Annotated in this window: 90 protein-coding genes, 1 tRNA gene, 1 pseudogene and 2 riboswitches; of the genes and pseudogenes, 53 read left to right on the top strand and 39 right to left on the bottom strand. The window is 72.6% G+C overall.

Features of this window, described 5'->3' with window-relative positions; all coding sequences use genetic code 11:
- Nucleotides 1-76 precede the first annotated feature (76 nt).
- Nucleotides 77-625, bottom strand: a complete 549-nt coding sequence (locus AB0I42_RS26265) for a hypothetical protein (RefSeq protein ID WP_357541074.1) — start codon at nucleotides 623-625, stop codon at nucleotides 77-79.
- A 158-nt stretch (nucleotides 626-783) separates the two neighbouring features.
- Nucleotides 784-1,185, bottom strand: a complete 402-nt coding sequence (locus tag AB0I42_RS26260) for a helix-turn-helix domain-containing protein (RefSeq protein ID WP_357541058.1) — start codon at nucleotides 1,183-1,185, stop codon at nucleotides 784-786.
- A gap of 119 nt (nucleotides 1,186-1,304) precedes the next feature.
- Between AB0I42_RS26260 and AB0I42_RS26255 the strand changes: the two genes are divergently transcribed.
- The 4 genes from AB0I42_RS26255 to AB0I42_RS26240 all read left to right on the top strand — a co-directional run bounded on the left by AB0I42_RS26255 (nucleotide 1,305) and on the right by AB0I42_RS26240 (nucleotide 3,548).
- On the top strand, nucleotides 1,305-1,679 hold the full coding sequence (locus AB0I42_RS26255; RefSeq protein ID WP_357541056.1) for a VOC family protein: 375 nt from the start codon (nucleotides 1,305-1,307) through the stop codon (nucleotides 1,677-1,679).
- A 150-nt stretch (nucleotides 1,680-1,829) separates the two neighbouring features.
- Entirely contained in the window at nucleotides 1,830-2,201 is a 372-nt protein-coding gene (locus AB0I42_RS26250; protein ID WP_357541055.1) for an STAS domain-containing protein, read from the top strand.
- Nucleotides 2,198-2,968, top strand: a complete 771-nt coding sequence (locus AB0I42_RS26245; protein WP_357541054.1) for an ATP-binding protein — start codon at nucleotides 2,198-2,200, stop codon at nucleotides 2,966-2,968. The genes AB0I42_RS26250 and AB0I42_RS26245 overlap by 4 nt, the downstream gene beginning before the upstream one ends.
- Before the next feature lie 67 nt (nucleotides 2,969-3,035).
- The gene (locus AB0I42_RS26240; RefSeq protein ID WP_357541053.1) at nucleotides 3,036-3,548 is read left to right on the top strand and encodes a MarR family transcriptional regulator; all 513 of its coding nucleotides are present in this window, start codon (nucleotides 3,036-3,038) and stop codon (nucleotides 3,546-3,548) included.
- A gap of 11 nt (nucleotides 3,549-3,559) precedes the next feature.
- Here AB0I42_RS26240 and AB0I42_RS26235 read toward each other — a convergent pair whose 3' ends face one another.
- A complete protein-coding gene (locus AB0I42_RS26235) occupies nucleotides 3,560-3,907 on the bottom strand; it encodes an STAS domain-containing protein (protein WP_357541052.1) in 348 nt (115 codons plus the stop codon).
- Nucleotides 3,908-4,117: 210 nt separating this feature from the next.
- On the opposite strand from AB0I42_RS26235, the gene AB0I42_RS26230 reads away from it, so the two are divergent.
- A complete protein-coding gene (locus AB0I42_RS26230) occupies nucleotides 4,118-4,414 on the top strand; it encodes a hypothetical protein (protein WP_357541051.1) in 297 nt (98 codons plus the stop codon).
- A 269-nt stretch (nucleotides 4,415-4,683) separates the two neighbouring features.
- On the top strand, nucleotides 4,684-5,778 hold the full coding sequence (locus AB0I42_RS26225; RefSeq protein WP_357541050.1) for a helix-hairpin-helix domain-containing protein: 1,095 nt from the start codon (nucleotides 4,684-4,686) through the stop codon (nucleotides 5,776-5,778).
- A 117-nt stretch (nucleotides 5,779-5,895) separates the two neighbouring features.
- On the opposite strand, the gene AB0I42_RS26220 is transcribed toward AB0I42_RS26225, so the two are convergent.
- Nucleotides 5,896-6,885 (bottom strand): NAD(P)-dependent alcohol dehydrogenase, encoded by a 990-nt coding sequence (locus AB0I42_RS26220; protein WP_357541072.1) that lies wholly within the window; start codon nucleotides 6,883-6,885, stop codon nucleotides 5,896-5,898.
- Between the two features lie 180 nt (nucleotides 6,886-7,065).
- Here AB0I42_RS26220 and AB0I42_RS26215 point away from each other — a divergent pair, with 180 nt between their 5' ends.
- From AB0I42_RS26215 to gcvP, 5 genes are all read left to right on the top strand, one after another.
- The gene (locus AB0I42_RS26215) at nucleotides 7,066-8,220 is read left to right on the top strand and encodes a sensor histidine kinase (protein ID WP_357541049.1); all 1,155 of its coding nucleotides are present in this window, start codon (nucleotides 7,066-7,068) and stop codon (nucleotides 8,218-8,220) included.
- The gene (locus AB0I42_RS26210; protein ID WP_357541048.1) at nucleotides 8,217-8,882 is read left to right on the top strand and encodes a response regulator transcription factor; all 666 of its coding nucleotides are present in this window, start codon (nucleotides 8,217-8,219) and stop codon (nucleotides 8,880-8,882) included. Before AB0I42_RS26215 ends, AB0I42_RS26210 begins: the two co-directional genes overlap by 4 nt.
- Before the next feature lie 198 nt (nucleotides 8,883-9,080).
- On the top strand, nucleotides 9,081-10,016 hold the full coding sequence (locus AB0I42_RS26205) for a hypothetical protein (RefSeq protein WP_357541047.1): 936 nt from the start codon (nucleotides 9,081-9,083) through the stop codon (nucleotides 10,014-10,016).
- A 138-nt stretch (nucleotides 10,017-10,154) separates the two neighbouring features.
- Nucleotides 10,155-12,488 carry an endopeptidase La gene (gene lon, locus AB0I42_RS26200; protein ID WP_357541046.1) on the top strand — a complete coding sequence of 778 codons (2,334 nt, stop codon included), beginning with the start codon at nucleotides 10,155-10,157 and terminating at the stop codon, nucleotides 12,486-12,488.
- Between the two features lie 55 nt (nucleotides 12,489-12,543).
- Nucleotides 12,544-12,640, top strand: a riboswitch (glycine riboswitch).
- A 79-nt stretch (nucleotides 12,641-12,719) separates the two neighbouring features.
- Nucleotides 12,720-15,581 (top strand): aminomethyl-transferring glycine dehydrogenase, encoded by a 2,862-nt coding sequence (gene gcvP, locus AB0I42_RS26195; RefSeq protein WP_357541045.1) that lies wholly within the window; start codon nucleotides 12,720-12,722, stop codon nucleotides 15,579-15,581.
- Nucleotides 15,582-15,646: 65 nt separating this feature from the next.
- Here the strand turns inward: gcvP and AB0I42_RS26190 are convergent, their stop codons facing one another.
- Entirely contained in the window at nucleotides 15,647-15,847 is a 201-nt protein-coding gene (locus AB0I42_RS26190; RefSeq protein WP_357541070.1) for a DUF5999 family protein, read from the bottom strand.
- 104 nt (nucleotides 15,848-15,951) lie between these two features.
- Between AB0I42_RS26190 and AB0I42_RS26185 the strand changes: the two genes are divergently transcribed.
- Both AB0I42_RS26185 and def read left to right on the top strand, forming a co-directional pair.
- Complete coding sequence (locus tag AB0I42_RS26185; protein WP_357541044.1) at nucleotides 15,952-17,211, top strand: chorismate-binding protein; 1,260 nt, start codon at nucleotides 15,952-15,954, stop codon at nucleotides 17,209-17,211.
- A gap of 283 nt (nucleotides 17,212-17,494) precedes the next feature.
- Complete coding sequence (gene def, locus AB0I42_RS26180) at nucleotides 17,495-17,992, top strand: peptide deformylase (RefSeq protein ID WP_357541042.1); 498 nt, start codon at nucleotides 17,495-17,497, stop codon at nucleotides 17,990-17,992.
- A 21-nt stretch (nucleotides 17,993-18,013) separates the two neighbouring features.
- Here the strand turns inward: def and AB0I42_RS26175 are convergent, their stop codons facing one another.
- The 4 genes from AB0I42_RS26175 to AB0I42_RS26160 form a co-directional block, all read right to left on the bottom strand.
- On the bottom strand, nucleotides 18,014-19,249 hold the full coding sequence (locus AB0I42_RS26175; RefSeq protein ID WP_357541040.1) for an alanine racemase: 1,236 nt from the start codon (nucleotides 19,247-19,249) through the stop codon (nucleotides 18,014-18,016).
- A complete protein-coding gene (locus AB0I42_RS26170) occupies nucleotides 19,239-20,954 on the bottom strand; it encodes an IucA/IucC family protein (RefSeq protein ID WP_357541038.1) in 1,716 nt (571 codons plus the stop codon). The genes AB0I42_RS26175 and AB0I42_RS26170 overlap by 11 nt, the downstream gene beginning before the upstream one ends.
- Entirely contained in the window at nucleotides 20,954-22,603 is a 1,650-nt protein-coding gene (locus AB0I42_RS26165; protein ID WP_357541036.1) for an IucA/IucC family protein, read from the bottom strand. The genes AB0I42_RS26170 and AB0I42_RS26165 overlap by 1 nt, the downstream gene beginning before the upstream one ends.
- Nucleotides 22,604-22,803: 200 nt before the next feature.
- A complete protein-coding gene (locus AB0I42_RS26160; RefSeq protein ID WP_357541034.1) occupies nucleotides 22,804-23,571 on the bottom strand; it encodes a TSUP family transporter in 768 nt (255 codons plus the stop codon).
- Nucleotides 23,572-24,103: 532 nt separating this feature from the next.
- On the opposite strand from AB0I42_RS26160, the gene AB0I42_RS26155 reads away from it, so the two are divergent.
- The 5 genes and pseudogenes from AB0I42_RS26155 (at nucleotide 24,104) to AB0I42_RS26135 (ending at nucleotide 29,759) form a co-directional block, all read left to right on the top strand.
- Complete coding sequence (locus AB0I42_RS26155; protein ID WP_357541032.1) at nucleotides 24,104-24,886, top strand: endonuclease/exonuclease/phosphatase family protein; 783 nt, start codon at nucleotides 24,104-24,106, stop codon at nucleotides 24,884-24,886.
- Nucleotides 24,887-24,945: 59 nt separating this feature from the next.
- Nucleotides 24,946-25,965 (top strand): annotated as a pseudogene (locus tag AB0I42_RS26150) (Hsp70 family protein); the annotation flags it as partial.
- Between the two features lie 765 nt (nucleotides 25,966-26,730).
- The gene (locus AB0I42_RS26145) at nucleotides 26,731-27,864 is read left to right on the top strand and encodes a hypothetical protein (RefSeq protein WP_357541076.1); all 1,134 of its coding nucleotides are present in this window, start codon (nucleotides 26,731-26,733) and stop codon (nucleotides 27,862-27,864) included.
- Nucleotides 27,865-27,948: 84 nt separating this feature from the next.
- Nucleotides 27,949-28,929 (top strand): ATP-binding cassette domain-containing protein, encoded by a 981-nt coding sequence (locus AB0I42_RS26140; protein WP_357541068.1) that lies wholly within the window; start codon nucleotides 27,949-27,951, stop codon nucleotides 28,927-28,929.
- Complete coding sequence (locus AB0I42_RS26135) at nucleotides 28,926-29,759, top strand: ABC transporter permease (protein WP_357541030.1); 834 nt, start codon at nucleotides 28,926-28,928, stop codon at nucleotides 29,757-29,759. Before AB0I42_RS26140 ends, AB0I42_RS26135 begins: the two co-directional genes overlap by 4 nt.
- Here the strand turns inward: AB0I42_RS26135 and AB0I42_RS26130 are convergent.
- The 3 genes from AB0I42_RS26130 to AB0I42_RS26120 all read right to left on the bottom strand — a co-directional run bounded on the left by AB0I42_RS26130 (nucleotide 29,728) and on the right by AB0I42_RS26120 (nucleotide 31,877).
- Nucleotides 29,728-30,510: a pentapeptide repeat-containing protein gene (locus AB0I42_RS26130; RefSeq protein ID WP_357541066.1), complete on the bottom strand. Its 783-nt coding sequence runs from the start codon at nucleotides 30,508-30,510 to the stop codon at nucleotides 29,728-29,730. The genes AB0I42_RS26135 and AB0I42_RS26130 overlap by 32 nt on opposite strands.
- A 193-nt stretch (nucleotides 30,511-30,703) precedes the next feature.
- Entirely contained in the window at nucleotides 30,704-31,279 is a 576-nt protein-coding gene (locus AB0I42_RS26125; protein WP_357541028.1) for a maleylpyruvate isomerase N-terminal domain-containing protein, read from the bottom strand.
- A 25-nt stretch (nucleotides 31,280-31,304) separates the two neighbouring features.
- Complete coding sequence (locus tag AB0I42_RS26120) at nucleotides 31,305-31,877, bottom strand: dihydrofolate reductase family protein (RefSeq protein ID WP_357541026.1); 573 nt, start codon at nucleotides 31,875-31,877, stop codon at nucleotides 31,305-31,307.
- Nucleotides 31,878-31,977: 100 nt separating this feature from the next.
- Between AB0I42_RS26120 and AB0I42_RS26115 the strand changes: the two genes are divergently transcribed.
- Together AB0I42_RS26115 and AB0I42_RS26110 are read left to right on the top strand one after the other, a co-directional pair.
- Entirely contained in the window at nucleotides 31,978-32,556 is a 579-nt protein-coding gene (locus tag AB0I42_RS26115) for a TetR family transcriptional regulator (RefSeq protein WP_357541024.1), read from the top strand.
- Between the two features lie 51 nt (nucleotides 32,557-32,607).
- Nucleotides 32,608-33,339: a methyltransferase domain-containing protein gene (locus tag AB0I42_RS26110; protein ID WP_357541064.1), complete on the top strand. Its 732-nt coding sequence runs from the start codon at nucleotides 32,608-32,610 to the stop codon at nucleotides 33,337-33,339.
- A gap of 230 nt (nucleotides 33,340-33,569) precedes the next feature.
- Here the strand turns inward: AB0I42_RS26110 and AB0I42_RS26105 are convergent, their stop codons facing one another.
- Nucleotides 33,570-34,055, bottom strand: coding sequence for an NUDIX hydrolase (locus tag AB0I42_RS26105; RefSeq protein ID WP_357541022.1), 486 nt, complete (start codon nucleotides 34,053-34,055; stop codon nucleotides 33,570-33,572).
- Nucleotides 34,052-34,531: a hypothetical protein gene (locus AB0I42_RS26100; RefSeq protein WP_357541020.1), complete on the bottom strand. Its 480-nt coding sequence runs from the start codon at nucleotides 34,529-34,531 to the stop codon at nucleotides 34,052-34,054. Before AB0I42_RS26100 ends, AB0I42_RS26105 begins: the two co-directional genes overlap by 4 nt.
- A gap of 35 nt (nucleotides 34,532-34,566) precedes the next feature.
- Here AB0I42_RS26100 and AB0I42_RS26095 point away from each other — a divergent pair, with 35 nt between their 5' ends.
- Together AB0I42_RS26095 and AB0I42_RS26090 are read left to right on the top strand one after the other, a co-directional pair.
- Nucleotides 34,567-35,229 (top strand): hypothetical protein, encoded by a 663-nt coding sequence (locus tag AB0I42_RS26095; RefSeq protein WP_357541019.1) that lies wholly within the window; start codon nucleotides 34,567-34,569, stop codon nucleotides 35,227-35,229.
- Nucleotides 35,230-35,617: 388 nt separating this feature from the next.
- A complete protein-coding gene (locus tag AB0I42_RS26090; RefSeq protein WP_357541017.1) occupies nucleotides 35,618-37,357 on the top strand; it encodes a hypothetical protein in 1,740 nt (579 codons plus the stop codon).
- Here the strand turns inward: AB0I42_RS26090 and AB0I42_RS26085 are convergent.
- The gene (locus AB0I42_RS26085; protein ID WP_357541015.1) at nucleotides 37,322-37,789 is read right to left on the bottom strand and encodes an NUDIX hydrolase; all 468 of its coding nucleotides are present in this window, start codon (nucleotides 37,787-37,789) and stop codon (nucleotides 37,322-37,324) included. The two genes, AB0I42_RS26090 and AB0I42_RS26085, sit on opposite strands and share 36 nt — an antisense overlap.
- 14 nt (nucleotides 37,790-37,803) lie before the next feature.
- On the opposite strand from AB0I42_RS26085, the gene AB0I42_RS26080 reads away from it, so the two are divergent.
- From AB0I42_RS26080 to AB0I42_RS26065, 4 genes are all read left to right on the top strand, one after another.
- Nucleotides 37,804-38,454: a sugar phosphate nucleotidyltransferase gene (locus AB0I42_RS26080; RefSeq protein WP_357541013.1), complete on the top strand. Its 651-nt coding sequence runs from the start codon at nucleotides 37,804-37,806 to the stop codon at nucleotides 38,452-38,454.
- 35 nt (nucleotides 38,455-38,489) lie between these two features.
- Complete coding sequence (locus tag AB0I42_RS26075) at nucleotides 38,490-38,642, top strand: hypothetical protein (protein WP_357541011.1); 153 nt, start codon at nucleotides 38,490-38,492, stop codon at nucleotides 38,640-38,642.
- Nucleotides 38,643-38,961: 319 nt separating this feature from the next.
- Complete coding sequence (locus AB0I42_RS26070; RefSeq protein WP_357541009.1) at nucleotides 38,962-39,933, top strand: hypothetical protein; 972 nt, start codon at nucleotides 38,962-38,964, stop codon at nucleotides 39,931-39,933.
- Entirely contained in the window at nucleotides 39,921-40,253 is a 333-nt protein-coding gene (locus AB0I42_RS26065; RefSeq protein WP_357541007.1) for a hypothetical protein, read from the top strand. Before AB0I42_RS26070 ends, AB0I42_RS26065 begins: the two co-directional genes overlap by 13 nt.
- On the opposite strand, the gene AB0I42_RS26060 is transcribed toward AB0I42_RS26065, so the two are convergent.
- From AB0I42_RS26060 to AB0I42_RS26045, 4 genes are read right to left on the bottom strand one after another with little or no spacing between them, the layout of a single operon-like run.
- A complete protein-coding gene (locus tag AB0I42_RS26060; RefSeq protein WP_357541005.1) occupies nucleotides 40,229-40,960 on the bottom strand; it encodes an APH(3') family aminoglycoside O-phosphotransferase in 732 nt (243 codons plus the stop codon). The two genes, AB0I42_RS26065 and AB0I42_RS26060, sit on opposite strands and share 25 nt — an antisense overlap.
- Complete coding sequence (locus AB0I42_RS26055; RefSeq protein WP_357541003.1) at nucleotides 40,957-41,382, bottom strand: SRPBCC domain-containing protein; 426 nt, start codon at nucleotides 41,380-41,382, stop codon at nucleotides 40,957-40,959. Before AB0I42_RS26055 ends, AB0I42_RS26060 begins: the two co-directional genes overlap by 4 nt.
- Nucleotides 41,379-41,690 carry a metalloregulator ArsR/SmtB family transcription factor gene (locus AB0I42_RS26050; RefSeq protein WP_357541001.1) on the bottom strand — a complete coding sequence of 104 codons (312 nt, stop codon included), beginning with the start codon at nucleotides 41,688-41,690 and terminating at the stop codon, nucleotides 41,379-41,381. Before AB0I42_RS26050 ends, AB0I42_RS26055 begins: the two co-directional genes overlap by 4 nt.
- Nucleotides 41,691-41,692: 2 nt before the next feature.
- Nucleotides 41,693-42,067: a VOC family protein gene (locus AB0I42_RS26045; RefSeq protein WP_357540999.1), complete on the bottom strand. Its 375-nt coding sequence runs from the start codon at nucleotides 42,065-42,067 to the stop codon at nucleotides 41,693-41,695.
- A 77-nt stretch (nucleotides 42,068-42,144) separates the two neighbouring features.
- Here AB0I42_RS26045 and AB0I42_RS26040 point away from each other — a divergent pair, with 77 nt between their 5' ends.
- Nucleotides 42,145-42,975: a DUF4253 domain-containing protein gene (locus AB0I42_RS26040; protein ID WP_357540997.1), complete on the top strand. Its 831-nt coding sequence runs from the start codon at nucleotides 42,145-42,147 to the stop codon at nucleotides 42,973-42,975.
- Between the two features lie 49 nt (nucleotides 42,976-43,024).
- Here the strand turns inward: AB0I42_RS26040 and argG are convergent, their stop codons facing one another.
- Complete coding sequence (gene argG, locus AB0I42_RS26035; RefSeq protein ID WP_357540995.1) at nucleotides 43,025-44,473, bottom strand: argininosuccinate synthase; 1,449 nt, start codon at nucleotides 44,471-44,473, stop codon at nucleotides 43,025-43,027.
- 95 nt (nucleotides 44,474-44,568) lie between these two features.
- Here argG and AB0I42_RS26030 point away from each other — a divergent pair, with 95 nt between their 5' ends.
- The 4 genes from AB0I42_RS26030 to AB0I42_RS26015 all read left to right on the top strand — a co-directional run bounded on the left by AB0I42_RS26030 (nucleotide 44,569) and on the right by AB0I42_RS26015 (nucleotide 48,781).
- Nucleotides 44,569-45,051, top strand: coding sequence for a hypothetical protein (locus AB0I42_RS26030; protein ID WP_357540993.1), 483 nt, complete (start codon nucleotides 44,569-44,571; stop codon nucleotides 45,049-45,051).
- Nucleotides 45,052-45,128: 77 nt separating this feature from the next.
- Complete coding sequence (locus tag AB0I42_RS26025) at nucleotides 45,129-46,322, top strand: MFS transporter (protein ID WP_357540991.1); 1,194 nt, start codon at nucleotides 45,129-45,131, stop codon at nucleotides 46,320-46,322.
- A 192-nt stretch (nucleotides 46,323-46,514) separates the two neighbouring features.
- The gene (gene rox / locus AB0I42_RS26020) at nucleotides 46,515-47,966 is read left to right on the top strand and encodes a rifampin monooxygenase (RefSeq protein ID WP_357540989.1); all 1,452 of its coding nucleotides are present in this window, start codon (nucleotides 46,515-46,517) and stop codon (nucleotides 47,964-47,966) included.
- Between the two features lie 77 nt (nucleotides 47,967-48,043).
- Entirely contained in the window at nucleotides 48,044-48,781 is a 738-nt protein-coding gene (locus AB0I42_RS26015) for a VOC family protein (RefSeq protein WP_357540987.1), read from the top strand.
- Nucleotides 48,782-48,891: 110 nt separating this feature from the next.
- On the opposite strand, the gene AB0I42_RS26010 is transcribed toward AB0I42_RS26015, so the two are convergent.
- The 3 genes from AB0I42_RS26010 to AB0I42_RS26000 are packed head-to-tail and all read right to left on the bottom strand — an operon-like array spanning nucleotide 48,892 to nucleotide 56,665.
- A complete protein-coding gene (locus AB0I42_RS26010) occupies nucleotides 48,892-49,779 on the bottom strand; it encodes a hypothetical protein (RefSeq protein ID WP_357540985.1) in 888 nt (295 codons plus the stop codon).
- A 29-nt stretch (nucleotides 49,780-49,808) separates the two neighbouring features.
- Nucleotides 49,809-52,898 carry a hypothetical protein gene (locus AB0I42_RS26005; RefSeq protein WP_357540983.1) on the bottom strand — a complete coding sequence of 1,030 codons (3,090 nt, stop codon included), beginning with the start codon at nucleotides 52,896-52,898 and terminating at the stop codon, nucleotides 49,809-49,811.
- Nucleotides 52,895-56,665 carry a hypothetical protein gene (locus tag AB0I42_RS26000; RefSeq protein WP_357540981.1) on the bottom strand — a complete coding sequence of 1,257 codons (3,771 nt, stop codon included), beginning with the start codon at nucleotides 56,663-56,665 and terminating at the stop codon, nucleotides 52,895-52,897. The genes AB0I42_RS26005 and AB0I42_RS26000 overlap by 4 nt, the downstream gene beginning before the upstream one ends.
- On the opposite strand from AB0I42_RS26000, the gene AB0I42_RS25995 reads away from it, so the two are divergent.
- Nucleotides 56,634-57,440, top strand: a complete 807-nt coding sequence (locus AB0I42_RS25995; RefSeq protein ID WP_357540979.1) for a hypothetical protein — start codon at nucleotides 56,634-56,636, stop codon at nucleotides 57,438-57,440. The two genes, AB0I42_RS26000 and AB0I42_RS25995, sit on opposite strands and share 32 nt — an antisense overlap.
- 1,071 nt (nucleotides 57,441-58,511) lie before the next feature.
- Nucleotides 58,512-59,390: a PLP-dependent aminotransferase family protein gene (locus AB0I42_RS25990; RefSeq protein WP_357540977.1), complete on the top strand. Its 879-nt coding sequence runs from the start codon at nucleotides 58,512-58,514 to the stop codon at nucleotides 59,388-59,390.
- Nucleotides 59,391-59,609: 219 nt separating this feature from the next.
- Here AB0I42_RS25990 and AB0I42_RS25985 read toward each other — a convergent pair whose 3' ends face one another.
- From AB0I42_RS25985 to AB0I42_RS25975, 3 genes are all read right to left on the bottom strand, one after another.
- The gene (locus AB0I42_RS25985; RefSeq protein ID WP_357540975.1) at nucleotides 59,610-60,440 is read right to left on the bottom strand and encodes an aminoglycoside phosphotransferase family protein; all 831 of its coding nucleotides are present in this window, start codon (nucleotides 60,438-60,440) and stop codon (nucleotides 59,610-59,612) included.
- Nucleotides 60,441-60,622: 182 nt separating this feature from the next.
- Nucleotides 60,623-61,207 carry an MBL fold metallo-hydrolase gene (locus AB0I42_RS25980; RefSeq protein ID WP_357540973.1) on the bottom strand — a complete coding sequence of 195 codons (585 nt, stop codon included), beginning with the start codon at nucleotides 61,205-61,207 and terminating at the stop codon, nucleotides 60,623-60,625.
- A gap of 7 nt (nucleotides 61,208-61,214) precedes the next feature.
- Nucleotides 61,215-61,496 carry a hypothetical protein gene (locus AB0I42_RS25975; RefSeq protein ID WP_357540971.1) on the bottom strand — a complete coding sequence of 94 codons (282 nt, stop codon included), beginning with the start codon at nucleotides 61,494-61,496 and terminating at the stop codon, nucleotides 61,215-61,217.
- 11 nt (nucleotides 61,497-61,507) lie between these two features.
- Nucleotides 61,508-61,575: riboswitch (guanidine-III (ykkC-III) riboswitch) on the bottom strand.
- Nucleotides 61,576-62,109: 534 nt separating this feature from the next.
- On the opposite strand from AB0I42_RS25975, the gene lexA reads away from it, so the two are divergent.
- A complete protein-coding gene (gene lexA / locus AB0I42_RS25970) occupies nucleotides 62,110-62,760 on the top strand; it encodes a transcriptional repressor LexA (RefSeq protein WP_357540969.1) in 651 nt (216 codons plus the stop codon).
- A gap of 207 nt (nucleotides 62,761-62,967) precedes the next feature.
- Here the strand turns inward: lexA and AB0I42_RS25965 are convergent, their stop codons facing one another.
- From AB0I42_RS25965 to AB0I42_RS25950, 4 genes are all read right to left on the bottom strand, one after another.
- A complete protein-coding gene (locus AB0I42_RS25965) occupies nucleotides 62,968-63,342 on the bottom strand; it encodes a YciI family protein (RefSeq protein ID WP_357540967.1) in 375 nt (124 codons plus the stop codon).
- Nucleotides 63,343-63,513: 171 nt separating this feature from the next.
- Nucleotides 63,514-63,741: a hypothetical protein gene (locus AB0I42_RS25960; protein ID WP_357540965.1), complete on the bottom strand. Its 228-nt coding sequence runs from the start codon at nucleotides 63,739-63,741 to the stop codon at nucleotides 63,514-63,516.
- The gene (locus tag AB0I42_RS25955; RefSeq protein ID WP_357540963.1) at nucleotides 63,710-64,393 is read right to left on the bottom strand and encodes a phosphotransferase; all 684 of its coding nucleotides are present in this window, start codon (nucleotides 64,391-64,393) and stop codon (nucleotides 63,710-63,712) included. Before AB0I42_RS25955 ends, AB0I42_RS25960 begins: the two co-directional genes overlap by 32 nt.
- Before the next feature lie 164 nt (nucleotides 64,394-64,557).
- Nucleotides 64,558-65,112 carry a CGNR zinc finger domain-containing protein gene (locus AB0I42_RS25950; protein ID WP_357540961.1) on the bottom strand — a complete coding sequence of 185 codons (555 nt, stop codon included), beginning with the start codon at nucleotides 65,110-65,112 and terminating at the stop codon, nucleotides 64,558-64,560.
- A 379-nt stretch (nucleotides 65,113-65,491) separates the two neighbouring features.
- Here AB0I42_RS25950 and AB0I42_RS25945 point away from each other — a divergent pair, with 379 nt between their 5' ends.
- Entirely contained in the window at nucleotides 65,492-66,439 is a 948-nt protein-coding gene (locus AB0I42_RS25945) for an EamA family transporter (protein ID WP_357540959.1), read from the top strand.
- A gap of 25 nt (nucleotides 66,440-66,464) precedes the next feature.
- On the opposite strand, the gene AB0I42_RS25940 is transcribed toward AB0I42_RS25945, so the two are convergent.
- Together AB0I42_RS25940 and AB0I42_RS25935 are read right to left on the bottom strand one after the other, a co-directional pair.
- A complete protein-coding gene (locus tag AB0I42_RS25940) occupies nucleotides 66,465-67,097 on the bottom strand; it encodes a hypothetical protein (protein WP_357540957.1) in 633 nt (210 codons plus the stop codon).
- A gap of 2 nt (nucleotides 67,098-67,099) precedes the next feature.
- On the bottom strand, nucleotides 67,100-68,047 hold the full coding sequence (locus AB0I42_RS25935; RefSeq protein ID WP_357540955.1) for a DUF2332 domain-containing protein: 948 nt from the start codon (nucleotides 68,045-68,047) through the stop codon (nucleotides 67,100-67,102).
- Nucleotides 68,048-68,146: 99 nt separating this feature from the next.
- On the opposite strand from AB0I42_RS25935, the gene AB0I42_RS25930 reads away from it, so the two are divergent.
- Nucleotides 68,147-68,875, top strand: a complete 729-nt coding sequence (locus AB0I42_RS25930; protein ID WP_357540953.1) for a class I SAM-dependent methyltransferase — start codon at nucleotides 68,147-68,149, stop codon at nucleotides 68,873-68,875.
- 13 nt (nucleotides 68,876-68,888) lie between these two features.
- On the opposite strand, the gene AB0I42_RS25925 is transcribed toward AB0I42_RS25930, so the two are convergent.
- A complete protein-coding gene (locus tag AB0I42_RS25925) occupies nucleotides 68,889-69,776 on the bottom strand; it encodes an SDR family NAD(P)-dependent oxidoreductase (protein ID WP_357540951.1) in 888 nt (295 codons plus the stop codon).
- A 56-nt stretch (nucleotides 69,777-69,832) separates the two neighbouring features.
- Here AB0I42_RS25925 and AB0I42_RS25920 point away from each other — a divergent pair, with 56 nt between their 5' ends.
- The 3 genes from AB0I42_RS25920 (at nucleotide 69,833) to pip (ending at nucleotide 72,400) form a co-directional block, all read left to right on the top strand.
- A complete protein-coding gene (locus AB0I42_RS25920) occupies nucleotides 69,833-70,465 on the top strand; it encodes a GNAT family N-acetyltransferase (RefSeq protein ID WP_357540949.1) in 633 nt (210 codons plus the stop codon).
- A 101-nt stretch (nucleotides 70,466-70,566) separates the two neighbouring features.
- Nucleotides 70,567-71,313 carry a methyltransferase domain-containing protein gene (locus AB0I42_RS25915; protein WP_357540947.1) on the top strand — a complete coding sequence of 249 codons (747 nt, stop codon included), beginning with the start codon at nucleotides 70,567-70,569 and terminating at the stop codon, nucleotides 71,311-71,313.
- 133 nt (nucleotides 71,314-71,446) lie between these two features.
- Nucleotides 71,447-72,400 carry a prolyl aminopeptidase gene (pip, locus tag AB0I42_RS25910; protein WP_357540945.1) on the top strand — a complete coding sequence of 318 codons (954 nt, stop codon included), beginning with the start codon at nucleotides 71,447-71,449 and terminating at the stop codon, nucleotides 72,398-72,400.
- A 14-nt stretch (nucleotides 72,401-72,414) separates the two neighbouring features.
- Here pip and AB0I42_RS25905 read toward each other — a convergent pair whose 3' ends face one another.
- The gene (locus tag AB0I42_RS25905) at nucleotides 72,415-73,047 is read right to left on the bottom strand and encodes a hypothetical protein (RefSeq protein WP_357540944.1); all 633 of its coding nucleotides are present in this window, start codon (nucleotides 73,045-73,047) and stop codon (nucleotides 72,415-72,417) included.
- A 472-nt stretch (nucleotides 73,048-73,519) separates the two neighbouring features.
- Between AB0I42_RS25905 and AB0I42_RS25900 the strand changes: the two genes are divergently transcribed.
- The 7 genes from AB0I42_RS25900 to pstB all read left to right on the top strand — a co-directional run bounded on the left by AB0I42_RS25900 (nucleotide 73,520) and on the right by pstB (nucleotide 79,297).
- Entirely contained in the window at nucleotides 73,520-73,963 is a 444-nt protein-coding gene (locus AB0I42_RS25900) for a helix-turn-helix domain-containing protein (RefSeq protein ID WP_357540942.1), read from the top strand.
- On the top strand, nucleotides 73,956-74,324 hold the full coding sequence (locus tag AB0I42_RS25895; protein ID WP_357540940.1) for a DUF4180 domain-containing protein: 369 nt from the start codon (nucleotides 73,956-73,958) through the stop codon (nucleotides 74,322-74,324). The genes AB0I42_RS25900 and AB0I42_RS25895 overlap by 8 nt, the downstream gene beginning before the upstream one ends.
- Nucleotides 74,325-74,475: 151 nt before the next feature.
- Complete coding sequence (locus AB0I42_RS25890) at nucleotides 74,476-75,006, top strand: hypothetical protein (protein ID WP_357540938.1); 531 nt, start codon at nucleotides 74,476-74,478, stop codon at nucleotides 75,004-75,006.
- 224 nt (nucleotides 75,007-75,230) lie between these two features.
- Nucleotides 75,231-76,334 (top strand): phosphate ABC transporter substrate-binding protein PstS, encoded by a 1,104-nt coding sequence (pstS, locus tag AB0I42_RS25885; protein ID WP_357540936.1) that lies wholly within the window; start codon nucleotides 75,231-75,233, stop codon nucleotides 76,332-76,334.
- Between the two features lie 116 nt (nucleotides 76,335-76,450).
- A complete protein-coding gene (gene pstC, locus AB0I42_RS25880; RefSeq protein WP_357540934.1) occupies nucleotides 76,451-77,431 on the top strand; it encodes a phosphate ABC transporter permease subunit PstC in 981 nt (326 codons plus the stop codon).
- Nucleotides 77,428-78,501 (top strand): phosphate ABC transporter permease PstA, encoded by a 1,074-nt coding sequence (pstA, locus tag AB0I42_RS25875; protein ID WP_357540932.1) that lies wholly within the window; start codon nucleotides 77,428-77,430, stop codon nucleotides 78,499-78,501. Before pstC ends, pstA begins: the two co-directional genes overlap by 4 nt.
- A gap of 16 nt (nucleotides 78,502-78,517) precedes the next feature.
- A complete protein-coding gene (gene pstB, locus AB0I42_RS25870) occupies nucleotides 78,518-79,297 on the top strand; it encodes a phosphate ABC transporter ATP-binding protein PstB (protein WP_357540930.1) in 780 nt (259 codons plus the stop codon).
- Between the two features lie 96 nt (nucleotides 79,298-79,393).
- Here the strand turns inward: pstB and AB0I42_RS25865 are convergent, their stop codons facing one another.
- The 3 genes from AB0I42_RS25865 to AB0I42_RS25855 all read right to left on the bottom strand — a co-directional run bounded on the left by AB0I42_RS25865 (nucleotide 79,394) and on the right by AB0I42_RS25855 (nucleotide 82,889).
- The gene (locus AB0I42_RS25865) at nucleotides 79,394-80,479 is read right to left on the bottom strand and encodes a hypothetical protein (RefSeq protein WP_357540928.1); all 1,086 of its coding nucleotides are present in this window, start codon (nucleotides 80,477-80,479) and stop codon (nucleotides 79,394-79,396) included.
- Nucleotides 80,480-80,568: 89 nt separating this feature from the next.
- Nucleotides 80,569-82,815 carry a hypothetical protein gene (locus tag AB0I42_RS25860; protein ID WP_357540926.1) on the bottom strand — a complete coding sequence of 749 codons (2,247 nt, stop codon included), beginning with the start codon at nucleotides 82,813-82,815 and terminating at the stop codon, nucleotides 80,569-80,571.
- A gap of 2 nt (nucleotides 82,816-82,817) precedes the next feature.
- Nucleotides 82,818-82,889, bottom strand: a tRNA-Arg gene (locus tag AB0I42_RS25855).
- Between the two features lie 144 nt (nucleotides 82,890-83,033).
- Between AB0I42_RS25855 and AB0I42_RS25850 the strand changes: the two genes are divergently transcribed.
- On the top strand, nucleotides 83,034-84,035 hold the full coding sequence (locus AB0I42_RS25850; protein WP_357540924.1) for a tyrosine-type recombinase/integrase: 1,002 nt from the start codon (nucleotides 83,034-83,036) through the stop codon (nucleotides 84,033-84,035).
- A 9-nt stretch (nucleotides 84,036-84,044) separates the two neighbouring features.
- On the opposite strand, the gene AB0I42_RS25845 is transcribed toward AB0I42_RS25850, so the two are convergent.
- Together AB0I42_RS25845 and AB0I42_RS25840 are read right to left on the bottom strand one after the other, a co-directional pair.
- On the bottom strand, nucleotides 84,045-85,601 hold the full coding sequence (locus AB0I42_RS25845) for a hypothetical protein (protein ID WP_357540922.1): 1,557 nt from the start codon (nucleotides 85,599-85,601) through the stop codon (nucleotides 84,045-84,047).
- Nucleotides 85,602-85,786: 185 nt separating this feature from the next.
- Entirely contained in the window at nucleotides 85,787-86,620 is an 834-nt protein-coding gene (locus tag AB0I42_RS25840) for a hypothetical protein (protein ID WP_357540920.1), read from the bottom strand.
- A 507-nt stretch (nucleotides 86,621-87,127) separates the two neighbouring features.
- Between AB0I42_RS25840 and AB0I42_RS25835 the strand changes: the two genes are divergently transcribed.
- Genes AB0I42_RS25835 through AB0I42_RS25810 form a run of 6 tightly spaced genes read left to right on the top strand, consistent with a single transcriptional unit; the run spans nucleotide 87,128 to nucleotide 93,012 of the window.
- Nucleotides 87,128-88,102 (top strand): amidohydrolase family protein, encoded by a 975-nt coding sequence (locus AB0I42_RS25835; protein ID WP_357540918.1) that lies wholly within the window; start codon nucleotides 87,128-87,130, stop codon nucleotides 88,100-88,102.
- Nucleotides 88,099-89,313, top strand: coding sequence for an SfnB family sulfur acquisition oxidoreductase (locus AB0I42_RS25830; RefSeq protein WP_357540916.1), 1,215 nt, complete (start codon nucleotides 88,099-88,101; stop codon nucleotides 89,311-89,313). The genes AB0I42_RS25835 and AB0I42_RS25830 overlap by 4 nt, the downstream gene beginning before the upstream one ends.
- Before the next feature lie 25 nt (nucleotides 89,314-89,338).
- On the top strand, nucleotides 89,339-90,205 hold the full coding sequence (locus AB0I42_RS25825; RefSeq protein WP_357540914.1) for an ABC transporter permease: 867 nt from the start codon (nucleotides 89,339-89,341) through the stop codon (nucleotides 90,203-90,205).
- A complete protein-coding gene (locus AB0I42_RS25820; RefSeq protein WP_357540912.1) occupies nucleotides 90,202-90,933 on the top strand; it encodes an ABC transporter ATP-binding protein in 732 nt (243 codons plus the stop codon). Before AB0I42_RS25825 ends, AB0I42_RS25820 begins: the two co-directional genes overlap by 4 nt.
- Before the next feature lie 25 nt (nucleotides 90,934-90,958).
- On the top strand, nucleotides 90,959-91,948 hold the full coding sequence (locus tag AB0I42_RS25815) for an ABC transporter substrate-binding protein (RefSeq protein ID WP_357540910.1): 990 nt from the start codon (nucleotides 90,959-90,961) through the stop codon (nucleotides 91,946-91,948).
- A 2-nt stretch (nucleotides 91,949-91,950) separates the two neighbouring features.
- Complete coding sequence (locus AB0I42_RS25810; RefSeq protein WP_357540908.1) at nucleotides 91,951-93,012, top strand: LLM class flavin-dependent oxidoreductase; 1,062 nt, start codon at nucleotides 91,951-91,953, stop codon at nucleotides 93,010-93,012.
- Nucleotides 93,013-93,077 lie beyond the last annotated feature (65 nt).

Raw genomic sequence — 93,077 nt, 5'->3', positions numbered from 1 at the left:
GGTCGGTGTGCCACGACCGGCCCCCGTCCACGCGGGTCCGGCGGTGGTTCCCGGCGCCGGGAACCACCGCCTGCGTTCACTTCAGCCACGGCATCCGCTGGACCAGGGGCAGCCGGCCCCAGACCCGGCCGAGGCCGAGGGTGTCGCCGGCACCGTAGAGGGCGAGCCCGACCAGGACGGTGGCGTTGACGAGGTGGTCGTCGAGGAACGGGTTCGTCTCCGGGGGCAGCACCGCGGTCCACATCATCACGTAGAGCAGGGCGCCGGAGGCGGCGGCGACCCGGGTGCCGATGCCCAGGATGAGGGCGGTGCCGATCGCGGCCAGCCCGACCATGAACAGGGTGTCGGCCCAGACGGCGCCGGCGATGCCGTTGTAGAAGCCGGTGAACGGTCCCTTCGCGGCGTTGCCGAGGAAACCGGCCGTCGGGTGGCCGCCGTTGATCCAGGCCCGCTCGGTCGGGGTGCTGAACCCGAGGCCGAAGGTCTTGTCGACGAACGCCCACAGGAAGTACCAGCCCAGGGCGAGTCGGACGACGGCGAAGACGTAGCGGGTGGCTTTCTGGCGGGGGGTTTCGACGGTCCCGGTGGCCGGCTCGGTGGCGGGTCGGTTCGCCATCGCGGTCATGGTGTCCACGTCCTCTCGTACCGGCCGGTGAGGGTGGCTCCCTCGTGGCCACCTCCATTGGACGCCGGGGTCGGGTACCCGCACGAGGGTCGGCGGTCCGCGCCGACCCGGGACTTTCGACCCGTAACCACCCGGCCGTCCGGTCGCGCGGTCCGGCCTCAACCGGTCGGGCCGGACCGGGTACGGGCGGCGAGGATCTCGGCGAGGTGTCGCCGGCTCCAGTCGCACATGCCGTTGACCACGTCCCGTAGCCCGCGACCGGCGGCGGTGAGCCGGTAGTCGACCCGGGGCGGCACGGTCGGGTGGACCGTCCGGGTGACGATGCCGTCGCGTTCCAGGGCGCGCAGGGTCTGGGTGAGCACCTTGTGGCTGATCCCGGGCAGTTCGCGCCGCAGTTCGGCGAAGCGCAGCGTGCCGGGCGCCAGCGCGTTGACGGCGTCCAGCGCCCATTTGGTCCCGATGACGGCGAACACCTCCCGGGCGGTGGCCTCGGCCGCCGCCCGTACCCCGGTCGGGTCCGTGCCGTCGCCGGCCGGCCCGGCCACGTCCCGCTCGGTCACCGCTCGTCCCCTCTCCCGCGGTTACCGGAAAGTGCGTACTTCCCGCCCGCTCCACCCGCTCCTAGCGTTCCACGGGCAGGCGCGGACGCCGCCGCGCCGCCGGACGGAAGGGCACCTCGATGGCGATTCTGAAGACGTACGCCCGGCTCTGGGTCGACGACCTGGACCGCGCGCTGCCGCTGCTGCGGGAACTGGTGGGCGCCGCGCCGGACCTGCGGTTCGCGTTCGGCGGGGTGGAACTGGCGGCCATCGGCGACTTCCTGGTCATCGCCGGGCCGCCCGAGCAGCGGGCCCGCTACGCCGACGCCAGCGCCACGGTCGTCGTGTCCGACCTCGACGAGGTGGTCGCGCTGCTGGCCGCGCACGGCGGCCGGGTGACCGTACCGGTCGCGACCAGCGAGACCGGCCGGTTCCTCTACGCCCGGCACGACGGCGGCGCGCAGGTCGAGTACGTCGAGTGGGTGCCCGAACTCGTCGCGCGGATCGTCGGCTAGCGGCGTGGCGGGCGGCCCGATGGTCATCCGGCCCGACCCGACGGATATCGTCACGTGGACGGATGCGTGCAGGCATGCACGGAGCTTGTCGGAGGTGGCTGTCGTGGGGGCGGCCGCGGGCCGGCCCGTCGCGCCAAGCAGGGGAGCCGCGTGTTCAACGTCCAGGTCGGCCATCCGGTCGCCGACACCTGCGTGGTGACGCTGTCCGGTGAACTCGACATGATGTTCATCGGCCGGCTACGGGAAATCGTCGACGGTGCCTGTCCGGTGCCGGATGTCCGTTGGGTGGTGGTCGACCTGCACCGGGTCAGCATGATCGACTCGAGTGCGATCAAGGAGTTGGTGGAGGCGCACTACGCCGCCGCCGGACGGGGTCAGGTCCTGCTCGTCCGCAACGCCCGCGGAATGGTCGACCGGGTGCTGCGCGTCGCCGGGGTCTCCGCCGCACTCGGCATGCCGCCGCCGTCGGCCGGGACCGTCTATCCCGGACAGTCCGGACCCGCCGTCCGGGGCGAGCGGTGACCGCCGCCGCCTGCACCGTCGGCCGCGACTTCGCCACGGGCATCTCCACCATCACGGTCAACGGACAACTCGACGAGTCCGCCCTCGTCGGCCTGATCGCGGCGGTGCGGCGCGCGATGCTGGACGCGCCGCTGGCCATCGTCGTCGACCTGGACGACGCCCGGATCGTGCGCGCCACCGCGCTGCGTACCCTCAGCGAGGTCGTCGCGCCCGGCCGGACCTCGACGCAGCTGCTGCTGTGCGCCGAGCCGGCGAGCGCCACCGGACGCATCGTCTACCGGATGCTGGGCCGCCTGTTCGACATCTGTCCGGCGGTGCCCGACGCGGTGGCGGTGGTGACCCGCCGGCCGAGCCCGGCCGGCCGCCGGCACCGGCTGTTGCCGGCCCACCCGTCTTCGGCGGCGGTGGCGCGCCGTACGGTGTCGGCCGCCTGCCGCGACTGGCGGTGTGACGACCTCACCGACGACGCCGTCGTCATCACCTCGGAACTGGTCAGCAACGCCATCGAGCACGCCGGTACCGAACTCGACCTGACCGTGGCGCAGGTCGGCGGGACGGTCTGGCTGGGGGTTCGGGACCGCGACCCGCGTGGGCCGCACATGCCGCCGCCCGACTCGTTCCCCGACGGCCGGGCCTGGCGCGGTCGCGGGCTCGCGATCGTCAACGTGCTGGCCCGGGACTGGGGATTCGCCGAGGCCGACGACGGCAAGACCGTGTGGGCCGCGGTGGGTCCGGAACCGGCGAGGTGGCCGCTGCCGGCGTCGTGACGCCGGGCGGCGTGGCGGTCGTGCCGGGCGGACCGGTCAAGTGTGCCGCTATGCGAGGATTGCCCCCGTGAGCCTATCCACGGAGTCGCCGGGCTCCACGGTCAGCGGCGTCAATACGCTGGTCGACGGCCTGTCGGCGCTGGCCCGGGTGCTGGTCGGGATGACCGCGCACACCCTGACCCGGCTGGACGTCGACATCACCCTGCCGCAGTACCGGATGCTCGTCCTGCTCGTGTCGAACGGGCCGCGCCGCACCGTCGACCTGGCGGCGGACCTCGGCGTGCACCCGTCGACCGTCACCCGTACGTCGGACCGGTTGATCCGGCGCGGCCTGGTCCGTCGCGAGCACCGCGAGCAGGACCGGCGGGTCGCCTGGGTCGGCCTGACCAGCGAGGGCTGCGCGCTGGTCGCGGCGGTGACCCGGCAGCGGGCCGGCGAGATCCGGGCGCTGGTCGAATCGGCCGGCGTCGGCGACCCGCGGTCGCTGGCGTCGGCGCTGCAGGCGCTGGTGGCGGCCTCCGGCGAGGCACCGGAGGCCCAGTGGTGGGACCGCTGGGCGCGCTCCGCGATCCGCCCCTGAGACGGGGCGGGTCAGCGTACGCCGTCGGGGTCGCCGAGCGGCGAGTCGGTGGGCAGGCCGAAGAGCCCGAGCAGCCCGGTGGCCCAGATCTGCCGGCGGACGAACGGCGACAGGTTCTCCAACACCAGCCTGGCACCGCTGACCGTGGCGGCCTTGTGACAGGCGACGAGTTCGCCGATGCCGGTCGAGTCGATGAAGGTGACGCTGGCGAGATCCAGCACCACGGACTCGGGACGGGACCGGGCCAGGGTGGCGATCACCGTGTCGCGTACGTCGCCCACGGTGGCCAGGTCGATTTCGCCCTCGAGGATGAAACGGACCTGGGTTCCCGAATCGATCTGGCGGATCAGCAACTGCACGTCGCACCTCCCGCGCAGTGACCGATCATGGACGGGTAAGCCTGTATATATGCAATCATCCTGGACGTCACGTTACGCTACCGCGGTCGGTTTGCGCCACAGTCTCACGCGTGCCCGCCCGGCCCGGCCACGTCCCGCCGCAGGTGTCGGGGGCGTAGGCGTGCGTCGAAGTGTCCGTCCGGTACACCGTAGCCGGCTTATGGTCGTCGGGTGACGGTCTCACCCGACGACGCCGAACTCGGCGCGGACACCGCGGTCGACTCCGCCGTCGACGGGGACGTGGCGGCCGACGCGGACATCGACGCGGAGTCCGGTGTCGACGCCGAGCCCGGCGAGAACGTGGCGGTCGACGCCGAGATCGGCACCGACCCCGCCGGTACGGGGCTCCCGACCTCCGAGGGGCCCGGGTTCGACCAGGACGGCGGGACCGGCTACGTCGTGGACGACGACCTGCCCGGCGACGACGGCAGTGGCGGCGCGTCCGGTGGCGCGGGCGACGGCACCTGACAATTGCCGGCGCGCCTCCCGGAAAAGGCCGGACGCAATTGTGTTTCCGGACCGTGAACGATTGTGCCGCGTCATTAGGTGCCACGCCCGTCCCGGACCGGTGTGTCGGCCGAATCAACCCGACCAGCAGCAACGGGGCACGAATGCTTGCGTGCCGTAGTTGATTCGTCACCGGACGACCGGTGTGGTTGCTTTGTCGGAAGCACTCGATGTATGCGAAGCTGCGGCGAGATTTCGCGCTTCCGGCGCATTCATCCAGGAGGTCTTCTATGGCGTGGTCGTTCGCGCATTCCCTGATACTCGGTCTTGCCCTGCTGGTCGGCGTCGCGGTCGGCTGGTTCGTGTGGGGGCGTAGCCCACGCGCCCCGGAAACCGGCGTACGTGGCGCCGCCGACGCCAAGGCCGCCCCGACCGGCACGCTGCCCCCTGTCGTACCGGTCCCGACCCCGCCCGTCGACCCCGCGCCGGCCACCGCCGCGCCGGTCGACACCGCACCCGACGCCACGACGGCGGACCTCACGCCGGCCGCCACCCTGCCGGCGATCACCCCGCCGGCCGTCGCGCCCGCCGAACCCGTCGTGTCCGAACCCGTCGCGCCCGCCGAACCCGTCGCGGACGAGTCGGCTGAGTCGGCCGGGCGCCCGGCCACCGGGCCGGCCGTCGCCGTCGACCCGGAGCCCGCCCCGGTCGAGACCGAGCCCGCCCCGGTAGCGGACCGGCCGGCCGTGCTGGACCCCGAGCCGGTGGCGGCGGCGAAGTCGGAGCCCGAGCCGGTGGTCGAGCCGGTTCCGGCGGCGAAGTCGGACCTGGAACCCGAGCCGGTCCCGGTCGTGGCGGCCGAGCCGGTCCTCGAGCCCGCCCCGTCGGGGAAGCCGGCCGCCGTGGTCGACCCCGCGCCGGTCGCCGCCGTCGTGTCGGAGCCCGAGCCGGAGGCGGTCGTCGCGGCCGAGCCCGCCGCCACCGAACCGGTCGAGCCCATCGATCCCGTTCCCGCCGAGCCGGTCGCCGTGACGCAGCCGGAGCCGGTAGCGCCGGTCGCGGTGTCCGACCCGGAACCGGTTGCCACGCCGGTCGCCACGGTGGAGCCCGAGCCGGTGCCGGCGGCGGTCGTCGTACCCGCGCAGCCGGTCGGGACCGACCCGGTCGAGCCGGCCGACGACCTGCGCCGGATCGAGGGGATCGGACCGAAGACGGCCGCCGTCCTGACCGCGGCCGGAATCCGCACCTACCGCCAGCTCGCCGACAGCGACGAGGAGACGCTGCGCGGCACGCTGAAGGCGGCCGGAGTACGGATGACGCCGAGCGTGGCCGCCTGGCCGCAGCGGGCACGGACGCTGGTCGAGGTGACCGAGCCGGTCGCCTGAACCGCGACATCGCGCCGCCGGTGGCCGGGGACACCACACCCACCGGCGGCGCACCCGGTCGGGCCGGTCGAGATCCGCATCGTCACCCGCGCCTCGCCGCCGACTGACCGGCACCGGTCACCCGGCGCAGGTGATGACCACCTTCGCCCGGGCGTGCTCCACCTCCAGGTAGCGGATCGCGGCGGGTACCTCGGCCAGCGGGTAGGTCCGGTCGATGACCGGGGTGACCTGTCCGGACTCGACGAGGTCCCGTAGCGTCGCCAGGTTCTTCCGGCCCGTCACCGCGGCCGGCGCGACGATCCGGTGCCGGACGAACGGCGACAGCGCCCGCGCGCGGGCGAACAACCCCAACGGTCCGACCAGGCTGCCGCCGTCGGACATCCCGCCACCGGACAGGACGAGCGTCCCGCCCGGTGCCAGCGCCCGCCGGCAGTCGGTCAGCGACCGGTTGCCGACCAGGTCCAGCACGACGTCGTACGCCGGCCCGTCGCGGGTGAAGTCCTCCCTGGTGTAGTCGACGGTCCGGTCGGCGCCGATCGACCGGACCAGGTCGACGTTCCCGGTACGGCACACGCCGGTCACCTCCGCGCCGAACGCCTTGGCGAGCTGGACGGCGAACGTACCCACGCCACCGGACGCCCCGTTGACCAGGACCCGCTGCCCCGGTTCCACCCGGGCCGCGTCCCGCAGGCAGACGAGGGCGGTGCACGCGGCCACCGGGATCGCGGCCGCCTCGGCGAAGGTGAGATTGGCGGGCTTGCGCGCGACGTGCCGGTCCGGGACGGACACGTACTCGGCGAACGCGCCGTCGGTGGGACCGGTGTCGCCGTACACCTCGTCCCCGGGTCGGAATCCGGTCACGGCCAGGCCGACCGCCGCCACCCGGCCCGCGAAGTCCCGGCCCCGGATCCGCTGCCTCGGCCGCAGCGCCCCGAACGACAGGCGGGCCAGGTACGGGTCGCCGCGCATCACGTGCCAGTCGTACGCGTTGACCGCGGCCGCGTGCACCCGGACCAGCACCTCGTCGTCGCCGACCGCCGGCCGGCCGATCTCGCGCAGCCGCAGGACGTCCGGTGCGCCGTACCGGTCCTGCACGATCGCCTTCATCAGCTGTGTCGTCATGGGAGACAGCGTGTCGGGGGGGCGGTGGATGCCACGTCGGGCGGTCGACGGTGCCGCCCGTACGCCCGTCGGGGTAGCACCGGGCCGCCGGTACCCCGCAGGAGGTAGTCGTGTCGCCTCCGTCGGGGCGGCCCGATCCGGAGGCCGCACACCTACAGTGTTCGCATGACCAGGTCCAGCCATCGACCGGCGTCGCGGCCCGGCCCCGGCCTGGCGTTGCTGACCGCCGTCGTGCAGCCGGCGGGCACCGCGATCGCCGCCGGCGGCGATCCGTCGAGCGTGGGGGTCGTCGGGTACGCGCTGCTGATCGTCAGCGGACTCGCGCTGGCCGACCGGCACCGGTTCCCGCGCCGGAACTTCGTCATCGTGGTCGTGGCGATCCTGGCGTACCACCTCCTGGACCGCCCGGCCGGTCCGACGTTCCTGGCACCGATGATCGGGCTGTCGGCCGCGATCGCCGCCGGGCACCGCCGGCTGGCCTGGACCGTGGTGGCCGCGGCATACACCGTGTGGGGCTTCGCCGGCGCCGCGACCCTGAACCAGGCGTTGACGGCGGCGGCCCTCGTCGCCGGCGCCGGCGTCCTCACCGAACTCGCCGCCGCCGCCGGCCGCCCGATCCGTACGGCGCTCGCCGAGCAACGCCGGCTCACCGAGGAGCGCCGCCGCCGGCAGGCCAGCGAGGAACGGCTCCGGATCGCCGCCGAACTGCACGACGTACTCGGTCACCACCTCTCCCTGATCAACATCCGGGCCGGGGTGGGCCTGCACCTGATGGACCGTGAACCCGACCAGGCCCGGGTCGCGCTCGACACGATCCAGCAGACCAGTGCCGAGGCGTTGCGCGAGGTCCAGGCCGTGCTCAACACGCTGTACCCGACCGGCGACGCGGCGCCGCGCGCGCCCGCGCCCGGCCTGGACCGCCTCGACGGGCTGACCGCCGACGCCGGCCTGCCGACCCGTACGGTGGTCGACGGCGAACCCCGGCCGCTGCCGGCCGCGACCGACCGGGCGGCGTACCGGATCGTCCAGGAGGCGCTGACCAACGTCCGCCGGCACGCCGGCCGGGCCGCCACCGCCACCGTCTCCATCGGGTACGGGCCGGACGCGCTGGTGGTCCAGGTCGACGACGACGGCGGGGGACGGGAACCGGCGTCGATCCCGGCCGGCAACGGGATCAACGGTATGCGCGAGCGGGCCGGCGCGCTCGGTGGCTCGTTGACCGCCGGGCCGTCGCCGGACGGCGGCTGGCGGGTACGCGCCAGCCTGCCCCTGACCAAGGAGGACACCACGACCGCCCGCACCCCGCAGGCCGCCCCGTGATCCGCGTCGTCCTCGCCGACGACCAGGCCCTGGTCCGGGCCGGCTTTCGGGCACTGCTCGACGCCGAGCCGGACATCGAGGTGATCGGCGAGGCCAGCGACGGTGCGCACGCGGTGCGGCTGGCGCGGCAGACGCGCCCGGACGTCATCCTGATGGACATCCGGATGCCGGGTGTCGACGGCCTCGCCGCCACCCGGCAGATCGCCGCCGATCCGACCCTGTCCGGGGTCCGGATCGTCGTGCTCACCACGTTCGAACTCGACGAGTACGTCGGCGAGGCGCTGCGGGCCGGGGCCGCCGGGTTCCTGGTGAAGAACACCCAGCCGGCCGAACTCATCCGGGGCGTCCGGGTGGTGGCCGCCGGCGACGGCCTGCTGTCGCCGAGCGTCACCCGGCGGGTGATCGAGCAGTTCGCGCTCCGGACCGCCACCCCGCCGACCCCGCACCGGCTCGCCGAACTCACCGACCGGGAACGGGAGGTGGTGGGGCTGGCCGGCACCGGCCTGTCCAACGACGAGATCGCCGCCCACCTGAGGATCAGCCCGGCCACGGCCAAGACCCACGTGTCCCGCGCGATGGTCAAGCTCGGCTCCCGGGACCGCGCGCAACTCGTGGTGTTCGCCTACGAGGCGGGCCTGGTCCGCCCCGGCTGGCTGTCCTGACGGCCGGGATCTCCGCCGCCGGGCGGGGCGGTGGTTCCGCCCGGGGGCGGGGTCTCCGATTCCAGCGACGGAGCGACAGATTGTCTTCATCGGACCGACAGATAGCCAGTAGTGGATCTACGGCCGTCGAACACTGATCGGAGCTCGTATGTACGTCCCCGCCCGGTGACGCGGGGACCGACTCCCAGGTGGGCGCCCATGAGTACCACGCAGACCGGCAAGACCTCCCTTCCTCTCCAGCTGGAGCAGCGGCCCCGGACCGGTGTGATCATCGGGTGGAGCGTGGCCGCCGGCATCCTGTTGTCGATCCTGTGGTCGTTCGAGTTCGTCGACTCGGTGATCGGCGACAACGTGGCCAACGCCCTGCTCGGCCACGACGCCAAGGAGACCGCGATCGCCGGCACCGCGGCCGGGTTGCTCTTCGCCTTCGTCTCCGGCCTCGCCGGTACCTTCACCGCCTGCAACATCGCCGTGGCCGCCTCGGTCGGGCCGATGGGCCAGGCCGGCGCGGCCCGGGGCGCTCACGACGGTCCGGTACGCGCCCTGCTGCGCCCGGTCGGCTGGCTGACGCTGGGCATGGTCGTCGTCTCGGCGGTGTACGGCTTCGTCGGGGTGCTCCTCGGTGACCGGCTGCCGCAGCTGTCCACCGAGACCGTCGGTGACATGCCGGTCCGCATCATCCAGTCGTCGGTTGTCTTCGGCCTCATCGGGCTGGCGCTGACGTACCTCGGTCTGGCCGCGCTGAAGGTCGTGCCGGACCCGTTCGCGAACCGGCCGGTGGCCCGGGTGGTGACCCTCGGCGCGTTGATCGGCGGGTTCCTGATCGGCCGGCCGTACCCGCTGTTCAACAAGCTCTTCCACTGGGCGGTCGACACCGGCAACCCGCTGTACGGCGCGGGCGCGTTCGTGCTCCAGTCGCTGGGCAACGTCGTCGTGGTGACCGCGCTGTTCGCGCTGCTGATCGCCGGCACCCGGGGCCGGTTCCTGCGCTGGCTGTCCGAGAGCCCGGTCCGGACGACCGTCATCACCGCGTCGCTGCTGATCGCGCTCGGGGTCTTCACCGTCGTCTACTGGGACCTGCGGGTGCCGGCCATGTTCGGCTTCGGCTGGTTCCCGATGATGCCGTACCGCTGAGCCACCCGGATCCGGCCCCGCCGGCGACGCACCACGTCGCCGGCGGGGTTCGGCTGTGGCCTGCGTCACTACGGGAACATAGGGCACTGTTTGTAACTTGAGTGGAGCAAGCTCAACTCAATTGATGGCAGGTGCTCGATGGCAACTCTTCCCGTACTGCCGCTGACCGACGACGTCCTGCTCCCCGGCATGGTCATCCCGGTGACCCTCGACGCGACCACCCAGGCCGCCGTCGACGCGGCCCGGGCGACCGGCGACAAACAGGTCCTGGCCGTGCCCCGCGTCGACGGTGAATACGGCCCGGTCGGCGCGGTCGCCACGATCGAGAAGGTCGGCCGGCTGCCCAGCGGCGAACCCGCCGCCGTGGTCCGCGGCCTGTCCCGGGCCCGGATCGGCTCCGGCGTACCAGGCCCCGGCGCCGCGCTCTGGGTCGAGGCCACCCCGCTGACCGAACCGGCACCCGCCGGCAAGGCCCGCGAACTCGCCCGCGAATACAAGGCCCTCATGACCGCCGTGCTCCAGCAGCGCGGCGCCTGGCAGGTGATCGACGCCGTCGAGCGGATGACCGACCTGTCGGAACTCGCCGACTCCGCCGGCTACGCCCCGTGGCTCACCGTCGCCCAGAAGTCCGAACTGCTCGCCGCCGGCGACGTCACCGCCCGGCTCGAACTGCTCGTCGGCTGGGTCCGCGACCACCTCGCCGAACAGGAGGTCACCGAGCGGATCAACACCGACGTACGCGAGGGGCTGGAGAAGTCGCAGCGCGACTTCCTGCTCCGCCAGCAACTCGCCGCGATCCGCAAGGAACTCGGCGAGGACGAACCGGACGGCTCCGCCGACTACCGGGCCCGCGTCGAGGCCGCCGACCTTCCCGAGAAGGTACGCGAGGCGGCGCTGCGCGAGGTCGGCCGGCTGGAGCGGGCCAGTGACCAGTCCCCGGAGTCGGGCTGGATCCGCACCTGGCTCGACACCGTGCTGGAGATGCCGTGGTCGGTGCGTACCGACGACAACACCGACCTGGCCGCGGCCCGCGCGGTGCTCGACGCCGACCACGCCGGACTGTCCGACGTCAAGGACCGCATCCTGGAATACCTGGCGGTGCGCAACCGGCGCGCGGAACGCAACCTCGCCGTCGTCGGCGGGCGCGGCTCCGGCGCGGTGCTGGCCCTGTCCGGCCCGCCCGGGGTCGGCAAGACCAGCCTCGGCGAGTCCGTCGCCCGGGCGCTCGGCCGCAAGTTCGTCCGGGTGTCGCTCGGCGGCGTCCGCGACGAGGCCGAGATCCGCGGCCACCGCCGCACCTACGTCGGCGCGCTGCCCGGCCGGATCGTGCGGGCGCTGCGCGAGGCCGGCTCGATGAACCCGGTCGTCCTGCTCGACGAGGTCGACAAGATCTCCGCCGGGTACGCCGGCGACCCGGCCGCCGCCCTGCTCGAGGTGCTCGACCCGGCGCAGAACCACACGTTCCGCGACCACTACCTCGAGGTCGACCTCGACCTGTCCGACGTGCTGTTCCTGGCGACCGCGAACGTCGTCGAGGCGATCCCCGGCCCGCTGCTGGACCGGATGGAACTGGTCACCCTGGACGGCTACACCGAGCAGGAGAAGGTCGCGATCGCCCGCGACCACCTGCTGCCCCGGCAGGTGGAGCGAGCCGGGCTGACCGCCGACGACGTCACCGTCGACGACGCGGCCCTGGCCCGGATCGCCGGCGAGCACACCCGGGAGGCCGGCGTACGGCAGCTCGAACGCGCCCTGGCGAAGATCCTGCGCAAGGTCGCGGTCAGGCTCGCGACCGAGCCCGGCACGGTGGCGGTGACCACCGACAACCTGGCCGGCTACCTCGGACGGGCCCGGTTCACCCCGGAGTCGGCGGAGCGTACGGCGGTCCCCGGCGTCGCGACCGGTCTCGCGGTGACCGGCGCCGGCGGCGACGTGCTCTTCATCGAGGCGACCAGCATGGAGGGCGAACCGGGGCTGACCCTGACCGGTCAGCTCGGCGACGTGATGAAGGAGTCGGCGCACATCGCGCTGTCCTACCTGCGCTCGCACGGCCGGGAACTCGGCCTCGACCCGAACGCCCTCGCCGGCCGGCGGATCCACCTGCACGTGCCGGCCGGGGCGGTGCCCAAGGACGGCCCGAGCGCCGGCGTCACCATGGTCACCGCGCTGGCGTCGCTGGCCTCCGGCCGCCCGGTACGTCCCGAGTTCGGGATGACCGGCGAGGTGACCCTGGCCGGCCGGGTGCTGCCGATCGGCGGGGTCAAGCAGAAGCTGCTGGCCGCGCACCGGGCCGGGCTGACCGAGGTGGTCATCCCGGCGCGCAACGAACCGGACCTCGACGACGTGCCGGCCGAGGTGCGCGCGGCGCTGACCGTGCACACCCTCGCCGACGTCGCCGACGTACTCGCGCTGGCCCTGCGGCCGGCGGAGGAGGCCGGCCGGCGCGACGGGGCGGTGCTGGCCGCCGCCTGACCCGGGTCTAGATCATGCGGGTGGTGCCGGCGCTGGTAGCGTGGCCAGTGCCGGTACCACCCGCGCGGGAGAGACCACCTGGCGAAACCAGGCGGCGCCGAAGGGGCAACTCCTCCCCGGAACCTCTCAGGCAAAAGGACCACGCGGGCAGGCGCTCTGGAGTCGACGCGGATCATCCGCGCCGGTGACAGAAGGGGAGGCCGCCTCGTCGACCTCGCCCGGGAGATGCCTGTGAGTACCAGACCTTTCGCCGACCGTCACATCGGCCCCGACGCCGCCGCCGAGCGCCGGATGCTGGAAACCGTCGGCTACGACTCCGTCGACGAGCTGATGGACGCCGCGATCCCCGAGGTCATCCGCTGGCACGACGGCCTCGACCTGCCGCCGGCCGCGACCGAGGCCGAGGTGATCGCCGAACTGCGCGACCTGGCCGCCCGCAACACCGTCGCCGTCTCCATGATCGGCCTCGGCTACCACGGCACCCACACCCCGGCCGTCATCCGCCGCAACGTGCTGGAGAGCCCCGCCTGGTACACCGCGTACACGCCGTACCAGCCGGAGATCAGCCAGGGCCGGCTGGAGGCCCTGCTCAACTTCCAGACCATGGTCACCGACCTGACCGGGCTGGCCACCGCCAACGCCTCCATGCTCGACGAGGGCACCGCCGCCGCCGAGGCGATGACGCTCGCCCGCCGCGCCTCGAAGAGCAAGAGCCCGGTGTACGTCGTCGACGCCGACACCCTGCCGCAGACCGTCGCCGTCATCCGGACCCGGGCCGAACCGCTCGGCATCGACGTACGCGTCGTCGACCTGGACGCCGACGAGCTGCCGGCCGACTTCTTCGGCCTGCACCTGCAGTACCCCGGCGCGTCCGGCGCGGTCCGTGACCACGCCCCGCTCGTCGAGGCCGCCCACGCGGCCGGCGCCCTCGTCGCCGTCGCCGCCGACCTGCTCGCCCTGACCCTGCTGCGCCCGCCCGGCGAGATCGGCGCCGACATCGCCGCCGGCACCACCCAGCGGTTCGGCGTACCGATGGGCTTCGGCGGCCCGCACGCCGGCTACCTCGCCGTCCGCGCCGGCCTGGAGCGGATGCTGCCCGGCCGGCTCGTCGGGGTGTCCCGCGACGCCGACGGCGCACCCGCCTACCGGCTCGCGTTGCAGACCCGCGAGCAGCACATCCGCCGGGAGAAGGCGACCAGCAACATCTGCACCGCCCAGGTGCTGCTCGCCGTCATGGCCGGCATGTACGCCGTCTACCACGGGCCGGCCGGCCTGAAGGCGATCGCGGAACGTACCCACGACATGGCCGCCCGGCTCGCCGCCGGACTGCGCGCCGGCGGGGTGACCACCGCGCACGCCACGTTCTTCGACACCGTGACCGCGGTCGTGCCCGGCCGGGCCGGCGACGTGGTCGCCGCCGCCGCGCGGCGCGGCGTCAACCTGCGGCTGGTCGACGCCGACCGGGTCGGGATCTCCTGCGACGAGACGACCGTCGAGGCACACCTGACCGAGGTGTTCGCGGCCTTCGGCGTGGTCGCCCCGACCGAGCCCGCCACCCCGGTGCAGCCCACCGACGCAACCCTGCCGGCCGCCCTGCTGCGCACCAGCGACTACCTGACCCATCCGGTCTTCTCCCGGCACCAGTCGGAGACCGCGATGCTGCGCTACCTGCGCCGGCTGTCCGATTCCGACTACGCGCTGGACCGCGGCATGATCCCGCTCGGCTCCTGCACGATGAAGCTCAACGCCACCACCGAGATGGAACCGGTGAGCTGGCCGCAGTTCGCCGACCTGCACCCGTTCGCCCCCGCCGAGCAGGCCGCCGGCTACCGCGACCTGGTCGCCTCCCTGGAGGGCTGGCTCGCCGAGGTCACCGGCTACGACGCCGTCAGCGTCCAGCCGAACGCCGGCTCGCAGGGCGAACTCGCCGGCCTGCTGGCGATCCGCGCCTACCACCTGTCGCGCGGCGACACCGGCCGCGACGTCTGCCTGATCCCGTCGTCGGCGCACGGCACCAACGCCGCCAGCGCGGTGATGGCCGGCATGCGGGTCGTCGTGGTCGCCTGCGACGCCGACGGCAACGTCGACCTGGTCGACCTCGACCGCCGCATCGAGCAGCACCGCGACACCCTCGCCGCCATCATGGTCACCTACCCGTCGACGCACGGGGTGTACGAGACCGGCATCGCCTCGCTGTGCGCCAAGGTGCACGACGCCGGCGGCCAGGTGTACGTCGACGGCGCCAACCTCAACGCCCTGCTCGGATACGCCAAGCCGGGGCGGTTCGGCGCCGACGTGTCGCACCTCAACCTGCACAAGACGTTCTGCATCCCGCACGGCGGCGGTGGGCCGGGCGTCGGGCCGGTCGCCGTACGCGCGCACCTGGCCGCGTTCCTGCCCGGTGACCCGCTGGCGGCGGCCGGCGAGGGGGAGTCCGGCGGTGCGGCGACCCGGCCGGCGATCTCGGCGGCCCGGAACGGCTCGGCCGGCATCCTGCCGATCCCGTGGGCCTACCTGCGGATGATGGGACCGGACGGGCTGGCCCGGGCGACCGGGGTGGCGGTCCTGGCGGCGAACTACGTCGCGGCCCGGCTGCGCGCGCACTTCCCGGTGCTGTACGCCGGCAACAAGGGGCTCGTCGCCCACGAGTGCATCCTCGACCTGCGGCCGCTGACGAAGGCGACCGGGGTCAGCGTCGACGACGTCGCGAAGCGGCTGATCGACTACGGCTTCCACGCCCCGACGATGTCGTTCCCGGTCGCCGGGACGCTGATGGTGGAGCCGACCGAGAGCGAGGACCTGGCCGAGCTGGACCGGTTCTGCGACGCGATGATCGCCATCCGGGCCGAGATCGACAAGGTCGGTTCGGGGGAGTGGCCGAAGGGGGACAACCCGCTGTCCAACGCCCCGCACACGGCGACGATGGTGACCGGCGACGAGTGGCCGTACGCCTATCCGCGCTCGGTGGCGGCCTTCCCGGCCGGGGTGGACCCGGCGGCCAAGTACTGGCCGCCGGTGCGCCGGATCGACGGCGCGTTCGGTGACCGCAACCTGGTCTGCGCCTGCCCGCCGCCGGAGGCGTTCGAGCAGTGACCGCCGGTCACGGATGCAGTGACCGGACCGTGGCCCGACGAGTGGTCAGGCCCGGCAGGCTCAGGTCAGGCGGCCAGGGCGTGTCGGGCCGGACCGCGGCGCGGTGCGATAGTGCTGCCGTCGGGCAGCAGTTCCCCGGTGTCCTCGAAGCTGATGACGCCGTTGCAGAGCAGGCTCCAGCCCTGCTCGGGGAAGCAGGCGATGACGCGGGCGGCTTCCCGGTCGGTCGCGTCGGCGGAGGGGCAGGTCGGTTGGTGCTGGCACATCAGGATCTCCGGTGTGGGGGCGTTGCGTTCGGCTGTGTAAAAACTCACATGAACAGTGATGCACGTTACCAAGTCGAACGACGCGTTTTCGAGCAGGTAACGGCATGATCAGGGGAGAATCCACCCTTCGTATGAGGCACATCGGACCACTTGGCGTGGGAACGCTCCCAACCCGGCCCCTTGCGTCACGCACCGTGACCGGAACAAGGCTACCCGCCCTGCGGGAGCGCTCACGACTGGAGTGGCGGATCACCGACGGTGGCGACCCGACCCGGCTGCTCGAGGATTTCCTCGCCCACGCCGGACTCCCCGTACGTGACCTGACCGCCCCGCCCCGGACACCCGGACCCGACGCACCGGCCGGCGCCACCGTCTACCTCTCCACCGCGGCCGCCGCCCACGCCCTCGGCGCACCGACCGGCCCGGCCAGCCCCGTGCCGGCCGTACCCGACCTGGTCGCCGTCGTCCACGAGCCCGCCACCGACCCACACCCCGACCGGCCGCCGGCCGCCGGCGGACCGACCGACGGCGCCTGGTGGCTCGGGCCGTGGCGGGAGAGTTGGACGCCGGCCCAGCACGCCGCCGCCGTCGAACAGGCCCGTACGGCCATCGCCCGCGGCGACATCTACCAGGTCAACGTCGTCGGCCACGCGTCCGCCGACTACACCGGCGACCCGCTGCCGGCACTCGCCCGGCTCGCCACGCTCCCCGGCGCCCGGTACGGGGGAGTGCTCCAGGGGGCCGGCTGGGCAATCGGCTGCGCCTCCCCGGAGACCCTGGTCGAGGTGACCGCCGGCCGGGCCACCACCCGCCCGATCAAGGGAACCCGCCCGGCGACCGCCACCGGCCGCGCCGAACTGCTCGCCTCGCCCAAGGAACGCGCCGAACACGTCATGATCGTCGATCTGGAGCGCAACGACCTGGCCCGGGTCGCGAAGACCGGCACCGTACGCGTCGACGAGCTCTACGGCATCCGGCGCTGGTGCGACCTGTGGCAGGCGGAATCCGTCGTCTCCGCCGACCTCGCCGACGGCTGCGGACTCGCCGAACTGCTGCGCGCCGTCTGCCCCGGCGGCTCGGTCACCGGCGCGCCCAAGCACGCCGCGCTGGCCGAGATCGCCGCCCACGAACCGGTCGGCCGGGGCGCCAGCATGGGCGCCCTCGGCTGGATCGGCCCCGACGGCATCGACCTCGGCCTGACGATCCGGACCGCCGCCGTCGACGCCGACCGGGTGCACGTCTGGGCCGGCGGCGGCATCACCTGGGGCAGCGACCCGGACGCCGAGGTCGCCGAGGCGGCGGCGAAGGCCGCCCCGGTCCGCGCCGCCCTCGCCGGCCCGGCCGGCACCCGCCGCCCGGCCTGACCCACGCCCCGCCGCCGCCGGCGCCACGTCGTGGGCGTCACGTCGTGGGCGCCACGTCGTGCTCGCGCCGGTCCGTGGCCGTCGGTCGCGGCCGCCACCCTCCGGCGGCCGGGTACCGCTGTCGCGCCCCACAGCGAATTCAGTGTGGATACCGCGAATTCGCTGTCAGCCGCAACAGCAACCCTCTCCCGGGACCCGGCCCGTGCGCGGCCGCCGCCCGCCCCGCAGCGGTCCCGTACCGGCTACCGGCGCGGGCGCACCGGCGTCGGCTAGCCTTGCCGGCATGACGATGCGGCCGATCCGGATCATCGGCGACGCGGTGCTGCGCAGCCCCTGCGACCCGGTCACCAGCTTCGACGCCGAACTGCGTGCCCTGGTCACCGACCTGATGGACACCATGCTCGGGGCGCCCGGCCGGGCCGGCGTCGCCGCACCACAGATCGGGGTCGGCGCCCGCGTCTTCGTCTACGACGCCGACGGCCACCGGGGCCACCTGGTCAACCCGACGATCGAACTGTCCGAGGAGACCCAGGACGGCGAGGAGGGCTGCCTGTCCATCCCCGACCTGTACTTCCCGACCCCGCGCGCCATGCACGCCACCGTCCGCGGCTTCGACCAGCACGGCGAACCGCTGACGGTCACCGGTAGCGGCTTCCTGGCCCGCGCGCTCCAGCACGAGACCGACCACCTCGACGGCCGGCTCTACGTCGACACGCTGCGCGGCGACGTACGCCGGCAGGCGCTGCGCGAGATCCGGGCCAACCCGCGGGCCCGTAGCTGACCGATTCCGGCCGGCCCACGGTCAGAGCACGACCGTCCGCGGGTGCTCGTGGCGCAGGAAGTCGTGGTGCGAGATGTCCCAGCCGTACGCGCCCGTGCGGCTGAACAGCAGTACGTCGCCGACCCGCAGCCGGGCCACCCGCTGGCCCCGGGTCAGCACGTCGCGCGGGGTGCACAGCTCGCCGACCGCGTCGACCGGCACGTCCCGCACCTCCGGCCGCGCGAACGGGTACGGCCACCGGTCGACCGGCAGCACCTCGAACGGGTGGCTGTAGCCCCAGGCCGCCGGCAGCCGGAAGTGGTGGGTGCCGCCGCGCAGCACGGCGAACCAGCGGCCGTGGGTGTGCTTCAGGTCCAGCACCTGGGCGGCGTACCAGCCGGCGTCGGCGGCCAGCCAGCGGCCCGGCTCGAAGACCAGCTCGGCCCCGTCCGGCAGCAGGTCCCGAACCGGCGCCAGCCCGCGCCGCAGCACGTCGAGGTCGAACTCCGCCGGGCCGGCGCCGTCGGACCCCGCCGCCCCACCGGTGTAGTCGACGCCGAGGCCGCCGCCGACGTTGACGTACCCCAGGTTCAGGCCGTGCCGGGCGGCGGCCGTGACCGACCAGCGGACCGCGTCGACGACGAAGTCGGCGTGCGCGGCCGCGTCGAGGTTGTTCGACACCGCGTGCAGGTGGAAACCCACCGGCCGGACGGCGGGCAGCGTCGCGGCCAGCCGCAGCACGTCGGCCAGCTCCGCCTCGTCGATCCCGAACGGGGTCGCGGTGCCGGTCATCCGGTGGCTGCCGCCGGGCCCGCCCGCCGCCCGGTTGACCCGCAGCGCGACCCGGACCGGCGCACCACCGGAACCGCCCCGCGAGGCAAGGCCGGCCACCGGCCCGGCGCCGTCCGCCGCGACCAGCGCCAGCCGGCGCAGCTCGAGGACGCTCTCCACGTTGACCAGCGCCCCGGCGTCGACCGCCGCCCGCAGTTCGGCGTCGGTCTTGGCCGGCCCGCCGAAGACGATCCGGGCCGCCCCGGCGTCCCGCGCCAGCGCCAGCTCGCCGCCGGAGGCCACCTCCAGCCCGTCGGTGGCGGCGGCGAGCGCGGCCACCACGTCCGGATTCCCGTTCGCCTTCACCGCGTACAGCAGGGTGCTCCCGGCCGGCAGCGCGGCCCGCAGCGCCGCCGCCCGCTCCCGCAGCGTCGCCCGGTCGTAGACGTACGCGCAGACCGGGCCGGGCAGCGCCCGGACCGCCGCGGCGACCCGCTCAGGCGGCATGCAGCGGGTTCCGTACCGGGATGTAGATGTCGCCGTCGCCGGCCAGCCGCATCCGGACCAGCGCCTTGTGCGGCACCCGGTCGGCGGTCAGCGCCGCGTGGTCGGCGGCGGCCGCCGCGGCGGTGGCCGGGTCGGCGCGCAACGGCTCGTACACCTCGTCCACGACCGCGCGTACGGCCCGCCAGGCCGCCGGCTCGGCGAGACCGTGCGAGCCGGCCAGCCGCACCACCAACTCGCCGAGGTGCGCCTGCAGCGCGGTGTAGCCGACCTTGGCCCGCAGCACCGCCACGTCGTCGGTGCCGACGACCGAACCCGGCCACAGCGGCACCGACCGGCCGGCGGCCGCCAGCCTCGGCCGGTGCAGTCGCAGGCCGGCGAAATCCCGGAACACGATCCGGTGCGGCACCCCGTCGACGAACGTCGGCAGGCAGTTCTGCAGGTGCGCCTCGAGGCCGATGCCGTACCGGGTGGCCAGGCGCAGCACCGGGGTGAGCAGCAGCCGGGCGTACTCGGTCAGGAAGCCCAGCGCGGCGCCCGCCCGGTCCGGCCGGCCGCGGGTCACGGCGTACCGGTCGACCAGGGCGGCGAGCACGGTCCCGGCACCGTCGCGGGCCGGCAGCGCACCCCCGGGTACGGCGACCTCGCCCTCGCCCAGCCGGTCGTCGAGCCCGGACCGCAGGATCGCCGACGCGTCCCGCCCGGCCCCGGCCGGCAGCGCCGCCCCGGCGGTCTCGGCGAGCAGCAGCACCCGCCCGCCGGCCGGGTCGTCGGCGAGCAGCCGGTGCAGCAGGGCGGAGATCGCCGGCCCGTTGCGGGTGCTGGCGACCGAGATCGTCCGGCGGGTCGACGTCACCTGGATGTCCAGCGACAGCTTCAGGTAGCGGCGCCGGCCGTCGCGGCCGGCCGGCAGCAGCAGGGTCCGCAGCGCCGCCGTCGGCGCGGCCGTCAGCTCCCCGTCGAGCGGGCGCAGGGCACCGTCGCGCCACAGGTCGGCGTACCGGTGCGGCAGCACCGACTCGAGCTGCCAGGCGTGCACCGGCTGGCTGACGTAGCCGGGCGGAGCGGCGGGAACGTCCGGATGACCGGCGGCGAGTTCGGCGCCGATGTCGTCACCGGTGAGCAGGTCGCGCCGTACGGCGACGAACCCGACCCGGGTCGCCCCGGCCTCGAGGTCGTGGGCGAGGACCTCGGCGACGCTCCACCCCAGCCGGGTACGCCCGCACGGGTGCAGGTTGTGCCCGTCGACGGCGAGCCGTTCCGCGTCCACCGCCGACCCGTCGGCACCGGACCCGGCCGGCACCGGGCGGGTGGCCCGCCGGGCGTACGCGATCGCGAGGTTCACCACGGCGTTGGTCAGTTCGGTGGCCAGCGCCCAGCCCCGGCGGTCCATGACCTGGCCGGGCAGCAGGTCGACCGGCTCGTCGGCGTCGACGGTGTCGAACTCGACCCGGTCGAAGCCGTGCCGGGTCCCGGCGCCGGCCCACCGGACCCGGGCGTCGCCGATGTCCTCGCGGACCAGGGCACCGGCGAGCCGCCGGCCGACGGTCGACGCGGCGGCGGGCAGCGCCGCCCGGAATCCGTCGACCAGGTCGGGGGCGTGGATCCGCAGCTCGTCGGCGGTGTGCGCGGCGGCGCCGGCGACCGTGCCGACGCCGGTGGCGCAGGCGCACAGCCGGCGGCGGTGGATGGTGGGGATGGCGGTCATCACAGCTCCGCGAGCGGGTTCGGTACCCGGGCCCAGACGACGTCGAGCGGGTCGGCGGCCATCCGCATCGCCGTCGTCGCCTTGACCGGCAGGGTGGGGCGGAAGAGCAGGTCGTCGTCGTCGGGGGCGGCGGCGGCGACCGCCGACCACAGCGTACGCGGATCGGTGCCGTACGCCCGGCTCAGCACGGCGACCTGCTCGGCGAGCACGGTGCCGGCGGCGGCGAGCAGGGTGTCGCGCAGTTCGGCGGGGTCGTCGGTGGCCAGGTCGCCGTGGACCGGCGGGGCGGTGACGTCGTGGTGCGCCAGCCGCGCCGGGCTGAGCCGGATGCCGCCGACGTCGCGGTAGAACAGCCGGGTCGGCCGGCCCTGCCGCAGCCCGACCAGCGTGTTCTGGCCGTGCGCCTCCAGCGCCACGCCGAGGTCGAGCATCCGTAGCAGCGGTGGCAGCAGCACCCGGGCCAGGTCGGTGAGCCAGCCGGCCGGGTCGCCGCCGTACCCGAGGGTGACCGCCTCGGTGACCAGCGGGCGACCGTCGGCCGGCGACGGGGCGGCCAGCGCGGCCAGCGGCAGCACGGTCTCGCCGGGGTCGGCCGACGGGGCGCGGCGTACCACGACGGCCAGGCTGCGGCACGGTTCGCCGTCGACGAGTACGGCCCCGGCGGCGGTCTCCGGCAGCACGGTGAGCCCGCCGATCCGGGCGGCGAGACCGGCGAGCAGGGCGGTGACCGGTGGGCCGTTGCGGACCGCGGCGGCCGAGACGGTGCGTACGGCGCTGGTCATCTGCACGTCGACGGCGGTCTTGACGTGGTGGCCGGGGTCGTCGAGCGGGGCGAGGGTGCGCAGCGACATCAGCGGGCGGGCCGGCCGGGTCCGCCCGGTGCGGCGCAGCCACGGGTACGCGTCGAGCAGGTGGGCGGCCTGCCAGGGGTGCATCGGCAGGATCGGTGGCAGGCCGCTGCCGGTGGTCACCCAGCGGTCGGCGGGTACCTCGACCAGTTCGAGGTCGACGGTGGGCCGGTGCTCGGGGGCGTACGCGAGCACGTCGGCGGTCGACATGCCGTACCGGGTCCGGCAGCCGGGGTGCAGCGGGTGGCCGTCGACGACGAGTTGTTCCCAGTCGGCGTCGGTGCGGCCGGGCCGGGTGAGGGTCGGCGGCCTGCCGTCCGGGGCGGGCTGGGCGGCCCGGGCGAGGGCGAGGTTGGCGACGCTGTCGTCGAGTTCGTCGGCGAGCCTGCGGTGGGCGCCGGTCGCCGGGGCGACGCCGCCGCCGAGTGCGGTGACCAGTGGTGCGGGGCCGGCGACGGTGACCCCGTCCAGTTCGAGGTCCAGCCTGTCGGGTGGCGACACGTACGGGGCCGGTGGGGGACCGGTGAGCCGGCGCCCGTCGGCGAGGGTGACGGTGAGCCGCCCGGCGTCGGTGGCCCGGGCGGTCACGCCGGGGACCGGTTCGCGGGAGAGGGCGGTCCAGAGCCGGTTGAGTACGGCCGCCCGGGCGCCGGGTAGGGCGGCGGTGTAGGCGGCCAGCAGGTCGGGCCGCTGGGCGGCGAGGGCGGCGGCGGCGGTGCGTTCAGGGCCGCTGAACGGCTCCGGGGTTCGGTTCGTGGCGCTGTCCGGATGGCCGGAGCGTGGTCCGGTTCGTCCCTGCACAAGGTCATTCTTCCGCGAGCGACCTTGGGCGTCGAGTGGCGGGGTCCGCCCCATGATTACTAGCTTCCTAGGATGCGTTACGCACAGTGCCCCACCTCACAAGCCACGTCGGCGACCTTGCGCCGACGCCGGGGGACCCAGCTTTTCGGGGACGATCCGGGCCGTACGGGGGACCGGCGACCGGCCCAGGCGTACCCGGGTCAGGCGAACTGGTCGTAGCCGAGCTTGGCCACCAGGGCGAGCACGACGACAAGAAGCACGACCCGGACGAACCCGGAGCCGCGCCGCAGTGCCATCCGGGCGCCGACGACCGCGCCGAGGATGTTGCAGACGGCCATCGCGGCGCCGAGCAGCCACCACACGTGACCGGCCAGGCCGAAGACGACCAGGGCGCCGAGGTTGGTGCCGGCGTTGACGAGCTTGGCCATCGCCGAGCCGTGGACGAAGTCGGCGCCGACGATGGTGGTGAACGCCAGGACGAGGAACGTGCCGGTGCCGGGGCCGATCATGCCGTCGTACAGGGCGATCAGGCCGCCGGCCACGGCGACCGCGGCGCTGATCCGGGTCGGCGTACGCCGTAGCGGGTCGGCGGCCATGCCGAGCCGGGGGCGCAGCGTGACGAACAGGGCGACGGCGACCAGTACGCCGAGGACGACGGGCCGGTAGGCGCTGGGCGGGACGGAGCCGGCCAGGGCGGCGCCGAGCCCGGCGACGGGTACGGCGAGCGCGGCGGCCGGTCCGGCGGTGGTCCAGTCGACTTTGGTGCGGCGGGCGTAGGTGATGGCGGCGGTGGTGGTGCCGGCGATGGCGGCGAGCTTGTTGGTGCCGAGCGCGGTCGCGACGGGTACGCCGGGGGCGGCGATGAGGAGGGCGGGCAGGAGGAGGAGTCCGCCGCCGCCGACGACCGCGTCGACCCAGCCGGCGATGGCGGCGGCGGTGAGCAGGGTGGCGATGGCTGCGGGGTCCACGTCCGGCGATTCTTCCGGGGTGGGGTGGTGGGTTGCTCCTGGTTGTGCGCAGCCTCACGCACACGCCACCCGCCACCCCGGATGCCCTGGTCGCAGGGCGTGGGCCGCCGACGCACGCCGCGCTCTGGCCGGTGGCGCCGATCAAGGAGAAGTTGCGCGACAAGCCTCGCGAAACGCCCACGCTTTGTCCTTGATCGCGGCGGAGCGGGGGAGGCCGGGCTGATCAAGGAGAAGTCTTACGGCAATTCGCGCGGAACGGGCACGCTTCCTCCTTGATCGCGCGGAGGAGCGGCGGTGCGGCCGCGCGGCGGAGGGCGGGGCGGTGGGGTGACCGGGGTCAGGGGCGGGGGTGGCGGCGGAGCCAGATTCCGATGGCGCCGAGGGCGAGGAAGAGCAGGGTCGAGCAGCACAGGAGCTTGATCAGCACGGGGTCACTGTGGCACAGGGGCGGTGTGCTGTGGGTGGGCCGGCAGGGGCGAGGGGACGGTTTGTGTCGCGGGCGCCGTGGCCGGTGCGGTCTTATGGTGCAGTGATGCGCCTGGCGACGTTCAATCTGCTGCATGGCCGGTCGGTGCACGACGGGTTGGTGGTGGGGGAGCGGCTGGTCGCTGCGGTGGGTGCGTTGGATGCGGACGTACTGGCGCTGCAGGAGGTGGACCGGGGGCAGACGCGTAGCGGGGAGTTGGATCTGACGGCCGTGGTGGCGGGGGCGTGTGGGGCGGAGGCGTACCGGTTCGCGCCGGCGGTGGTCGGTACGCCGGGGGAGCGGTTCCGTTCGTTGGATCATGACGATGACGGGGTGGGGGAGCCGTGTTACGGGGTGGGGTTGGTGACGCGGTTTCCGGTGCGGTCGTGGCATGTGGCGCGGTTTCCGGGGGCGCCGTTGCGGTCGCCGGTGTACGTGCCGGGTTCGGGGTTCATGCGGTTGCGGGATGAGCCGCGGGTGGTGTTGGCGGCGGTGGTGGTGGGGCCGTGGGGGGAGTTGACGGTGGCGGCGACGCATCTGTCGTTCGTGCCGGGGTGGAACGTGTGGCAGTTGCGGCGGGTGACGCGGTTTCTGCGGGGGTTGCCGGGGCCGCGGGTGTTGTTGGGGGATCTGAATCTGCCGGGTGGGTTGCCGGGGTTGGTGTCGGGGTGGCGGTCGTTGGGGCGGCGGCCGACGTATCCGGCGGTGCGGCCGCGGGTGCAGTTGGATCATGCGTTGGTGGATCGGCGGGGGGTGGGTGGGTTGCCGCCGGTGGTGGCGGTGCGTACGCCGGTGGTGGGGGTGTCGGATCATCGGCCGTTGGTGGTGGAGTTCGGGGGTAGGGGTTGACGGGTGTCGGTGGGGTTGTCGTCGGGGGGCAGTAGCATCCGCCGCGGTGCGTCCGTGTCGTGTCGTTAGGGGTGGGTGTCGTGTTGGAGCCGGTTCGGCTGGCGGTGGATCTTGGCACGACGCATACGGTCGCGGTGGTGCGGCGGGGGGATCAGCAGCCGAGGGCGTTGTTGTTCGACGGGTCGCCGTTGTTGGCGTCGGGGGTGTTCGTGGATGCGGCGGGGGTGCCGCACACGGGTCGGGATGCGCAGCGGTTGGCGGGTTCGGAGCCGGAGCGGTTCGATCCGCATCCGAAGCGGCGGATCGACGAGGGGCGGGTGCTGCTGGGTAGTCATGAGGTGCCGGTGGAGCAGTTGCTGGCGGCGGGGTTGCGGCGGGTTGCGGTGGAGGCGCGTACGGCGGGAGTGGATCCGACCGGGGCGACGGTGTTGACGTGTCCGGCGGATTGGGGGCAGCCGCGGCGGGCGGTGTTGTTGGCGGCGGCGCGGCAGGCGGGTTTGGGGCATGTGCGGTTGTTGGACGAGCCGATTGCGGCGGCGACGTACTGCATGCAGGTGTTGGGGCAGCAGGTGCCGCCGTTCGGGTGTCTCGGGGTTTTTGATTTTGGTGGTGGGACGTTGGATGTGGCGGTGGTGCGGCGGGAGTCGGCGGGGTTGCGGGTGTTGGCGACCGGCGGTTTGGATGATCTTGGTGGGTTGGATGTGGACAGTGCGTTGGTAGCTCATCTGGGGCAGTTGGTGGGGGTTCGGGATCCGGGGTTGTGGGAGCGGTTGCGAGCGCCGCGGGGGTTGGCGGAGCAGCGGGATCGGCAGGCGTTCTGGGCGGAGGTGCGGTCGGCGAAGGAGATGTTGTCGCGTACGTCGGCGGCGCCGGTGCATGTGCCGGGGCGGGAGGAGCCGATGCATCTGACGCGTGAGGAGGTGGAGCGGATCGCGGGTCCGCTGGTGGCGCGGGCGGTGGACGAGACGCGGCGGGTGTTGCAGCGGGCGGATGTGGAGCCGGCGACGTTGGCGGGGTTGTTGCTGGTGGGTGGTTCGAGTCGGATGCCGTTGGTGGCGAGCCGGTTGCATGCCCGGTTGGGGGTGGCGCCGGCGGTCCCGGAGCAGCCGGAGTTGCCGGTGGCGTACGGGGCGTTGCTGGCGGGGATGTCGGGCTTGCCGGGGGTGGCGGCGGGTCCGGTGGAGCGGCCGGTGTCGGGTACGGCGACGTTCCCGGTGTCGGGTGTCGGGCCGGTGTCGTCGGTGCCGGTGTCGGGTGGGTCGGTGTCGTCGGTGTTTCCGGTGTCGTCGGTGTTGGGGGCCGAGCCGGTGTCGGGGGTGCCGGGTGTTCGTCCGGTGTCGGATGGTGGTGCGGTGCCGGGTTCTCCGGCGATCGGGCCGGCAACCGGGCCGGTGGCCGAGGCGGCCACCGGGGCGGGGTCGCAGTGGGCGGGGATCGGTGCGTCCGCGCGGCCGCCGGTGGCGTTGCCGGTGTCGGGGGTGAAGCGGCGGCGCCGGCCGGTGGTGCGGGCGGTGGCGGCGACGTTGTCGGTGGCGGTGCTGGTCGGGTGTGTGGCGGGTGCGGTGCAGGGTGGGTCGTGGCTGGCCGGGAAGTTGTCGCAGACGGTGCAGGGGGCCGGTGGTGGGCCGTCGGGGGGTGGGTTCGGGCCGTTCGGTGGTGGCTCGGACGGCGGTGGGCGGTCGGGTGGTGAGCTGGTGCAGGTGACGGAGCGGCCGGCGTCCGGGGTGGGTGAGCTGGCGGTGGCGGTGGTGAATGAGCATGTGGTGTCGGCGGTGGTGGGGCTGGGTGGTACGGAGGTGGTGTCGCTGCCGGTGGCCGGGGGTGAGCCGCGGTGGAGCACGACGTTGAAGGTGGAGCCGACGGAGGTGCGGTTGACGCCGGTCGGTGAGCTGATCGTGGTGGATGCGCCGGATTCGGCGACTGACGGTGGTGACTGGATCCGGTCGGTGTTGCAGGAGTCGGACGGGAAGCTGCTGTGGCGGGGGAAGTGGGACCGGGATCGTACGGATGTGGTGTTCCTGGGCGGTGATGTGGTCGTGGAGGTCCGGGACGGGTTCGACAACTCGGTGGTGCGGGTGGATCTGCGGACCGGTAAGCAGAAGTGGAGTCGTAAGGGTCCGCGGGATCTGCTGGTGATCAACTCGCATCGGGTGGAGGCGATGCGGCAGTGGACGGGGCCTGATGTGGCGGCGGGGCCGGGGGTGTTGCCGGTGGCGTCGGGGACGTTCGTGGAGACGGTCACCGCGGGTGACGTGGTGGTGGAGTTGGACAACGTGCAGGGGCGGGGTTACCTGCTGGACGCGAACACGGGTAAGTCGCGCGGCAGTGGCTCGTTGCCGATCGTGGAGGATTTCTGGACGGCGTTCGACGGGTTCGTGGTGGGGCAGTTGAACGACGACGCGTCGCCGGGGCGTTCGGTGGTGGCGGGTTTCTCGGTGCCGGGGTTCAAGCAGGAGTGGGCGATGCCGTTGGCGGCGGGTACGTCGGTCGACAAGGTGAAGCCGTGTGGTCGGCACCTGGTGTGTGTGGCGGTCGACGCGCAGGCGAACGACGGTGACAAGACGATGGCGTTGGACGTGCGTACGGGGGTGGAGAAGTGGTCGGTCGGGGTGGAGTGGTCCACGGAGGAGGACTGGTTCGTGACCGAGGGTGGGTTGCTGTTCGGTGAGGGGATGTTCGGTTCGCTGCGTGGGGCGCAGGTGCTGGACGCCGACGGGAAGCCGGTGCGGCAGGTCGAGGAGGGTGCCTCGGTGCGGGCGACGGCCGGTGGCCGGATGGTGTTGACCGATGCGGTGGCGCAGGGGCCGGGTGGCGTCGAGTGGTTCGTGTGGGTGGAGGAGGTCGGTGCGGCGAAGGGCACCGAGGGGGTGCCGGTCGGGGCGAGCATTCCGGATCAGGTGGTGTTGGCCGGTGACGGGGTCGGGGTGGTGACCGACGATCGTCGTACGTTGGTGTTGCGGTCGGGGGAGCTGGGTTGATCCGGTTGGTTTGCCGGGTGGGTGTGTCGATGTCGTGCGAGACTCGCGTGTCGGGTGTCCGCGACTGGTGAGGGGGGCCGGGTGGTGGCCGAGCTGGCGATCGAGACGGCCGGGTTGGTGAAGTCGTTCGGGTCGAGGCGGGCCGTGGACGGGGTGGATCTGGCGGTGCCGGCGGGTGGTGTGTACGGGTTTCTGGGGCCGAACGGTGCCGGGAAGACGACGACGATCCGGATGTTGGCGACGTTGTTGCGTCCGGATGGTGGTTGGGCGCGGGTGCTGGGTCACGACGTGGTGCGTGCGGCGGACGCGGTCCGGGCCCGGGTGGGGTTGACGGGGCAGTACGCGTCGTTGGACGAGGATCTGACCGGGGTCGAGAATCTGGTCCTGTTGGGCCGGCTGCTGGGTTTCTCGCGGGGTCGGGCGCGGTCGCGGGCCGGTGATCTGTTGGACGCGTTCGGGTTGTCGGATTCGGCGGGTCGGCAGGTGAAGACGTATTCGGGTGGTATGCGGCGGCGGATCGACATCGCGGCGAGCATCGTGGTGACGCCGGCGTTGATGTTCCTGGACGAGCCGACGACGGGGTTGGATCCGCGCAGCCGTAACCAGGTGTGGGAGATCGTGCGGGCGTTGGTGGGTGAGGGTACGACGGTGTTGTTGACGACGCAGTATCTGGAGGAGGCGGATCAGCTCGCGGGCCGGATCGCGGTGATCGACCATGGTCGGGTGATCGCGGAGGGGACCAGCGGCGAGTTGAAGGCGTCGGTGGGTGCGGGGGTGTTGCACGTGCGGGTGGTGGATGCCGGGCGGCGGGCGGACGCGGAGCGGGTGCTGGCCGGGGTGTTGGGGGTGCCGGTGGTGGCGGAGGGGGATCCGGTGGCGTTGTCGGCGCGGGTGTCGGATCCGTTGCGGGTGTCGGAGGCGTTGGCGGCGTTGGCGCGGTCGGGGGTGGAGGTGACCGATTTCGCGTTGGGGCGGCCGAGTCTGGACGAGGTGTTCCTGGCGTTGACGGGGCATCCGGCGGACGACGATGAGGCGTCGGGTGTCGGCGTGGGGGTGAAGGCGTGACGGCGGTGCGGGAGCGGCCGGCGTCGGGTGAGGCGTTGCGGGCGGTGTTGGCGGTGCGGGAGCGGCCGGCGCGGCCGAACGCGGTGCGGGCGTCGTTGACGTTCGGGTGGCGGGCGATGCTGCGGATCAAGCATGTTCCGGAGCAGTTGTTCGACGTGACGGCGTTTCCGGTGATGTTGACGCTGGTGTTCACGTATCTGTTGGGTGGGGCGCTGGCGGGGTCGCCGCGGGAGTATCTGCAGTTTCTGTTGCCGGGGATTCTGGTGCAGACGGTCGTGATGATCACGATGTACACCGGGGTGGCGTTGAACGTCGACATCGCCAAGGGGGTGTTCGACCGGATCCGTACGTTGCCGGTGTGGCGGCCGTCGGCGCTGGTCGGGGCGTTGTTGGGGGATGCGGTGCGGTACACGCTGGCGTCGGTGGTCGTGGTGACGTTGGGGTTGGTGCTGGGGTTCCGGCCGGCGGGTGGGGTGGTCGGTGTGGCGTTGGGGGTGTTGCTGTTGTTGGTGTTCTCGTTCGCGTTGTCGTGGATCTGGACGATGCTGGGGTTGGTGATGCGGACGCAGAACGCGGTGATGGGGGCGAGCATGCTGGTGCTGTTCCCGTTGACGTTCGGGAGCAACATCTTCGTGGATCCGTCGACGATGCCGGGGTGGTTGGAGTCGGTGGTCCGGCTGAATCCGATCACGCATCTGGTGACGGCGGTGCGGGGGTTGATGGCCGGTGACGTGACGGTCGGTCAGGTGGGTTGGGTGCTGGTCGCGTCGGCGGTGCTGGTGGCGGTGTTCGGGCCGGTCACGATGCGGTTGTACGCGACGAAGCGGTGACCGGCCAGTGGGTGGGGCGGGTCAGGGTCGGTGGGAGCCGGGTGGCGGTGTCGCCGTGGGCGGCGTTGACCTGGGCCTGGGTGAGGAAGATGGCGCCGGTGAGGTCGGCGCGGTGTAGGCGGGTGTCGCGCAGGTCGGCGCCGATCAGGTCGGCGGTGCGCAGGTCGGCGCCGGTGAGGTCGGCGGCGATGAGGTAGGTGCCGCGCAGGTTCGCGCCGCGTAGGTCGGCGCCGGCGAGGTTGGCGCCGATCAGGTCGGCGCCACGGTGGTTGGGGCGTCGGGTGGTGGCGCGGACGAGTTCGCTGGTGCGCAGCAGCAGGGTGTTGACGTCGGCGCGGTGGGTGGCGACGTCGACGGCGGCGACCTGGTCGGGGGTGCCGAGGGTGAGTCGGCGGGTGTGGTCGTAGGCGTGGCGCAGGTCGTGGTGCAGGGTGCGGGCGGCGGGCAGGGTCAGTGCCTCGGCGAGGTACCACAGCAGTTCGTGGAGCTGGCGGGTGGTCGCGAAGACGTCGAACATCTGGCGGGCGGTGGCGGGGTCGTGGCGCCAGTCGCGGCCGGCGTACGTGGTCTGGGAGACCTTCTGGCCGGCGCCGAAGCAGTCGTAGACGGTGCAGCCGGTGAAGCCGGTGTCGCGTAGCCGGTGGTGGATGCCGCAGCGGTTGTCGTCGCGCAGGTTGGCGCAGGGGCGGCCGGCGGGTTTGTCGACGGCGAAGTCGGTGGAGGCGGCGAACGGCAGGGCGACGCAGCACAGGGCGAGGCAGTTGCCGCAGTCGGCGCGTAGTTCGGTGCGGTCGGGGCCGGGTTCGGCGGCCGCCGGGACGTTCGGTGCGCCGCTGCGGTCCGGGCGCGGTCCGCCGGTGGCGGGGCGTCGCGGGTTGTGGTGGCGGGCGGGTTTGCGGGGCAAGGGTGCCGGCCTCCTGTGCTGGTCGGGAGCGGTGGCCAGGCTAGGCGACGGCGGCCTGCCAGGTCCACGGGTTTCGTGGTGGCCGGCCGTCGAGCGGGGCCCGTCCGGTCGACCAGAGCAGGACCTGTGCCGGGTCGCCGGCCGGGGCGTCGGGGAAGAGGCGGGCGAGTACGCCTGCGCACAGTTCCTGCGGTGGCTGCCACGGTACGCCGAGTCCGGTGGTGATGTCGTGGGTGTGCAGGACGGTTTCGGCGACGCCCATGGCGGCGAAGCCGGCCGGATCGCAGGGGCCCCAGTGCCAGGCGCGGGTGTCGGGGGCGGCGGTGGTCAGGGCGGCGTGCAGGAGGCCGCCGCAGGCGGTGATCGTCTGGAGCAGGTCGCGGGGGGTGGCGGTGTCGTGGATGCGCAGGTCGAAGGGGAGGTAGCCGGTGTCGGGGCGGCCGGTGAGCTGGCCGGCGTAGGCGAGCAGGTCGTGGGCGATGTGGGCGGCGGTGGTCCAGCAGGTCCAGGTCAGGGTGCCGGCCGGGACCTGCCAGTCGGTGTCGGTGTGCGGGGTGAGGACGGTGACGGTTTCGGTGACGGCCTGCCGCAGGTGGGTGGCGTCGAGGGTCGGCATGGGGTGATTGTCGCGCGGGTCGGGTTCAGGCGGCCCTGGTGTAGGTGGTCATGACGACGCCGGAGGCGAATTCGTGGGTCTCGACGGGGGTGTAGGTGGTCGGGGTGAACGGGCCGTCGAACAGTGGGATGCCGGCGCCGGCGACGATCGGGTTCCGTTTGATGATCAGTTCGTCGATCTCGTCGCGCAGGGTCGCGGCGAGCTTGCCGCCGCCGCAGAGCCAGATGTCGAGGCCGTCCTGCTGTTTGAGGTCGCGTACGACGCGGACCGGGTCGTCGGCGACGACGGTGACCTGCGGGTCGTCGGTGGTCAGGGTGCGGGAGACGACGTACTGGCGCAGGTGTGGGTAGGGGCTGGTGATTCCTTCGCGCAGGGCGGGTTCGTAGGTGCCGCGTCCCATGACGACGGTGTCGAACCGTTGGTTGGGTAGGTCGGCCAGGCCGAGTGGTGCGCGTACGTGGCCGGGGATCGTCTCGGGGTAGCGGGCGACGATCGCCTCGGTCAGGTCGGCGTGCAGGGGGAAGAAGTCGAACTCGCCGGCGGGGCCGGCGATGTGTCCGTCGAGGGTGGCGGCGACGTAGTAGGTCAGCTTTCGCATCGTTTCCCGTTCCGGTCCGGTCACCGGACCTGATGTACTGTGCTTGCAGTGATTCGACCGTAGTACTGCAGTCACAGTGGTGTCAATCGGGAGGCCTCCCATGCGACAGAACCCGGCCCGGCGCACCGCGCTGCTCGACGCCGCCATCGAGGTCCTGGCCCGCGACGGCTCACGCGGCCTGACCCTGCGCGCCGTCGACACGCAGGCCGCCGTCCCCACCGGCACCACCTCGAACTACTTCACCAACCGCGCCGACCTGCTCGCCCAGGTCATGCGCCGCACCCGCGAGCGGCTCACCCCCGACCCCGCCGAACTCGCCGACACCATGACCGCGCCACCGTCGGCCGACCTGACCGTCACCCTCATGCGCGCGATCGTCGAACGGATGCGCCGCGACCGCAGCAGCCACCTCGCCCTGCTCGAACTGCGCCTGGAAGCCACCCGCCGGCCCGAACTGCACGCCGAACTGACCCGGTTCCTCGCCGCCGACCTGGCCGCCAACATCGACTTCCACGTCGACGCCGGACTGCCCGGCGACCGCCGCGGCGTCGTCCTGCTCTACCTCGCTATGTTCGGCCTGATCATCGAAGACCTCACCGTCCCCGGCCTGCTCGCACCCCACCGGCCCGACACCCTGATCGAGGACCTCGTCGCCCGGCTGCTGCCCCCGCCCGGCTGACCACACCGGCCCCCTTGCCACCGTCGGCCGCACCGTGCTGCGGTGGACGACATGGCCCGCATCGCGTACGACACCACCGCCGCCGCGGCGTTCGAAGCCAACCGCCACCTGACCGACGACGCCGTCGCCGCCTGGCGGCCGGCGCTCGCCCGACACCTCGCCCCCCGGCCCGGACCGCGGCTGCTCGACCTCGGCGCCGGCACCGGCCGGTGGGCCCGGACCCTCACCGCCTGGTACCCCGGCAGCCGTGTCGTCGCCGTCGAACCGTCACCGGCGATGCGGGACCGCTGCACCCACCCCGACGTACGCCCCGGACACGCCGCCGACATCCCGCTGCCCACCGCCGACGTCGACGCCGCCTGGCTGTCCACCGTCATCCACCACGTACCGGACCTGCCGGCGGCCGCCGCCGAACTGCGCCGCGTCGTACGGCCAGGCGGCCCGGTCCTGATCCGTTCGGTGTTCGCCGGCCGCCACCACGGCATCACCCTGTTCCGCCACTTCCCCGAAGCCGTCCGCGTCGTCGACACCTTCCCGGCCGTCGCCGACGTCGAAGCCGCCTTCGCCGTCCACGGCTTCACCACCGCCGCGCTCGAACAGGTCCCGCAGGTCACCGCCGCCACACTCGCGGCCGCCGCCACCGGGCTGCGCCGCGACGCGCACACCCCGCTGCGGCTGCTCACCGACGACGAGTACGCCACCGGCCTGGCCCGGCTGCAGCGGGCCGCCGCCACCGACACCGGCCCGGTCGTCGACACCTTCGACCTGCTCGTCCTACGCTGACCTCAGCCGCCCGGACAGTTCGGTCCTCGGCCGCGTTCCACACGTAGACGACGACCGCCGTTCCATCATCCAGGGCCAGCCGGTAGACGCCCTTGCGGGTACCGCCCCGCAGTCGCCCGACCCCGGTCGCCCGCCGGCCGGCGCCGAACACGGCCCGTACGACGGCGGTATGTCGGGCGCCGAAGCGGCGGCGTTGCGGGCGGGGCGTTTGAGCTCGTGCACGGTGCCATTTATGAGAGACCAAGCGCGCCGTCGGTCAGGTAGACCGTCGTGCCCTTGGCGCGGGCCGCGAACGCGGCCTCGATGCGCGGCGCTACGCGTGGGGGCAGAAGGCTGCGGCACTGCTCCGGGTTGTGGAACCCGAACGTGTCCAGTTCGTCAGGGCAGAGCCGGATGTCGTGGTCGTCCGTGATCCGGCCACCGTCGAAGACGAAGTTGACCAGGGCGCGGATGCGGGGCCCGGCCGGGGCGGCCCAGTCGACGACCAGAAGGTCCCCGGCGGGCAAGGCGAGTCCGAGTTCTTCGCGCAGTTCGCGCTCGGCGGCTATGTTGGGGGTCTCGTGCTGGTCGACGTACCCGCCGGGGATGGCCCAGTGGTCGCGGTAGTTCGGTTTGACCAGCAACACCCGCCCTCGCTCGTCGGTGACGAACAGGGCGGCCGCGGCGTGGAAGGCCGCGAGCTGCGCGTACCACTGCCTCGGCTCAACCCACGTCATTGCCTGACTTTACCCACGGCTGGCGAAACGTAGTCGCGGGCGCGGCGCAGGAACCCGTCGACCATCGGGTTGCCGCGATGCGCAGATAGGCGCCCGGCCAGGTCGGTGATGCGGTCGCTGACGCGGCGGGAGCGGACCCGGCCGGCCAGGTCGAGGGCGTCGTGGCCGAGTTGGCCGGCGTGCTCGGGCTCTGCGGAGGAGCCGGTGGCGTAGACGCTGGCGACCAGCGCGGTGTGCAGGGCGCGGGTGCGTACGCTGCCCTCGCCCAGGTCGAGGGCCTGCCCGGCGTACCCGAGCGCTTCCTTGGTGCGGCCGAGGTCACGCAGGCAGCGGATCGCTGTGCCGGCCAGGTGCGCCGGGGTGAAGTACCCGGCCCACGCCGGTTGATCGTTTCCACCTGCCTTTGCGGTCGCGTCCTCGGCCAGCCGCAGCGCGGCTGTGCAACTGCGGGCGTCCCGGCGATCGCGTGGGCGCACGCCTCGGCGGTGTGCAGCCTGGCCATGACCGACGTGTGGGCGCGGCCGCCGTCGACGGCGGCCCGGGCCAGCCGGACGGCTTCGCCGGGCTGTCGAAGGTAGACGGCCTGGGTGGACATGTTGGCCAGGATGTGTGCGCCGAACCCGACGTGATCGGCTGCCTTCGCCAGGCGCAGCGACTGGATGAAGTGCCGCTGCGCCCATCCGTGATCACCGATGTCGTAGCTCATGAACGCGACCTGGCCGGTCAGCTCGGCGACGGCGGCGAACAACTGCCGGCCTACCCGGTCGGTGTACGTGCCGTGGAGCATCGGCTCGACCTCGCGGTGCAGCCACTCGGCGAGGAACGCGCGGAACTGGCCGCCGCCGTGGCGCCGGTCGAGATCGAGGAACTGCTGCTGGCAGGCGCGAAGCGCGTCGACGTCGGCGAGGGTGACGCGGCGGGCGCCACGGTGGGAGGCGTCCGGGTCGCGGGGGTCGAAGTGCCAGCGCCATCCGGCATCAGCAGTGGCGGCCGCGACAAACGGCACCGCGCTGAGTGCGCCGTGGCGGGCGACTTGCTGCCGCCACAGGTCCGCGACGGTGGCGCGGGCGTCCTTCAGGTCGGCGGGGAACGTCAGGCCGAGGCTTGCCAGCGCGCCACCGGTGGTGAAGCCCAGTGCGTCGACGCCGATCGGCCGGCCGAGACGTCGGGTTAGGACATCGGCGATGACCTGGGGTACCGGGTGGTCAGGGCGGCGGCCGCGCAGCCACCAGTACACCGAGGCGGCGTCGTAGCGAAGCGTCAGCCCGTGCGCGCGGCCGCGCAGGTTGACCTGCCGGGCGAACGCGGCCCGCGCCTGCGCGTACCCCGCCTCCTCGAGGAGCGCATATAGGTGGTGGTTGGAGACCGCTCGTGCCATCGGCCCGTCTCACCACCCTTCCCCGTCGGTGACGCGACCCAAGCATAGAGCGACATCAACGCTGGTCGTGGGTCGCGCAACCCCGCGCAAGCCCTGACAACCCGGCCCAACCCCGCCGACGCCGGAACACCTTCCGCGACGAACGCGTATCCGGCCAGCCTGGACCTCGGAGGTGAGGTCGGGTATGGACACAGCGTTCATCCACGTGCTGGACGAGATCGACCAGCGAGTCACCGATGTACGGGCGCAGGCCCGCGACGCCGGCGTGACCGTGCTGCCACCGCTGCTCGCGCTGGGTACCAGCGAGCGGGTCGGCTCCAACTGGCTGTCGGACACGCTGCGGCCGGTCATGCCGCAGCACAACGAGCCGTTCCGGCAGCAGATCGGCGCACTGCACCCGCTGTCGCCGGTCAACCCGGACGGCGTCGACGTCGAGCAGGTGCCCCGGGCGCTGCTCGGCACGCTCGGCTGGCACGGCCTGGTCGAGTTCGTGCTGGCCAAGTACGCGCCGGTGCGGCATCTGGTCAAGGAGACCAACCTGTTCTTCACCGCGCGGTCGCTGCTGCGGCTGTTCGCCGATGCGCCCGTGGTCGTGCTCACCCGCCGTCCGCTCGGCGTCGCCAGTTCCTTCGCGCGGTCCCAGTTGTTTCATCGGTGGGGGTACGCCGACCGTTACCGGCAGATGGTCACCATGACCTGCGCCGGGCCGCGCGAGCGGTTCGCGCCGCTGGTACCCGATGACGGCCCGGGCGAACTGACCGCGCTGACCCGGCTGATCGTGCTCAACGCGGTGCTGCTGGCCGACGCGCTCGACGGCCGCGACCACGCCCAGGTCCGCTACGAGACCGCAGTGCTCGACCGGCCTGCTGCCTGGGCGGCCCTGGCTGCGCTGATTCCGCAGAATCGCCTTCCGCACGCGACGCAGCCTGCGCCTGCGGCTGGTGACGACCTGTTCGCCACGACCAACCACAAGACCAGGCTGGCCGCGCAGCTCACCGCTGCGGAGGCCGCCCAGGTCACCGCGTGCACGGCGGAGACGCTGTCGGCGGCGGCCGACCGTGTGCCGGCCAGCGTGCTGGCGCGGGCGGCGACGTGGCTGACCGGGGCGGAGCACTACCAGCTGGCTGAGCGGCCCACGCCGTCGCGTAACGGTCGCGGCCGCACGGCGAGCCCGCCGCCGCAAGTCAGGTATGTGTATCTGCACAGGCTCGCTTGGCGGAACCTGCTGGTCAGCAACGCTGAGTTCTGCGGCCTGCTCAACGCGCTGCACGCGGCCGGAATGCCGAACACCCAGCACGGTACACATCTGCTGCTGGTGCCGATGCCGCACGAACGCGGCGGCCGCATCCACTGGTCGCCGGAGCGGGAGAGCTGGATGGTCAGCCCCGGCTTCGCGCATCACCCGGTCTACTGGGTGACCTGGTTCGGGGCGGCCGTGTTCGCCGCGGTCAACTCCGCCCGCCTGCCCACGCACGGCGAACTGTGCGTACTGGCGGCCGACACCGAGCCGTCCAATCACGGCTACGCGCTTGGTGACGTCGCCCCGGTCACCCACATGATCAGCCCGCACGGTGTGCACCACCCGGTCGGCAACGTGCAGGTGTGGTGCGGAGACGGCCCACCAGCGGACTTCGGTCAACCTGTCGAGCGGTGGATCCACGGCGCGGCGTGGAACACCCCGGCCACCGCCGAGGAGGTCAACCGGCTGCGATCCAGGCACCTGCTCGGTGCGTCCCGCGGCATCGGCATCCGGCTCGCGCGGGACGTGAGCGCGCCGTTCACCGGCCCGACCGTCGCGCAGATCGCCACAGTGTTGGACACCTGGATCGATAGCCTCGCCGGCCGGGACCGCAGCCTCGCCGACCTGGATCTCGGGGTCGCGGCCTCGCTACAGGCCGATGTTGGCCTTCGGGCCCATATATGACCCGGCGTCGGGCCAGCCGGCCCTGGCCAACTCCACGAACCGCTCGCTGAACCCCAGCGACGGCAGATCAGCGAGCTTGACGAACTCCACCGCGCGGATCGGCCGGGTGTCCGCCCCGGGCACGACCGCCCCGAGCGTGCCACCCACCCGGCGGCACTCGAAGGTGAGGTGAACGACGTGCGCCTGCACGACATCGCACACGTACAGCAGATCCCCGACCCGGATCTCCAGACCAGTCTCCTCCCGCACCTCACGTTCAAGGGCCTCTTCGACCGTCTCGCCGGGTTCGACCTTGCCGCCAGGCAACGACCACGACCGGTCGCCCTCGGTGTCCTGGTCCAGCAGCAGGATCTGGTCATCCTCGATCACGATCGCGGTGACGCGCACATTCATCGGCACCTGCAGACCGTAACAATCCTGGACGATCACCACCCGACGGCGCGGCCATGAGCCGGCAGCCGATCACCCAGGTCGTCGTCTGCGCAGGTGGCCTGGGGACGAGGGTGGCGACGTGGGCGCGGCACCTGCCCAAGGAGTTCACGCCGGTAGCCGGCCGGCCGGGCATCCTGCACCTGCTCGACGAGCTGACCGCGCTCTCCCCGGCCCAGGTCACCGTCGTGTATCACCCGTTCTACGAGCCGTTCATCGCCTGGGCCAAGACAACACTCGGCCGGGGCGGCCTGGCCGCCTACCGGCGCGCCGCGCGCCTGCCGCGCACCGACCTGCCCCTGAGCGAGCAGCTGGACCTGACGTTCATTCCGCAGCGCGGGCGGTACGCCGACGTCACCTCGGTCCTCAACGGCACCGATCACCTGCGTGCGGCCGGGGACGTGTTCGTGGCGTTCGCCGACAACCTCTACCCCCACGACAACCCCAGCCGCGCGCTGGCGGCCGTCCCGGCCGGACAGACAGCGGTGCTCGTGCGGCGCTACCACCCGGCCGAGGCCGGCCACCGCGGCGTGGCCGTCTCCCACCGCGACGGCGCCGAGCTCGTCCTGACCGACCTGATCGAGAAACCCTCCCAGAGCGGGCGCGGGAACTGGAGGGCGAGCACGGCGCGTCAAGCCTGTGGCTGCTGGAAGGCCGCGCCCGGCTGACCCGAGCGTTCGTCGACCAGCTGCGCCACGCTCCCATGGACCCGGGTACCGAGCCCAAGCTGTCGCTGGCGATCCGCCGGTACGCCACCGGCGAGCCGGTGCGTCTGGTCGTCACCCACTCAGCCGTGACCGACCTGGGCAACCCCACCGTGGACCGGCCATCAACCGTCGCGGCGCTGATGCGGTGACCCGGTGTCAGGCTGGCCAGGCCGAAGCCACCTGCCGCTACCCGTCGTGCCCTCACCACCGCCACCCTGGCAGCGGCGTGGGTGACCTCCCGCTGGAGTTCCCGATCGCGCAGGTACCGGTAGGCGAAATCGTGCCAGTTGGGTGAGCCCGAATCCGATGAGGGACTGGTCGGGGGTGTCGACGTAGTTGGAGCTCACGTCCATATTCAGGGTGACCCGCAGCCCTGGGTCGAGCGGCGGCCCGGTCGACAGCGCCCGCTGGTGCGGTGCGGGGGGCGGGGCGGCGTCCACTGTCGCAGTATGCCGGTACCCTGCCGCCGTGCGTCCACGACTTCTGGCCGAGACCTCCGTACCCGCCGGCGATGCCATCTCCCACGTCGACGGGGTCGGCTGGATCGTCGCGCGGCCCGCCGAGCAGGCGGTCGCCGTCCTCGACGACCTGCTGCGCCCCACCGCCCGGATCGCGGTGCCGACCGGTGGGGCGGCGTTCGAGGCGACCGTACGCGGCCGGCACGTCGCGGTCGTCACCCTCGACCACCTGGCCGTGGTCGACCTGGCCGGCAGCCTGCTGTGGCGGCGCGACCAGCCGGTCGAGGCGGTTGGGACGCCGTGCACCCCGAACTGCTTCCTCGACGCCGACGGCGTGCTGTGGGTGTACGTGCCGGGCGGCGACCACCTGGTCGCGTTCGACGCGGCGACCGGGCGGGAGATCGACCGTATCGAACTGGAGTCGCAGATCGGTGCCGCCACCTTCTGGCCGCACCCAGACCATGGCTGGCTGGGGCTGCACGTCGTGCTGGGGCAGGACGGCTCCTACAGTTGGCTGCTCCGCCTCGACGGCGACCGGATCGACTGCCGTGAGCTGGCCGGCGAGGTCCTGACCGGGTTCACCTGCGGCGGCGACCGCTACCTGGCGATGCCGCACGTCGACGGCGAGATCGGCATCCACGACACCGCGACCGGCACGGCGGTGGCCGGCTGCGACGCCGACGGCATCCCCGGCTATCCCACCGACCCGGAATACATCCTGGTCGAGGCGGCCGCCGTGGTCGACGACGAACTCGTCGTCGTCGGCGTCAACACCGACGAGTACGAGACCGACACCGAGGAGCATCTGCTGCTGTCGACGGACGACCTGCGGTACGTGGCGACGGTCGACTACGGGCAGCCGATGACGACGTACGCGATCCGGCCCGCCGGGGGCGGCGGCCGCTGGCTCACCACCGGCCACGACGGTGACCTGGTACGCCTGTGGCAGCTCCCCGGCCCGGAGGCGTCGTGGTCGACGTGACCGTCGACGGCGGCCCCGACCTGGCCCACGTGAGGCTGCGGTCGCCGACCTGGGAACTCAACGTCCGTGCCCCGTACGCCGGGCTCGCCGGCCTGCGGGCGATCCGTGACGCGGACTGGGTGGCCCGCCGGTCGCTGCGCGTCGGCACGTGCGCGGGAGTGCCGGTGCACTGGGCGTACGCGGACGGGTCCGTCGCGGTCCTGGTCGGCGCCGACGACGAGAGCTGGGACGTCGCCGTCATGGTGCCGGTGACGGTCGTCGACACGATCGTCGCCGCGTGCGCCGGCGGCGACGGTCAGAAGAACTCGTCCAGAAGCTGAAAGAAGTCGATCTTCGCCTGGTCGGTGCGCGACGTCCCGTACCGGGCGAGGAAGCGGGCGGCGTGGTCGGGGTGCCAGTCCCCGGCCAGGTCGCGGGTGACCAGTGCCAGGTCGCTGTGCCGGTCGGCGACGCCGAGCCGGGCGACGTCGACGACACCGGTGACGGTGCCGTCGTCGGCGACGAGCACGTTGGTCAGGGTCAGGTCGTTGTGGCAGACGACGAGGTCCTCGGACGCCGGCCGGGTCCGGTGCAGCTCGGCGCGCAGCCGGTCGGCGGACCAGCCGCGCCGTATGTCGTCGAGGTCGGCGAGGTCGACGGTGCCGGCGGTGACCGCGGCGTCGGCGGCGGGAACGGTCACCGCCAGCGACATGTCGAACGGGCAGTCACGCACCGGCAGGTCGTGCAGCGTACGCAGCAGGTCGGCCAGCGAGTCGACGGCCCGGTCGCGGGCGGCGGCGGTGGTCAGCGCGACGGCGGGCCGGCCGGGTACGGCGGTCGTGACCAGCTCGCCGGGTCGGTGTCCGACGACCCGCGGGCACGGTACGCGCCGGCCGGCGAGCCAGGTGAGGCGGTGCGCCTCGGCGGCGATCCCGGCCGGGTCGCCGTGTTTGCGGTAGCGGTCGGGGCCGCGCCACACCCGGGCACCGGACCGCCCGGCGGTCACCGGTTCCCAGGACGCGGCCGCGTCGTCTTCCCCGGCCGTCATGCCATCGTCGCCAGGGTCGCCGCCAGGCGTCGGGCGAGCTGGCCGCGCCAGCCGCCGCCGAGGATGCGCCAGGTCAGTTGCTGGGCCGGGTCGGTGTCGTCGAAGCCCTCGTGGGTCAGGAACAGGCGGGTGCCGCGGCCCTCGGCGGCGAGCCGCCAGGTGACGGTGGTGTCCAGGCTGCCGCCGGCCCAACTGATCCGCAGCAGGCGCGGCGGTTCCAGGGCGAGGACCCGGCAGTGGACGACGCCGTCGAACCCGGTCGCCGGGACCGGGTCGGTGCGGAACGTGAACCGGTGCCCGACCCGGGGCTCGAACGTGTTCGGCATCAGCCAGGCGGCGAGCAGGTCCGGGTCGGTCAGCGCCCGCCACACCTTCTCCGGCGGGTGCGGCAGGAACGCGTCGGTGCGGATGTCGGCGGTCACGGCGTCTCGTCCAGGAGGTCGCGCAGCGCGCCGAGGTGGTCGGCCCAGAACCGCTCGTAGTGGCCGAGCCAGTCCTCGACCTCGCGCAGCGGGCCGGGTTGCAGCCGGTAGCGGCGTTCGCGGCCGGCGCGTTCCTCGACGACGAGGGCGGCGTTGCGCAGCACCTGGAGGTGCTGGGACACCGCGGGTCGGCTGATCGCGAAGTCGTCGGCGAGCTCGTGGACCGCGAGCGGCCCGGCCCGCAGCGCGTCGAGCAGGGCGCGGCGTACCGGGCTGGCGATCGCGGTGAACACGTCGACGTCGGGCACGGTCAGGCGTCCGGGGCGGTGGCCTGCAGGACGATGGTGTTGCCGTCGGGGTCGTCGAAGGTGACGAACCGGCCCCACGGCTGTTCCTGGATGCCGCCGTCGAGGCGCAGGCCGCGGCCGGTGAGGGTGGCGACGTCGCCGTCGAGGTCGTCGGTTTCCAGGACCAGTCCCTTGACCGAGCCGGCAGGCATGGTGGGGAACCAGGTGACCAGGGTGATCGACGTCTGGGCGCCCTGCGGGGCGACCTCGACCCAGCGCTGGTCGGGACCCATCGGGTTGTCGCGGCGCAGGTCGAAACCGAGTACGTCGACGTAGAAGTCGCGGGCCCGGTCCTGGTCGGTCACGGGCAGGGACAACAGGCTGATGTGGGAGACCATGCCCCCATATTGGTAAGAGATTGCTTACGGGTCAAGTCGGGGTCGTCACGTCGTACCGCACCGCTACGGTCTGCGGCATGGCGACCGGAGATCACCCGACCCACCCCCTGACCGCCCTGGAGACGGGCACCACGGGGCTCGACCTGCCGCCCGGCGGCATCGTGCGCGGCACCCGATCCGGGGCCGCCGACCAGCCGCTCCTGTGGATCAGCGACGCGGAACCGCCCGCCGCACTGTGGGGGACGCTGCGGGCCCGGCACACCCGGACCGGGCTGTGGCCGCTGTTGCTGGAAGGGCTCTCCGACCGGGACCCGGACCGGCCGTGGCGCAGCGGCGAACTGGACCCGGACCCGGCCACCGACCCGGCGGCACACGACGTCGACACGGTGCTCGCGCAATGGTGGCGTGGCGTTCTCCCGGTCGAGGGGGAGGGAGCGCAGGGGCGGGCGGTGGTCGCCCCGTTCGGGGACACCTGGCCCGGCCTGGCCGCCCCCGGCAGCCCGCGCGAGGACCCGGACGAGTGCGCCACCGAGTTCGCCCGGTTCCTCGTCCTGGACTCGTGGCTGACCGCGCCCCGGATCGGGCTGGTGCCCAGCACCCGTGGCGCCGACACGCTCGCCGACCTCGGCTGGATGGGGCCGGCGAACTACGAGGGCGACATGTCGACGTTCTCGGCGGTGCTGCGCAGCTGGGAGGAACGGTTCGGGGCGCGGGTCGTCGCGGTCGGCTTCGCCACCCTCTACCTCAGCGTCGCCGCCCCGCCCACCGACCGCGACCACGCGCTGCGGGTCGCCGCCGAACACTTCGCGTTCTGCCCCGACAACGTCTGGCAGTCGGGCACCCCGACCCTCGCCACGTACGCGGACAGCCTGGTCGACCGCGCCTTCTGGTCGTTCTGGTGGGACTGACCCCTCCGGTGGCACCCGGTCGCGGGCGCCACCGGAGAGGTCCTTTGCGTCAGTCGGTGCCGAACTCCATCGCGGCGTTGTCGAGCAACTCGCCGTTGGGGCCCTCGCCGCGCGACGCGATCGCCTCGGCCCCGCCCTCCGGCATCGCGCCGATCAGCCCGGTCGGGGCCGGCTGGGCGGTGATCGTCAGCGCCGGGTGCGGGCTGCCGCCGACCATCCCGAGCCGGGCGTACTGCTCCAGCTTGGCCCGCGAGTCGGCGATGTCGAGGTTGCGCATGGTGAGCTGGCCGATCCGGTCGACCGGGCCGAACGCCGAATCCTGGGTGCGCTCCATCGACAGCTTGTCGGGGTGGTAGCTGAACGCCGGACCGGACGTCTCCAGGATCGAGTAGTCCTCGCCGCGCCGCAGCCGGATGGTCACCTCGCCGGTGATCGCCGACCCGACCCAGCGGTCCAGCGACTCACGCAGCATCAGCGCCTGCGGGTCCAGCCAGCGGCCCTCGTACATCAGCCGGCCCAGCCGCCGGCCGTCGTTGTGGTAGCTGGCCAGGGTGTCCTCGTTGTGGATCGCGTTGACCAGCCGCTCGTACGCCGCGTGCAGCAGCGCCATGCCCGGCGCCTCGTAGATGCCGCGGCTCTTGGCCTCGATGACCCGGTTCTCGATCTGGTCGGACATGCCGATGCCGTGCCGGCCGCCGATCGCGTTGGCCTCCAGCACCAGGTCGACCGCGGAGGCGAACTCCTTACCGTTGATCGTCACCGGGCGGCCGCGCTCGAAGCCGATCGTGACGTCCTCGGTGTCGATCACGACGGCCGGGTCCCAGAACCGTACGCCCATGATCGGCTCGACGATCTCGATGCCGGCGTCGAGGTGTTCGAGGGCCTTGGCCTCGTGGGTGGCGCCCCAGATGTTCGCGTCGGTGGAGTATGCCTTCTCGGTGCTGTCCCGGTAGGGCAGATCGTGGGCGAGCAGCCACTCCGACATCTCCTTGCGGCCGCCGAGCTCGGTGACGAAGTCGGCGTCCAGCCACGGCTTGTAGATCCGCAGCGACGGGTTGGCGAGCAGCCCGTAGCGGTAGAACCGCTCGATGTCGTTGCCCTTGAAGGTGGAGCCGTCGCCCCAGATCTGCACGTCGTCGTCGAGCATCGCCCGCACCAGCAGGGTGCCGGTGACGGCCCGCCCGAGCGGGGTGGTGTTGAAGTAGGTGCGGCCACCGGACCGGATGTGGAACGCGCCGCAGGCCAGCGCGGCGAGTCCCTCCTCGACGAGCGCCGCCCGGCAGTCGACCAGGCGGGCGACCTCGGCGCCGTACGCCGTCGCGCGGCCGGGCACCGAGGCGATGTCGGGCTCGTCGTACTGGCCGATGTCGGCGGTGTAGGTGCAGGGAACGGCACCCTTCTCGCGCATCCACGCGACCGCTACGGAGGTATCGAGGCCGCCGGAGAAGGCGATTCCGACGCGTTCGCCGACAGGCAGGGAGGTGAGAACCTTGGACACGAGCAGAAGTATATGCACGCGACCGCATGACCATGCAAGGCATCCCGAAACCGGGTGACGGCCGCGACAACTCCTGTCAACGTACTGTTGACAGGATGACGGCTGAACTGGCGGACCTGGCGGAGGTCCGCGCCGCCCGCGCCCGGCTGGACGAGCACGAACTCACCCTCATCGAACGCGCCCGCCACGGCGGCGCCACCTGGGCACAGATCGCCGCCGCCCTCGGCCTGGCCAGCCGGCAGGCCGCCGAACAGCGCCGCCAGCGACTCGTCACGGCGGCCCAGGCCCGCCGTCACGAGGCCACCAGCGCGTACGCGCCCCGGATGGCGGCGGCCCGCACCGCTGTGGCGCGACTGCAGAGATGGATCGACACCGACCGGCGGTGGGACACCCGCTTCACCCGGGCCGCGCTCGTACGCGCCACCGTCGCCGCCGCCCTGCAGGCCCAGCCCGGAGCCGTCCACGCCCTGGGCGTGCACGTCCTCACCGACCTGACCGAGGTGGACCAGCGACTTCTGCCCGTACCGGTCCGGGACGCGACCGCCGCCCTGCGGGACGCCCTGTCAACAGATCATTGACAGCCACGACGCGTATTGCTCCGCATCGACTCAACTTCCAGGATGTGAGTCGCCACGACTCAATCCGCGGGGGTGCCATGCGGCGCAACACCATCCTGTTCGTGACGATCTCGGCGCTGTCCGGCTTCGGCAGCACCACGATGTCCCTGGTCGCCAGCGTCTGGATCCTCGACCTGACCGGCTCCACCAGCCTCGCCGCGCTCACCGGGCTCTGCATCTACGCCCCGCAACTCGCCGGCCCCTGGCTCGGCGGCCTGCTCGACCGGCTGCCCAAACGACCCACCCTCGTCACGACCAACCTGGCACTCGCCGCCGTCCTGCTCAGCCTCCTCGGCGTCCACGCCGCCGAGCACACCTGGCTGCTGTTCGCCGTCTCGCTCGCCTACGGCGTCAGCTACGTCCTCATCGACGCCGGCGAAACGGCCCTGCTGCCCCAGGCACTCCCACCCGACGGGCTCGCCGCCGTCAACGGCTGGCGCTCCAGCGCCCAGGAAGGCGCCAAGCTCGTCGCCCCGATGGCCGGCGCCGGCCTGTACGCCTGGCAGGGCGGGCACCAGGTCGCCGTACTCAGCGCCGCCATGCCCCTGCTCGGAGCCGCCCTCTACACCGCCCTGCGCCTGCGCCACACCCGCCCCGCCCCGCCGGCACCCCGACGGTCGGGCCTGCGCGTCGGCCTGGCCGTACTGCGCACCGAACCCACGATCAGCCGTACCGTCACCCTGGCCGCCGTCGCGATCGCCATGTCCGGCTTCGTCACCGCGGCGCTGTACGCCGTGGTCACCGTCGACCTGCGGCTACCGGCGACGTTCCTCGGCATCCTGCTCAGCGCGCAAGGGCTCGGCTCGATCGCCGGGGGCCTGTTCGCCGGCCGCCTGCTCACCCGATGGCGACCGGTCGCCGTCGGTGTCACCGGCACGGTCCTGGTCGCCGCCGGCTGCCTGGCCCGCTGCCTGCCCTGGCCGGCGGCCACCGTCGCCGCCTCGGTGATCACCGGGATCGGCCTGCCCTGGGCCCTGGTCGCGGCCGTCACCGCCGTACAGACCCACACCCCGCCCGCGGTGCTCGGCCGCGTCGCCGCCACGGCCAACACCGTCATGTTCGCGCCGATCGCCCTGGCGATCCCACTCGGTGCCGCCGCCGTACACCTGGGCGGCCGGCCACCCCTGATCATCGCCGCCGTGATCTGTCTCGTCGCCGCGGCGGCCGTGTCACGCCGACGGCAGACAGCAAAAGGCGAGGAGAACGAACTCCTCGCCACTCCCAACATATAGCGCACCGGGGGTCTTGCGGCAAGACCCGGGTCGTACCGCAGAATCGTCGGCCGGGGCCAGAACCTGTGGAAAACAGCGGTTCATGCAGTACGTGTGCTCTTGTCAACGTATGAGCATTCGGGGCGCGCGGGCGCGCGCCACCGGACCGGGACGGATCTGGCCGACACGCAAACCTCAGGGAGTGGGCGGTTCATGTTCGACGTGATCGTTGCCGGTGGCGGCCCGACCGGCTTGATGCTGGCCAGCGAGCTGCGGCTGCACGGGGTACGGGTGCTCGTGCTGGAGCGGGAGACCGAGCCGGTCCCGTACGTCCGCGCGCTCGGTCTGCACGCGCGCAGCATCGAGGTGCTGGACCAGCGCGGCATGCTGGACCGGTTCCTCGCACTCGGCCAGCGCTACCCGGCCGGTGGGTTCTTCGCCGGCATCGCCAAGCCCGCCCCCGAGCGGCTGGACACCGCGCACCCCTACGTTCTCGGCATCCCGCAGACCACCACCGACCGCCTGCTCGCCGAGCACGCCACCGAGGTCGGCACCGAGATCCGGCGCGGCTGTGAACTGGTCGGGCTGAGGCAGGACGACAGCGGGGTCACCGCCGAACTGGCCGACGGCACCCAGCTGCGCTCCCGCTACCTCGTCGGCTGCGACGGCGGTCGCAGCACCGTACGCAAGCTGCTCGGCGTCGGCTTCCCCGGCGAGCCCAGCCGGGTCGAGACGCTGCTCGGCGAGATGGAGGTGACCGCGCCACCCGAGACGGTGACCGCCGTGGTGACCGAGGTCCGCAAGACCGAGAAGCGGTTCGGTCTCGGCCCCATCGGTGACGGGGTGTACCGCGTGGTCGTACCCGCGGCCGGGGTGGCCGAGGACCGCTCGACCCCGCCGACCCTGGAAGAGTTCAGCCAGCAGTTGCGGATATACGCCGGCACCGACTTCGGCGTCCACTCACCACGCTGGCTGTCCCGCTTCGGCGACGCCACCCGGCTCGCCGAACGCTACCGGGTCGGCCGGGTCCTGCTGGCCGGCGACGCGGCGCACATCCACCCGCCGACCGGCGGCCAGGGGCTCAACCTCGGCATCCAGGACGCCTTCAACCTCGGCTGGAAACTGGCCGCCGAGATCGACGGCTGGGCACCGCAGGGGCTGCTGGACAGCTACCACACCGAGCGGCACCCGGTGGCCGCCGACGTACTCGACAACACCCGCGCGCAGATGGAACTGCTGTCCACCGAGCCGGGGCCCCAGGCGGTACGTCGGCTGCTTGCGGAGCTGCTGGCCTTCGACGACGTGAACCGGTACCTGACGGAGAAGATCATCGCGGTCGGCATCCGCTACGACTTCGGCGAGGGCCACGAACTGCTCGGCCGGCGGATGCGCGACCTGCGGCTGCAACAAGGGCGCCTCTACGAGCTGACCCACGCCGGCCGTGGACTGCTCCTCGACCAGACCGGCCGGCTCTCGGTCGCCGGGTGGGCGGACCGGGTCGACCACGTCGTCGACAGCAGCACGGAACTGGACGTACCCGCCGTGCTGCTGCGGCCGGACGGCCACGTCGCCTGGGTCGGCGACGACCAGGCAGATCTGCTCAGCCAGCTGCCCAGGTGGTTCGGAGCCGCCCGCGACGACCCGGGCACATCGCCTGCCGGCTGAGTCTGGCCCCCGGTCCCGGACACTCGGGGCCCGCCGTGGTCCATCCCGGTCTGTCTGCCCGGCATAGGGTGGGCGGCGTGGCGCTGCGACTTGTTCAGGCGAATCTCAAGGCTCGGGACGACTCGGCGCTCGGCCGGTTCTGGGCGGAGGCGCTCGGCTGGGTGCCCCGCTCGGTTCCCGGTGCGACCAGCGTCGCGCCCGCGGGCTTCGTCTGGACGGACCCCGATGCCCCGGTCTGCGTCGATGTCATAGCCGTCCCGGACCCCGAAGCGGTGACGTACCGTACGCACCTCGACCTCGCCACCACCTCCGCGGCCCACCAGACGGAGTTGGTCGCGCGGCTGAGGGAACTCGGTGCGACGCCCGCCGACGTCGGCCAGGGCGACGTGCCGTGGACGGTGCTGGCCGATCCGGAGGGCAACGTGTTCTGCGTGCTGGAGCCTCGGAAGATCTACCGGGACACCGGGCCGATCGCCGCGGTGGTCGTCGACTGCGCGGACCCGCGGGCCATGGCCCGCTTCTGGGGCGAGGCGATGGACTGGACCCCGCACGAGGTGACCGACGACCATGCGCGGCTGCGCTCGGCAAAGGGGGTCGGGCCGTACCTTGAGTTCCTCCGCACGCCGGACGTGACGACCGGGCGGCACCGCGCCCATCTCGACGTGGTGCCGTATCAGGGCGACGATCAGGCGGCCGAGGTGGCCCGGCTGCTGGCCCTCGGCGCGACGCGCGCCGACGTCGGCCAGTGCGACGTCTCGTGGATCGTCCTGGCCGACCCGGAGGGCAACGAGTTCTGCGTCCTCGCTCCGGCCTGACGCGGTCGACGCCAGGGGCGGGCGGTTCTCCGACCTGGAGCGGCTGCTCAGCCCCGCGCGGCGGGCGACGGACAGGGCGAGGCTGGCGGCGATGCCACGGCGGCGGAGTTCTACATCGATGCCCGGATGTAACCGAAGTAGTTGGTGCGGAACCGTTCGCTGCCCTGCCAACCCGCCCACGTCCGGGCCCAACTCCAGACGTCGAGATGAACCCAGCGCTGGATGTCGTCGACGTACGGCATCGACTGCAGGTGGACGTAGTGGTTCGGCACCGATACCCAGCTTCCGTCGGGCACGTTCGCGGGGATGGTGGCCGTCATGTCGTATATCGCCGGCGTATTGACGAACAGGAGGATGTCGAGGCCCGGCTCCGGGTTCTGCATGAGGAACTGGTTGAGGTCGGCCGACAGCACGAGATTCGTGCTGTTCTCGACCGAGTTGTAGAGCCCGGTCGCGCTCAGCCAACTCGCCAGCGTCGCCGGGAGCGTGATGCCGGCGACCGCATCCCCCGCCGTGTAGGGCTCGCCCGCATAGTCGAACCAGATGTTCTCCGAATCGCGCAGGGCGCTGAGCAGCATCCAATCGGTGCATTCCGGGGTGGCGCCCGGATGCGCGGCGTCCGTGACGGTGCGCAGTTGCGCATAACGCTGCCCGAGCAGCTTCCAGCTCGGGGCGACGACGAGAGAGCCGATCGGCGCCGACCCGTCTTTCAGCAGCTTGCAGGTGAACCGCGCCGCCGCGACAGGATCGCGTTCCAGCCAGAGCCGATAGAAGACGGCGGGAGCGCACGCGTTCAAGCCGCGTTGGTCGATCAGCTCCGGATTGGCGAGAAGCACCCGGAGCCGGGCGACCACGTCGAATCCATCGAGTCCCCACGCCGGGGTCGCCGGCATCGCCTGTGCGAAGGCAGCCACTTCGACGAGGGCGTCATTGACGCTGCTTACTGTTCGTAACCCGGACATTTTCGTCTCCTTGCTGCTCGACGAGGTCGGGAACATGGTTTCTTCATCGCTCCGGGAGTCTTCGACTAGATGCCGAGCTGTACGGCAGGGCGGGAGCGGCCGAACGGATCGATCAGGATGACGGCGGCCGCGGATCCGGCGGGGGCGAATGTGAACGACGGATTCTCGCCGACGACCGGGTGGGACGCCGACTCGCTCAGCGACCCGTCGGGGCCGGCGACGTAGACGACGGCCGTGAACGGGCTGCTGCCGGTGGCCATCAGGGGCAGTCCCGTCACGGTCACGACGGTGCCCGCCGCATCCGGCGCAGCGGTCAGCGCGGGTTCGGGGCCGTCGATGTCGACGGCGATCGGTGCCGACAGCGGACCCCAGGGCGACACGATCGCCTCGAGTTGCGGCGCTGTGGATGACAGGTCGGGGTCGATGACGATGTCCGCGTCGGGCACGGTCGTGCTCTCCGCGGCGAAGCGGACGGATGCGGCCAGGCGCACGCGCGCCCAGGTCGGCACCGGCACCTGCGCTGTCCCGGTGTGGGATCCGTCGTCGTGGGCGGCCAGCGGAAGCACCGCGACCTCCGGCCAGTAGTAGGGGTCCGTGCCCTCGATCGCCTCGACGAGGCGTGCCTCGATCCGGCCCGGCAACCGGGTCAGCAGGTCGGCGGGAACCCCGGACACCGTCGCGGTCACCGCTGCGCTGCGCCCGTCGCCGTCGTGGACGACCTCGGCGGTCAGCCGCGGCAGGGGAGGGACGTCGTCGAACGGCACCGCGACGTATGCCGGGGCGACCGTCGCCACGTCCGCCTCGACGCCCTCGGCCTTCTTCCCGTACGCGTCTACGACCCCGGTCACCGGCACGGCGCGCACGAGCACGAGGTCGGTCGTCGCGCCGGGGACCGTGAGCATGCCGGTCGCGATGCCGTCGACGACGTCGGCGCTTGTCGCGAGCGTGAAGCCCTTCCGTGGTGGGCGGCCCCGCGCCAGCAGCGCGGCGGCGCGTTCTGGGCGCGGATCGGCGCGGAAGCCGTCCGGCGACAGTCCGACGGCAGCACGAACCACACTCTCCGGCGCTGCGTAGAACCGGTAGAACGCAGCGCCGGGCGCGGCCCGGACGCTGAGACGCACCGTCGTGTCGGGCGCGGGGCCGGGGCGACCGGTCATCACCAGCCGCGGCGAGACGGACGGGACCGGCAGGGGGCGGGCGTCGTCGGCGCGTACGTCGACCGCCGGATCCGGGGCCGGTGACGGCGTGCCGGCGGCATCCGTCACCGCGGCCTCGACGTGCACGATCCGGCTCTGTCCCGGCACGGTCGGCGGCACGGGATGATCATGCGTCAGCGTCACCCGATCGGCGGTCACGTCGGGCGTCGCGAGCGGCACCGAGACGCCGTCGATCCTCAGGTGTACCGCGCCGAGTGGAAGGGCACCTGGCGCGGTGGTCGGCGCGACGACCAGTTCGATGTGCACGAATCCCGCAGAGGTGGGCGCGGTGCCGGTGGCGGGTTCGCGTACGAAGGTCGCGCGCAGCACCGGCGGCGACGGCGGTGCGGGAGGAGGCGGATCGGCCACCACACGCGTGGGCTCGCCCCAGCGGCCGATCCAGTCCCCGAGCCGCACCTCCCACTCCACGGTGCGGGCGTCGGCGGGCGTCGCGAGCGGGACCCGCGCGCGCAGCACCGCATCGGTCTCCGGGAGTGCGCGGACCGTCGTCGGCTGCGGCCATCCGGCCAGCAGCGAACGGGCGACCTCGCTGCCCGCCTCGTGGTCGTGCATCGTGATGCGCTCGGGATCGCCGGGCGCGTGCGCGACCTGCACGAACGAGACGGGCCCGAACGGGGCGACGTCGCGCAGCGCGATCATCTGCTCCCACGCGTCCGTACGTTGGGGCACGGCGCCGACCTGCTCTGCCAGCGTCCACGTCGGCGCCCCGGACACGGTCGGACTCGGGGTCCGCGGCAGCGCCGGGCTGTCCTCCACGACGAGCGGCATCGGCAGCTGCACGAGATCCACGACCCAGCGCCGCCGCAGTGGTGCCCGGCCGTTCGGGCCGCGTCCGAAGAGGCCAGCGTCGAACTCGGGAGGATCCGGGATCGCCGCGACTCGCGCCCGCAACTCGTCCAGCGCGCCGGGCACCTGCCGCTCGTACAACTCCTCAAGCGCCGCCGAGGGCCGCAGCAGGAAGGGAAGTCGGCGGACGATCATCGGTACGAGCGCGACGGCCATCGCCAGGCGGCCGTCGCGCCAGTGCTCGCCCTCATCGGTGAACATTCCCTGCCGCGCCAGCCAGCGCGCCACCCCGGGATCGGCTGCGGCCACGCCGAGCGCCGACGCCACCGGGTAGCGCAGCCCCTGCCCGCCCCCGACGTCCTGCACGACCTTGCCCGGCCGGCCGGCCATGATCGCCTCGCCTGCGATCCGCAGCCAGTTCCGGATCGTGCCGCCCGCCTCGACGAGCTCCGTCACCCGGTGGACCTCGTCGTCGACGGTGTACTCCGGCCAGGGGAAGCGCGGCGCGTAGGGCACCGGCTGATCGGGCGCGGCGCGCAGGACCCTGTCCTTCGCGGACTCGAACCCGACGTTCAGGGGCGCATAGGAGCCGGCCATGGCGTCCGCGGCGTCCGGATCCAGCGCGGCGACGTCGAGAACGCGGCCGACCCGCTCCAGTTCGCGGGGGATGCGGCGTGCCCAGGCCTCGATGACGATCCCCTCGCCGGTCACCCGCACGCGGGTGATGTCGCTGCTGGCCACGACCCACGGCCCCTGGTCGCCGGGGACGGTGTCGCGGGCCGTGATCTCGATGAACTCGCCGTTGGGGGCGGTCTTCTCCGCGATGACCGAGATCCGTAGTTCGCCGTCGGCCTGGAGCCCGACCCACCCGGTCATCCAGGCCGGGTCCTCGTCGATCGTGAGGATCAGGTCCTGCTCGCGGTGCACCTCCCAGGGGCCGTCGCGGTCCGTACGGACGTCGGCGGACTCGCCGTGGCCGTCGATCGGCGCATCGCACACGACCACGGGCCCGGCGGGCAGCGTGCCGGACGGCGGGATGACGCGCCAGTGCACCCCTTCGGGCACCCGGTCGTCGCCGCGGACGGGCCGGCCGTGCCGGATCGCGGCCGCCTCGGCGAACCCTTCATCGTGACGGGCGAGGAATCTGCTCACGGTCGGCTCCTCCCGACGATCACCGACCCCGCGAACGCGGGTGCGGTCGGTACGGTGATCCGCATCCAGAACGGCACGCCCCGGTCGGTGACGAGTAGGCGCAGGATCCGGTCGGCGGGCGGCACGACCGGCGTCGGCGTCAGCCACAGCGCCCGGGTGCCGGTGCGGTCGCGACGCCGGATCGCCAGCGTGGTGGCGCTGGAGGTGGACTGGTCGTAGACCGCGTCCGTGACGTCCATCCGTGCACCGTCCCGTCGGACGAGAGGCTCGGCGGCCTCCAGCAGCAGACCGTGCAGCGCCCAGCGGCCATCGATCCGCTTCGTCCACAGGAGGCTGCTGCGACCGCGGGGGCGCGCGCCGGTGGGACTCGGATCCGCGACGCGCAGCGGCGGCAGCCCGAGCGCCGTGACGGCGGCGTCGAACTCGTCGTCGTCCGCGCGCAGCCCCGGGGCGAGGCCGGGCGCGGGCGTCACCCGCAGATGGCCGGATGCCGCGGCGGCGGCGATCGCGCCCACCGAGGTCTCGCGCGTGAAGCCCAGGGCGGTGACCAGCTCCTCGGGCCCGGCGAACGCGCTGGTGACGAACGTGATCCCGCGCAGCTGCGGACTCGCCGCGGTCGCCGTCGTCCCCTGTGGAGGCAGGGCGACCGACAGGTCGTACGGCGTGCTCGGCCGCAGGCCGTCCGGCCAGGCCGTCTCGGCCTCGCGGGGAGGAAGCGCACAGCCGTGCTCGGCGCTTGCCGCGGCCACCGGATCGGCGGACGGGAACGAAAGCGGGCCGTGCAGCCCTTCGATCGGCGTGATGCGAAACAGTGGCGGATCCGGTCGATCGGTCGGCTTGAGCAGCAGGCCGAGGTCGCGGCCGTACGTGTTCGCGAGGGCGCGGACGTGGGGCGCCCGGAAGCGGGCGGAAGGTCGGTCGCGGGTGAAGACGAACCGCTCGTGATCGGCGACCGAGTAGCCGGTGAGGTACCGCTCCAGGTATTCGACGGAGAACGTGTCGACCTTCCACGGCACCAGCGGGGCGCTCGCTACCGACGCCTTCCACCGGGTGATCGGCGCTGTGCCGGCCGGCGGCAGCGGCGCGCAGCGGAAGAACCAGGTCGCGGTACGCGTGACGCCGTCCTCCCGCGTGGGTGGGGCGCCCGATCCTCCGTCGGTGACTCGCGTCCAGGCGAGGGCGACCGACAGGCGGTAGCGGGTGCCGGGCGTGAGGATCGTGCGCAGGCGGCTCACGTCCTTGCCCGGGGCCGCATCCTGGCCGTCGGCGTCGACGCTGCGCTGCCGGTCGTTCTCGGCCGCCGATGCGGCCTCGACGTCGGCGGAGCTGCGCGCGTACAGGCCCACGACGTCGACCGTGGCCGCCCACGTGAGCGTCCACGAGACAGCGGTGACCCGCCGGCCGACGGGGAGGACGAGGACGACGAGCGCATCCGCGTCACTCGCAGCGGCTGCGGGGGAGCGCTCCACGCGGATGTCGGCGACGGGCTCGGATCCTCCGCCGTCGTTCTCGACCGTCGCCTGCAGGTGCCTACTCAGCCCGTCCGGGCCGCCCGCCGCCTCGTACCCGAGCAGGTGCACGGCGAGGACGAGGTTACCGGCGTCGGCGGGCTCGTCCAGCGCGATCCGGTAGGTGGTCCGACCTCCCTCGTACGGCAGCGCGACCCACTTCGGCGAGCGGGTCCGGAAGGCGCCGGGGAAGGACTCGTCCTCGCCCGCGCCGTCCGCGGGGACCGACACCGGCAGCGCGTCGGCGTATCCGACCGGGCCGTCGGCCCAGTCCACGCTCGACTGCCCCCACGTCGTCTCCCGCACCGGCCGATCGATCCGGAAGCCGACGCCGCGCGCCAGGGTCGTGAACGGGGAGAACGTACCGAGGTCGCCGCGGCGGGCGACGTGCCAGTCACCTGAGGCGGGGGCACGGCGCGCGTCGACGCCATACGTCCATGCCCACCCGGCGGCGAACCGGACGCCGCACAGCCCGACGGCGCCGCGCAGCGCGTCGCCGGCACCGTCACCCGGGCCCGCGTGGACGAACGGTAGCCAGCGTGAGCGTGTGAGCAGCGCGAGCTGGCGCGCGCAGGAGACGGCGGCGGCGTCCGCGGGAAGGCCGAGCGCGGGCTGCCAGGCCGATCGCGTCAGGTTCACCGCGGCCCCTGCCGGGGCGCCGTTCTGGTCGATCGGCTCGAGCGTCAGGGCGGTGAGGCGCCACTCGAAGGTCGTGCGTCCGGCGCCGGACTTTCCGCCGTTGGAAGAGCCGTTCTCACCGGGCACTCCCGGGCTCGGGATCGGCGCGATGGGAAAGGTCAGCAGCGGGGTGGTGTCCGTCCACACGATCGGTGCCGACGCCCAGTCTGTCGGCGCGGCCGGCCCGGCCGGTGGTGGTGGTTCGGCTGGCGCATCCGCGCCGACGTGCCCGGTCAGCGGACGTGCGTCCGGAAGGAGGCGTCCGAGCCCATCGGCGAGGTCGACCCGCGGCCACGGCCAGTCCTCGTCTCCGGGGACGATCGGATCGGCGTCGGATGGATCGATCGCGCCGAGTTCGATGCATCCCTCCAACGTCGTGAACCAGAGATCGACGACCGCGCACACGCGTAGGTGGAAGTCGAGGCGCTCGTCCGGCCCGACCCGCACCTGCAGCAGCGCGTCGACGCCGAGCGTGAACGGGCCGATGCCGACCTCGCCGGCAAGACGCCCCTCGGCCCACACCATGACCGGCATCGTGCCGATGGCCGCGACGAGGCTCGAGGACACGCTCGCCCACAGCACGCCCCTGACCCCGAAGGTCTTGGCGAACCCGACGCCGAGAGCGACCGCGAACCCCCGCGGCGAGACGTTCCGACCGGCGACCTGATCGATCCCGTTCCCGCTGAGCATGAGGAACGCCCAGCCCGTGGTCTCCAGCGGACCGAGTCCCTTGAAGAGGGTCGCCTGCACAGGGCCGGGCGGACGCGGCGGATGCGTGCCGATCCCCTCGTCACTGCCGGCGCGCAGGTACCAGGCACTCGCGTCGTCGAAGCCGAACCGGGCGGTGACGGGGACGCGAACATCCACGACGTACGGCACGGTGTACCGGCCCTCGACGCCGATGAGGAGCTCGCTGCCCGTGGTCGACAGGCCGCCGAAGAGGGAGAGCCCGACGCCAGGGTCGGCGGCGCCGCCGGCCTTGAGCGCCGTCATCGTCTGCCGCTTCGCGCGGAACAGTTCGGCGTTGATGCCCAGGCGCAGGGCGAGGTCCGGCACCGTGATGCCGAGCACGCCGAGCGCGCTGAACGTCAGCCCGCCGTCCGGGACGGTCCCGATGACGACGCCCGCGCCGATCGTGGTCTCGCCGTCGGCGATTGCCAGTCCGTCCCACGGCGTCCATTCGCGCAGCTTCCTCAGCGGATCGGGCGGCTCGCCGGGGCCCGGCGTGAGCGGCGTCATCGCGGCGTTCGCTCCGAAGGACGCGGCGATCGAGTAGACGCCGAGCCCGGTCGGGCCCAGCGGGATCGCGGCGGGCAGGTCGAGTCCGATGCCGAACGCGTACTGGGTGACGTTTCCCGTCTTCTTCATCGCGAAGACGAGGAAGCCGCCGACGTTCAGCGGTACGAGCGTGCCCCACAGCGAGATCGCGATGCCCTCGGTCGCCGCGTCTGCGCCGAGCTCGAACTTCCCACCGCCGACCACGACGCCCGGGAGGTCGAGCCGGGCGTCGAAGCCGCGGACACCGAAGCTCGGCGCGCCACCGTCCCAGGTGCCGCGTACCGTCGCGCCCGAGACCTTCACCGGGCCGAGATCGAGCGCGAACCGCAGATCGACCTCGACCCACGTCGACCCGCTTCCCGAGCGCGTGCCGACGATCCGCAGGACGTCGTCCGGGATTACCGGTCGTGGTGATCCGCCAGCCGCCGGGATCGATCACGTCGCAGCGCGCGCCACGGAAGTCGATGTCGAGGGCCTTCGCCGCCGCGGCGCCACCGGCGAGCGCTCCGAGATCCACGGTCGCGGTGATCCCCCGCCAGCGCACCCGCATCGGGCGCGCCGCATCCATCGAGATCTTCGCGATCCCGAGATCCATCGTCTTGAAGCCGATGCCGCCGGAGACGTCGAGCGACGCCACGAGCACGCCCGTGGCGGGGGCGGCCTGCAGCGTGACGCTATTCAGGGTGTGGTCGCCGTGCGTCGCGATCGTGCCGCCGAGCGCGGCCGCGGCCCCGTACAGCGCAGCGAGGGAGGCAGGGCCCATCGCGCCCAGCCGCGCGGCCATCGCCGGCCCCAACACGAGCGTGACGCCGAGGGCGATGTCGCCCGGATCCGTCCCGCCACCGGAGACGAGCCCGTCCGCTCGATCGGACTGCGCGGTGACGGCGATCGTGAGGTCGGCGGGGTTCTCGGGAGGGCGCGTGAGGACGGTCCGGATCGTGACCGCACCCGTGATCTCGGGACCGGCGGCGCCGAACGGCCGCGATCGGCCGGGGAGCGCGAGTGCGACGTCGGCGATGGTGGGCACGAGGTCGGTGAGCACGAAGTTCTCGGGCAGGCGGAACGTCAGCGATCCTGACACCTTCGGATCCGCACCGGCGGGAGGGAGGGCCACGGTCAGGTCCTGCGCCCCGCGGGGCCCGGTGATCGCGGCCTTGATCGGCAGGCCGCCGAGGAGCGGCACGGCGCCGGGGAGGACGAGGATCGCGTCGGCGAGGTCGACGACGTCGTGGACGATCGAGAAGGAGGACGGCAGCGTCAGCCCGAATCCCGCGGCGAGCGAGACGTCGCGCGCCGACGGCGTGATCGTCAGTCTCTCGATCGAGACCGAGGCACCGTCGGGGGATAGGTGAACGACGACGGTGCCCTGCAGCTTCAGCGTCAATGGCGTGGCGGTCGCCGTGAAGCGCATCCGCGCGGTCGCGCCGGCGCCCGTTGCCACCACGGTGGCGGTCATCAGACCGGGGACGGGCGCGTCGACTCCGGCGTCGAGGGTCAGCGTGAGCTTCCTGCTTGTTCCCTCCTGCGCCAACCCCCAGCCGAGCGCGGTGTTGGCGTTCAAGGAGGCGCCAAGCACGAGCGGCAGGTCGGCGGTGGTGCGCAGCGCGCCCGAGACGGGCAGCGGGCCGGCCGGAGGCGGACCGATGGGATCCAGGCGGTCGAGCAGTGCACGCACCGGAGCCGGGATGACGATCCCGTTCAGGACGTCGAGTGAGTCGAGTAACGAGAGCAGCGCCATGCCTCATCCCCTCAAGGCGTGCGGAGCGTGCGATACAGGTCTGGCGAACCCGGTGAGCGTCGACCGGTCGGGCCATGCGTCAGCGACAGTCGCTACTTCCCTCTGTCGAGCACCCTTGCGCAGCATCGCTGCCTGAACGGGGCACATTTTTGGAGGGGCCGCGGGGCCGCCGCAGGCGACAACTTCGTGGGCACTGGAGCGCGTCTTGGAAACCTGGTCTGGTTCGGCGTGTGGCGTCGGGGAGACGGGTGACCTCCCGGTAGGGCTGGTCGATCGCTACGCCGTCCGGCGCTACCAGGAACTCACGTCTCAGTGTCGCTCGCGTGCCGGTGTTTTGTCCTGCCCGGCCCATGGCGGGTCGCCGACACACGTGGGTGTCCGTCTTACCGCTGGGCCGGCGCCGAGCGGGTCATGGTGACCGCCGGCGCGCAACAGGCGTTCGACCTGGTACTCACGGCGCTGGTCAGCCCGGGCACGGTGGTCGCCGTGGAGGACCCGGGCTATCCACGGTTTCGTGACCTGGCCCAGGTGCGCGGCGCGACGGTCGTGGGAGTCCCCGTCGACGACGAGGGCATCGTCGTCGACGCGCTGCCGTCACAAGCGACGCTGGTGTACGTGACACCGTCACACCAGTTCCCGCTGGGCTGTGTCCTGTCGCTGCGACGCCGCCAGCAACTGCTGCACTGGGCCCGGACACACGACGCCGCCATCATCGAGGACGACTACGACACCGAACTACGGTTCACCGGTCGCCCGGTCGAGCCCCTGCACCTGCTGGACCCGGATGGGCGCGTCGTCTATGTCGGCACGTTCAGCAAGACCCTGTCACCGGCCCTGCGCCTCGGCTATCTCGTGGCTCCGGCCACGCTGATGCCCACGCTGCGAACGTTGTGCCAGCTCACCTCATTCGGCGGCGATCCGCTCAGCCAGCGGGCGCTGGCCGGCCTGCTCTCGGACGGCAGCATGGCCGCCCACCTGCGCCGGCTCCGCCGCAGCTACGCGCCTCGACGGGCCGTGCTGAGGCGGCACCTGGCGGCCGAGCTGGGCCGGCGTACGACCGCCGTCCCGGCGGTGGCAGGTCTGCACGTCAGCCTGCTCCTACCGCCCGATGTCGACGAAGCCGACCTGGTCCGGCGTGCCGGACGGGCCGGTATCGCCGTCGAGGGCCTCGGCAGTCACGCGACCGCCGGGAACCCGCCGACCGGCATCGCCATCGGAATCGGCAGGGTCGACGCCGAGACGCTCGACGCCGCCCTCACCCGGATCACCGGGCTCCTACCGTCGCCGTAGCAGGAGGATGCGAGGTTCAGTCGGAGTGCCCGTGAAGGATCGTTCGTGATACACGCGCGTGCCGTCGCATCCGCCCAGGCCGGGTCCGTTACACAACCCGTGTCCGCGCCTTCGTGACGCTTCCGATTCTCGGTTCCATTGCCGAGTTCTGATGTCCGAGCGCACTCTCGACGGGCTGGCTGCGGCCCGCGCTCCTGTCGATAACGTGAGTCGACGTACCTATCCGGACTGGGCCGTTACCTTCCCCCGGAGTTGGTTCAGCCACTCGATGCCGAGTTGGAGGCCGTCGGGGAACTGGTCGTCGCGATCCCAGCGCCACGCTGTGATCATCGCCAGCACGAGGGTCCGGCAATCTCGGAGCAGTCGGTGATCGACGTTCGGGTAGTGGTCTCCGACCTTGTCGGGCGCGTGGGCCAGGTCGAACTCGATCGGCCCCCGGCAGCACGTCTCGAAGTCGATGAAAAGCGGGCCGGTCCGGGTCAAGAGCAGGTTGCCCGGATGGGGTTCGCCGTGCAGGAGCTGCTCGGGGCGGCCGCTCTCGCTGACCGCTCGTCGCAGGCGGTCCAACGTGCTGGCGAGGAAGACCCGGTTCAGGTCGGCCAGCTCCGGTGTTCGGGCATGGTCGGCCACGAGCGTCTGGGCCTCGGAAACCCGGTCCGTGAAATGCGGGGTGGGCAGGTCGACCTTCCGCATTCCGGCGTGCAGACGTTCGAGCGCGCCGGCGTACTCGGCGTTTGAGAGCGAATGGGTAGTCACCGGTTCGTAGTAGGTCCAGAAGGTGACCACGTAGTCGCCCCGGACAAAGACCTGGGGCGATTCCAGCGCGGCCACCGGGCTCCCGACCTCGGCCAACCGCTGAGCGACATCCACTTCAAGCTGGGCGCACTGATGCGCGGCCGGCGCCACCCGGGCGAGCACGTCGCAGGGCTGCAAACGCAGGGTGAGCGTGTTCGAGTTGTGCAGGACGGCGGCGTCGTGGGCGGTTAGGCCTAGCCATGAGGCGCTCGATATGGCTGCCTGTGTTGCCCGCTGAGCCTCATATGCCTGCATCGGAGCACCGTAGTTGTGTGTTCGTGGCGCAGCAGCCGTATTTGGTGTCCGGTCCCCCGGCGAACCTCCGTCGAGCTGGGGTTATGAGATCGATTGGGTCTTCCATCCAGCTGTCGACGAAGGCACGGCCGATCACCACGGCAGCGGTGGTGACCGGCCGGGGGGATGGCCACCCATCACGGTTACCGGCAGATGATGAAGTCGGCGTAGGAGTGCCGTCCGGTCTGCTCGGCGACCTCGTCGATGGCCGCACGGATGTCCCGCAGGCGCTGGGGGCTCATCTGCAACGGTGGCTCGTCGGGCTGGTACGTGGTGCGGATCGGGTAGTCGACGCCGGGCGTGGTGGTCATCTCGATGTGGCAGCCGAGGACGTGGCTCACCGCGCGCGTGTCGGTGAGGCGGACGAGGCGGTCGATGGTGTCTCGGAAGGCTGCCCAGTCCTGCACGTAGAGGCGCCCGGGGTAGACGGTGTCGCCGGTGAAGAGGAAACCGGTGTAGGCGTCGTAGAAGGTCACCGCCGCCTCGTGGTGGCCGGGGCTGGCCAGGCACTCCAGCACCCGCCCGCCCAGGTCGAGCGTGGTCACCCGGTCCAGATCGCCGCCAAGGCCGAGGTAGGCCCACGCGGTCGCGCGGTCGGCGCCCACGACCACGGTGTCGGGCCGGTCGGCGAACTGCCCGTCGCCGGCAACATGGTCGCCGTGGGCATGCGTGTGCAGGACCAGCAGTTCGTACCTATCGCGGGGGTTGTCGGCCAGCCACCGCGCCACCAGTTCGTCAACGATGCGGCGTAGCGGGAAGAACTCCGCGGCGGGCGGTGGCCCCGGTGTCGAGCAGGACGGCGCGGTCGTTACCGAAGAGCAGGAACAGAAACGGCGCCTCGTAGTTGACCGCCATGTTCTGCCGCAGGATGACCGTGTGCGCGTCGTAGGCGTGCACCTGGATCTCGGGGTCGGTGTTATGCCTGGCCGACTCCGAGCCGTGGATCCATCGCACGTCGAGGCTTCGCCCCTCGGCGGGCGGTGAGGTGAAGTCGATCGGGTGCGTACGGCCGGTCATGACGTCTCCTGCGAGCGTCGTCTTTGCAGACCGGGTACGGCGCACATCTCGTCCGGGGACGGCGATCATCCGCCTCCAACGGAGGAACGTAACAAGCCTTCCCCCTGTCCGCAACGGACCTGACTGCCTCAGGGACGTCTGAGACGTCGACAGCGTCGCGCGTGGCCAAACCGGCCATCGACGTCGGTCTTCTCATCAGATCGGGTGGGCCGTTTGTCAGACCGGTGGTCCGGCGTATCAGTTGCGCGGGAAGGTGTCAGTTACAGCGGGACCGGAACAGCAGCCTCTGCCACCCGGATTGCAGCCGACCATCCTGTTACACCATAACGGTCATTATGGTGTACGGGGATTTTGGGTACTTATGTCCGCTTCCCCTGGAGGCAATTATCGGATTGCAGTTACCGGTAATCCAATAATTGGAAGCACCGTCGGCGCGGGAAGCTTGGTGAGTGAACGCGCCTGACTGCTGAAGCTGGAGCCACTCGCCCGGCCATCCCGAAACCGCACGGGGCTGCCGAGCGAACCGGCGCCTGGAGTCGACCTACCCGGCAGGCCTGAACTGAAGACGCAAACGGTTAGCACATTTGATCGAACGCGGGGGTATCGTCCGAGGATGACGTCCTCGGAGCTGCCGCCGGACCTGCCCGGCTTGAGTCCTCGCCAACAGCAGATCCTGGCCGTGATACGGCAGTGGGTCGAGCGCCACGGGTATCCACCGACGGTGCGGGAGATCGGCGCTGCGGTCGGACTCGGGTCGCCGTCGTCGGTGGCGTACCACCTGAAGGTGCTCGAAGAGCGCGGATTCCTGCGCCGGGCTGCACGCGGGCCACGCGCGGTGGACGCCCGCCCGTCGCGACACTCGGACGCCCCTGCCGATCCGGGCGAGCGCTCGGGCGTCCAGGTTCCACTGCTGGGCTCGATCGCTGCCGGCGCTCCCATTCTGGCCGAGGAGCACGTCGAGGAAGTCCTGACCCTGCCCAGGAAACTGGTCGGCCACGGAAGGCTGTTCGCCCTGCACGTCCGTGGAGATTCGATGGTCGAAGCTGGCATCGCGGACGGTGACGTCGTCGTGGTGCGGCAGCAAGCGGTGGCCGACAGTGGCGACATCGTCGCCGCGATGATCGACGACGAGGCCACCGTCAAGGTCTTGCGTATCCGCGATGGCGCCGTGGACCTGCTACCCCGTAATCCGCGCTACCCCGTCATCCCCGGTGACCGGGCGGTGATCCTCGGCAAGGTGGTCTGCGTACTCAGTCGTAGCTAAGTGTGTATGGGCCAACGTGCCACCAACGAGCGGGCAGAGCTGACCGCGCCACACCGGTCTTGTCGAGTCAGGCACCGGGGGATCGGGTGTCACAGCATGCGCGTCAGGACGAACTGGTGTCCGTGGCGTCGTCGTAGTAGGTGATCAACGTATCCACGACGGGGTGCGCAAGGCTCTGGGCACAGTCGGAAACTCTAGCGATGACGCCTACCGGCGTCTGTCAGCCTGGCGGAGCATCGCGTCTGTTTCGGGGTCGGGCATGAGTGCCCGGACCTCTTGCGCACAGCGGCAAGCGGCGGCGAACTTGGCGGCCCACGCCAGCGCCTCTTCGCGCGAGGTCACGTCGACGATCACTAGCCCGCCGATGACCTCCTTGGTCTCCGGGTAGGGGCCGTCGGTGACCAGCCCGTCGGTGGCGACGACGCTCGCCCGCTGCCTTTCCAGTCCGGCGCCGAACACGAACACGCCGGCGTTGACGGCCTCCTGGACCACCGCGTGCGCTGCCTTGCCCACATCGGGCAGGTCCTCCTCGGAGATGTGGTCCATGGCGCCGTCATCGAACGAGATCAGGTACTGCGTCATCCCGTCACTCCTTTGCCCCGGCGGCCTCCTCCGGCCGCCTCTCACCTGTTCTACGAACGACTCGCCCCGGATCCGACACCATGCCAGGAGATCTTTCACGGGACTTCCGCCGCTCGGCGGCTGCGGGCGTCATGTCGCCCCCTTGCCCTGGGCCACGCGCGCCCCGGCTCGTCACAGTTGCCCGGCCAGCTCGTGCACCCGTCCCCGGACGGTTTCCCACGTCGCCCGCAGGTAGGGCAGCCGGGCGGCCCGCAACGGTCCGTCGGGTAGTTCGCCGTGGGTACGCAACTCTCGCACGCACAGGGTGGCGGCATTGGCCCAGAACCCGGCCTGTCGCGGTACGCCGTCGCCGGCGATCTGTTCGGCGTCACGGCGGGCGGCGGGCAGTTGCCCGAGCACGATCCACAGCAACGCCGCGTCGAGACCGGGTAGGAACCGGCCGGTGAACTCCCCAGTCCAGCACCCCGGTCAGCACCCCGCCGGGGGCCCGGAGCACGTTGGCGGGCAGCAGGTCGCCGTGCGCCAGGCGCATCGGCCCGGCCGCGGCGGCGAGCGCGTTCAGGGCGGCCTCGTCGCGGGCGTCGAGCAGACCGTGTTCGGTGCGGTACCGGCCGAAGCGGTGCGGGTAGTCCCACACCGCCGGGAACAGGTCGTCCGGCGCCGACCACCCCCGCAGGTCCCGGGCCGCCTGGAGCATCACCCTTACGTCGTCCGGGGACAGCGCCGTCGGGTACCGGTCGCGGGCCGCCGGCACGCCGGGCAGGCGGGTGGACACCAGCACACCGGCGTCCGGGTCGGCGGCGAGCAACCTCGGCGCGGGCACCGGCGGTGGCGCAACCTCGAACGCCCGGTAGGTGTCGATCTCGGCGGTGAACTTGGCCTGCCAGAACGGGTCGGTGTCGATGAGGAGCTTGGCGACCACGTCGAGGCCGTCGAGCGTGCCGGCGAGCAGGACCGCCTTGTCGGTGCGGTGCAGCACGGTGTCGACGCGCAGGCCGGGGCACAGCGTGCGGGCCCGGTCGTCGAACGGGTACGCGACGGTCTTGCTCACCGGGTGGCCTCCTCGGTCGCGGCAGCAGGTCGTGGCCGGGGCATCGTCACAGCCTCCGGCACGACGACGGCGGTGGCGGTGGCTCGACCCAGGCGTACGCGGCCCCACGGTTCCGCCGGCCCGTGCCCTGACGGCGGTACGGCACGCTCGAACAGTCTTGGGGCTCAGATGTTCCTGCGGTCGGTTCCGGCCTCGGCGGCCTGGCGGGCCCGGTGCGCCGCCACGTTGCTGCGATTCGAGCAGGCCCCGGAGCAGTAGCGGCGCTTTCCGTTACGTGAGGCGTCCACGAAGACGCGTCCGCACGAGTCGGCCGGACACACGCCGAAGCGGGTCACCCCCGATTCGGCGATCTGCAGTGCGAGCGCCATGGCGGTGTTCGTCTGGACGCGGTGCACCGTCGACGCCTCCGGTGGTGCGTAGTGCATGTGCAGACCGTTGCCGTGATCGACGACGTGGGGCGCGAACGCGACCTTCGCCAGCAACTCGTTGACGGTCTGACCGGCTTCCTCGGCGGAGGCGGCGGCGAACACCCGTCGCAGCCCATGTATCCAGTCGACCAGGTCGATGGCACGGTCGAGGACGGAGTCGTCCACGATCACGCCCTGCTCTACGAGCAGGGCGTGGAGCTGCTCGGGGGGCTGTCCCGCGTGGACCGCGTTGACAAGGAGTGCGGCGAGCGCCAGCCCGTCGCTGCGGTAACCGTTGAAGTCGAATGACATCTTACGTATGCTCACATGTAAGGCTCTATGGCGCTACGACTATTACAGAGGGGGAGCTGTGATCTCCGCCCACGACCGGCCGCCCGACCGGGACGGCCGCGTGCTGTCCTGTCACCGAACCGCCACCGGCGTCGCCATCTATCTCCAATCCCGCAGCGGGTCGATCCAGGTCTACACCTTCTCCTGCGATTCGGAGGTGAGCCTACTCGCGACGGTGCGACCCGGGCGCTCTGAGTCGTGGACGCCGAAGCCGTAGCCACACCCGCCGGCGGAGCCGGGCGGGTGCGGCTACGGGAGGCAACGCCCGCCAGCGGCCCCAACGGGGGCGTGATGAAGATGCAAACCGGGACACCACCCGCGAACGCAAGAAAGGCCCGGATTGGAACTCGAGCCCGAGCCACGCACCCACGGCGCGCGTACGGACGTCGCCGAACGCCGTACGACGGTGTCGACGATGCTGGTCTTCCTGCAGATGACGAGCCTTCAACTGGGGGCGGTCTTCGCGACAGGTCTCGCCGCCAGGATCGGCGCGGTGCCCGCCGCCACCCTGCGGCTCGGCTTCGCCGCCGTGTTCACCTGGATCGCCGTACGGCCGAAGGTCGGCCGCATCACCCGCGGCGACCTCCCACTGGTCGTCACGTTCGGCGCGGTGCTCGCGCTCATGAACGCCTCGTTCTTCGCGGCGATCAGCCGCCTCCCGCTGGGTGTCGCCACGACGCTGGAGTTCCTCGGGCCGCTGGCCGTCGTACTGATCGGCGCGGCCCGGTTCCGGGACCGGATCTGGGGTCTGGTCGCCGCCGCGGGTGTCGTCCTGCTGACCTGGAACGTCGGCCACCTCGACGGATGGGGGATCGGGTTCGCGCTCGTCGCCGCGACGTGCCGGGCGCTGTACATCGTCGGCAGCAAGCGGATCGGCCAGCGGTACGGCAACGCGGACGGGTTGTGTTTCGCGCTGGCCGTCGGCTTCGTCCTCGCGCTGCCGTTCGGCGCCGTGATCGGCGGTCGCCAACTGCTGCAGCAGGACGTGCTGCTGACCGGGATGCTGGTGGCGCTCCTCTCCTCGGCCGTGCCGTACCTGTGTGACCTCTACGCGCTGCGGCACCTGCCGAGCCACGTCTTCGGAATCCTCGTCAGCATGGCTCCGGCCGGCGGTGCCCTGGCCGGCTTCCTCCTGCTCGGACAGGTGCTGCGTCCCGTACAGGCGGCGGGGATCGCCCTGGTCGTGGCCGCCAGCATCGGCGCGCTGATGGGGACCCGACGCCGTGCCCGGGTGACGAGCGCCGCGAGCACGGTCGAGCCGGAAAGCGGAAGTCCGGCTCGATCCTGAGGTCGTACGCCGATGGTCGAGGGTTTCAGAGGCCGAGCGAACGCGTGACCCGGTCGACCAGACCGTCCTCGGTCGACGACGGGTCGACGTCGACGGCGTGCAGGCCGAGGACGCCCGTCTCCTCCCGTAGCCGCTGGGTGAACATCCGGTCACGTTCGAGCAGGTTGCGCAGGGCGCGCTCCGGGACGCTGGTCCGGCCGGCGATCGTCCACAGCGAACCGCGGCTGGCGAACGCGGCCCGCCGGAACGCCGGCGTCGGCAGCAGCCAGACGGCGTGCGCCGGGGTGGCCAGCAGCGGCTTCACCAGGTACGGCAGCAGCCGGAAGCCCTCCACCAGGATCCCGGGCTCGGTCGGCAGCCGGAGCAGGTCGTCGACGATGTGGGCGAAGCCCTCGCCCCGGAACCAGTGGAACGTCTCCAGCATGAGGGCGGGGGATCGGCGTACCCACCGCTCGTCCATGTCCATCGCCATGAACCGGTGCAGGTACGGGCACTCGTCGGCGGTGCCCCGGGCGGCGTGGTCCGGCATCATGTCGTCGGTCGCGTACAGGCGCAGGCCGTGCCGGTCGGCGATCCGGCGGGCGACGGTCGACTTGCCGGCGCCGCTGCCGCCGCCGAGCCAGTAGACGTGCCGCAGCCCGGCCGCCGGGTCCGCCATCGTCAGCCGAACCAGGTGATCGACTGGCCGTGTCCCCGCACCCAGGCGAGCGGCGTGCCGTCGAGCGCCAGCACGTTGTGCAGCCCCCCGTCGGGCGGTGCGGGCAGGCTGTCGAAGCCCACCACGTCGGGAGTCTCGACGGAGATCCAGTGTCCGGGCAGGGCGCGTACGGTCTCGGTGAAGCGTTCCCGGCCCGCGGCCGGCACCTGGTAGAGCACGCTGGTGTGGAAGACGACGAGCGTCGCGTCGGCCGGCGCCCGCGCGGCCAGGGCCGGCAGGTCGTCCACCAGGTCACCACGGATCAGCAGCGGCGGATCAGCCTGCGCGACCGCGACGGCGGCCCGCAGCCGGGCACGCCGGTGGGTGTGCTCGGGCCAGATCAGCGCCTCCAGCCAGGCGACGTCGGCCGGGTCGGTCACGTCGAGCGGGTTCAGGTCCATGCCGGCCCGCCAGATCACCTCCGGCGGTACGGCCGGCACGGGCACGCCGGTGGCGGCGCAGTCGAGCACCGGGGCGCCGGATCCGACGAGCTGGTCGCCGTAGCGGTAGGCGTACCGGTCGGGATAGAGGCACAGGCCGGCCGACGCGCCCACGTCCAGCAGGGCCAGCGGGCCCGGCAGGGTGGCGAGCACCGGCAGCAGGGCGGCGCAGCGCCCGACCTCGTTCGTCTGGGTTGCCCGGGCGAGGATCTGTGCCACCACCGCCGGCCAGTGCGCCACGGTGAAGTCGTGGAACGCGGCCGGGTCGTCGACCGGGTCGTCGACCGGGCCGCCGAGCAGCCGTACGACGGCGAACAGCAGGTTCGGCTGGCGCTTTCCCGGCGGCAGTCCGGCCAGCCGGGTCAGGATCTCGTCGTCGCGGGACACCGCGTGCGCGAGCCGTTCGTAGGCGGGTGACTCGCCGTGCGCCTCCCGGATGGCGAACTCGCGGTAGGTGTCGGCGATCGTCATCGGACCATGCTCGCACGGACGCGGACCCGACGCGGACCGGGCGGCGGCCCACCGGAAATTCACGGGCGTCGCGGCGACCGGCCGCGGTACGGTCCGCCGATGGACGATCCTGACGGCTATTTCGGGGAAGACGTCGCGGCGCGGTACGACGATCCGGGGTCGGAGATGTCCCGGCCGGAGGTGGTGGGCGGCACGGTCGACGTGCTGGCGGACCTCGCCGGCGGCGGTCGCGCCCTCGAACTCGGCATCGGCACGGGCCGGATCGCGCTGCCGCTGGCCGGCCGGGGTGTGCCGGTCCACGGCATCGACATGTCCCGGGCGATGGTGGCCCGGCTGCGGGCCAAGCCCGGCGGCGACGCGATCGGCGACTTCGCCACGACCAGGGTGGACGGGACGTTCTCGGTCGCCTACCTGGTCTTCAACACGATCATGAACCTCACGACTCAGGAGGCGCAGGTCGCCTGCTTCCGCACCGTCGCCGCGCACCTCGAACCGGGCGGCCGCTTCGTCGTCGAGGTGATGGTTCCCGACCTGCGCAAGCTTCCGGCCGGGCAGAACGTCGTGCCGTTCCGGACCAGCGCGACCGGGTGGGCGTACGACCTCTACGACGTCGCCACCCAGGAGATGAGTTCGAACTACGTCGAGGTCGTCGACGGCCGGGGCTCGTTCTGGTCGGTGCCGTTCCGCTACGTGTGGCCGGCCGAACTCGACCTGATGGCCCAGCTCGCCGGGCTGCGGCTGCGGGAGCGCTGGGACGGCTGGAGCCGCGAGCCGTTCACCAGCGAGAGCGGCCAGCACGTCTCGGTCTGGGAGAAGCCGGCGGACTGACCGTGGGCCGGTGTCAGTGCCGGGCGGGGGTGGCCGGTGGGCCGGGCCAGGTGAACGCCGGGTCCTTCAGGTAGTCGTCGCGGCGGCCTTCGAGGGCGATGCGGACCATGTCGTGGGCGCCGTTGCCGATCACCGTACGCAGCGGCGGGTCCGGCTGGTCGAGGAGGGTGAGCAGCGCCTCGGCGGCCACCGAGGGCGGCGCTTCGGCCCACTCGCCGGCGTCCTCCGCCGGCTGCTCCACCGCGGCCGCGACCTGCTCCGGGGTGGGGTAGTCGGGCTGGCCGAGGATCGCGGCGCGGGGCTGCGCGTACGCCGGGTCGGCGGTCGCGAACCGCATGCTGGCGCCGGCCCAGTCGGTGGCGAACCCGCCGAGCTGGAGCAGGTACACGCCGATGCCGTGCGGGCGCACCTCGTCGGCCAGGGCGGCACTCAACCCCTCCAGGGCCCACTTCGTCGCGTTGTACGCCCCGAACAGCGGCAGGTGGCCGACGGCGCCGACGGTCGACACCTGCACGATCCGGCCGGAGCCGCGCCGGCGCAGGTGCGGCAGTACGGCCTGGGTGACCCAGAGCGCGCCGAACAGGTTGACGTCGAACTGGGCGCGGATCTCCGCCTCGCCGAGTTCCTCGACGGCGCCGACCAGGCCGTACCCGGCGTTGTTGACGACGATGTCGGGTATGCCGATCGAGGCGGCCACCTCGTCGACGACGGACCGGACGGTGGCGTGGTCGGCGACGTCGAGCCGCCGGCGGTGCAGGGCCGGGAAGCGTGCCGCGACGTCGTCGAGGGCGTCGTCGCGGCGTACGGTCGCGACGACGGTGTCGCCGTGGGCGAGGGCGGCCTCGGCGAACGCGCGCCCCAGGCCCCGGCCCGCTCCGGTGACGAACCACAGTCGTGCCATCCGCGAACCATACCGTCGATCATGGGGCGGGGTGGCGCATCGGTGATGATGTGGGCATGCCGATACTTGCCGGCCCGGTGCTGCCCGCCGGTGCCCTGCGCGGGCTGGAGCAGCCCCGACTCACGGTGGACGACGAGCTGGTGTTGCGGCCGTGGCGGGTGGACGACGCCGCGGTCGTACGGGCGGCGTTCGACTGTCCGGCCATCCAGCGCTGGCATGCCCGCCGGATCGACAGCGACGACGAGGCTCGGGAGTGGATCGCCGGCTGGGCCGGGCGCTGGGCGGACGAGACGGACGCCAGCTGGGCGGTCGTCGGCTCGCGGGACGGGACGCCGGTCGGCCAGATCGGGCTGCGGACCGTCTCGCTGTCGGAGGGGGTGGCGCAGCTGTCGTACTGGGTGCTGCCGGCGGCGCGGGGCGGCGGCGTCGCCGGCCGGGCGGCGCGGGCGATGGCGGCCTGGACGTTCGGCACCGTCGGGCTGCACCGGCTGGAGCTTCGGCACTCGGTGGCGAACACGGCGTCGTGCCGGGTCGCCGGCCGGCTCGGGTTCGGTCTGGAGGGGACCGCGCGTGGCTCGACGCTGCACGCCGACGGCTGGCACGACATGCACGTACACGCCCGGCTGCGCACGGACGTCGCCGGCGCGGCCGGCGTAAACCCGGTCGACGGTGCCGGCGGCGGGGGTTAGGTTGGCGGTCTTCACGTCTCGTGGGAGGTGGACCATGCCGGTGGTCGTCGCGTCGTCCCGGATCGACCAGCTGACCATCCCTGACGTGAGGAACCCCAGAAGTGGACCTTCCACCTAGCTTCACCATCCGCGAGCGCGACCACCGCATCCACGACCCGTTCACCGAGCAGAAGTTCGCGGTCCTCGGCCGGGCGGTCCGGCTGCGGCCCAATACGACCGTGCTCGACCTGGCCAGCGGCAGCGGCGAGATGCTGTGCATGTGGGCCCGCGACCACGGTGTCACCGGCACCGGGGTCGACATCAGCACCGTGTTCGTCGACGCCGCCCGGGCCCGGGTCGCCGAGCTGGGGCTCGCCGACCGGGTGACGTTCCGGCACGGCGACGCCGCCGGATACGTCGCCGCGACACCGGTCGACGTCGCCTGCTGTGTCGGCGCCACCTGGATCGGTGACGGCGTCGCCGGCACCATCGCCCTGCTCGAACGCAGCCTGCGCCCGGGCGGGCTGCTGCTGGTCGGCGAGCCGTTCTGGCGGCTGGACCCGCCCGACCAGGAGACCGTCGAAGGATGCCACGCCACCTCCCGCGACGACTTCCGGGACCTGCCGGGCCTGGTCACCCTCTTCGGCGACCTCGGTTGGGACCTGGTCGAGATGGTCCTGGCCGACGAGGACAGCTGGGACCGGTACGTGGCCGCGCAGTGGTTCACGGTGCGGACGTGGCTGGACGCCAACCCCGGCCACGAGCTGGCCGGTGCGTTCCGGGCCGAACTCGACACCGCCCCACTGCGGTACGTCCGCTACGGGCGGCCGTACCTGGGGTGGGGTGTCTTCGTGCTGAAGCGGCGCTGATCCCGTACGGCGGGGCATGCGGCGGCCGGTCGGGTGGCCGGCCGCCGCATGCCGGCGGAACCGGGTTGCGCGCGGCGCCGGCGTCCGGATGATCGGGGAACGGCAGCGCCGTCGACATCGTGGAGGCCGGAAAATGGGAGAGCTGTATCCGCCGATCGAGCCGTACGAGACGGGGATGCTCGACGTCGGCGACGGCAACCGCGTCTACTGGGAGGTCAGCGGGAACCCGGACGGCAGGCCCGCGGTCGTCGTCCACGGCGGGCCCGGCTCCGGTTCCGGGACCCTCGCCCGGCAGTTGTTCGACCCGGACCGCTACCGGATCGTCCAGTTCGACCAGCGTGGCTGCGGACGCAGCACGCCGCACGCCGCCGATCCCGCAACCGACCTGGCGCACAACACGACCTGGCATCTGGTCGCCGACATGGAGCGGCTGCGCGAGCACCTCGGCGTCGACCGGTGGCTGCTGTACGGCGGCTCGTGGGGTTCGACGCTGATCCTGGCGTACGCGCAGCGGCATCCGGAGCGGGTGTCCGAGATCGTCATCTCGGCCGTGACGACGACCCGCCGTCTCGAGATCGACTGGTTGTACCGGGGCGTCGGCCGCTTCTACCCGCAGCAGTGGGAACGGTTCGTCGCCGCGTCCGGCACGACCGCCGACGGCGATCTTGTCGGGGCGTACGCCCGGCTGGTGAACCACCCCGACGCCGCGGTCCGGGAGAAGGCCACCGTCGACTGGCTCGCCTGGGAGGACGCCGCCGTGTCCAACGAGACGAAGGGCGCCAGCAACCCGTACGGCGACCGGCCGCCGGCCGCCAAGCTGGCGTTCGTACGGATCTGTTCGCACTACTTCGCGCACGGCGCGTGGCTGGAGGAGGGGGCGCTGATCCGCGACGCCGGACGGTTGGCCGGGATTCCCGGCGTGCTGGTCCACGGCCGGGTCGATCTGGGCGGCCCGCTCGACACCGCCTGGCAGCTCGCCCGGGCCTGGCCCGACGCGGAGTTGATCGTCGTCGAGGAGGCCGGGCATCTGCCCACCGGCACGACCCGCGACCACGTGCGGCGGGCGCTCGACCGGTTCGCGGGGTGACGCGTACCGGGTGGTCAGTGACCGGGGCCGGCCGGCCGGTGAGCGTCGACGTACGCCCGCAGTTGCCGGAGGAAGTCGGGATCGTCTTCGGCCCGTCGCGCGACCGCCTCGACCAGTGCCCGCCGGTTCACCCGGTCGATCGGATCGGTCCAGAAGGTGTCGAGCCCGCCGTCGGGTTCGACTTCGCGCAGTTGCCGGTCGAGGAGGTCGTCGACCTGTTCGCGGACGGCGTCCGGTGCGGTGGTGTCGCCGGCCGCCAGCATCCGGACGGTGGCGTGGGCCAGGGCGATCGCGGACGCGGCCGCCGCCGGATCCGGCCATTCGTGCGGCGGCAGGCCGCCACCGCCGGGCAGGGCGGATGCCGGGGCGTCCGGCTCGCCGTCGACCCGGCCGAGGACCTTGACGACGATCCCGCACGCGAGGACGAACAGTCCGAGCCAGAGCAGGAACGGCCGGAACTGGAACGCGAGGTCGACGGCGTGGCACCGGGCGGAGGGGGCGGTGCCGGCGGCCGGTAGGTCCGGCCCGGGCGGTGATCCGCACCGGGTGTGCGTGTCGCCGAGCAGCGGCAGGATCAGGTAGCCGCAGCCGGCCAGGGCGGTGCCGGTGACGATCGCGCCGAGCGTCGTACGCCGGATTTCGTTCACCGGTTGCCCACCTCGCCTGAATGGTGGCCGGCGACCGCGCCGGACAGTGCGGCGGAATCGTCCGGCGGCTCGATTTCGGCATTCCTCCGCCGGCGGTGTCCGTGCGGTTCACCGGCGGGGTCCGGGGTGTCGGCGGCGGGTGGCCGCGCGGCGCCGGCCGCCGGTGTCGGTGCGGCTTCGGCGTCTGCTTCGGAAGGGATGCCCGGCACGTGCGGCCTTCCTCGTCTTCGTCGGACCGGCCCGCCGAAAAGTCGATCACCGACAATTCCTGCGGTGTCAGCCGACGATAACGCGAATTGCGGCCAATACTCGATTGCCCACACGGGCCGCTCGATTCCGGCGAAAGGCCGATGTCGATCAATGGCGGTGCCGCCCGGGTCGGCCCGCCACTCGGCGGGGTCGAGACGTCACTCACCTGCGCCTTCCCCATCGCTCCACATCGTGCCTACGATAGGGAGCGATGAGGGATGAAATGTATTCTGTCGAGCAGGTGGCCGAGCGGCTCGGGCTGCACGTGCGCACCGTGCGCGGCTACATCCGGGCCGGCCGGCTCAGGGCCGTACGGATCGGTAAGCAGTACCGGATCGCCGCGGCCGACCTCGACGTGCTGACCGGACAGCCGCCACCCGCCACGCCGACCGGCGTCGCGCCGGTGGAGGTCTCGAGCATCGTGCAGGTCGAGGGGATCGACCGGGTCGGCGCGGACCGGCTGGGCACGCTCGTGCTGGCCGCCGCGAACAACGCCGGCGACCCCGCGCATCCGCTGCGCGTACAGACCGTCCACGACCGGGAGAGGAACCGGATGAAGATCGTCATACTCGGCGGCGCCACCGAGACCGCCGAACTGCTGCACCTGGTCGACGCCGTGCTCGCCGACGGCAACGGCCTGCTCGCCGGGGAGGTGGACGGTGCCTGACGTGATACGGGAGCGGGCCGGGGTGCCGGTGCTGGTGTGCGACCCCGCCGGTCCGCCGCTGGTGACCGAGCAGGACGCGCTGGACCTGATCGGCGCGGCGTTCGCCGGGGCCGAGGTGGTGGCCGTACCGGCGAGCCGGCTCGGCGACGACTTCTTCTCGCTGGGCACCCGTTTCGCCGGCGAGGTGATGCAGAAGTTCGTCAACTACCGGATCCGGCTGGTCGTCGTCGGTGACATCAGCCGACACCTGGCGGCCAGTTCGGCACTGCGGGCCCTGGTGTACGAGTCGAACCGGGCCGCCCAGGTCTGGTTCGTGCCGGACCTGGGCGCACTCGACGAGCGGTTGCGCGCCGGCTCCTGAACGCCGGCCGGCGGCGCCGGAACCCCGTACGCAAAGTTGATCTTGCGTTACCTGACGGTGATACTTTGGCGCGCACGTGACCGTGCCGCCGGCTCTCCCTGTCGGCGCGATGGTGTGTGGTCGCGATTGGACAGCCATTCGGACGGGGTAGATGAGCCGACGACGAGGGTCACTTTCCGGGCAGGCGGGACTTCGCTCCGCCGACCTGGTGCATCTCGCCGTGCCCGCCGAGTACGTCAACCACATCGTCCGCCTCATCGAAGACCTCGACCAGCGCAACCGCCCCCTGCCGCCACCGGCACCGCGCCCCCGGGCGACCGGCCCGCGGCCGGGTCGGGAGTGGCCGGTCGAGGAACTGCGCCGGTTCGCCCAGGGCCGGTCGCGTACGCACGAGACCGTGGTCGCCATCCTCGACCTGCTCTCCGAACTGCCGGACCAGCGCCTGCGGGTCGGTGAGATCGCGGCCCGGCTCGGCAGCCCCGCCGACAAGATCATCGGCGCGATGGCCGGCCTGACCCGAATCGTCAAGGCCTACCACGACTACCCCGCGCTCGGGCTGCCGCTGCGGCGGATCACCCAGCCGGTCCCGGGCCGGTCCGGCAGCGTGTTCTACAGCGTGACCGCCGAGCAGGCCCGGCGCTGGAAGGCGGCCCGCGCCGCCCGGCCACACCCCACGGCCTGAATCTCCCCTTCGGGGCGGTACGGCACCTTCTGCGCTTCCCGTCCGCTACCCCGCCGGGCGCTGGGCGAACGTCTACAAGTTTGGTTCACCTGACGTTCACCATCGTCCGCCCGCCCGTTTAGCAAGGGCTCGTAGCGTCCACGACGTTCGAGACGGCGACCCGCGAAAAAGACGCACCCGCCACAGCGGCGTCGCCACCCCGACCTCAGAGAGGCAATGAAACCGTGAAGCGCAGAACCCTTCGGCTGGCCGCCCTGCCGGTCGCCGTCATGCTTGCCCTCGGCATGGCCGCCTGCAGCGGCGACTCCGAGGAGAACGGCTCGGATACGGGTAACACCACCGAGCTCAGTGGCAGCCTCGCCGGCTCCGGCGCTTCGGCCCAGGGCGCCGCGATGGAGGCCTGGATCGCGGGCTTCTCCAGCGAGGCCCCCGACGTCACCGTGACCTACGACCCGATCGGGTCCGGCGGTGGCCGCAAGGCGTTCATCGAGGGTGGCGTGCAGTTCGCCGGCTCCGACGCCTACCTCAAGCCCGAGGAGATGACGGCGGCGCAGGCCAAGTGCGGCCCCAACGGCTTCATCGAGTTCCCGGGCTACATCAGCCCGATCGCGGTCGCCTACAACCTGCCGAGCGTGCCGAAGCTGAACCTGTCGGCGTCGGTCATCGCGCGGATCTTCGACAACAAGATCACCAAGTGGAACGACCCGGCGATCGCCGCGCTGAACGACGGCGCCACGCTGCCGGACAGCAACATCACCGCCGTGCACCGCTCCGACGAGTCCGGCACCACCGAGAACTTCGTCGACTACCTCTCGCAGGCCGCCCCGAACGACTGGCCGCACGAGGTCTCCGGCGAGTGGCCGGTCCAGGGTGGCGAGGCCGCCGCGCAGACCCAGGGCGTCGCCGCCGCGCTGCGCGGTGGTGAGGGCACCATCGGCTACATCGACGCGTCGCAGGCCACCGGCCTCGGTGTCGCCGCCATCCAGGTCGGCGAGACCTTCGTCGAGTACTCGGCGCAGGCCGCCGCGGCCGTCGTCGACGCCGCGACCAAGGTCGAGGGCCGTACCTCGCAGCACAGCTACGCGATCGACCTGCCGCGCGACACCACCCAGGCCGGCGTGTACCCGATCGTGCTGGTCTCCTACCAGCTCGCCTGCACCAGCTACCCGAGCCAGGAGCAGGCCGACCTGGTCAAGGCCTTCCTCTCCTACGTGATCAGCGAGCCGGGGCAGCAGGCCGCCGCCCAGAACGCCGGCTCCGCGCCGATCTCGGCCCAGCTCCGCACCCAGGCGCAGGCCGCCATCGACGCCATCACCGCGGCTGGCTGATCAACACGAACAGCAGGGCAGAACGCAGTGACGCGGGTCCTACCGGCCGGTTTGGCCGGTAGGACCCGCTCCGCGCGTCGCCCCCCTCACTGAAAACGTCCGAGGAGGCGCACACCGTGACATCACCCGCCACCGCCGTGAGCGGAGCCCCCACCGGCGGGGACAAGAAGCCGGGTTGGCGCGGTTCCCGCGCCCGAGTCGGAGACCGGATCTTCGCGGGGACGGCGACCAGCGCCGGGATCATCATCCTGGTGACCCTGGCCGCCGTCGCCGCGTTCCTGCTCTTCGAGGGTTTCCCGGCACTGATCGCCGACGGCGAGGACCTGCCCGGCGGTGAAGGCTTCCTCGCCTTCGTCGGCCCGCTGCTGTTCGGCACGGTGCTGGCCGCCGTCATCGCCCTGGTCGTCGCGTTCCCGCTGTCGATCGGCATCGCCCTGTTCATCTCGCACTACGCGCCGCGGCGGATCGCGTCCGGCCTCGGCTACCTCGTCGACCTGCTCGCCGCCGTACCCAGCGTCGTCTACGGCCTGTGGGGCATCTTCTTCCTCGCCCCGGCGATGGTGCCGACCTTCGGCTGGCTCAACGACAACCTGGGCTTCCTGCCGTTCTTCGCCGGCCCGACGTCGGCGACCGGCCGCACGATGCTCACCGCCGGCCTGGTCCTCGCGGTGATGATCCTGCCGATCATGACCGCGGTCAACCGCGAGGTGTTCCTCCAGACCCCCCGCCTGCTGGAGGAGGCGTCGCTGGCCCTGGGCGCCACCCGCTGGGAGATGATCCGCCAGACCGTCCTGCCGTTCGGCCGCTCCGGCGTCGTCAGCGGCAGCATGCTCGGCCTCGGCCGGGCCCTCGGCGAGACCCTGGCCGTCGCCATGGTGCTCTCCGCCTCCAACGTCGTCTCGGTCAACCTGATCAGCTCGGTCAACAGCAGCACCATCGCCGCCAACATCGCCCTGGACTTCCCGGAGTCCAGCGGCCTGGCGGTCAACGCGCTCATCGCCTCGGGTCTGGTGCTGTTCGCCGTGACCTTCGTCGTCAACTACGCGGCGCGGGCGATCGTCGCGCGGCGCCGGGAATTCTCGGGAGCGAACGCATGACCCTGACGAAGACCACCCCGGCGGCGCCGGCCGAGAAGACGGTCTCACTCACCAGCGGCAACCTGCCCCGCTGGGCGCCGTGGACGGTCGTCGCGGTCAGCGCCCTCGTCGGCGTGATCGGCTACGTGGTGCTCGACTGGGCCGCGCTGCCGTCGGCCCTCCTCGGGATCGCCCTGCTGGTGATCGCCCTGCCGATCCTGGCGCACGTCGTCGAAGGCCCCCGCAAGGCCAAGGACCGGCTCGTCACGATCGCCGTCTCGGTCGCGTTCTCGCTGGCCATCCTGCCGCTGCTGTCGCTGCTGTGGACGGTCGCCAGCAACGGCATCGACCGGCTCGACTGGCAGTTCCTCACCAGCGACATGCGCGGCGTCGTCGGCCCCGGCGGCGGCGCCCAGCACGCCATCGTCGGCACCCTGCTGATCACCCTCGCGGCCGCCGTCATCTCGGTGCCGATCGGCGTGATGTGCGCCGTCTACCTCGTGGAGTACGGCCGCGGCCGGCTCGCCCGGGCGGTCACCCTGCTGGTCGACGTGATGACCGGTATCCCGTCGATCGTGGCCGGCCTGTTCGCCTTCGCCCTCTTCTCGATCTTCTTCGGGCCGGGCATCCGGTTCGGCCTCGGCGGCGCCGTCGCGCTGTCCGTACTCATGATCCCGGTCGTGGTGCGGTCGGTCGAGGAGATGCTCAAGCTGGTGCCGAACGAACTGCGGGAGGCGTCGTACGCCCTCGGCGTACCGAAGTGGCGGACCGTCATCAAGGTCGTCCTGCGTACGGCGGCGGCCGGCATCGCCACCGGCGTCACCATCGCCATCGCCCGCGTCATCGGCGAGACCGCCCCGCTGCTCATCATCGCCGGCAGCACCACGGTGCTGAACACCGACCTGTTCGACGGCCGGATGTCGTCGCTGCCGATCTTCACCTACTACTCGTACAGCATCCCCGGTGCCCGGGCCGAGTTCGGCGTCGAACGGGCCTGGGCGGCGGCACTCACCCTCTTCATCATCGTGATGGCGCTCAACCTGGTCGCCCGTCTCATCTCCCGCTACTTCTCCCTCTCGAACAGCCGCTGACCAGGGAAGGACTCTCATGGCAAAGCAGATCGACGTCTCGGACCTGAACATCTACTACGGATCGTTCCTGGCCGTCGAGAACGTCAACATGATGATCGAGCCGCGTTCGGTGACCGCCCTGATCGGGCCGTCCGGATGCGGCAAGTCGACCTTCCTGCGGTCACTGAACCGGATGCACGAGGTGGTGCCCGGCGGCCGGGTCACCGGCAAGGTCGCCATGGACGGCCAGGACCTCTACGGCGACGGCGTCGACCCGGTCAACGTACGCCGCCACGTCGGCATGGTCTTCCAGCGCCCGAACCCGTTCCCGACGATGTCGATCTACGACAATGTCGCCGCGGGCGTGAAGCTGAACAGCGGCCGGATGCGCAAGGCCGACCTCGATGAACTGGTCGAGAAGACGCTGCGCGGGGCGAACCTGTGGGAAGAGGTCAAGGACCGGCTCAACCGGCCCGGCTCCAGCCTCTCCGGCGGCCAGCAGCAGCGGCTGTGCATCGCCCGGGCCATCGCCGTCAAGCCGTCCGTGCTGCTGATGGACGAGCCGTGCTCGGCCCTCGACCCGATCTCCACCGTCGCGATCGAGGACCTGATGTACGAGCTGAAGAAGGAGTTCACGATCGTCATCGTGACCCACAACATGCAGCAGGCGGCCCGGGTCAGCGACCGGACCGGCTTCTTCAACATCGCCGGCACCGGCAAGCCCGGCAAGCTGATCGAGATGGACCGCACCCAGCGGATCTTCAGCAACCCGCAGGTCAAGGCGACCGAGGACTACATCACCGGCCGCTTCGGCTGACCGTCGCCGAAACCCCGACGCCCCGGCGCCAGCCTCCACCGGCCGCCGGGGCGTCGCACGTCTGGGCCGGCGGGTGGTATCGCGGCAGCCGGCGGCTCAGCAGACGGCGTCGACGAGCAGCACCCCGACCCGGTCCGGCTCGACCAGCAGCAGGCAGCCGTAGAAGCCCTCGCCGTCCGCGTGGGCCTCGAACGGCAGACCGATCCCGTACGCCAGCAGCGGCCCGCGCCCCGGATCACCGGTCACCCGCTCGGTCGCGCAGTCGAACAACTCCCGGGTCAGCAGGGCGACCAGCCGGTCGCCGGGAAACCCCGGCTGCGGCTCGTCGGCCGGGTCGTAGTCGCCGATCCGGCCCATCGCCCACGCCGCCGACCTGGCCAGGTCGAGGTTGTGCCGCTCGAAATCGGCCCGTACGTGCGCGAGTTCCCCCCGGCCCAGCGGCGTCGGCACACCGTCGTCCCACCGCTCGGCGATCTGCGCCCACCGGTCGGATGCCGCCCACCAGACCCGGAACGCGGCGTCGGCGGCGGCCGGGGCGAGCCGGTCCAGGCCCAGCCCGTGCGTCTCGACCGTCGTCGTGATCTCCATCCGGTCGTTGTTCGACAGCCAGGCCAGCCCGGCCAGCACCTCGGCGACACTGCTGGTGCGGGTCGCCAGGTCGGGACGGTCGTCGACGGGTCCGGCCGGTGCCACGGTCACCCGCGTCGTACGGCCGGCGCCGCCCCGGCCGAGCAGGTGCAGTTCCCGGCCGGCCGGGAAGCCGTCCGGCGCGGCGACCACCAGCCGCAGCAGGTCGCCCGACCCGTACGCGAGCTGCCCGGCGAGATGCTCGACCAGGAGCCGGGTCCGCTCGTCGAGCGGCACCGGCCCGGCCGCGAACGTGTCGGCCAGCAGCCCGGCCACCACGGCGGCGACCTCGACGGGCGGCCGCTCCGGTGCCACGCCGGCCCCGGCCGGGACGAAGCGGTTCAGCGGCTGCGCGCCGACCGGATGCCGGCCGGGCCGGTCCGGGAACAGCCCGAACTCGGCGAGTTCGGCGGGGGACGGAACCGCCGCCCAGGCCTGCCCGACCGGGGTGGGCGCCTTCCCGAAGGCCGTCGTGACCCGCCACAGCCGGGCCCCGGTGTCCGGATCGGACGGCGTCCAACAGTCGAGCAGACGTACGGTCGCGGCCAGGGTCACCGGTGCCTCCTCGGGGCGGGCTCGACAGTGGATCTCAAGGTACTCGGCGCCGTCGCGTCCGCGCCGGATCACCGGAGCCCGGCCGGCGGCTAGCCCAGCCAGTGCCCGCCGACGGCCCAGCCGAGCAGACGCCGTCCGGAGCGGGCGGTGCCGTCCGGGCCAAAGCCGCCACCGGCGACCACGTGGCCCAGGCCGTCGAGGGCCGGGGCGAGCCGGTCGCGGACGTACGGCGGCTGCCGGTCCAGGTCGTCCCACAGCGGCCCGACGGCGGCGGTCGGGTCGACACCCGGCATCGACAGGTGGAAGAGCATCTGGCGCCAGGCGTACGCGGTGTCCTTGATGGTCGGCAGCGGCCGCGGGTTGTGCTGGATCCGGGCAGTCAGCGTCGCCGCCGTGGCGAACGTACGCCGGGCCAGGTCCGGCCAGCCGGCGGCGGGGGAGACGCCGACCGTCACCAGGGTGGCGAGGTTGTGGGTGGTGAGGATCTGCGCCTGCTCGATCACCATCCCGTTCGCGGCGACCGAACACCGGCCGCCGGTGCCGGCCCGGGTCAGGCACAGCGCGTCGAACGCGGGCGAGGTGGCGGCGGCGTGCCGGCCGCGCCGGTCGACGTCGTCGATCCGGGCCAGGGCCGCGTAGTCGATGCCGTAGTAGCGCTCGTACAGGGTGCCGGCAAGCACCTCACCGGCGATCTTGGCGGCGGTGAGGAACTTGCCGGCGAAGGTGCCCTCGAAGATGTCGGCGGCCAGCTCCTCCACCCAGGGCAGGCCGAGGCCGGCTTCACGGGCGAGGCCGGCGAGCTGGCGCACCATCGGGTTCGGCAGCACCGTGGCCGGGAACGAGTCGAGGGTGAGCTGGCCGAGCCGGCGCAGCGCCGCGCCCGCGTCGTCGCGGGTGCCGTCGGTGGTGTGCTGGTGCCCGGCGATAGCCCGTACCCAGGGCAGTTCGTCGAACCGGACCTGGTGTTCGAGGTTGCGCAGCAGCAGCGACCGGCGGTTGCCGAAGGCGTGGTGGGTGGCGGCGACGAGAACCCGCAGGGTCTCGTCGGGGTACGCCGCCGCGGTGGCGGCCGCAGCGATCCGCGGCACGAGCCGGGCCAGCACCTCGGCCGACGGTACGGCGCCGGCGGCGACCAGCTCCTCGACGGTGCCGGCCCGGCCGCGGGCGACGACCCGGCGGATCGGTTCCGGAACGGCGACGCCGGCCGGGGCACCCTGCTCGCCGGCACGGACCGGGGCGGTGCCGGCCGCGACGTCGGTGATCCCGACGTCCGGGGACAGGTCGGCCAGCCGGTCGCCGACGAGCCGGGCGAATGCGTGGTGGGTCGGTGCGGTGCCGGTCACCGCCTGCCGGGTACGCAGGGCGGTGTGTTCCGGCGAGCCCGGCCGGCCACGGCGGCGCAGCATCGAGTCGACGGCGTGCTGCAGCAGCCCCCGGGCCCTCGACGTCAGCCCGGCCCCGTACACCATGTCCTGCACGGCCGCGCGCAGGATGGCGAGGTTCTCCTTCTTCCGCCGGTGCTTGCCGCACCGCCGGTGCACGGTGGCGAGCCGCTCGTAGTGGTCGAGCAGGGTGGTGGCCCGGTCCCGCCACCGGTCGTCGAAGCGTACGGCGACGCGGCCGTCGACGACGGTGTCCAGCCACAGCGCCAGCAGCCGGTCGGCGAACGGGTTCCAGACGGTCAGCGCCTCGCGCATCGCCTCGATTCGCTCGTCGGGGCGGCGCCGGGCCAGGTTGGCGCGGACCTCACCGGCCGTCTCCCGCCACACGACCGCGGGGTCGGGGGCCGGCACGTCGCGCGGCACCGGCGCGAACCGCAGCCGGTCGGCGTACGGGCCGATCTCGTCCAGCAGCGCCAGCGCGACCTCCCGGTCGCCGGCCCCGAGCAGCCACGCCACGACCGGCAGCGCCGCCTCCTCGGGCACGTCGACCCGGTAGGTGCCGGCGCGCAGCGACGCGACCAGGTCGGCGAGCCCCGCCTCGGTCAGGTGGTGGGCGAACAGGGCACGGCGCTGGGCGGGCCGGCCGGTCCGGTCGGCGAGCGCGGTCTCGTGCGGCAGCAGCGGCCCGCCGGCCATGGCCTTGCCGGTGGCGAAGCCGCCGCGGACCACCTCGGGCGTCACCCAGGCGGGCCGGCCGGCGACCGGGGTGCGCGACCCGATGGTCAGGACGCCGTTCAGCATGCCGCGCAACACGGATTCCCACCGGTGCAGCCGCTCGTCGGCCCGCTGCCGGGTGTCGGTGTCCTCGTGCCCGATCGAGGTCGCGAACGCCTTGGCCAGCTGGGTCGTCGGGTAGCCGGTGCCGATCCGCTTCTCGTGCTCGTTGCCGTCCATCGCCAGCGTGGCGGGTGCCGCCCCCGCGCCCTCCGGGGCCGAAGCCCGGTGCTCTGCTGCTGAGCTACACGCTGTCACCGGCCGTATGGTGATCATGCCGGTCGGGCGACCATACCGGACCGCTCCGACACACCGCACCGGCATAACGACGGCCGAGGAATGATCTCTCCGCGCGTCGCGTCGTGCCGGCCCGGCCCGGGTGCGGGAAACTGTCCGGCATGCCGGCCACCCCACCGTCCGCCCTCGTTCCGCGCGCCACCGCCGTGCCGGCCCTCGGCGGAGGCGCGACCGACTTCACCGAGGCGTGGCTGCGCAACCGGCGGCTGTCCGAACACACCCGCGACGCCTACCGGCGGGACGTCGCCGGCTGGCTCGCCTGGTGCGCGGCACGGTCGGTGGAGCCGCTGGCGGTGACGTTCCTCGACGTCAACGCGTACGCCCGCGAGCTGGAGTCCGGTGTGGACCCGCGCAGCGGCCGGCCGGTCGCCGCGTCGACCGTGGCCCGCAAGCTGTCGGCGCTGTCGAGCTGGTACGACTTCCTGGTCAAGCTGCGCGCGCTGGACGCCAACCCGGTCTCCGGCGCCGACCGGCCACGGCTCAACCGCGACCACTCGGCGACCGTCGGCCTGGCCCCGGACGAGGTCGACGCGCTGCTCGCCGCCGCCGACGCGGCGAGCGGCCCGACCGCGGCCCGCAACCGGGCCGCCGTCGCCCTGCTCGCCGACCTCGGGCTGCGGGTCGGTGAACTCGTCTCGCTCGACGTCGCCGACCTCGGCCACGAGCGGGGGCACCGTAGCGTCCGGTTCGTCGGCAAGGGCGGGCGGCCGCGCCGGCGGGCGTTGACCCCGTCGACCGCGTACGCCGTCGACGCGTACCTGACCGACCGGGCGGTGACCGCCCGGGTACGGCTCGACGAGCTGACCGGCCCGCTGCTGGTGACCGCCACCGGTGGGCGGCTGGACCGGCACGCCGTCTTCCGGCTGGTCCGCAGGCTGGCGAAGGAGGCCGGCATCCCGGCCTGGTCGAGGCTGTCGCCGCACTCGCTGCGGCACGCGTTCGCGACGACCGCCCGCGCCGAGGGGGTGCCGCTGGAGGACGTCCAGGACGCGATGGGGCACGCCGACCCGCGTACGACCCGCCGCTACGACCGGGACCGGCACAACCTGGATCGGGATCCGGCGTACGCGATCTGGGCGGCGCGGGCCCGCCGCCGCGCCTGAACCCGCGCCCTACGCTTCGGACGGCGGCGTCCGGAGCAGCCAGGAGGCGGTGGCCCGGGCGCTTTCCGGCAGCGTCGGGTCGTTGCCGAGGTCGGCGAGCAGGTCGTGGTGCCGGTCGGTGCCGATCCCGTAGACCAGCCCCTGCATGATCCGCTCCTGCACCTCGGTGCCGGTACGGCTGCCCTGCGCGGCCTGGGCGCCGATGACCTGTCGCCACACGTGCACCGGGAACGTGCCGGCGCAGTGCGGGGCCGCCCAGGCGGCGACGGACCGGTCCGCCGGGCTGACACCGGGGGCGGTGAGTATCTCGGCGAGCAGTGGGCGGTGGGCGTCGGTGCCCAGCGTGGTCAGCGTACGCAGGCCGGCGCCGACCGGGATGCCACCGGTCCGGCTCGACACCGAACGCCGCAGCACCGACAGCACCGCCCGGATGACCGGCGTCCGGTACGGCGTGGCCGAGATCGTCATCGTGGCGAGGAACCGGCGCTCGGTGTTCGGGCTGAACAGCAGGTCGTCGACGAGGCCGGTGAGCACGTCGTCGTCGGTCGCGGCGGCGTCGAGTTCGCGCTGGGCCTGCTGCGCGATCCGGTGGCTGATCCGCTCGTGCCCGTCCACCGGCCGGTCGGGGGAGAGGTGGCGGCCCGCCGCGAGCAGTGTGTTGCGGACCCGGGCCTCGACCCGTGGCCGCCGGCGCAGCACCGATCGGCTCAGGTAGGAGACCAGGAAGCGGTCGTCGGGGGTGAGCGTGGCGTCGTCGGCGAGGGCGGCGAGGGAGCGGGCGAGCCGGTCCTCCTGCGCGGCGTCGAAGTGTCCGGCCGGGAGCTTGCGGATCGTGGCCAGCATCGCCGCGTGCTGCGAGCGGGGGCCGCCGGGGGCGTCGAGCTGACCGAGCAGATAGTCGTTCGCCGGGCGCTGCGCGGTCGTGTCCAGCAACGCGATCGGCTCGACGAAGGCGGTGGAGCCCGGCATCCGGGCGAAGTCCACACAGGTCGTGGCGACGAACCGGCCGGCGACCGGGTGTTCGAGCAGCCGGCACATCGCCTCCTGGCGCAGCAGCCAGGCCGGTCCCTCGGACACCATCAGTTCGGGCAGCAACCGTTCGGCGAGCCGCTGCCAGATCGTCTCGGGGAACAGCACGAGCGCCGGATGGCCGGACACGAGCTTGGCGAGTTCGATCCAGCTCTGCCCGGTCATGTCGCCGGGTTGTTCGGCCCGGTGCAGGAGTTCGTAGAGCCGGTCCTCGTCCGGGCGCGGCAGCGCGCCCGGCGGGTTGCGGTCGGCGGGCCGGGGGACCGAGAAGTACCGCATGATCAGGTCGGTCACCACGACGAGGGAGTCGGCCGGCAGGCCGAGCAGGTGCTCGTAGCGGGCCACGACGGCCCGCGACGCGGCAAGCTGTCCGCTCTCCCATCGCGTCACGTGCGACGGAGCCAGTTCGCGGGTCGGCTCCTCGGCCCGGAACGCGGCGGCGAAGTTCCGCCCCACCCGCAGCCCGGGGTCGGGCCCCAGCCGCCGGTTGACCCGGAGCAACCAGCCGACCTGCCGAGCGGCGACCGAGGGTGACATCCCGCCAGCGTCGAGTAATCGTTTGATCCAGTCAACCCGACGAATGTCCACTCGGGACGGCGGCTGCGTCCGTTCGTTGCCATGCTTCGGGGCGACCCGGTAGCTGTTCGGCTCCACAGCGAATTCGCTGTGACACGCCGAATTCGCTGTGAGCCGCGACAGCAATACCCCGCCGGGTCGGGGCGTCAGGCCAGGAGTCGACGCAGGATCGGCGCGACCGCCGCGACGACCGCCCGGTCGTCCGGCTGGTGGACGGCCCAGTTGAGCGCACCGAGCGCCGCGACGGGTGGCCCCGATGCCGCCGCGGCGAGGAGATCGGCTTCGGGCAGGGTGGCCAGGAGCCGCCGTACGAGCGCACCCTCGCCCCACAGTGCCTCGGTGGGGAACGGCAGCCGGCCGAGCCAGTTCAGCAGCACCGCCGCACGGGCCACCGGGACCGGTTCGGTGGTGGCGAGCCGTTCGGCGAGCGCGGTTACCCGGTCCTGCGGCAGTTCGGCGGCAAGGTTGCCGGCCACGCCGACTAGATCGTCGCGGAGGGCTTCCGGCACCTGCCGCTCGGCGAGCACCGCCGGCGCCGACGCGGGACGGAACTGCGGCTCGCCGGATCTCTCGTCGTATCCGAGTTCCCGCACCAGCGGGGCCAGCAGGCCGCCGACGACGTTGGCGACGCCGTACTCGGAGAGGAAGAGGGTCAGGGCCGTCGGTGCGGCCACATCCAGGTCGTCGCGGAACCTCGACCGCTCCCACGAGACGCTGCCGTGCCCGTGGATGGTGGCGCTGCCCAGAATCCGGTCGTCGGCGTCATACAGCGCCAGGGTCGGGCCACCGGGGCAGCGGCAGATGTCGCCGGTGAACCGGCCGGTCGTGGTGAGTTCCCGCAGGGTGGCCAGGCGGGCGCGGTCGACGATCTCCGCTCGGATCTCGCGCTCGGCCAGCGGGCCGCCGAACAGGCCACCCGCGAGGAGGCGCGCGGTATGCGTGCGTGCCCACACGTCCGGCAGCCAGTCCGTCAGCAGCATCGCGCCATCGTAGGGGCGTCTGCCGCACGCCGGGGCACGGCACCTCGGCCGCGTGATCGTCTGCGCTTCAGGCGGTGGCCGTACGGCGTGTCGACCGCCTGGGCAGCAGACGATCATGGCGTGTCCGCAATGGCGGAGACCGGGGCGCCACGGGTGGATTCGCTGGTCAGCGTACGGGTGGGTGTCCCGTATCGTGGACGCTTTCTTGTTAATTCCTATGGGATGAGTAGGGTTAGTTTCGTGATCAAGAAGCAGTGCACCGCCACCCTGTGTCGGGCCTAGCCAGCCACCCGCCGGCCTGACCTCCTCGGCCGGCGCCTTCCGTTCCGGTGCTCTCGAAGGGTGCCGCACCGTTCGGGCGCGTCCCCACCCCGGGCCGCCCCGACTCCGGGCATCCCGGCCCGCCCGTTCCGGTGCCCGTGGATCGCCTGTCCCACGACCTGGAACCGCGCCCACCGGCCATCGACCAGCCGTCGTATTCCCACCGCTCACAGAGGTCAGATCAGCATGCCCGAAACCGCCCAGCCGGCGATCGTGGACTTCCACGTCCACTACGTCGACCCCGCCCACCCGCCCGCCCTCTGGGCCAACGCCCGACCCGAGATCGCCAAGCTGCGCGAGCGGACCGTACGCCGGATCGTCGACATCGACGACGTGCTGGCATCGGCGGCGGCCGGCTCGATCGCGACCCGGGTCCTCAACGCCCCGCCGTCGCTGGTCGCCCCCGCCGGCACCACCCTGCCGCCGGCGACCGTACGGGCGATCAACGACCACCTCGCCGGGCAGGTCGCCGCCCATCCCGGCCGGCTGCTCGGGCTGGCCACCATCGACGCCTGGCAGGGCGAGGCCGCCGCCGACGAACTCCGCCGCGCGGTCACCGAACTCGGCCTGTCCGGCGCGGTCCTTGACGCCGCCGCCGAGGGCGGCGACCGGCTGCTCGACGACCCGGCCGCGTTCCCGACGCTGCGCACCGCCGCGGAACTCGGCGTACCGGTCTTCGTGCACCCGATCAACCCGCGCGGCCTCACCGAGCAACTCGAAGGCGTCGGCCGCGCCGGCACCCTGCTCGCCCGGGGCACGATCGACGCGGGCAGCCTGCTGGCCCTGCTCAACTCGACCGTCCTGGACGACCTGCCCGGGCTGCGGGTCGTCATCCCGCTGATCGGCGCCCCGGCGCTGCTGATCGGCACCTTCACCGGCCTGGTCGAGCGGATCAGCCGGCACGCGCCCGACCACCTGCGCCGGCACGTGTACGTCGACACGATGGGCTTCGACCCGGCCAGCATCCGCTACCTGGTCGACGTCGTCGGTGCCGACCACGTACTCGTCGGGTCGGACTCGCCGATCGTCGCCGAGTCGATCGACCGCGACGGCGTCCTCGCCGCGCTCGCCGCCGCCGGCCTGGACGAGGCGGGTGTGGCGGCCGTCGCCGGCGGCAACGCCCGCCGCCTGCTCGGCGTACCCGAGACGGTGCCGGCATGACCACGCGGACCGACAGCAGGCCGGCCGCCGTCATCACCGACGGGACCGAGGCGGTACGCGTCGCCACCGAGCTGGCCCGGCAGTTCGCGCCCGGTGCCCGGGAACGCGACCGGGACCGCGTGGTGCCGCGCGCCGAACTGGAGCGGATCGCCCGGTCCGGGCTGCTCGGCATCACCGTGCCGCGCGCCGCCGGTGGCGCCCAGGTGAGCCACCGCGTGCTCGCCGACGTCTTCCGGATCCTGGCCGTCGCCGACGCCTCCATCAGCCAGGTGCTCCAGAACCACTTCGTCTTCGTACGGGTGCTCAAGGACCGGGGCACCCCGGCCCAGCGGGAGTTCTTCCACGCCGAACTGCTGCGCGGCGCCCGCCTCGGCAACGCGATGGCCGAGCGGGGCGTCGACCGGCGCAAGGGCGAGACCAGCACGTCGCTGCGCCGCCTCGACGGCACGACGGACCTGGTGCTGAACGGCCGCAAGTACTACACGACCGGCGCCGCCACCGCCGACTGGGTGCCGGTGAAGACGAAGGACCCCGACGGCGGCGACGCCGTCGCCTTCGTGGAACAGGGCAGCCCGGGGCTGTCGTTCGGCGGCGACTGGTCGGCCCTCGGCCAGCGCGGCACGCACAGCGGCACCACCCTGCTCACCGACGTACGGGTGCCGGCGGACCGGGTCGTCGCCTGGCCGTACAGCGCCGACGAGCTGCGTACGGCCGGCGCTGCCGGGCAACTGCTGCACGCGGCGATCGACGTCGGCATCGCCGAGGGAGCACTGGCCGCCGCGGCCGAGTACGTCCGGACCCGTACCCGGGCCTACGCCGACAGTCCCTGGGACCGGGCCGCCGACGAACACCACCTGATCAACGACGTCGGTCGGCAGGCGGTGCAGGTACGGGCGGCCCGGGCACTGCTGGAACGGGCCGCCGACGCGGTCGACGACGCCGAGGCCGACCCGGTCCTCGACCCCGACAGGGTCGCCGAGGCGTCGCTGTCGGTCGCCGCCGCCCGGGCGTTCACCGCCGAGACCGCGGTGACCACGGCCAGTGAACTGTTCTCGTACGCCGGCACCAGCGCCACCGACGAGGAGCACGGCCTGGACCGGTTCTGGCGCGACGCCCGCACCCACACCCTGCACGACCCGACCCGCTGGAAGTACCACCACATCGGCAACCACGTCCTCAACGGCGTCGCACCGCGCGGGCCGCTGCTGTGAACACCGTACGAAGGGATGATCCGCGATGACCGCGACAGTCCTGTCCACCCCGGACGGGTCGGTCGGACCCGCCCCACGACCACGGGCCCCGGAGGGCAAGGCACCCAGGAAGACGGGCTCGCTGCGCCGCCGCGTCCTCAAGTCCGGCCGGCGGGTGCTGGTCCCCGTGCTGCTCGTCGCCGTGTGGCAGCTCGCGTCCAGCGTCGGCTGGCTCAACCCGACGACGTTCGCCAGCCCCGGCATGGTCTGGGACCGGTTCGTCGAGTTCGCCGCCAGCGGCGTACTGGCCGACAACGTGCTCGCCTCCCTGCGCCGGGTGGTCCTCGGGCTGCTGATCGGCGTCGCGGTCGGGATCGTGCTCGGGCTCGCCACCGGCCTGTCCCGGGTCGCCGACGAACTCGTCGACCCGCCGCTGCAGATGCTGCGCGCCGTACCGACGCTCGGCCTGATGCCGCTGCTGCTGCTCTGGCTCGGCATCGACGAGGCGCTGAAGGTCGGCCTGGTCGCGATCGGCGTGATCTTCCCGATCTATCTGAACTTCAGCAAGGGCATCCGCTCGGTCGACCCCCGGTTCCGCGAACTCGCGCAGAGCTGCGGCGCCTCCCGGTGGACGGTGATCCGGCACATCATCCTGCCCGGGGCGCTGCCGCACCTGCTGATCGGGCTGCGGTTCTCGCTCGCGATCGCCTGGCTCAGCCTGGTCTTCGGCGAGACCGTCGCCGCCGACTCCGGCATCGGCTACATGCTGACCCGCGCCAAGGACTTCCTGCAGACCGACACGATCGTGCTCTGCCTGGCGCTGTACGCGCTGCTCGGCCTGGCGATCGAGAGCCTGGTCCGGGTCATCGAGTGGAAGACCCTGTCCTGGCGCCGAGAGTTCGTGGATTCATGAGCGAGCGGATCGGTATCTCCGTACGTGGGCTGCGTAAGCACTACGGCAGCCGGCTCATTCTCGACACCGTCGACCTGGAGGTACGCCGAGGCGAGTTCCTGGTCATCGTCGGCGAGAGCGGCGGCGGCAAGAGCACCCTGCTGCGGGCGCTGGCCGCGCTCGACACCGACCACGAGGGCGAGGTCGTCGTCGAGCAGCCGGTCGCGGTCGGCTTTCAGGACGCCCGGCTGCTGCCGTGGCGCACGGTGTGGGAGAACGTCGTCTTCGGGCTGCCGGGCAGCCGGTCGGCGCTGCGCCGGCAGGCCGTCGAGGTGCTGGCCGAGGTCGGCCTCGAAGCCCGCGCCGACGTCTGGCCGAACACCCTGTCCGGCGGCGAGGCGCAGCGCACCGCCCTGGCCCGCGCCCTGGTCCGCCGGCCCGCCGTACTGCTGCTCGACGAGCCGTTCGGCGCTCTCGACGCGCTGACCCGGCTGCGGATGCAGGCCCTGGTGCACTCGCTGTGGAAGGCGCACGGGTTCACCACCGTCCTGGTCACCCACGACGTCGACGAGGCGATCGTGCTCGCCGACCGGATCCTCGTGCTGACCGACGGCCGGCTCGCCGACGAGATCAGACCCGACTTCGCCGGCGCCCGTACCCGCGAGGACCCCGGCTTCGAACGGACCCGGCTGCGGATCCTCGAACAGCTCGGGGCCGCCCACTACGAAACCGAACTCGGCCGGCACTGACCGGCACGGATACGAAAGGCACGTCATGTTCACGCGCAGTTCCCGGCGGGCGACCATCGCCGCCGCCACCGCTCTCGCCGCCGCGCTCGCCGTGGCCGGCTGCGGCGGGGGCGGCGACGACGCGGCCGCAGCCGACGGCACCGTTTCGCTCACCCTGGTCACCACCGACCTGTACGGCTACACCCCGCTGTTCGAGGCGAAGGACCTCCAGGTGCCAGGGGTGAAGATCACGTACCGGGAGTTCGCCAGCTCGGTCGAGCTGAACTCCGCGATGGAGGCCGGTCAGATCGACATCTCCGACACCGGCGACATCGGACCGATCAACGCCGCCGCGTCCGGCAGCCGGCAGAAGGTGATCGGCTGCACGAAGCCCAACGACCAGAACATCAAGTACATCGTGCGCCGCGACTCCGGCATCGCCTCCTTCGCCGACCTGCGCGGCAAGCGGGTCGGGATGCCGATCCGGTCCAACCACGGCCTGCTCTACGAGCGGCTGCTGAAGAAGAACAACCTGACCGACAACGACGTCAAGGCGGTCAACATCTCCGGCGCCGACGGGGTCAACGCCCTGGTCAAGGGCGACATCGAGGCGTACTCGGCGAACGCGCCCGGCTCACCGGACATCCTGGAGCGCTTCCCGGACCTGGTCGAGATCGACGGGATCGCCGGCACCGTCAACAACCTGTACTGCCTGCGGGTCAGCCCGCAGGCGTACGAGAAGAAGCACGAGGCGCTGCGGGCGTTCTTCCGGGTGGCGGCCGAAACCGGGCTGTGGGCGTCGCAGCACCCGGACGAGGCGGCCGAACTGGTCAAGCCGCACGTCGACTACAGCCTGGCGACCCTGTCCACCACCTTCAAGATCAGTGGGGCGGGTTACCAGCCGATCGACGACGCGTTCCTGGTCCAGCAGCAGGCGTTCGCCGACGAACTGCTCGACGTCGAGTTCATCGACAAGCCCGTCGACGTGAAGCAGATCTTCGTCGGCGACTTCAACGACGAACTCCCGAAGGGCTGACCATGAGCACCTCACCGCGCCTGGGGGTGTGGACCCCGATCAGCGGCAACTGGGCCGTACGCGACCACCCCGACGAGCACCTCGACGGCAGCTACGCCGACAACCGGCGTACGGTCGTCGACGCCGAACGCCTCGGCTACGACACCACCCTCATCGCCCAGCACACCATCAACCCCGGCGACGACGGCGGCGCCGTCATCGACACCTGGACCACGGCGGCGGCGATCGCCGAGGCCACCTCCCGCATCGAGATCATCGCCGCGATCAAGCCGTTCCTCTACAACCCCGGCGTGCTGGCGAAGATGGCGACCCAGATCGGCCACATCAGCCGGGGCCGGTTCGCGATCAACCTGGTGTCCGGCTGGTTCCTACCCGAGATCACCAAACTCGGCCTGCCGTTGATCGACCACGACCGCCGCTACGACTACTCCCGCGAATGGCTCTCCATCGTGGAGCAGGCGTGGGGGGAGGGCCCGGTGACGTACGCCGGCGACTACCTGCGGGCCGAGGAGCTGCGGTTGCGGCCGCGGCCGTACGGCGACACCCCGCCGGTGGTCTACTTCGGCGGCGAGTCGGAGCCGGCCCGGGTGCTGGCCGCCGAGGCCGCCGACGTGTTCCTGATCAACGGCCGGCCGCTGGACGGGCCGGACGGGGTGAAGGCCATCATCGCCGACCTGCTGTCCCGCCCCCGGCCGTACCGTGACCCGCTGCGGTTCGGGCTGACCAGCTTCCTGATCGCCCGGCCGACGCAGGAGGAGGCGGACGAGGAGTTCGAGAAGCTGTGGCGGCTCACGCAGGCGCAGCGTAAGCCGATCGCGGGCGCCGACCCGGCCCGGGTGATGGGCCGCAACGCGGTCGGGGTGGCCAGCGTCGGCACCAACGGGGGGACGCTGTCTGGACTGGTCGGCAGCTACGCCCAGATCGCCGACCGGATCAGCGGCTTCGTCGACGCGGGCGTGGACACGTTCCTGTTCCAGTTCCAGCCGCACTTCGCCGAGATGGAACGCTTCGCCACCGAGGTCGCCCCGCTGCTGCGCTCGCGGCACGGCGCTTCGGCCGTCTAGTCGGGTGGGGGGCGCGCCCGCCCGGCCGCGGGCCCCCCCCCCCGGCGCACGAGATGGACGAGGGG

Origin of the sequence: Polymorphospora sp. NPDC050346 (assembly GCF_040655695.1) — a bacterium.
In the GTDB taxonomy this organism is placed as follows: Bacteria; Actinomycetota; Actinomycetes; order Mycobacteriales; family Micromonosporaceae; genus Polymorphospora; species Polymorphospora lycopeni.
This window is presented reverse-complemented; position numbering and strand designations above follow the sequence as displayed.

Bases quoted from the DNA above. Each gene is read 5' to 3' on its own strand.
- AB0I42_RS26265 (WP_357541074.1), bottom strand. From the start codon at position 625: ATGACCGCGATGGCGAACCGACCCGCCACCGAGCCGGCCACCGGGACC.
- AB0I42_RS26255 (WP_357541056.1), top strand. From the start codon at position 1,305: ATGGCGATTCTGAAGACGTACGCCCGGCTCTGGGTCGACGACCTGGAC.
- AB0I42_RS26225 (WP_357541050.1), top strand. From the start codon at position 4,684: ATGGCGTGGTCGTTCGCGCATTCCCTGATACTCGGTCTTGCCCTGCTG.
- AB0I42_RS26220 (WP_357541072.1), bottom strand. From the start codon at position 6,885: ATGAAGGCGATCGTGCAGGACCGGTACGGCGCACCGGACGTCCTGCGG.
- AB0I42_RS26215 (WP_357541049.1), top strand. From the start codon at position 7,066: ATGACCAGGTCCAGCCATCGACCGGCGTCGCGGCCCGGCCCCGGCCTG.
- AB0I42_RS26205 (WP_357541047.1), top strand. From the start codon at position 9,081: ATGAGTACCACGCAGACCGGCAAGACCTCCCTTCCTCTCCAGCTGGAG.
- lon (WP_357541046.1), top strand. From the start codon at position 10,155: ATGGCAACTCTTCCCGTACTGCCGCTGACCGACGACGTCCTGCTCCCC.
- AB0I42_RS26190 (WP_357541070.1), bottom strand. From the start codon at position 15,847: ATGTGCCAGCACCAACCGACCTGCCCCTCCGCCGACGCGACCGACCGG.
- AB0I42_RS26185 (WP_357541044.1), top strand. From the start codon at position 15,952: ATGATCAGGGGAGAATCCACCCTTCGTATGAGGCACATCGGACCACTT.
- def (WP_357541042.1), top strand. From the start codon at position 17,495: ATGACGATGCGGCCGATCCGGATCATCGGCGACGCGGTGCTGCGCAGC.
- AB0I42_RS26175 (WP_357541040.1), bottom strand. From the start codon at position 19,249: ATGCCGCCTGAGCGGGTCGCCGCGGCGGTCCGGGCGCTGCCCGGCCCG.
- AB0I42_RS26170 (WP_357541038.1), bottom strand. From the start codon at position 20,954: ATGACCGCCATCCCCACCATCCACCGCCGCCGGCTGTGCGCCTGCGCC.
- AB0I42_RS26155 (WP_357541032.1), top strand. From the start codon at position 24,104: ATGCGCCTGGCGACGTTCAATCTGCTGCATGGCCGGTCGGTGCACGAC.
- AB0I42_RS26125 (WP_357541028.1), bottom strand. From the start codon at position 31,279: ATGCCGACCCTCGACGCCACCCACCTGCGGCAGGCCGTCACCGAAACC.
- AB0I42_RS26120 (WP_357541026.1), bottom strand. From the start codon at position 31,877: ATGCGAAAGCTGACCTACTACGTCGCCGCCACCCTCGACGGACACATC.
- AB0I42_RS26115 (WP_357541024.1), top strand. From the start codon at position 31,978: ATGCGACAGAACCCGGCCCGGCGCACCGCGCTGCTCGACGCCGCCATC.
- AB0I42_RS26110 (WP_357541064.1), top strand. From the start codon at position 32,608: ATGGCCCGCATCGCGTACGACACCACCGCCGCCGCGGCGTTCGAAGCC.
- AB0I42_RS26105 (WP_357541022.1), bottom strand. From the start codon at position 34,055: ATGACGTGGGTTGAGCCGAGGCAGTGGTACGCGCAGCTCGCGGCCTTC.
- AB0I42_RS26090 (WP_357541017.1), top strand. From the start codon at position 35,618: ATGGACACAGCGTTCATCCACGTGCTGGACGAGATCGACCAGCGAGTC.
- AB0I42_RS26080 (WP_357541013.1), top strand. From the start codon at position 37,804: ATGAGCCGGCAGCCGATCACCCAGGTCGTCGTCTGCGCAGGTGGCCTG.
- AB0I42_RS26075 (WP_357541011.1), top strand. From the start codon at position 38,490: ATGGACCCGGGTACCGAGCCCAAGCTGTCGCTGGCGATCCGCCGGTAC.
- AB0I42_RS26060 (WP_357541005.1), bottom strand. From the start codon at position 40,960: ATGACGGCCGGGGAAGACGACGCGGCCGCGTCCTGGGAACCGGTGACC.
- AB0I42_RS26045 (WP_357540999.1), bottom strand. From the start codon at position 42,067: ATGGTCTCCCACATCAGCCTGTTGTCCCTGCCCGTGACCGACCAGGAC.
- AB0I42_RS26040 (WP_357540997.1), top strand. From the start codon at position 42,145: ATGGCGACCGGAGATCACCCGACCCACCCCCTGACCGCCCTGGAGACG.
- AB0I42_RS26030 (WP_357540993.1), top strand. From the start codon at position 44,569: ATGACGGCTGAACTGGCGGACCTGGCGGAGGTCCGCGCCGCCCGCGCC.
- AB0I42_RS26025 (WP_357540991.1), top strand. From the start codon at position 45,129: ATGCGGCGCAACACCATCCTGTTCGTGACGATCTCGGCGCTGTCCGGC.
- rox (WP_357540989.1), top strand. From the start codon at position 46,515: ATGTTCGACGTGATCGTTGCCGGTGGCGGCCCGACCGGCTTGATGCTG.
- AB0I42_RS26010 (WP_357540985.1), bottom strand. From the start codon at position 49,779: ATGTTCCCGACCTCGTCGAGCAGCAAGGAGACGAAAATGTCCGGGTTA.
- AB0I42_RS25990 (WP_357540977.1), top strand. From the start codon at position 58,512: ATGGTGACCGCCGGCGCGCAACAGGCGTTCGACCTGGTACTCACGGCG.
- AB0I42_RS25985 (WP_357540975.1), bottom strand. From the start codon at position 60,440: ATGCAGGCATATGAGGCTCAGCGGGCAACACAGGCAGCCATATCGAGC.
- AB0I42_RS25975 (WP_357540971.1), bottom strand. From the start codon at position 61,496: ATGACCGGCCGTACGCACCCGATCGACTTCACCTCACCGCCCGCCGAG.
- lexA (WP_357540969.1), top strand. From the start codon at position 62,110: ATGACGTCCTCGGAGCTGCCGCCGGACCTGCCCGGCTTGAGTCCTCGC.
- AB0I42_RS25965 (WP_357540967.1), bottom strand. From the start codon at position 63,342: ATGACGCAGTACCTGATCTCGTTCGATGACGGCGCCATGGACCACATC.
- AB0I42_RS25950 (WP_357540961.1), bottom strand. From the start codon at position 65,112: ATGTCATTCGACTTCAACGGTTACCGCAGCGACGGGCTGGCGCTCGCC.
- AB0I42_RS25940 (WP_357540957.1), bottom strand. From the start codon at position 67,097: ATGGCGGACCCGGCGGCCGGGCTGCGGCACGTCTACTGGCTCGGCGGC.
- AB0I42_RS25935 (WP_357540955.1), bottom strand. From the start codon at position 68,047: ATGACGATCGCCGACACCTACCGCGAGTTCGCCATCCGGGAGGCGCAC.
- AB0I42_RS25930 (WP_357540953.1), top strand. From the start codon at position 68,147: ATGGACGATCCTGACGGCTATTTCGGGGAAGACGTCGCGGCGCGGTAC.
- AB0I42_RS25925 (WP_357540951.1), bottom strand. From the start codon at position 69,776: ATGGCACGACTGTGGTTCGTCACCGGAGCGGGCCGGGGCCTGGGGCGC.
- AB0I42_RS25920 (WP_357540949.1), top strand. From the start codon at position 69,833: ATGCCGATACTTGCCGGCCCGGTGCTGCCCGCCGGTGCCCTGCGCGGG.
- pip (WP_357540945.1), top strand. From the start codon at position 71,447: ATGGGAGAGCTGTATCCGCCGATCGAGCCGTACGAGACGGGGATGCTC.
- AB0I42_RS25900 (WP_357540942.1), top strand. From the start codon at position 73,520: ATGTATTCTGTCGAGCAGGTGGCCGAGCGGCTCGGGCTGCACGTGCGC.
- AB0I42_RS25890 (WP_357540938.1), top strand. From the start codon at position 74,476: ATGAGCCGACGACGAGGGTCACTTTCCGGGCAGGCGGGACTTCGCTCC.
- pstA (WP_357540932.1), top strand. From the start codon at position 77,428: ATGACCCTGACGAAGACCACCCCGGCGGCGCCGGCCGAGAAGACGGTC.
- pstB (WP_357540930.1), top strand. From the start codon at position 78,518: ATGGCAAAGCAGATCGACGTCTCGGACCTGAACATCTACTACGGATCG.
- AB0I42_RS25860 (WP_357540926.1), bottom strand. From the start codon at position 82,815: ATGGACGGCAACGAGCACGAGAAGCGGATCGGCACCGGCTACCCGACG.
- AB0I42_RS25850 (WP_357540924.1), top strand. From the start codon at position 83,034: ATGCCGGCCACCCCACCGTCCGCCCTCGTTCCGCGCGCCACCGCCGTG.
- AB0I42_RS25845 (WP_357540922.1), bottom strand. From the start codon at position 85,601: ATGTCACCCTCGGTCGCCGCTCGGCAGGTCGGCTGGTTGCTCCGGGTC.
- AB0I42_RS25840 (WP_357540920.1), bottom strand. From the start codon at position 86,620: ATGCTGCTGACGGACTGGCTGCCGGACGTGTGGGCACGCACGCATACC.
- AB0I42_RS25835 (WP_357540918.1), top strand. From the start codon at position 87,128: ATGCCCGAAACCGCCCAGCCGGCGATCGTGGACTTCCACGTCCACTAC.
- AB0I42_RS25830 (WP_357540916.1), top strand. From the start codon at position 88,099: ATGACCACGCGGACCGACAGCAGGCCGGCCGCCGTCATCACCGACGGG.
- AB0I42_RS25825 (WP_357540914.1), top strand. From the start codon at position 89,339: ATGACCGCGACAGTCCTGTCCACCCCGGACGGGTCGGTCGGACCCGCC.
- AB0I42_RS25820 (WP_357540912.1), top strand. From the start codon at position 90,202: ATGAGCGAGCGGATCGGTATCTCCGTACGTGGGCTGCGTAAGCACTAC.
- AB0I42_RS25815 (WP_357540910.1), top strand. From the start codon at position 90,959: ATGTTCACGCGCAGTTCCCGGCGGGCGACCATCGCCGCCGCCACCGCT.
- AB0I42_RS25810 (WP_357540908.1), top strand. From the start codon at position 91,951: ATGAGCACCTCACCGCGCCTGGGGGTGTGGACCCCGATCAGCGGCAAC.